Genomic DNA, 112,108 nt, shown 5'->3' with positions numbered 1-112,108 from the left:
CGCCGTTGGCGCGGTCCACGCTGGATCGGGCTGCCCACCGGCGGGGCGACTCGCAGTGGCTGACCGAGGCGTGGCTGCGTGGCCGGGTGCTGCTGCTCGACTCGACCGACGAGGGTCGCACGTTGGCCCGCACCGACACGTCGCCACCGGTGTTGGTGCTGTTCGGTGCGGCCGACGTGCCGGCCGGGTCCGAGTCGACGGCGATGTTCCTCGGTGTCGAACCGGACGGGGTGCCGGTCTTCGCGGTCGACGCGCCGCTGCCGGCGTTGCCGGGGACCCGCGCGGTCAACCTGCGCGAGGTGGGCCACCTGCTGGCCGACCGGGAGGCCGGCATCTTCACCACGGCGTTGGCGCTGCTCAACTGGCACACCCGGCACGGCTACTCGACGAGCACCGGGGCGCCGACCGCGATGGACGAGGCGGGTTGGTCCCGGGTGGACCGTAACGGTGGGCGGATCTGGCCGCGTACCGACCCGGCGATGATCGTGCTGGTGCACGACGGTGTGGATGGCCCGGACGGTCGCTGCCTGCTCGGCAACAACGCCGGTTGGCCGGGCACCCCGGGCGGCCGGCGCTATTCCTGCCTGGCCGGCTACGTCGAGCCCGGCGAGTCGGCGGAGGCCGCCGTGCTGCGCGAGGTCCGCGAGGAGGTGGGCATCGGGGTCGAGCGCATCGGGTACGTGGGCAGCCAGGCGTGGCCGTTCCCCGGCTCGCTGATGCTGGGCTTCCTGGCCACCGCGAACCCGGACGATCCGGTGCGGGTCGACCCGTCCGAGATCGCGTACGCCCGGTGGTTCTCGCGCCGGGAGATCGGGGCGGCGCTGGCCGGGCGGACGGTGGACGTGGGTGACGGTGCCCAGCTGATCCTGCCGCCGCCGTCGTCGATCGCGTTGTTCCTCATCCACCGGTGGCTGGACGGCTGGGTGGACGCCGACCGGTGAAGCACGGTCCCGACCCGTGGCCGCCGTTGCCGCGGCGGTCACGGGCCGGGAACACGGGCCGTCGTGGTTGGTGGGTGCGATAAACGCGGCGGGGGAGCCGATCCGACCACGACGGACGTCTTGTCGAGTCAGGTGCCGTTGCGGCCCGGTCTGTGTCGGAAGGCCGCGCGGGGCTCGATCAGCGGTACGACCTTGACCCGTTGCTTGCCGGCGCGGACCGCGCCGACAGTGGCCAGAGCGCGGGCCAGCAGCAGTGCGGCGTCCCGGTCCTCGGCGTGCACGGTCTGCCGTCGTGGCTCGGGGGTGGTCGTCTCGTCGCGGAGTCGGTGGCCGTCTGCCCAGGCAGCGGCGATGTCCCCGTCGGCGACGGCGCGGATGTCGGTGCGAACGATCAGGAACCGCATGAGGGTCTCCGGATGAGCCGCGGTGGATAAGCCAGTGTGGAAGTTCCACGTATCCGAGGGCCATGTTACGCCCCGTGTTCGTCCCAGCAACTGAAACGCGCCTATCGGTTCGGAGCGTCGTCCGATCAGCCGATGCAGCTCAGTGGGGTGGAGGGGCGCGTACAGCGACGGGGCCGCCGGCAGTGCGCCGACGGCCCCGTACCTGTCACCGGATCAGTTCAGATCGAACTGGCCCTTCTTGGCTCCGGTGATGAAACCGAGCCACCCTGCGCGGTTGAACAGCAGCACCGGGCCGCCTCGGTCCTTGCTGTCGCGCAGTGCGACCGCCGACGGACCGGCGTTGAGTGGGGCGACCTCCACGCAGTTGGAGGTCTGGCTGCGTGTGCTGGTACGCCACGGGGCATCCGCCAGCGAGTGAGCGGAGACGGACGGCGTGTTACGGATGTCATTCATGGTTCTGCTCCTGATGTGAAGCGATCCGATGGGACGAGTGGTGCCGCACGCCCCGACGGAGGGTCGGTCCCCCGTGGATCACCGATCCGTCAGCCGCCCCGAGGCCCGGCGGCGCTGGGTCGGCGCCGTTGCCGGCCCGAACGCCACTGTGGATGGGGGCGCCGCCTCGGTCAGCCGTCCCGTTGACTCGATCAGCCAGGAGAGGGTGTCCTCGGCGTTCAGTGCCGACGTGCATAGCCACTCGAACACCACTTTATAGCGATTTAGCGCGATTGCCTCGGTCGACATGACGTCGGTGAAGCCACCTTCGATGGCCAATGTCTCCGGATCGAGAGGATCGGCGAACCGGTAGACCGAGAACGCGGTCGGCGGGAGGTACCAATTGCCGATCTGGGTGTCGCGAAGCAGCACGTGCAGCGTCACGTTCGGCAGCAGGGCCAGCTCACAGAGCTGGAGCAGTTGTTCGTGCAGCACCTCGGGCGGCCCGGCGCGGCGGCCGAGAGCGGCCTCCTCCAGCACTGCGGTGTAGCGGGGCGCGTGCGGCTCACGGGTCAGCAACGACTGACGGGCCATCCGCGCCTGCACCTCGGTCTCCGGCTCGTCGTCGGGCTCGGGCTCGCCCGCGCCCGCGCCCACCTGCCGGGCGGAGACGATCCGGACCTGGGCGTAGCCCGGGGTCTGCAACAGGCCGGGCACCAGCACCGGGTTGTATTCGGAGATCTCGGCGCAGCCCGCCTCCAGCTCGGCCCAACTGCGCTGCTGCTGCGTCATCACCGGGAAGTTCTTCAACCAGCCGCGCATGTCGCCGGCCTCGCTGGTGATGCCGAGCAACTCGTCGTGCACCGCCTGGTCGACGCCGTAGAGATCCAACAGGTCGCCGACGTCCTGCGGGTCCGGTCGGCTGCGGCCGTTCTCCAGGCGGGACAGTTTGGACGCGGAGGCCCAACCGATACGCTCGATCACCTGGTCGCCGGTGAGGCCCGCGGCCTCACGCAGGCGGCGCAGCTCGACGCCCAATCGGCGACGACGCAGGATCGGGCTGGGTGCGGCAGGAGGCACAGTGTCCTCTTTCCCGTCGACCGCCGCTGGCGCGACGGTAACTGTATGAAATTCGCCCCCCACGGTCAGTATGGACGGCGCGACCGGTGTCGGAGGTTCCGGCGGGGGCGTGTCCTGCAAAAATCGGACCACGGGAATGCCGGACGATGACGGACCCGCGGTCGCGGCCCACGTCGACCTCGCCCAGCCGGGCAGGCCATCCCGCCGGAGGGACCCATGCGCACGATCCTGCGCCGACCCGACTTCCGCCTGCTCTTCGGCGGTCTGCTGGCCAGCATGACCGCCGAGTCGATCCTGCTGCTCGCGCTCGCCATCTGGGTCAAGGATCTGACCGGCTCGAACGGGCTGGCCGGTGCCACGATCTTCGCCGTCATCGCGCCGATGATGCTGGCACCGCTGGTCGGCTGGTTCGTCGACCGGTACCCGCGTCGGCCGTTCTTCCTGGCCGCGAACGTGCTCACCGCCGCCCTGCTCACCCCGTTGTTCGCCGTCCGGCACGCGGGCGACGTCTGGATCGTCTACCTGGTGGCCGCCCTCTACGGGCTGTCGTCCATCACGCTCGGCGCGGCGCTCAGCGGGCTGATCCGGGAGATGGTGCCGGTCGGGCTGCTGGCCGAGGCGAACGGCCTGCTCCAGACCGTACGGCAGGGGATGCGGCTGATCGGTCCGCTGGCCGGCGCGGCGCTCTACGCGGCGCTCGGTGGGTGGGCGCTGGCCGGGATCGGGATCGTCGGATTTCTGACCGCTGCGGCGGTGGTCACCGCCCTACCCACTCCGCAGCAGGCACCACCGCCCGTGCGGCTGCGCTGGCCAGCCGAGCTGGGCGCGGGCCTGCGGCACCTGGCCGGCGAGCCCGCCCTGCGCCGGGCACTGCTCGGCTACGGCCTGGGATCACTGGTGATGGGCTTCAGCGAGTCGCTCATCTTCGCGTACGTCGACCAGGGGTTGAACCGGGATGCCGCGTTCGTGGGCGTGCTGGTCACCGTGCAGGGCGTGGGCGGGCTGCTCGGCGGGCTCTGCTCACCGGCGCTGGTCCGCAGGCTCGGTGAGGTCGGCACACTGGCCGCCGGTGTCGCGTTCTTCTCCCCGGCCGCGCTCGCGCTCGCGTACCCCGACATCCGGCTCGGGTTTGCGGCGGTGCTGCTGGCCGGCGTCTCGCTCCCGCTGACGATGGTCGGGCTGCACACGCTGATCCAGCGTCGGACCCCGCCCACGCTGGTCGGCCGGGTCGCCGCGGCCACGCAGGCGGTGGTCAGCGGCCCGCAGGCGTTCTCCATCGGGGCGGGCGCCCTGCTGGTCGGGTTCCTGGACTACCGGCTGCTCTTCGCGCTGGTCGGGGTGGCCACCCTGATCGCCGGTGGCTACCTCTGGCGGGGCCGGCACCTGAGCGCGCCGCCCGGCACCCGCCCGCCCACGCCGGCCCTCCCGGTGCTCCCGGCACCCCGGCGACCGGCAGAGGACGCCGACCGGCCGCTGGCGACCGGCACCCACCTTCCGCCTCCACGATGACCGACCTCGGAACACGACGAGCGGCCGCCCCGAGTGGGGCGGCCGCTCGTCGACGGTCATCTGGCCGGTCAGGCGGTGAGGGTCTCCAGGTGCTGCTTGACCTGGGTGATCGAGGGATTCGTCAGGGCGCTGCCGTCGTCGAAGCGCAGGGTCGGCACCGTCTGGTTGCCGCCGTTGACGCTCATCACGAACTCCGCGGCCTTCGGGTCCTGCTCGATGTCGACCACCTCGTAACCGATGCCCTCCCGGTCGAGCTGCGACTTCAGCCGGTGGCAGTAGCCGCACCAGGGGGTGGAATACATCGTCAACATGGTCGGATCCTCCAACTCCTCCGGCCGCGGCTTGCGGATCAAGCCGAGGCTGTTCGCTGCAACGCTGAGGGGAGCTGAGATGATTCCTGGTTGTGGCGGTTCACTCAGCGTCGGAACACGTGCTCGCCGGGCTGGACCCTGAGCAGCGCTCCGCGGTGACCGCGCCCGCCGGCCCGGTCTGCATCCTTGCCGGCGCCGGCACCGGCAAGACCAGGGCGATCACCTCCCGGATCGCCCACCGGGCACTCTCCGGTGAGATATCCCCCCGGCACGTGCTCGCGGTCACCTTCACCGCCCGTGCCGCCGCCGAGATGCGACACCGTCTCACTCTGCTCGGGGCGCACGGTGTCCAGGCGCGGACCTTCCACGCCGCTGCGTTGCGGCAGGTGCGGTACTTCGCGCCCCGCCTGCTGTCCGGCCGGGCCATGCCCGAGCTGCTGGACAGCAAGGTGCGGCTGGTCACCCTCGCTGCGGCCCGGGTCGGCCTGCGCACCGACCGGGCCGCCGCGCGCGACCTGGCCGGCGAGATCGAGTGGGCCAAGTCGTCGCTGGTCGAGCCGACGGACTACGTGGTGGCCGCCGCCCGGGCGCTGCGCGACACACCGCACGAGCCGGCGAAGGTGGCCGAGGTGTTCACCGCGTACGAGCAGCTCAAACGCTCGAACGGCGTGATCGACTTCGAGGACATGCTGCGTGCCGCGGTGTGGGGCATCGAGGAGCACCCGGACGTCGGCGAGCAGATCCGCACCCAGTACCGGCACTTCGTGGTCGACGAGTACCAGGACGTCAACCCACTCCAGCAGCGGTTGCTGGACGCCTGGCTGGCCGGCCGCAACGACCTGACCGTGGTCGGCGACGCCAGCCAGACGATCTACTCGTTCACCGGGGCCACCTCGGCGTACCTGGTCGACTTCCCCCGCCGGCACCGCAACGCCACGGTGGTCCGGCTGGTCCGCGACTACCGCTCCACCCCGCAGGTGGTCGGGCTGGCCAACGCGGTGATCTCCCAGGCCCGGGGCACCGAGGCGCGGTTGCGGCTGGAGCTGAGCGGGCAGCGCCCACCCGGCCCCGAGCCGGACCTGCGGATCTTCACCGACGAGCCGGCCGAGGCGAACGCGGTGGCCGCGCGCTGCCGCGCCCTGATCGACGCGGGCACGCCGGCGAAGGAGATCGCCGTGCTGTTCCGGGTCAACGCGCAGTCCGAGGCGTACGAGAAGGCGCTCACCGAGGCCGCGGTGCCGTACGTCGTGCAGGGCGCCGAGCGGTTCTTCGAGCGGACCGAGGTACGCCAGGCGATGGTCGCGCTTCGCGCCGCCACCCGCTCGATCCCCGGGGAGACGCCGTTGCCGGCCGCCGTCGTCGAGGCGCTCACCGCGGTCGGCTGGGCCCCGGACGCACCCCCGGCCGGTGGCGCCGCCCGCGAGCGGTGGGAGGCGCTGTCCGCGCTGGTCCAGCTCTCCGAGGAGTACGCGGCCAGCCCCGAGGTGGTGCCGATCGGCGAGGCCGCGTCGGTGGAACGTCCCGTCACGCTCACCGACTTCACCGAGGAGCTCGCCCGCCGGGCCGCCCAGCAGCACGTACCGACTGTGGACGGGGTGACCCTCGCCTCGCTGCACTCCGCCAAGGGGCTGGAGTGGGACGCGGTCTTCCTGGTCGGCCTCGCCGAGGGCACCATGCCCACCACGTACGCCAAGACCGTCGAGCAGGTCGAGGAGGAGCGTCGGCTGCTCTACGTCGGGATCACCCGAGCGCGGCAGTGGCTCTGGCTGTCGTACGCCGCAGCACGCTCGCCGGGCGGACGGGCCCGGCGGCCGTCGCGGTTCCTGCCCCAGCTGGACCGCTCCGGCGGCACCGAACGGGCGTCCGGCGGCGGCACCGGTCCGGCGGCCAAACGCACCGAGCGGCGTCGAACCCAGATCGTCTCCTGCCGGATCTGCGGCGCCACCCTGCTCGCCGGCCCGGACCGCAAGCTGGGTCGGTGCCCCACCTGCCCGTCCGACATCGACGATGAGCTGCACGAACGGCTGCGCGAGTGGCGGCAGCGGGTGGCCGGGGCGCAGAAGGTCCCCGCCTACGTGGTGTTCACCGACGCGACGCTGATCGCGCTGGCCGAGCGGCGGCCCGAGCGGTCGGAGGAACTGATCGCCATCGCCGGTATCGGCCCCCGCAAGCTGGGCCTCTACGGGGAGTCGGTGCTGGCGCTGGTGGGGGGCGCGGGGGTGGACGATGTCTGCCCTGAGAAAACTTTCGAAATCTCGTCGTAAATTCGTTTGCCCTCGCCCCGGCGCGAGGAATAGCCTCAGGACACACCACGCGAGCGGCGCCATTCCGGCTGCTCACGGGGGTTGGTCCAGTCGATCCGAGGAACGTGAGGGAGGTGGGTCCCGTGAAGATTTTCACCTATGAGCGTCTGGCGGTGATGCCGTCTGTCCACGCTCCGCTGTCGGCTGTCCGGGTGGCCCTCACGGCTGCACGACCGTCGGTTCCGCAGGTGCACCAGGTTCAGACCGAGCTGAGCCTGACCCTCGCACCAGTCGGAGTCGAGGGGACCAGTGGCTTCACGGGCAATGGCATCCAGGTCGCCAAGAAGCGCATGGATGTCCGCGGCGTTCCACCTCGAGGTAAACCGGTCTGATCATCAGACACCGGCTCACCTCGAGGCCGCGGAACCCGCTTACCGGGATCCGCGGCCTCAGTTTTTTGCCCGCCGTAAGTACGTCGGAATGCGATCCACAAGATCGAATGTGAGAGAGAGGTGACCGGGAGATGAGTCTGGCGTTGGCCCCACTCGACATGAGCATCGAGATGGAGGCGAACCTGCCCTGCCGGAAGTTCGACCCTGACCTGTGGTTCTCCGACTCGCCCACCGAGCTCGAGCTGGCCAAGTCGCTCTGCGGGGACTGCCCGCTGCGCGTCGAATGCCTGGCCGGAGCCGTTGAGCGAGCGGAGCCGTGGGGCGTCTGGGGCGGCGAGATCTTCGAGCGTGGCGCGGTCGTCCCGCGTAAGCGGCCCCGTGGCCGTCCGCGTAAGGAGGACGTCGCTCGTGACGCCGAGCTTCGGGTCGAGGCCGAGGCGCGCCTGGCGGCCAGTGGGCTGTCCGAGGTGCGTGGCGCGGTCCGGCTGGCAGCCTGACGTGTTCCCGATCCGTACCAACTACGCCGGTGTCACACCGGCAGTGAGTGAGAAGACGATGTTCAACGTCCCGAGTGGAGCCTTCGAGATGCAACTACTCCACGAAGCGTTGTCCCGGGCTCGAATGCGCCGGCCTCAGGCCGGTCGTACCACCACGAGCACTGAGGCAACCCGATCCGCCCGTACCGTCGCCATGAACAGCCGCAACCAGACGGCACGCGACCTGGGCGTTCTCTAGTACCACCGCACACAGAAGGGCGGGTGCCGACCGGCACCCGCCCTTCTGGACGTCCTCAGGCGACCGGGGCGAAGCCGGGCAGCCAACGCTCCAGGATGCTGCGGTACGGAGCCTTCGCCTCCAACTGGCAGAGAATTCCGATCGAGCCGAGCGTCACCCGGTGGATCAGCAGGTACGACGGCGGCAGGTTGAGCTGCCTGCTCAGCTGGTACGTGGGGGAGCGCGGGCTGGCGAGTCGACCCGCCTCGGCCCGCAGCCAGGCCCGGGTGAACCGGAACCCGTCCGCCGCGATGGGCTCCAGCATCGGACGGATGAAGTCGAGCACCCCCTCGGCGTCGATCTGCTCGGTGGCGCCGATGAACCCCTCCGAGCGCAGCCCCGCCACCACCTCGTCGGCGTCGCCGCGCAGCGCCATCGCGGCGATGCGACCGATCGGCTCCGGCGTGCCCTCCGGCATCCGGGCCACCGCGCCGAAGTCGATCACCCCGAGTCGCCCGTCGGGCAGCAGCCGGAAGTTTCCCGGGTGCGGGTCGGCGTGCAGCAACCCGGCCCGCTGCGGAGCGGAGAGGTGCAGGGTGGCCATCAACCGGCCCGCCTCGTCCCGCTCCTCCTCGGTGCCCTCGCGGATGATGTCGGCCAACGGGGTGCCCGTCACCCACTCGGTGACCAGCACCCGGGGTGCCGCGTTGATCACCTGCGGGATGTAGATCTCCGGGTCGTCGGCGTACGCGGCCGCGAAGGCGCGCTGCGACTCGGCCTCCAGCTCGTAGTCCAGTTCCTCGGTGATCCGCTCGCGCAGCTCGACCAGGAGCGGCTTGACGTCCAGACCGGGTTGGATGGCCCGGAACATCCCGCCCAGCCGGGAGAGCTGCTTGAGGTCGGAGAGCAGAGCTTCACCGGCGCCCGGATATTGGATCTTGACCGCCACGTCGCGGCTGTTCGGTGCGCCGGACTCGTCGAATCCCGGTTCCCGCCACCGTGCCCGGTGCACCTGGCCGATGCTGGCGGCGGCGGCCGGGGTGTCGTTGAACTCGACGAACAGGTCCCGCCAGTCGGGGCCGAGCTGCTCGGCCAGCACCTTGTGCACGCTGGCGACCGGCAGCGGTGGTGCCGCCTCCTGGAGCTTCGTGAGCGCCTGGCGGTAGGGCGCGGCGATCTCCTCCGGCAGTGCCGCCTCGAAGACCGACAGCGCCTGGCCGAACTTCATCGCCCCACCCTTGAGCTGGCCCAACACGCTGAACAGCTGCTCGGCGGTGCGCTGCTGGATCTCCGCGGAGATCACGTCGGAGGCGAGCCCGGTGACGCGCTTTCCCATGCCGAGAACGGTCCGGCCGGCGAAGCCGAGCGGCAGGGCGGCGAGCTTGGCGGTGCGGGACACGGCGCGGCGCGGTATGTCGGTCACACGGTCATTGTTACCGACCGGAGGGCTCCGCTGCTGCTCTGCGGCCGGGCTGGTGCGGACACTCGACCTCGCGAGCACCCGCACGCCGGGTGTGGCGGCCAGCCCCGACGGCGGAAGCGGCCCGCGCCAGTGATCTCCATGGCCCCACCGAGGGTCTCCGGCTGACCGCCGTCGAGCTGCGTCAGCGCCTCGGCCAGCGCGTACCCGATGGCTGCCAGCAGGGTGCTGGTCGCGCCGGCGGCGACCGGGTCGGTGGCGGCGAGCTGGGCGGCGAGCCGCGGCCAGTCCGGGTCGCGGTCGGCCCGGTGCAGCTCGACGCAGTGCAGGCAGGGCCCGGCCGGTGGGCGGACCAGCGGCCCGACGACCGGTACGCCCTCGCGCAGCGTGACCAGCAGGTGTGGCTGCCGGCGTTGGGCCAGACCGGCGGCCACCAGCGCGGGTGGCCGGTCCGTGCCGAGCTGGATCACCAGGTCCACCCGGGTGGACCGGCCCCGCTGGGTGCCGGTGCCCGGTGCGACGCGGTTGACCGCCGCCCGCACGGCCGGTGCCAGCGGGTGACCCAGCTCGGTGGCGGGGATGCCCGTGCCGACCAGGTCGACGGGGCGGACCGGGCCGGTGAGGTGAGGGATCACCTGCCCTACGCCGGCCTGGGCCAACGCCACCGTCAGCGGCCCGCCGAGCGCCCCGGAGCCGGTGAGCACGACCCGGGTGGTCCGCCGACGGCGCAGGACCTGTGCGGGGGTGCCGGGCAGTCGAGCGGCGGCCAGGGCCAGCGCGCCGGCCTCCGCCGCCAGCCGGGCGCGGACCGGGCCGGCCAGGTCACGGGGGAGCAGGCTGTGCGCGGGCACCAGCAGGCCGGCCGTACGCAGGGCGTCGAGCAGCGTACGTGCCTCGTCGGCGGTGACCCGGACGGTGGCCGCCTGCGTCAGGACGGCGCGTTCGCTGCGGGTGCCGTCGAGCAGGTCGAGCAGATGGGCGGCTCGGGGATTGGCCAGCTCCAGCAGCACGGCGGGCCCCGGGCCGACGCCGAGCTGGAGGGTGTGCCGGTCCCGCCAGAGCCGGTTGAGGCCGGGCAGCAGCGTGGGACGGGGCAGTACGGTGCGACTCATGGTCACCAATCGTGACCGTGACTTCGCGTTCGGTCGATCGTTGTCCACAGGCGCCCAGGCCGCTGTCCAGCGTTGTCCACAGGCTTTGCCGGGTTTTCCACAGGCTGCCGACGAGGCTGTCGGTCACCCGACAGGCGGTCGACGACCCGCCGACCGCCCAGGACGGCAACGGGGCGGGGTGACCACCGGCCACCCCGCCCCCGTCACCCGTACGGTCAGACCTTGGCCTTGCCCAGGATGCGGTTCACTGTTGTCCCGCAAACCGGACACTTGCCCTTGGCCATGTTCATTCCGGTCTTCGAGACCTCGACGTGCCCCTCGAAGTCCCGCTTCTCCTTGCACTTGACGCAGTAACCGTTGTAGGTCGTCTGGGCCTGGTCGGCCACGGTGCCCTCCTCGTCTCGTCCGCCGGTCAATGCCGTCCCGGCGGGGTGCCCGGCGGCGGGCCACACGGGGCGCCGGCGCTGGGTCTCACTCCGCGGCCACCTTCGTGACCGCTGGTTCGCGGACCCTACCCAGGTCTGGGCAGTTCCATGTCAGCTGTGCATCGACACTGTGAGCAAGTCGACGTCGAGAGTGTGCATGGCGAAATAGGTCGGATAAGTCAGTTTGGCGGGGACACGCCGACCAAACCCTCACAGCCACCCGTGCGAGTGCCCCCGGCGCGGCCTCCGGCCGGTGATCACCTACGGTGGAGAGGCGTCGTGCGACACCGCCATCGGCGTTCACGAAGGGTGACGAGATGGCGTGGCGGGGCCGTCGTCAAGAAATTTTCCGGACGCCTGGCGACCAATCACCATTTTCTGGGCGCGTGTCGCGTGGTTGACCCTTGCGGACCCCTGGTCAGTACGCATTAGCTTTCCTTCGTGACACGTAGCCGAGGCTGCGCGGGCCAGTGATGGCGGGGACGCGCAAGCCGGTCGTCGAGGTGCGGCGCAGCCAGCGCCGACGACGCACGGTGTCTGCGTACCGTGACGGTGAGCGGGTCGTCGTCCTCATCCCGGACCAGTTCTCCCGAGCCGAGGAGAGCGAGTGGGTCGACCGCATGCTCGCCCGGCTCGCCGCCCGGGAGGGGCGCCTGGCCCGCTCCGACGCCGAGCTGCTGGCCCGGGCGCGCCGGCTCATCGAGCTCTACCTGGCCGAATACCCCGCGAAGGCCGTGCCGGCCAGCGTCCGATGGGTCACCAACCAGAACGGCCGGTGGGGCTCCTGCACGCCTGCCGACCGCAGCATCCGAATCTCGCACCGCGTTCAGGAAATGCCCGACTGGGTGATCGACTACGTGCTGCTGCACGAGTTGGCGCACCTCATCGTGCCCAGCCACAACGCCCGGTTCTGGGCGTTGGTCGGCCGCTACCCGAAGGCGGAACGCGCCCGCGGCTACCTCGAAGGCGTGGCCGCTGCCTCCTGCGCACCGCTCCCCACCTGATCCACAGACCCCGAGTCTCCGGGCTGTCGCGCGCCGAGCCCTTCGGAAAGCCCCGCGCCTCGTTGGAGAGCGCGGTCGGCCTAGATCCACTCGCCTTCCTGAAAACCGCGCTATCGATGCCCTGCGGACACCGCGACTTCCATGAACCCGAGTCGATCATGCCCGCGCGCGCCGTCCGAGACGGCCGTTCGGCGTGCTGGGGCCTGCGGGGTGGTCGGGCGTGCGGGGTCGCTGTTCGGCGCGACGCGGCCGTGCGAGTGAGCGGGTGGTCGGGGCGGCCGGGGTGGGCGCTAGGGTCGGGGGGTGGCACGACGGGTGGTAGTGGCGTTGCTCGGACCGGTTCCCTGGTCGCCGCCGGGCGTCGACCGGGCCGAATGGCGAGCGGCGCTCGCGGAAGACGTCATCGACCTGCTCGCCACGCTCAACGAGGTGGAGATCGCCGTCGCGGTCACGCCGGCCGACCGAGCCCTCGCCGACGCGCTGGTCTGGCCCGGCACCGCGGTCTACGAGGTCGCCGAGCCGACGCCGAACGCCGTGTTCGCCGCGCTGAAGGGCTACGACCAGGCGGCGGTGCTGGTCGGGGACGTGCCTGACCTGCCCGCGCTGACTGTCGGCAAGCTGCTGCGCCCGCTCACCACCCGACCCGTCGCGGTGGCTCCGGTCGACGGCGGCGGTCCGGGCCTGCTCGGGGTGGCTGTGCGGCTGCCCGTGCCGGGTTGGCTACCCCCGCTGAACCTGGACACGGCAACGCCGACGGACGTTCGTTCCGGTGCCCCTCGACCGGGGGACGTGGCGGTCACCGCCGGCTGGCGGCGACTGCGCGGCCCGGCCGACCTGGCCACGCTGGACCCTGCCTTCGAGGGTTGGGAGGCGACCCGCGCCCTGCTCTCCGGCTCGGGCCGCCCCGTCTGACCCGCACGCTTCCCGACCGGGGGCCGTCACCTGCTGCCCATCCAGGGCCACCTGCACGCTGGGCGCCCGCCGTCGAGCAGCGCGGGCACCCGGCTTCAAGCATCACGGCCCCAGGGCATCGCGACCCCAGGCGTCACGACTCCAGGCGTCACGACCCAGGTTTCAGGACTTGGTGTCGTCCTCGCCGTCGGTCTTGTCGGGCTGGCCCGGGGACTTCTCCTCCACCCCACCGGGAGCGGTGAAGTCGAAGCTGTCCAGCTCGCTGAGGTCCATGTCGTTCATCGCGAAGGCGACCGGGTCGGCGAAGTCGTCGTCCGACGGGAGCAGGTCCGGGTGGCCCCACACGGCGTCGCGGCCCTCGATGCCACGGTGCTGGGTGAGCGCCGCCCAGAGTGCCGCGGCCTCGCGAAGGCGCCGTGGGCGCAGCTCCAGGCCGACGAGTGCGGCGAAGGTCTGCTCGGCGGGACCACCGGCGGCACGGCGACGGCGGAACGCCTCACCGAGCCGGACGACGTTGGGCAGCCGGTCGCTGGCGGCGCTGTCCACGACGTGGCAGACCCAGCCCTCGACCAGGGCGAGTGCGGTCTCCAGCCGGGCCAGGGATGCCTTCTGCGCCGGAGTGTCCTCCGGTGTGAAGATGCCCTCCAGGGCGATCGCCTGCATCGACTCCGGGTCGGTCGGGTCGACCCGGCCCATCGCCTCCTCGATCGCTTCCCGGTTGACCCGGATGCCCGAGGCGTACATCTCGACTGCGCTGAGCACGTGACCGCGCAGCCACGGGACGTGCTGGAACAGCCGCTGGTGGGCGGCCTCACGCAGCGCCACGTAGAGGCGGACCTCGTCCTCGGGAAGCTCCAGGCCCTCGCCGTACGCCCGGATGTTGGCCGGGATCAGCGCGGCCGTGCCGGCCGGGCCGAGCGGCAGCCCGATGTCGCCGGCGGAGAGCACCTCCGCGGCGAGCGAACCGAGGGCCTGGCCCAGCTGACCGCCGAAGAGCGCGCCGCCGAGGGAGGCCACCATCGACTGCATCGGGCCGAGTTGGGCGCGGGCCTCCGGTGGCACCAGGTCGCCCATCGCGCCGACCATGCGGCTGGCCACCGGGTCGCAGAGCTTGCGCCACACGTCCAGCGTCTTGAAGATCCACTCATTGCGGTTCCAGGCGACCGGGGACTGGATGCCGGACGGCCACGCCGAGGCCGGCTCCAACCACAGGTCGGCCAGGCGCAGCGCCTCCTCGACGGCGTTGCGCTCATACGGTGACACCGCCGGGTCGCCGGCGGCCGCGAGCTGGCTGGCTGCTACCTGCCGGGCCAGGTCCCAGTTGACCGGCCCGCTGCCCGGCGCGGAGAGCAGGTGCTGCAACTGCGACATGAACTGCTGCATCTGCGCGGGATCGTTGGGGTCTGGTGGTTGACCACCCGGGAGCGCGAAACCGAACGGAATATCAGGCACGACGTCTACGGTACGCGGGCCGCGCCCCACGTCGCCGCCGCTGGCGTTGCGCTGAGGGCGAAGTCGCGTGCGCATCCGGCAGGAGGCGTCCGGTCGGTCGGTACGCTCTGCGGCATGAGACGTCGTGGCCTGACGGTCCTGCTCGGTGCCCTGTTCACCGCCCTGCTGAGCATCGGGGTGCTCCGGGTTCCGATCCCGTACGTGGTGCTGGGCCCCGGCCCGACGGTCAACACCCTGGGTACGGCCGACGGCAAGGAGGTCATCCAGGTCACCGGGCGGGAGACCTCGACCTCCGCCGGTCAGTTGCGGTTGACCACGGTGGGTGTGCAGCCCACGGTGCGGTTGCGGGGGGCGATCGCGGGCTGGTTCTCCGACGACGAGGCGGTGGTGCCGCGCGAGCTGGTCTACCCGCCGGGGGAGTCGACGGAGCAGGTCGAGCAGCGCAACGCCGAGGACTTCAAGGCGTCCCAGACCAGCGCGGAGACCGCCGCGCTGCGGGAGTTGGGCTTTCCGGTGCAGGTGGTGATCAAGACGGTGTCCGGTGACGGGCCGGCCGCCGGCGAGTTGAAGGCCGGCGACGTGATCACCTCCGTCGACGGTCAGCCGGTGCCGGTGGCCGCGAAGGTCACCGAACTGGTCCGGGCCAAGCCGGCCGGGACGGCGTTGACCATCGGCTACACCCGGGACGGCGTGCCCGCCACGGTGAAAGTGACCAGCCAGGAGCAGGACGGTCGGCCGCGGATCGGCGTCGAGATCGACCAGCAGCAGCCGCACCCGTTCACCCTCGGCATCGACCTGGAGGACATCGGTGGGCCGAGCGCCGGTCTGATGTTCGCCCTGGGGATCGTGGACAAGCTGACCCCGGCCGATCTCACCGGCGGTCAGATCATCGCCGGCACCGGCACCATCGACGACGAGGGCACCGTCGGCCCGATCGGCGGGATCGCCCAGAAGCTGGTGGGCGCCAAGCGCGCCGGGGCCAAGGTGTTCCTCGTGCCGGCGGACAACTGCGCCGAGGCGGTCCGCAATCCGCAGCCGGGTCTGCCCCTGCTGCGGGTGGGTTCGTTGGACGAGGCGATGACCGCTCTGGAGGCGTTGCGCGCGGGTGGTCAGCCGACGCGTTGCTGACCGGTGTGACCGTGCCCCGACACGCTCAGGAACACCCCGTACTCTGGGTGCCTGGTCGGAGCCGATCACATCGAGCGTGCGGAGCCAACAGTGGTAATGCGTAGCAGCAGCCCCCTTCCGAGGATGAGCCGGCGCGGGCGCGTCACCATCGCTGTCCTGGTTGGGGTGTTCGTGCTCTTCACCCTGCTCGGGTGGGGTGTCCAGGCGTGGACCGACTGGCTCTGGTTCGACGAGGTGCGCTACACCGAGGTCTTCACCGGTGTCCTGCTCACCCGGCTGGTGCTCTTCCTGGCCGTCGGTCTCGGCATGGCGGTGATCGTTGGTGGCAACCTGTGGCTGGCCTACCGGTTGCGTCCGCGGCTGCGTCCGCACTCGGTGGAGCAGGCGACGCTGGAGCGCTACCGGATGGTGCTCAGCCCGCGGTTGGGCACCTGGATCGCGTTGACCGCCGCTGTGGTCGGGCTCTTCGCCGGCCTCTCCGCGCAGAACCGGTGGAACCAGTGGCTGCTCTTCCGCAACGGCGGTGACTTCGGGATCAAGGACCCGGAGTTCGGGGTGGACATCGGCTTCTACGTCTTCCAGCTGCCGTTCTGGCGTTACCTGCTCGGCGTCGCCTTCACCGCTGTGGTGCTGGCGGTGATCGGCGCGCTGGCGGTGCACTACCTCTTCGGCGGGGTCCGCCTGCAGGGCGTCGGTGACCGGATGAGCAACGCCGCCCGCGCGCACCTGAGCAGCCTGGTCGCGGTCTTCGTGCTGTTGAAGGCCGTCGCGTACGTGCTGGACCGGCGGGCGATGCTGCTGGAGTACAACGAGGGCGCCAAGTTGTACGGCGCCGGCTACGCCGACGTCAACGCGCTGCTGCCGGCGAAGGAGATCCTGGCCTACATCTCGATCGTGGTGGCGATCGCGATCATCGTCTTCTCCAACGCCTGGATGCGGAACCTGGTCTGGCCGGGGATCTCGCTGGCGCTGCTCGGCGTGTCCGCGGTGGCCATCGGCGGCATCTACCCCTGGGCCGTGCAGACCTTCGAGGTCAAGCCGAGCGCCAAGGACAAGGAAGCGCCGTACATCCAGCGCAGCATCGACGCGACACGAGCGGCGTTCGGGTTGGGGGCCACCGAGACGACCCCGTACGCGGCGAACAACCTCACCCCACCGTCGAACCTGGCCACCGACACCTCGGTGGTGTCGAACGTGCGTCTGCTCGACCCGCAGCTGGTCAGCGAGACGTACACCCAGCTCCAGCAGGTGCGTGGCTTCTACGACTTCGGCCCCAAGCTGGACATCGACCGGTACGGGGTGAACGGGAACGTCTCCGACTACGTGGTCGGCGTCCGGGAGATCAACTACGGCGAGCTGACCGACCAGCAGAACACCTGGATCAACCGGCACACCGTCTACACCCACGGGTACGGGCTGGTGGCCGCCCCGGCGAACCAGGTGGTGTGCGGCGGGCAGCCGTTCTTCGTCTCCGGCTTCCTGGGCGAGAAGACCCAGGAGGCGTGCTCCTCGCAGACCGAGCAGATCCCGGCCAAGCAGCCGCGGATCTACTACGGCGAGCGGATGGCGGCCGACGATTACGCGATCGTCGGGCAGTCCGACCCGAACAAGAAGGCCGAGTTCGACCGGCCGGTCGGTGAGGGTGGCGGCGAGTCCTACACCTACACCGGTGAGGGCGGCGTGGAGATCGGCTCCTTCGCCCGGCGGCTGCTGTACGCCATCAAGGAGCAGGAGTCGAACTTCCTGCTGTCCGAGGCGGTCAACAAGGACTCCAAGCTGCTCTACGTGCGTAACCCGCGCGACCGGGTGGAGAAGGTCGCGCCATTCCTCACGCTCGACGGCGACCCGTACCCGGCGGTTGTCGACGGCCGTGTGCAGTGGATCGTCGACGGCTACACCACGGCGGCCACCTACCCGTACGCCGAGAAGGTCAACCTCCAGACCGAGACCACCGACGAGTTGACCAACCGGGGCACCTTCCAGCTGGCCCGGGAGGACGTCAACTACATGCGCAACTCGGTGAAGGCCACCGTCGACGCGTACGACGGCACAGTGAAGCTCTACGAGTACGACGACACCGACCCGGTGCTCAAGGCGTGGAACAAGGCGTTCGGTGGTGACCTGGTGCTGCCGAAGGCGGATATCCCGGTCGAGCTGACCGAGCACCTGCGCTACCCGGCGGACATGTTCAAGGTGCAGCGCAACCTGCTCACCAAGTTCCACGTGACCAACCCGGGTGACTTCTACTCGGCCCAGGACTTCTGGCAGGTGCCCAACGTGCCGGACGCCCCGGACAGCGGCCAGAAGCAGCCTCCGTACTACCTGTTCACGCAGTTCCCTGGGCAGGAGAGCCCGCGGTTCCAGCTCACCTCGGCGGTCACCCCGAACGGCCGGCAGAACCTCGCCGCGTTGATCTCCGGGTCGTACGTCGAGGGGAAGCCCCGCCTGGAGGTGCTGGAGTTGCCGGACCAGACCCGGATCTCGGGCCCGGTGCAGGTGCACCAGCAGATGACCAACAACGCGAACATCCGTCAGCAGCTCAACCTGCTCTCCAGCAACCAGGCCCAGGTGCAGTACGGAAACCTGCTGTCGTTGCCCTTCGCCGACGGCATGCTCTACGTCGAGCCGGTCTACGTGAAGAGCAACCAGCAGGACGCGTACCCGCTGTTGCAGAAGGTGCTGCTCTCCTACGGTGACGGTGGCTCCTTCGTGGCGCTGGCCGACAACATCAACGACGGCATCAAGCAGCTGGTCGAGCAGGGTAAGAAGGCCGGGCAGGGCACGTCGCCGCCTCCGACCACCGGGGGCAACCCCACGACCCCGACGCCGACGCCGACGCCGACGCCCAGCGGGACCGCGACGCCGGCGCCGACGCCGAGCGCCAGCATCCCGCCGCCGACCGGTGACCTGGCCGTCGCCGCGGACCGGGTGCAGACCGCGATCACCGAGGTCCGGGCCGCGCAGACGTCCGGTGACTTCGAGCGGTACGGGCGTGCGCTGAAGGCCTTGGACGAGGCGCTCACCGCGTTCCAGCAGGCGCAGCAGGCCGCCGGCACTGCCAGTGGTGGCCCGTCGCCGAGCCCCGGCGGCTGATCCACCACAGCCGGGAGCACGTCTCGGAGCCCTCGTCGTCGGACCCACCGGTCCGGACGGCGGGGGCTTCGCCGTGTCCGGTGGTGTCACCGTCTGTCACGTCACCGACAGGTGCGGTCGGGCCGCAACCTGCGGCACCGGTTCGCCGTCCTCATTTGCAACGGGGTGGGATGAGGGGGAGCAGTCGTGAGGGACGCGCAGAGCTTCGATGACTTCTACCGCAGCACCACGCGGCGGATGGTGCGGTACGGCTTTGCGGTCACCGGCGACCACAACGAGGCGCAGGACCTGGTGCAGGAGGCGTACGCCCGGGCCTGGCGGCAGTGGGGGAGGTTGTCGGCGCATCCGGCGCCGGAGGCGTGGCTGCGGCTGGTGGTGTCCCGCCTGGCGACCGACCGCTGGCGGCGGCTGGGCGGCCTGCGTGGCGCGCTGCGGCTGGCCGGGCCTCCACCGCCGGTCCCTCCGCCGAACGAGGACAGCGTGCTGCTGGTCCAGGCCCTGCGTCAGGTGCCGGCAACCCACCGGCGGGTGTTGGCGCTGCACTACCTGTTCGACATGCCCGTCGAGGAGATCGCCCGAGAGGTCGACGTGCCGGTTGGCACTGTGAAGTCGTGGCTTTCCCGCGGCCGGGCCCGACTCGCCGCGTTGCTGCCCGATCTGGCCGTCGTGGAACTGGAGGCCACCGATGTCGCGTGAACTGTCTGAGCTGTACGGGTCCCTCGCCGCCGACGCCGACGCTCGCGATCTTGGCGTCCCCGAGGTGCTGCGGCACCAGGCGGACCGTCGGGCCAGGCTGCGTGTCGCCGGGAGCACCCTTGCCGTGGCCCTGGTGGTGGTGGGCGTGGCTGTCGGGACCCAGGTGGTCGCTCCGCAGGCGGCGACCGTACCGTCGCCGGCCGGCACGCCCACGCCGCCGACGCCGCCATCCGCGTCCCCGTCGCCGAGCGTGACCGGCGGTTCGGCATCACCGCCCGTCTCGCCGAGCCCGCCCGGACGCTCCCCGGGTACGACGGCGACGTCTCCCGGTGTCACAGGTGCGGCGCAGCCCAGGACGCCGACCGGCATCCCGGATCGGGCGTTCTTCCGGCTCGCGGCGGCCAACCAGATCGGCATCGCGCCCGAATTCCGGGACCTTGAGGTGCTGCCGGACCTGTGCGGCGCCCGCTACTCGAGTGAGGGGGCGATCGTGCAGCGTCGGACCCGGAACGTGGTCTACAAGCTGCCGCAGAATCCCGGTGCGGGGCACGTCCCGGACGGCACGTACACGCACTCCATCACCATCTACCGGGCCGGGCGCGCCGACGACCTGCTGGACGAGTTGCGGCGGGCGGTGCGCGACTGCCCGCAGCAGGAACGGTCAGGTGACAGCGCGCCGGTGCTGAGCAGGCAGCGGCTGCTCACCGACACCCGCTATGGCGACGAGTCGGTGCTGTTCGAGATGCGCCGCCCGGATCAGGACGTCAACGGCGACCCGACCGGCGTGGAGGACGTGCGGCTGATCCGGGCGATCCGGGTCGGCGACGTGGTGACGACCCTCTGGGAGCAGGGCTGGGAGAACACCTCCAGCCAACGGGCGCAGGTCGACGCGGACAGCGCCCGGGCGGTCGCCGCCGTGAAGGTCTGGCTCGGCTGACGGCGGTGGCAGGGTCGCGATCCGGCGGATTCGGATGTCGTTTTGCGGGGGCCGGGGGTGGTGCGCTACGGTTAGCGAGCCGACGCGGGGTGGAGCAGCTCGGTAGCTCGCTGGGCTCATAACCCAGAGGTCGCAGGTTCAAATCCTGTCCCCGCTACGACAGAAAGCCCGTCTCCGGTTCGCCGGAGGCGGGCTTTCGACATTCTGCGGTGTCGGCCGCAGCGGTTGGTGACCCCCGCTGATCATCGCCGGGACGCATGGGTTAGTCTTAACCAGTCGACGCGGGGTGGAGCAGCTCGGTAGCTCGCTGGGCTCATAACCCAGAGGTCGCAGGTTCAAATCCTGTCCCCGCTACAAATGAAATGACATGAGTCCGGCCCCCACATTGTGGGGGCCGGATTTGTTTGGCGCCTCAGCGGGGAGGAGCGACTCCCGGAGGGCCGGCACCTCGCAGGCACCGGCCCCTCGCGGGTCCTACCTCAGGCCGGAAAGATCTCAGTTCCGTGATTCGGCGTGGACCGACGTGCCGGTGTTGCGTCCTTCGGCGAGGATGGGCGCATGTCTTCATTCGGTAAGTGGTGGGGCCGACTCAGCGCGGTCCTCGGTGGGGCCGTTCTGGCGGTCTTCGTGCCCGTCGCGGCCTGGGCGTCCACGGGCACCGGCGAGCTGGTGGTGGAAGCCGCCCGGCGTCGGGGTCGCAGCGGCTTCGGGATCCTTCCGCTGCTCTGCTGCCTGGTGGTGGTCGCGATCGTCGTGTTCCTCGTGCTGCGTCTGATGCGCAACCGTCGCGGCGGCCCGCCGCGCTGACCCGGCAGTCGGTCAGGTCGGTCCACGGCGGCGGGCCGTGGGCCGACCTCCGGTCGTCACGCCGCCAGGGCGGCGTTGGCCTGCGCGATGAAACGTGAGGCGGCCGCCCGGGTGCCGGTCCGCTTGACGCGGATGCTCTCCGCGGTGGCGACCAGCAGGGTCCGCACCTTCGCGTGCCCCTTCGGGGGTGGCGCCGGGGCCGGCCCGAGCTGGTCGGCGATGGCCGCGCCGAACGCGGCGGCCCGCTGCTGGGCCGGATCGGTGATGCTGCCCTCGGCGTAGCGGCGGACGGCGAGACTGGCGTTCAGACCGCGTTCGTGGCCGAGGACGGTGCCGGCCTCGCCATTCGTGGTCAGGAAATTGATCACGTCGGTGACGGTGTCCGGGTGGCGGGTGCCCCGGAACGCGGCCCAGAACATCGAGGCGCGCGCCCACTGTGCACCGGTCGGCCCCGGCAAGCCGACAATGCCCAGCTCGGCCCCGGTGAGCCGCTGCAACTCGGGCAGTTGGTGGGACCACGCGAACGACGCGGCGGTCAACCCGGTCACCACCAGTTGCCGGGACGGCTCGCCGCTGTCGGCCTGCTCGACCAGCGCCGCACCCGGCGTGGCCCGCGCCCTGCGGGCCCGCTGCCACAGCTCGAACCAGGCGATCAGCTGTTCCACGCCGAAACCGAGCTGCTTACCCCGGTAGAGCTCGCCGCCCTGTGACCGCAACCAGAGCCAGAGCGCCCGGTAGTCACCGGAGCCGTCCATGGTGCCGGCCACCTGGCCGTCGCTGGCCTCGGTGACCTCTTCCGCCCAGGAGATGTAGTCGGCCCAGCTCATCCCGGCGCGCGGTTCCGGCACCTGCAGCTCCCGCAACAACTCCCGGTTGAAGACCACACCCGCGTGGGTCTGCCCGCCGGCCACCGCCATCGTCCGCCCCTCCACCGTGCCGTAGCGGATCAGCCCTTCCGGCAGGCCCCGCAGATCCAGACTGTGGTCGGCGACCCGGTCGGTGAGGTCGAGGATGATCTGGCGTTGGGCGTACTCGGTCAGCATGGCGTCGTCGATCTGGACCAGGTCCGGTACGTTGCCGCCGGCCGCCTGGGTGGCCAGGCGCTCGTAGTAGCCGTCGGCGCCCTGCCAGGTGACCCGGAAGGTGACCTGGGGGTTGCGCTCCGAGTAGAGCCGCAGGACCTTCTCGGTGAGCGCCGCCCGCCTTGGACCGCCCCACCAGAAGACCGACAGCTCGACCGGCCCGTCCTGGGTCGAGGTGGCGGCGTCGTCGCTGCACCCGGCCAGCCCGCCGGAGGCGAGCAGAGGTGCGCCGAGCACCGCGGTCAGCAGTCGGCGCCGGCCCGGGTCGGCGCCGAGGCGGTCGAACGGGGGTCGAACAACGGGCACGGGGGTCTCCTGGACCTGCGAGGGCGGCGGTCGGACCATTCACGCAGGCAGCGCACGAAGGTGTCAACGTCCGTCCGGTCACCCCCGACGTGGGTGGTCGAATCAGGCCTTCCGATGTCGCATGGTGTACTAGGGCGCGTGGAACTTCTGCACTCGGGCAAGGTTCGGGACGTCTACGCCGACGGCGATGACCTGATCCTGGTCGCCTCGGACCGCATCTCGATCTACGACGTGGCGCTGCCGACGCCGATCCCGGACAAGGGTCGCCTGCTCACCGCGCTCTCGCTCTGGTGGTTCGAGCAGCTCGCCGACCTGGTGCCGAACCACGTCATCTCGGCGACCGACGTGCCCGCCGAGTTCGCCGGGCGGGCGATCCGCTGCCAGCGGTTGGACATGGTCCCGGTCGAGTGCGTGGCCCGGGGTTACCTCACCGGCGGCGGCCTGCGGGAGTACGAGCAGACCGGCGCGGTGTCCGGCATAACCCTGCCCCGAGGGCTCGGCGAGGCGTCGATCCTGCCCGAGCCGATCTTCACACCGTCGAGCAAGGCGCCGATGGGTGAGCACGACGAGCCGATCACGTACGACGACGTGGTGGACAAGGTGGGCGAGGCCACCGCCGAGCGGCTGCGGCAGATCACCCTCGACGTCTACCGTCGCGGCGCCGAGCTGGCCGCCGACCGGGGCATCCTGATCGCCGACACCAAGCTCGAGCTGGGTTGGGCACCGGACGGCACCCTGGTCCTCGCCGACGAACTGCTCACCTCCGACTCGTCGCGGTTCTGGCCCGCCGAGTCGTACCAGCCGGGCCGTGTGCAGTTCTCCTACGACAAGCAGTACGTGCGGGACTGGGCCACCGGCAGCGGCTGGAACAAGCAGGCCCCCGCGCCGGACGTGCCCGACGAGGTCGTCGAGGCGACCCGCGCCCGCTACATCGAGGTGTACGAGAAGCTCACCGGCAACCGCTGGGAGTGACAGCCGCGTCGGCGGTCACTCCACCCAGTCGAGGGTGCGCTGCACGGCCTTGCGCCAGTTGTGCAGCTCCCGGTCGCGCAGCTCCGGGGCCATGGTGGACTCCCACTGGGCATCGGAGCGCCACTTCGCCCGCAGGGTGGCCAGATCCGGCCAGAAGCCGACGGCCAGGCCGGCCGCGTACGCGGCACCCAGACAGGTGGTCTCGGTGATCCGGGACCGGACCACCGGCACGTCGAGCACATCGGCGAGGAACTGCATGAGCAGACCGTTGGCGGTCATCCCGCCGTCCACCCGGAGCCGGCGCAGTGCCACGTCGGAGTCGGCATCCATCGCGTCGACCACCTCGCGGGTCTGCCAGGCCGACGCCTCCAGCGCGGCCCGCGCCAGGTGCCCCTTGGTGATGTAACCGGTCAGACCGGCGATCACCCCACGGGCGTCGGTGCGCCAGTGCGGGGCGAACAGTCCGGAGAACGCGGGCACCACGTAGCAGCCGCCGTTGTCGTCCACGGTGCGGGCCAGATCCTCCACCTCCGCGGCCGTGGAGATCAGCCCGAGGTTGTCGCGCAGCCACTGCACCAACGAGCCGGTGACCGCGATCGCGCCCTCCAGGGCGTACGCCGGCGGTTGCCCCTTGATCTGGTAGGCGACCGTGGTGAGCAGGCCGTGCGTCGACGGGACCGGGGTGGCGCCGGTGTTGAGCAGCAGGAAGCTCCCGGTGCCGTAGGTGCACTTCGCCTCGCCCGGCTGGAAGCAGGTCTGCCCGAACAGGGCGGCCTGCTGGTCTCCGAGCGCGCTGGCCACCGGCACCCCGGCGAGCACGCCGGTGGCGATGCCGTACACCTCGGCGGAGCAGCGGATCTCCGGCAGCATCGCCGCCGGGACGCCCATTGTGTCCAGCAGGTCCGGAGCCCAGTCGAGGGTGGTGAGGTCCATGAGCATGGTCCGGCTGGCGTTGGTCACGTCCGTGACGTGCTCGCCGGTCAGCTTCCAGATCAGCCAGCTGTCCATGGTGCCGAAGAGCACCTCGCCGCGCTCCGCGCGCTCGCGCAGGCCGTCGACCTCGTCCAGAAGCCAGCGCAGCTTCGGGCCGGCGAAGTAGGTGGCCAGCGGCAGGCCGGTGCGGGCAAGGAACCGCTCCTCGCCGTACGCCGAGGCCAGCTCGCGCAGCAGCGGCCCGGTCCGGGTGTCCTGCCAGACGATGGCGTTGGCCACCGGGCGACCGGTGGCCCGGTCCCAGACGAGGGTGGTCTCCCGCTGGTTGGTGATGCCGACGGCGGCCAGGCCGGCCGGGTCGGTGCCGGCGGACCGCAGCGCCTCGGAGACCACCTGCTGGACGTTGTCCCAGATCTCCTCGGCGTCGTGTTCCACCCAGCCTGGTTGGGGGAAGATCTGCCGGTGTTCGCGCTGGGCAACGGCGACGATGTCCCCGGCGGAGTCGAAGACGAGGCACCGCGAGGAGGTGGTGCCCTGGTCGATGGCGGCGACGTACTGGGGGGTCACCGCAGCACCGTACCCGGACCGGCGTTCGGTGCGACAGGCGTCACGGCCGGTTGCGGCCCGCCGCCGAAGGCCGCCGCCCGGGTCGCCTACGATGTGCGAACGTGCGCGACATCGCCGTTTTCAGTGGAACTGCCCATCCCGACCTGGCCGCCGAGATCTGTGCCCACCTCGGGGTGCCGCTGCATCCGGTGCGGGTCTCCCGATTCGCGAACGACTGTCTGGAAGTGCAGTTGCAGGCCAACTGCCGGGAGCGGGACGTCTTCCTGATCCAGCCGCTGGTGCCGCCCGTGCAGGAGAATCTGGTCGAGCTGCTGCTGATGATCGACGCGGCGCGGGGCGCCTCGGCCGGCCGGATCACGGTGGTGCTGCCGCACTACGCGTACGCCCGCTCCGACAAGAAGGACGCCCCGCGGATCTCTATCGGCGCCCGGCTCGTCGCCGATCTGCTCGTGTCGGCCGGCGCGGACCGGGTGCTCGCGATGACCCTGCACTCGCCGCAGGTGCACGGCTTCTTCAGCGTCCCGGTGGATCACCTGCACGCGCTGCGGGAGCTGGCCATCCACTTCCAGCGCTACGACCTGAGCAACACCGTGGTGGTCTCACCCGACCTTGGCAACGCCAAGGAGGCGGCGGCCTTCGCCCGGTTGCTCGGCACGCCGGTCGCGGCCGGCGCGAAGCAGCGGTTCAGTGACGACCTGGTCAAGATCAGCGCGGTGATCGGCGAGGTGGCCGACCGGGACGTCATCGTGCTGGACGACGAGATCGCCAAGGGCAGCACTGTTGTCGAGTTGATGGAGCATCTGCGGGGCCTGAAGGTCCGGTCGATCCGGCTGGCCTGCACGCACGGGCTGTTCTCCGGCGACGCCCTCCAGCGGCTCAGCGACCAGGAGGGCGTCCTGGAGATCGTCTGCACCAACACGGTGCCCATCGCGGACGCCAAGCGGGTGCCGAAGTTGCAGGTCCTGTCGGTGGCGCCCGCCCTGTCCGAGGCGATGCGCCGGATCCACAACGGGGAGTCCGTCTCGGCGCTGTTCGCCTGAGCCGCAGCCGCAAGCCGTCCCCGCTGCCGCAAGCCGTCCCCGCAGCCGCAAGCCGCAGCCGCAGATTGCAGCTGCGGGGAGCGGCTGCGGCGGCTCAGCGCGTGGTGCGCTTGTGGCTGACGAGGCCGGCGGTGATCCGGACGGTGGTGCCGGCGGCGCTGGAGACGACCTCCATGGCGTCGGTCAGCTCGCGGGCGAGCCAGAGGCCCCAGCCGCCGGCGGTGTCCGGGGCCGGCCGACTGCGGTCGCCCAGCCGCTGCGGGCTGATCCCGTGCCCGTGGTCGGCCACCTCGCAGACCAGCAGGCTGGACTCGTGCCAGAGGCGCAACCATCCACGCCCGCCGCCGTGCCGGACCGCATTGGTGATCAACTCGTTGATCGCGAGCACGAAGTCGTCCAGCCGCTGGCCGGTGAGTCCGCAGGCATGCGCGCATGAGGTGACCGAGTGTCGAATCTCGGTCACCTGGGCCTGGTCGAAGGCCTTGGCGATCAGGAGGGCAGGTTCGATGGGCACAACCGTACGCGGTGCGTGCGGATCTGCGTTCGTCATGGGCCCGTCCCGGCGGCGGATCTCGGAGTAATTCGCGGCTTTTCCACCGTACGTCAGGGTTTCCCGAACCGCACTCGCTGCTCGCCGTGCGGTGGACGGGTTGTGGCATCCTGACCGCCATGCCGTCGCCGCCGGGTGAATTCGAGGTGCCGCTGTGGCGTGCGCTGGCGGTGTTCCGGCTGGCGTCCCTGGCGTACGTCTGCGTGCTCGCGGTGCGCGACGCCGACCGGTACGACCACCCGTACGCCGTCGGCGCCCTGATCCTGGTGATGGCGGCCTGGACCGCGGCGACCGCGGTCGGGTATGCCCGGCCGGCCTGGCGGCGCTGGCCGCTGCTGCTGGCCGACCTCGGGGTGGTGCTCGCCATCGTGCTGGCCACCCCGTGGGTGGTCGGTCGGGTGGCGCTCGCCACCGGCGTACCCACCATGGGGGTTGCCTGGATGGCCGGCCCGGTGCTGGCCTGGGCCGTCTCCGGTGGTCGGCGGCGGGGCACTGTCGCCGCGCTGCTGGTCGCCGGCGCGGACCTGACCACCCGGGAGCGGATCGGCCAGTCCTCGTTCACCGGGGTCATCCTGATGCTGCTCGCCGGGGTGGTGGTCGGGCACGTGGCCCGGCTCGCGGCGAGCGCCGAGGAACGGCTGCAACGCGCTGTGGAGTTGGAGGCCGCCACCCGGGAGCGGGAGCGGCTGGCCCGGGGCATCCACGACTCGGTGCTCCAGGTGCTGGCGATGGTGCAGCGGCGGGGTGCCGACCTGCCCGGTGAGGCGGGCGAGCTGGCCCGGTTGGCCGGCGAGCAGGAGGCCGCGTTGCGGGCACTGATCGCCGGCACCAGCCCGGCGAGCGTTGCCGTGCTCCCCGACGGCACCGAGACGGCGGCGGTGGACCTGCGGACCCTGCTCGGCCGGTACGCCTCGACGGCGGTGGTGCTCTCCGCCCCGGCCACCCCGGTGCCGCTGCCTCGCCGGGTGGCGGGGGAGTTGGCCGCCGCGACCGGCGCGGCCCTGGACAACGTGGGGCGGCACGCCAGCGGGCGGGCCTGGGTGTTGATCGAGGATGAGGGGGCGACGGTGACCGTGTCGATCCGCGACGAGGGACCGGGCATCCCGGAAGGCCGGTTGACCGAGGCGGCCGCACAGGGTCGGCTCGGCGTGAGCCAGTCGATCCGGGGTCGGGTGGCCGACGTGGGCGGGACGGTTCGGATCGTGTCCGCCCCCGACGCCGGCACCGAGATCGAGCTGACCGTGCCGAGGGCACAGCGGTGACCCCGACCCGGGTGATGGTGGTCGACGACCACCCCATGTGGCGGGAGGGGGTGGCCCGCGACCTCACGGAGGCGGGCTTCCTGGTGGTGGCGACCAGCGGCGAGGGCCGGCAGGCCGTACGGGTGGCCGCCGCCGCCCGGCCCGACGTGGTCGTCCTCGACCTGCAACTACCGGACATCTCCGGCGTCGAGGTGATCCTGGGTCTGCGTGCGGCACTGCCCGACGTGCGGGTGCTGATGCTCAGCGCCAGCGGCGAACAGCAGAGCGTGCTGGACGCGGTCAAGGCAGGGGCCACCGGTTACCTGGTGAAGTCCACAGCGCCCGCCGAGTTCCTCGACGCGGTCCGCCGCACCGCGGCCGGCGAGGCGGTCTTCACCCCCGGCCTGGCCGGGCTCGTCCTCGGCGAGTACCGCCGGCTGGCCGCCCGGCCGGGGCAGCCGACCGACCCTGCCGGCGGTGCGCAGTCCGCAGCGCCCCGGCTCACCGAGCGGGAGACGGAGGTGCTGCGGCAGGTGGCGAGAGGGCTGTCGTACAAGCAGATCGCGCAGCGGCTCGGGCTGTCGCACCGCACGGTGCAGAACCACGTGCAGAACACCCTGGGCAAGCTGCAACTGCACAACCGGGTCGAGCTGACCCGGTACGCCATCGAACGTGGCCTGGACGACTGACCCCGGTCAGACCGAGCGCGGCGGCTCCGTCTCGTGGATGGCCAACTCCTCGGCGGTCGCCCCGCCGCCAGCCGAACCCGCGTCGTACGCCACCGAGTCGGTCTCCTGGTCGGTGTGCGCCCCCTCGTCCGGCTCCACCAGCCGGCCGACGGTGGCGTCAGCCACGGTGCCGAGCTGACCGTGGTCGTAGAGGGAGACCGGTGAGTTCGGGTCCGAGGTGGGCCCCGGATCCATCACGTCGGCGTCCAGCTGGGCCTCCGCCGCGGCTTCCAGATTGTCCGCCTCGAAGGCGATCTTCGGGTCGATCGTCCCGGCCAGCGGGTCGTCGGCCGGGCGCTCGTAGACCTCCCGGGCGAGCTTGTAGTCCAACGACTCACCGTCGAGCTGCTCCTCGGCGGTCGTCCCGAACCGGTCCACCGCCACCGGCGTACGGTCGCCGGGCAGTTGGGCCGGGTCCGGGCCGTCCGCCTCACGCCCGGTGAGGACGTCGTCGTTGGCGGTCGAGTCGTCATCGGCGGTGTCGGGCAGGCCTTGCGCCTCGGTGTCGGACACGGGGGTCGGGTACTCGTTGTCGCGCATGTCTGATCACTACCCGCTGCCCTCCCGCCATAACCGGAGCACCGCAGGCTGTGCGGTGGCGAAACCGGCACCGACGGCGAAACGCCCCGTCAGCCGAGGTGGGCGACCTCGTCGTCCGAGTGCAGGACGCACCAGACGACCTTGCCGTCCGGTATCGCGCTGCTGCCCCAGCGGCGGGCCACCGTGTCGATCAGCAGCAGGCCGCGGCCGCCGGCCCGGTTCGGCGGGGACAGCCCGGCGAACGTCGGCAGACGCGAGGAGTGGTCGCGGACCGCCAGGTGCAGGGCGCTGTCCTGCGGAGCGAGCCGAACGGTCATCGGAGTCCGGGCGTGCGCCACCACGTTGTTCACCATCTCGGTGAGCGCGATGCAGGCCGGGTCGACCAGCATCGGCATGCCCCAGCGTTGGCAGCCGGTGGTGACGAGCTCGCGGGCCTGCCGGGCGGCTCCCACCGTCGGGGCCAGGTCGGCGGTGAGCACCGCCGCCAGCGGCGTCGCCGCGACCGCGGCCAGCGCGCCGTCGAGCGTCGGAAAGGCGGGCACGCCAGCGAGCGCGGGGTCCGGGTGGGCGGGCCCGTCGACCGCCGGGTCACACAGCAGCAGGTCCGCGGCGGGCCAGTCGGCCACCTCCCGGCGAACCTCGGCGAAGACGCCCCGCCCGACCTCATCGAGGATGCGCAGCCCGGTCACGTCGGCCACCACCGGGCCCGGCCGGTCCGCGAGTCTGGCGAGGAGCGCGCCGCGTACCGCCTCGGCTCCGGCGGCGTCGAGCACACCGGTCAGCCGGACCACCGCCGACGACTCGTCGATCTCCACGAGACAGTTCGACATGATCGCCTCATTGTGCGCGCCGGTCACCGTTCGCGCATTCGGGCGGTCGAGGCCGGTCATCAGCGGACCGACCGGGATCGGCGGTTGATCGCGGCCATGGTGCCGACAGCGGTGCCGGCGGCGGCGAGACCGAACGCGGCGGTCATCCGCACCAACTGACGCCGTCGGCCGTTCCAGCCGCCGTCCCGGCGGGCCTGGGCGTCGGCGTGGAACACGTTGCCGCTGCTGTCCACCCGAGCGCCCGGACCGAACTGGGTCCGCTGGAGGTACCAGCCGAGGGTGCGTTCCACCAACGCGGGCGCCAGCCGCCACTGCAGGCCGATCAGCCGGGCCGCGCCACCGGCGTACGCCTCCCGGCGAGGCCGGCGCAGCAGCCGGACGATGGTCTCGGCGACCACCTCCGGCGGGTAGATCGGCGGCGGTGGCACCAGTTCCCGGCCGGTGTGGTTGGCCGTGTGCCGGAAGAACGGGGTGTCGATGGTGGCCGGCAGCACGGTGCAGACCGAGATCTGACCACGGCCGGTGACCCGCAGCTCCTGCCGGACCGTGTCGGCGAGCCCTCGGATGCCGTGCTTACTGGCGTTGTACGCCGACTGGTACGGCATGGCCACCTCGGCCAGCACCGAGGCGTTGTTGACCAGGACACCGCCACCGGCCGCCCCCAGGTGGGGCAGGGCAGCCTTGATGCCGTGCACCGCTCCGAGCAGGTTGACCTCCAGCACCCGCCGGAACTCGGCGACCGGGATCTCGTCGAACAGGCCCACCGCGCTCACCGCGGCGTTGTTCACCCAGGCGTCGATCTGGCCGAACTCGGCCGCCGCCCGCTCGGCCAGTCGTTGCACCGACTCCAGATCGGTCACATCGGTCGGTACGACCAGCGCCTGGCCGCCCAACTCGCGGCAGCGCTGCGCGACCTGTCGTAGGGCCGGCTCGCTGCGGGCGGCCAGCACGACGGCGGCACCCCGGCGGGCCAGGGCGTACGCGGTCGCCGTGCCGATCCCGCTGGAAGCGCCGGTGATCACCACGGTCGAATCGTCGAGGGTGCGGGTCAGCGGCATTCTTGAGCGGTACCCCCGCCCGGGCCAGGTCATACCACTCAGAGCTTGTCGATCATCGTCGAACTTGGCTGCCTGTGCCGCTTGTGATTGCTGTGCCGCAAGTGTCGGTGGCACTCGGGGGGACTCTTCCTGATCTGCCAGGTTTCGACTCCGGGTCGCGGGGTTAATGGGACGCTCTGACCGGGAGGACCACTGCCGAGGAAAGATCGCAGGGAGGTGACCCATGCGCGTCGGCCTCGTCTGCGCGCACGCCAGTTCGTACCGCCACGCCGACGGCCCACCGGTCGGCACCCGACAGCACATTGCGCGGGTTGCCGCCGAGTTGGCCGAACGAGGCCACGACGTACGGCTCTACGAGCGCCGGGACGATCCCGGCCTGCCGGCGACGGTCACCGTCGACGGCTACCAGGTGCACCAGGTGCCCGCTGGTCCGCCCACCCCACTGCCCACCGCCGAGCTGATCCGGTACGTGACGGAGTTCGGCCGCTGGTTGACCGACGAGTGGGCCGGCGCCTGGCGGCCCGAGGTGGTGCACGGGCACTACTGGGTCGGGGGCCTGGCCGCCGCGCACGCCGTTCGCGAGACCGACATCCCGGTGGTGCAGACGTTCCACTCACTCGGCATCGAGCAGTTGCGCCACCTGGGCGGCCGCTACGACGGGCCGGGGGAGCGGATCACGCTGGAACGCGCGCTGACCCGCGCGGTGGACATCGCTGTGGCGCAGTCGAACGACGAGGTCGACGAGCTGACCCGGATGGGTCTGCAACGCAGCTCGGTGGCCCTGGTGCCCCCGGGGGTCGACATCGAGCAGTTCCATCCCGACGGCGAGGCGGCACCACGCGAGCAGCGGTCCCGCATCCTCTCGGTCGGCTCGCTGTCCGCGGGGCACGGCCAGGAGGACCTGATCCGGGCGATGCGGCTGGTCGGCGACGCCGAGCTGGTGATCGCCGGTGGCCCACCGGCCGACCAACTGGCCAACCACGCCGAGGCGCGGCGGCTGCGCGAGCTGGCCGAGCAGGCTGGCGTCGTCGACCAGGTACGGCTCGTCGGCGCGGTGCCGCACGACCAGATGGCCACCTGGTACCGGTCGGCGGACGTGGTCGCCTGCACCCCGCACTACTCCTCGGCCGGGCGGGTCTCGCTGGAGGCGATGGCCTGCGGCGTGCCGGTGATCGGCTACGCGATGGGTGGTCTGGCCGACGCCGTCGTCGACGAGGTCACCGGCAAGCTCGTGCCCCCCGGCGACGTGCGGGCACTCGCGGTCTCGATACGTCGGCTGCTCGCCGACAACGCCGGTCGTTTCGCGTACGGGCACGCCGCGGTGGACCGGGTCCGCAGCAGCTACACCTGGGAGCGGACCGCCGGTGCGCTGGAGCGCCTCTACGAGCGGGTGGTGAGCCGCCGCAAGCCGGTCGAGGCCTGAGCGGCAGGTCGGGCGGCCCGGTCGGTCAGCCGGGACGGGTCGCCGCGACCATGGCCCGGTCACGACGGCGCGTCGCCGGGCGCTGCTGCTGCGGCTGCGCGTACCGGGTCAGCCCGATCACCGAGGCCAGGGTGACCAGGAAACCGACCGCCGCCAGCCACTCCCGGCCCGGCCAGATCTTGTCGTTGAGCAGCAGCAGGCCGACGATCGCGGCCGGCACCGCACCGGCGGCGTCCATCGCGGCGACCGCGGCGGTCGTCGAGCCGCGCTGCATGGCCAGGCCGAGCAGCAGCTGACCGACGATCGAGTGGGCGATCAGCAGGTAGAACAGCGGGTGGGCGAGGAACGCCTCGGCGGACGACGCGGATGCCAGTGGCCGGGCCGCGACCGCGGCCGAGCTGAACGCCAACCCGGCCAGCGAGCCGAGGGCCACCGAACCTTGCGCCCCGTGCAGCCGGACGGCGAAGACCCCGAGCACCGCGATGACACCGAGCGCCACCAGCAGGGCGATCGAGCCGGCGGTGCCGAGCTGCTTCGACGGCGCCGGGCGGGCGGACAGCACCAGGGCGGTGATCCCGGCGAAGAGCAGCGCCAGCAGCACCACCTCCGCCGCCGGTAGTCGCCACTTCAGCACCAGCACACCGAGGATGGCTGTCACCCCGAGCCCGGCCGCGACGCTGGCCTGCACGAGGAACAGCGGAAGGTCCCGTCGGGCCAGGAAGGCGAACACGAAACCGCCGATCTGGCAGCCCAGACCGATCAGGTACGTCCGGTGCCCGGCGAGGCGCAGCAGCAGGCCCGGATCGAAGGTGTGGTGAACCGTGGTGCGGGCCGCCGCCACCGACTGGAGAAGGTTGGCGAAGCCGTACGCGACGATCATCGTCGCGAGAAAACACCAGCCGGAGGAGACCACCTGGCGAGGATAGAGGTTGCCGGGGGTCAGCGCTCGGCTGGGCGATCGAGCCTGGTGAGGATGTCGCGGTGCAGCACACCGTTGGTGGCCACCACACTGCTGTCGGTGCCCGGCGCGCCGGCCGGGGCCGGTCGACCGAACAGATCCGTGACCGTGCCACCCGCCTCGGTGATGATCGGGACCAGCGCCGCCACGTCCCACAGGGACAGTTCCGGCTCGACCATCACGTCCAGTGCGCCCTCGGCCAGCAGCATGTAGCCGTAGAAGTCGCCGTACGCCCGACTGCGCCAGGTGGCCCGCATCAGATCCAGCATCGCGTCGAGCCGACCGGCGCGCTCCCAGCCGTCGAGCGACGAGTAGCAGAAGCTGGCGTCCGCGATCTCCCGCACCGCGGAAACCCCGATCCGCTCGCCTGCATCCGGGCCGTGACCGGCGTACGCGCCCGCGCCCGCGCTGGCCCACCAGCGCCGCCCCAGCGCCGGGGCGGACACCACGCCGACCGCTGGCCGGTCGCCGTCGTAGAGCGCGATCAGGGTGGCCCAGACCGGCACGCCCCGGACGAAGTTCTTGGTGCCGTCGATCGGGTCGATGATCCACCGGCGGCCGTCCGGGTCGGTGGACGGCCCGGCGCCGTACTCCTCACCGAGCAGCCCGTCCGCCGGCCGGTGCTCGGCCAGCAGGGCACGGATCTCCCGCTCCACTGCGGTGTCCGCGTCGGAGACCGGGGTCAGGTCGGGCTTCGCCTCGACCCGCAGGTCGAGCGCGCGGAACCGGGCTGTGGAGATGGCGTCGGCCCGGTCGGCGAGCAGGTGGGCGAGGGCGAGGTCGTCGGCGTACCCGGTCATCCCGGCAACCTAGCCGACGCCCGCCGACTCACTCGTCGGGGCCGCGCCGGTCACCCTCGCCGGGCCCGCGCTGGTCGCTCTCGCCGCGCGAGTCACCCTCGCCGGCGCGGGAGGCGAGCAACCGGCGGTACGACGCCAACCGGCGCGGGTCGGCCTTGCCGGCGGCCACCCAGGCGTCCAGCCCACAGGCGGCCTCGTCGGTCGTGTGCTGACAGTTGGGCGGGCAGTCGACGGTGCCCTCGACCAGATCCGGGAAGCCGTGCAGCAGGCTGTCGGCCGAGACGTGGGCCAGACCGAAGCTGCGGATGCCGGGGGTGTCGATGATCCAGCCGGGGTCGGTGTCGACGCCGGGCACCGGTGGCAGCCGCAGCGCCACCGCGCTGGTGGAGGTGTGCCGCCCACGGCCGATCGCGCTGACCACACCGACCGCGCGCAGCGCGTCCGGGACGAGGCGATTGACCAGCGTCGACTTGCCCACCCCGGAGTGCCCGACCAGCACCGACACCTTGCCGCTCAGCAGCGTGCGCAGCGCGGACAGGTCGGAGTCGGGGCGGTTGAGCACGTACGGCAGCTCCAGCTCGGTGTAGTAGCCCAGCACCTCCTCCGGCCCGGCCAGGTCGGCCTTGGTGAGGCAGAGCAGCGGCTCGACGTCCGCGTCGTACGCGGCCACCAGGCAGCGGTCGATGAACCCGGTGCGCGGCGGTGGGTCGGCCAGCGCGCTGACGATCACCAACTGGTCGGCGTTGGCCACCACCACCCGTTCCAGTCGGCCCTCGGCGGTGGTCTCGTCGTCATCGGCGGTGCGGCGCAGCACCGAGCGTCGCTCGGCGATCCGGACGATGCGGGCCAGGGCGCCCTCCGCGCCGGACGTGTCCCCGACCAGGCTGACCCGGTCACCGACCACCACCGACTTGCGGCCCAGCTCGCGGGCCCGCATCGCGGTGATCGTGGGCAGCTCGGCCCCGACCACGCCGCGCTCGGCTCCGGACAGCACGCAGGTGTAGCGCCCGCGGTCGACGGCGATGACGAAGCCGTCCACGGCGTCGGAGTGCTGGGGTCGGGTGCGCGTACGCGGGCGCGACGACTTTCCGGGCCGTACCCGTACGTCGTCCTCGTCGTACTCGCGCCGTTTGGTCGCCAGGACCTGTCCTCTTCTCGCGTCAGCTCTTGCCGGTCACCATCGCTGACCATAGTGCCGGGAACTCGGGCATGGTCTTGGAGGTACACCCCACGTCGTCGACCTCGATGCCGGGCACGGCGAGACCGGTCACCGCTGCTGCGTGCGCCATCCGGTGGTCGTGGTAGGTGCGGAACACCCCGCCGCACAGTGGCCGGGGCCGGATCTCCAGCCCGTCCGGCGACTCGGTGACGTCCGCCCCGAGTGCGGTGAACTCGCGCGCGAGCGCGGTCAGCCGGTCGGTCTCGTGGCCACGGATGTGCCCGACGCCGGTGAACACCGACGGCGAGTCGGCCAGCATGGCGAGCGCGGTCAGCGCCGGGGTCAGCTCGCTGACGTCGGAGAGGTCGGCGGTCAGGCCGTGCACCACGCCGGTGCCCCGGACGGTCAGCCCGCTGGTGGAGAGGGTGACCTCGCCGCCCATTCGCTGGAGCAGCGAGCGGAGCTGCTCGACAGGCTGCGAGCTGCTGCGCGGCCAGCCCTGCAGGGTCACCTCGCCGCCGGTGACCAGGGCTGCGGCGAAGAACGGCACCGCTCCGGAGAGGTCTGGCTCGATCTCCCAGCCGCGCCCGGTGAGGGGGCCGGGCTCGACGGTCCAGACGTCGGGCGTGCTGTCGTCGACGGCCGCGCCGGCGGCCCGCAGCATCTGCACCGTCATCCGGAGATGCGGCGCGGACGGCACCGGCGGGCCGACGTGGCGCACCACGACGCCCCGGTCGAAGCGCGGGGCGGCCAGCAGCAACCCGGAGACGAGCTGGCTGGAGGCGGACGCGTCGATCACCACCTCACCGCCGGTGACCCGGCCGGTGCCGAGCACTGTCAGCGGGAGGCTGCCCGAGCCGGTGACGTCGATGCGGACACCCAGCGACCGCAGCGCCTCGATCAGCGGACCGAGCGGTCGGGTGCGGACGTAGGGGTCGCCGTCGAAGGTGACCTGCCCGTCGGCCAGCCCGGCCACCGGCGGCACGAAACGCATCACGGTGCCGGCCAGGCCCACGTCCACGTGCGCGGGGCCGACCAGCGGGTGCGGTCGGACCAGCCACTGCTCGTCGTCGCTGATCGACACGTGCGCGCCCATCGCGCGCAGGCCGGCGGCCATCAACTCGGTGTCGCGGGCGCGGAGCGGCCCGGCCAGCGTCGACGGGCCGGCGGCCAGTGCGCTGAGCACCAGGGCGCGTGCGGTCATCGACTTGGAACCGGGCAGGCGCAGCGTCGCCGCCACCGGGTCGGACGCGGTCGGTGCGGTCCACGGCTGCGGCGGCCGGGTCGCTGTCAGGTTCCCCACGGTTACATTCTGCCGTGCCGGCTGGTGGACGGTGTGGCCCGGCGGGTCGTACTCCCGGTTGGCGGGACAGCCGACGGGGCCTCCGACGCGTTAGCGTGTGCCCCATGTGCGGCAGGTACGCGACGACCCGGAGCTCCGGCGAGCTCAGCGCGCTGTTCGAGTCGTCCGACGACACCGAGGGCGTGGTCCGTCCGGACCACAACGTCGCGCCGACCGACCGGGTGCCCCTGGTCCGGGTGAGCCCGGAGGGGCATCGCAGTCTCTGTGTCGGTCGCTGGGGTCTGTTGCCGCACTGGTCCCGTTCCGCCGCCGGGGCTGCCCGGATGATCAACGCGCGGGCGGAGACGGTGGCCACCAGCCGGGCGTACGCCGGGTCGTTCGCCCGCCGCCGCTGCCTGGTCCCGGCCGATGGCTGGTACGAGTGGGTCCGTCAGCCCGACGGCCGGCGACAGGCCTACTACATGACCCCCACCGACGGCTCGGTTCTCGCCCTGGCCGGCATCTGGTCGGTCTGGGAGTCCGGTGCCGACTCCCGGCTCACCTTCAGCGTGCTGACCACCGCGGCGCTCGGCGATCTGGCCGAGGTGCACGACCGGATGCCGGTGCTGTTGTCGCCCGAGCGTTGGTCGTCGTGGCTGGCGCCGACCGACGAGCCGGAGCGGTTGCTCGTTCCGGCGTCGGCGGAGTGGCTGGCGGGGTTGGAGATCCGACCGGTGGGGGCGGCGGTGGGCGACGTTCGCAACGACGGGCCACAGTTGATCGCCCGCGTGTCGGTGCCGCCGACGGTGACACCGCAGGAGCTGACCCTGTTCTGACGCCGCCGCGCATTGTCAGGCACCGATTTGGCAGGGTTGCGCGCGATTCGTCTCCTGGCTGTTCAGTCATGTTCCCGGCAGACCCTTGTCCCGATGTTGCGAAGTGCGATAGAACACAGCGCCGGTAGTGGCTGTCGATTCGCACGGGGCGGACGACGTCCACCGTTTTTGCCGGTCCCACGGGGGAGGTGGGTGGATTGACACGAGCGCGTATGCCCCGCCCGCACGAGGTGGCTGCGGCGCGGCGAGATCCGCGACTGCTGCGAGCGGTGCGGGAACGGCAACAGGACGACGCATGGCGCACCAGAGGCACCTGTCAGAGCGTCGATCCGGAGACATTCTTTCCGGCACCGAACGAGCCAGCGGACGCCGCTGTCGCGCTGTGCCGCGGCTGCGACGTGCAGGGGTCCTGTCTGGCCTGGGCCCTCGACGTCGGTGACTGCCACGGTGTGTGGGGTGCGACCACGCCCCGCGAGCGGCGGGCGATGCTGGTCGCCTGGCGTGGCGAGGTCGAGCCGGACCCGGACGCCGTCGACGATCCCGGCCCGCCGGTACGGGACCGGCTGCTCACCCTGGTGCCGCTGAGCTGACCAACGGCCCGGTCCGTCACGCGTCGTCCGCCAGGCGGCGCAGAATGGGTCGGTGCCAACCAGCGACGAGATCGACACTCCGCGCGGTCCGGCGGGGATCACCACCGACCTGCCGGACCGCCCTGCCACCGCTCTGTTCGTGCTCGGGCACGGAGCGGGCGGCAGCATCGACGCGCCCGACCTGCTCGCGGTACGCGACGCGTCGGTCGCGGCCGGCCTGGCGGTGGTCCGGGTGACCCAGCCCTACCGGGTCGCGGGTCGACGTGCCCCGGCACCGGCGGGTCATCTCGACGAGGCGTGGACGGCGGTGCTCGCCGTGCTGCGCGACCGGCACGCCGACGTGCCGTCGGTGCTGGTCGGCGGTCGTTCCAGCGGCGCGCGGGTCGCCTGCCGGACGGCGGGCGCGGTGGGGGCGGTCGGTGTGGTCGCGTTGGCCTTTCCGCTGCACCCGCCCGGGCGGCCGGAGCGTTCGCGTGCCGCCGAACTGGCCACCGGCCTGCCGACGCTGGTCGTCAACGGCGACCGGGACCCGTTCGGGACGCCGGAGCCGTCGCCGGCCGTGCAGGTGGTGAGCCGTCCCGGGGAGACGCACGACCTCCGGCGGGACCCGGCCGGCACCGCGGGCGTCGTCCGGGACTGGCTGCGGGCCCGGGGCTGGACGGCCGACTGACCCGGCTCGCCCGCCCGACCGTTTCCGGTGCCGGGCGAGGGTCGTTGCATCCGATGGTGGCACCGGCCCGATCCGGACCGACGGCACCAGTCCTCCCAGGCCCTTCCTGGTCCCAGCGCCGGCCGCCGTCGGGGCCGGGACCAGGAACGGGAGGGCCGGGTGGAATGCCCCAGTGGTCATCTCGCGTTACCAACCCTGGACGACTTTTCTGCGAGGGGGGTGACCGGTGCCGACCGAGACACGGAGCCTGGAACGGGACGAACGGGACGCCCGGCAGCTGAAGCAGCTGCTGGATGGGCCGGATTGGCCGGCGACGGCGGGACCGGGCGGGGCGGGTGTGGTGAGCACGGGCACACCGGCCGGAAGTGAATCTGCGGGCAGGTCCGTACGCGTATCCTCGGCGGGAAAGCATCCGACGCGAGGGGATGTGCGGTTGACCACCGAGAAGACGGACGAGCGCAGGGCCCGGTTCGAACGGGACGCGATGCCATTCGTCGATCAGCTCTACGCTGCTGGGCTGCGGATGACGCGCAACCCGGCGGATGCCGAGGACCTGGTTCAGGAGACCTACCTGAAGGCGTACGCCGCCTTCCACCAGTTTGAGCAGGGCACGAACCTGAAGGCCTGGCTCTACCGGATCCTGACCAACACCTACATCAACTCCTACCGCAAGCGGCAGCGCCAGCCGATCCAGGCGCCCACCGAGGAGATCACCGACTGGCAGCTCGCCGAGGCCGAGTCGCACACCTCCAGTGGGCTGCGCTCCGCCGAGACGGAGGCACTGGACCGGCTGCCGGACAGCGACGTGAAGGAGGCCCTCCAGCAGTTGCCGGAGGAGTTCCGCCTGGCCGTCTACCTGACCGATGTCGAGGGCTTCTCCTACAAGGAGGTCGCGGACATCATGGGCACGCCGATCGGCACCGTGATGTCGCGTCTGCACCGCGGCCGTCGTAATCTGCGCAAGCTGCTCGAGCGCTACGCCGGGGAGCGGGGCTTCAGTGCGGCCCGCTCGGCGAAGGGCTCGAACGCCGCTGCCGGCCGGGAGGTGTGACGTGAGCTGTGGGGAGCCGCACGAGACGGATTGCCGCGAAGTGCTCGCGGAGGTCTACCTCTACCTGGATCTGGAGTGCGCCGACGAGCGGCGCTCGCTGATCCGGCACCACCTGGACGAGTGCGGGCCCTGCCTGCGCGAGTACGGGCTGGAGCAGGAGGTGCGGGCGTTGGTGGCTCGTTGCTGCGGCAACGAGACAGCACCGGACGAGCTGCGCGAGCGGCTGCGGGTCAAGCTCACCGAGCTGGTGGTCTTCGAGACCACTGAATCCCGAGAGTTGGCCGACTGAGCGTCGGCGCGGCACAGCTTCAAGACCGGTGGCCCGGGTCGATGTCGACCCGGGCCACCGGTGTACCCGGCGTCGACCGGGTCGGGCTGAGCGGTGACGGGCCGTGGGCCCGTCGACGCGTTCAGGAGTTGGGACGCTTGCCGTGGTTGGCGGCGTTCTTCTTACGAGCCTTCTTCTTCCGGGACTTCTTCGCCATGCTGACCTCCTCGTGATGGGTCGGATCCGTCCTGCGCACGACCTCGGCGCCAGTGCACCCACCGGCGGTCCGGCGTCGGGTCCGACCCGCTGATGGTAGTGCGGTCGACACCCGCCGCCTTCCCCAGGGCGGGCGTGCCATCCCGGCCGTGCCGCTGCGCGCCCACCACCGGGCGACGCATGATTGGATACGACGGCAGACACATCGCGATGAGGGAGGGCCCGGACATGGCCGAGGAGATCCGCGCCGAGATGGTGGCGAACGTCTGGAAGGTCGTCGCCACGGCAGGTGACACGGTGGCCGAGGGCGACACCCTGGTGATCCTCGAGTCGATGAAGATGGAGATCCCGGTCATCGCCGAGTCCGATGGTGTGATCCAGCAGCTCGCCGTGAACGAGGGTGACGTCGTGCAGGACGGTGACCTCATCGCGGTGATCGCTTGACCGGCTTGCGGGTTCGTCCTGCCGAGCCGGCCGATTTCCCGGCGGTGGCCCGGCTGACCGTGGCCGCGTACGAGGCGGACGGGCAGCTCAAGGGCGAACACGGGTACGGCGAGGTGCTGGCCGACGTGTCGAGCCGGGCTGCCAGCGGTGAGGTGCTGGTCGCGGTCGACGAGGTGACCGATGCGGTGCTGGGCTCGGTGACCTTCGTGCTGCCGGGCACGCCGTTCGCCGAGCTGTCCGGGCCGGGCGAGGCGGAGTTCCGGATGCTCGCGGTCGACCCGGGTGCCCAGGGTCGGGGCGTCGGTGCGGCATTGGCGCAGGCATGCGTAGCGCGTGCTGTGGAGCTGGGTTGCACGGCGCTGGTGATCTGCGTCCGAGCCGGGATGGCCGATTCGGCGCACCGGCTCTACTCACGGCTCGGCTTCGTCCGCGCGCCGGAGAAGGACTGGGCGCCGGCGGCGGGCGTGGACCTGCTCGGCCTGCGACTGGCCCTCACCCGCGGCTGAACCGCCGACCGATCAGCCGCGCGGGCTGCCTGAGGTGGCCTCCGCCGCACTCTCGTCGGGCTCCGCTGAGGCACCCGCGCCGATCGCGCCGAGCAGCTCGTCGGCCACCTCCAACGCGAGCCGGCGACGCTCCTCGTTGGTGATGCCCGGTGCCCGTACGGCGAACCAACTCGTGTGCACGGCGAACAGTGACAGTGCGGCGCGCAGCTGGGCGGCGGGGGAGTCGTCGCCCCGGCAGAGGGCGCTGGCAAGCTGCATCATCCGGCCGCGCATCTGCTGGCCGGAGGCGAGGCTCTTGAGCACTGTCTGGTTCTGCTCGAAGAAGCGCATCACGGACGGCTGGTCGCCGCCGAACATCGTGTCGGCGTAGCGGGTGATCAGCTCGCGCCGGGTGGCCAGGGTGGCCGGCTGCGTCGCCGCCCAGGCGTTGAGGGCGTCCATCTGCTCCAGCCGGTCCTCGACGAAGCTGGCGACGATGTCGTCCTTGCTCTTGAAGTGGTAGTAGAGCGCCGCCTTGGTGACGTTGAGACGCTCGGCGATCTCCCGGAGCGAGGTCTTCTCGTACCCCTGCTCGGTGAAGAGCTCGAGCGCGACGGCCTTGATCCGGTCCCGCGTCCCGCCTGTGCTCTCCCTCACGCGTGCCCTCCAATTGGCTTGACCGTTGCTTGTACCGAACTTACCGTGCGGCTAGTAAGGTGACTAGCCGGGCGGCAAGTAAGTGTGGCAATCTTCGGGGGAGCTTACCCATGACTCAGGCAACCCAGGCCGGCGTGCGACCCAACAACATCAGGGTCGTGCTGTTCGGGCTGATGATCGCGATGATGCTCGCGATGCTCGACAACATGATCGTCAGCACCGCGTTACCGCGGATCGTCGGCGAGTTCGGCGGGCTCAACCACTTCACCTGGGTGGTTACCGCGTACGTCCTGGGCACCACCGTCTCCACCCCGATCTGGGGCAAGCTCGGTGACCTCTACGGCCGCAAGTCGGTCTTCCTGACCTCGGTGGTCGTCTTCCTCGTCGGCTCCGCACTCTGCGGCATGGCCGGCTCCGGCATGCTCGGCGGCCCGCAGGACGGCATGGTCCAGCTGATCGCCTTCCGGGCCGTGCAGGGCCTCGGCGCCGGTGGCCTCATGGTCGGCGTCATGGCGATCATCGGTGACCTGGTCCCGCCCCGCGAGCGTGGGCGCTACCAGGGCATGATCGCCGGCATCATGGCCATCGCCATGGTCGCCGGTCCGCTTGCCGGTGGCTTCATCACCGACCACCTGTCCTGGCGCTGGGCGTTCTACGTGAACCTGCCGCTGGGCGGGATCGCGCTGCTCGTGCTGATGACCACCATGCACCTGCCGAAGTACCGCACCGAGCACCGGATCGACTGGCTCGGCGCTGGTCTGCTCTCGGTCGGCATCACCGCGATCGTGCTCATCACCACCTGGGGCGGCAACGAGTACGACTGGACGTCGCCGCAGATCTTCGGCCTGGCCGTCCTGGCCGTGCTCGCGCTGGTGGCGTTCGGCCTGGTGGAACGCCGCGTCCAGGAGCCGATCCTGCCGTTGGCGCTCTTCGCCAACCGCAACTTCGCGTTGATCTCGGTGATCGGCTTCCTGCTCGGCTTCGCGATGTTCGGCGCGATGAACTTCCTGCCGCTCTACCAGCAGACCGTGCAGGGGGCGTCGGCGACCAACAGCGGTCTGCTGCTGCTGCCCCTGATGTTCGGCATGCTGGTGGTCTCGCTGGTCATCGGGCGGGCGATCACCCGCAACGGCAGGTACCGGGCGTACCCGATCATCGGTGGTGTCGTGATGACCGCGGGCATGGCGCTGCTGTCCATGCTCGACACCGACACCAGCAAGCTGATGTCCTCGCTGTACATGGTCGTGCTCGGCGTCGGCATGGGCTTCCTCATGCAGACGTCCATGCTGATCGCGCAGAACAGCGTGGAGCAGAAGGACCTCGGCGCGGCCAGTGGCGCGGCGACCTTCTTCCGGTCGATCGGCGGCTCGTTCGGCATCTCGCTGTTCGGCGCGATCTTCGCCAACCGGCTGGCCAGCTCCGAGGGCGGCCGGGCCTTCGGCGGCGAGTCCGGCGGCTCGGGAATGGATCTGGAGAAGCTCAAGGACCTGCCCGCCCAGGCCCGCGACATGGTGCTCGGCGGCCTCTCCGACGCGATCTCGCACGTCTTTCTCTGGGCGGTGCTGTTCACCATCGTGATCCCGGTGCTCGCCTGGTTCATCAAGGAGATCCCGCTGCGGACCGCCAACGAGGCGCCGCCGCAGGCCACTCCGGAGGAGGAGGCCGAGGTCGCTCTCGGCAAGGCGGCCCCGGTCGCCTGACCCGACGTCCTCACCGCGCGCCGCGTCGTCCCGTCCGGGCCGGCGCGGCGCGCGCCTTCTCCCGCGACCGTGCGCCTAGCGGGTGCGCGCGCCGCGCAGTAGTTGCCAGAGGCGGCGTAGCGGGTTGCGAGGGCGGGGGACCTGGGGGGAGAGCGGGCCGAGCAGTTCGCCGGCCAGTGCCGCGGTGGCGGGGTCCAGATCCGGGGCGGCAAGTGCCAGGTGGGCCAGCGAGGCGGCGATCGGGACCGGTCGGGTCCGTGCCACGGCGGCCGCGTCGGCGAGCCGCTCCGCCACCACCCGCGCCACGTCCGACCGCACCGAGGGATCCACCCAGGCCGCGGTGACCAGGGCGAACAGCGCCGCCTCGGTGACCCAGTCCTCGACACCCCAGATCAGGTCGAGCAGCACGCGGCGGCGGGTCGAGCCCTCCCACGGCTCGTCGGTGCGGTGGTGCAGCAGCCCCAGGCAGGCCCACACCTGCACACCACGGACCCAGACCGACGGGTCGTGGGCGGCCAGCAGCCGACCCACCGCGTTGGCCGGTGCGGCCGGCGGGTGCACCAGCAGGCCGAGCAGGTCGGTCACGTCGAGGCCGGCCAGGCCCACCGCGGCGTCGTACGCCGCCGGAGGGTGCGGCCACGCCGGGTGTGCGACCTGCCCGATCCGTTCGACCGCTGTAGCCGAGGGCGCCGGCAGCGCGGGCGTGGGCACGTCGTCCGCATAGCGCCACAACCGTTGGGCGGACGCCCGCCGGGGCTCGCGCGGGTCCGGCTCCGGCGCGCCCCCGACGACCTCGATCCGCAGCCCGGGCGCGGTGGACGTCGCCGTCCGGACGGCGCTCGGCGGAGCGGCGACGGGTAGGCGTACGGCGCCGCCGAGACCGTTGTCGTCGTCGGCCACCGCCTGGCGCATCGCGTCGACCAGTGGACCGCCGGCCGGGGTCAGTTGGCCGAGCCAGGGCCGGGCACGGCAGCACTGGGCCAGGTCGCCGTGCTCGTGGCTGTCGTCGGGGTGGTCGCGGACGAAGTCGGCGAGCGCCACCAGGTGGGCGAGGTCGCCGTCGCGCAGGTGCCGCAGGCGGTGTGCGGTGTGCACCGCGCAGTCGAACGACGGGTCGCGCGCGAGCGCCCGCTCGGTCCACTCCAGTGCCTCGTCGAGGCGGCCGATGTCGGCCAGGGTGCCGGCGATGTCCGCGTAGATCGCCAGGTCGTCGGGGTCCAGCTCGACGGCCCGACCGAGGGCCGCGAGGCCTTCGCGGGTCCGGCCCGCGCTGCGGTACGCGTACCCGAGCCAGACCTCGCCCATCTTCGAGGGTTGTGCGCGTACGCCTCGGGTGGCCCAGCGGACGGCGAGGGCGACTTCGCCGAGACGCCGGGCCAGCGCGGACGCCGCGCCCAGCAGCAGACCGTGCTCGGGGTGCACGGTGACCGCGTTGCGGGCCAGCGTGAGGTACGGCGTCAGGGCGCCCCGGCCGACCCGGGGCACCGGGTCGGACAGCGCCGCGCAGACCTGCATGAGGACGCGGGCAATGTGGTCCGGGTCCAGCCGTTCGACCAGCTCGGGCGCGGTGACCCAGGGGACGCCGGCCCACTGGGTGCCGGGTGAGTACGCGGTCGCCGCGGCCAGCAGCTCCAGCCCTTCGGCGGGGCGGCCGGCGGTGGCGAGCAGGTGGGCGCGGGCGACGACCGACCCCACGAAGGCGTGGTGGTTGATCGGGAAGAGGTCGAGGCCGCCACCGCTCGCCGCGGCGAGTCGGGTCAGCGTCTCGTGCACCTCCGGCAGGGTGGGTGCTCGCGCCAGCGCGCCGGCGAGGTGCCCCGCGGCGTGGTGCAGGTCGCCCTCGTCGAGTGCCAGCCGGGCGAGCGCCAGCTCCTCCGTCGCGGAGAGTGCGGGGTCGTCCGTTCCCTCGGGCACGTCGTCCTCTCGTCGCTGGGCCAGGCGGATGCAGCACTCCCAGCGTAGTTGATATTGAGATCAACTGGTGATCACCTGCGCAGTCCTGCTCGTTCGATTGCTGAGATACGGTTAAAAGTGCAAGACTGAGCAAGAATCGCGCGGCAACCGCGCAGGGGAGGGGTTTTCGTGACTCGTGCAGGGGCCGGCATGGCCGCCGACATCGATGAGCAGCCAGCTGGCTACGCCCGCCTGCTCTCGACCGCCAACGCCGCCGAGATCGCCCGGGTGGCGGCGATCATCGCCGAACGCCGCCCGCGGCACGTCGTCTTCACCGCCCGGGGCACCTCGGACCACGCGGCCCTCTACGGGGCGTACCTCACCGAGATCCGTCTCGGCCTGCCCGCCGGACTCGCCTCGCCCAGCGCGGTCACCCTGTTCGGGGCCCGCCCCGACCTGTCCGACGCGCTGGTCGTCGGGGTCAGCCAGAGCGGCGGTTCGCCCGACCTCGCCGAGGTGCTGCGCGCCGCCCGCGCCTCCGGGGCACTGACCCTCGCGGTGACCAACGCCCCCGACTCGCCGCTGGTCGAGGTCGCCGAGCTGAGCGTCGACATCGCCGCCGGGCACGAGCGGGCGGTCGCCGCCACCAAGACGTACACCGCCGAACTGCTCGCTCTGCTGATGCTCGTGGAGGGGATCCGGGCCGGCGACGGCGTGCTCCCGACGGCCGAGCGGGAGGCGCTCGACGCGCTGCCCGAGCTGGCCGCCCGCACCCTGGCCGACGACACCCCGGCCCGGCTCGCGCCCCGCTACCGCTTCGCCCGGCAACTGGTCACCACCGGGCGGGGGTACGCCTACCCGACCGCCCGGGAGGCGGCGCTGAAGCTGATGGAGACGTCGTACCTGCCGGCGCTCGCCTTCTCCGGCGCCGACCTGCTGCACGGCCCACTCGCGATGACCGACCCGGAGGTCCCGGTGCTCGCGGTCGTCGGTTCCGGTCCGGGTGGACGGTCGATGGGCGAGGTGCTGCCCCGTCTCGGCGAACGCCGCGCCGACGTCGTGGTGGTGGGCTCCGCCGAGGTGCCGGGCGCCACCCGGCTGGCCGTTCCCGAGGTCGACGAGCGGTACGCCCCGCTGCTGGACATCCTGCCGTTGCAGCGGTTGGCGCTGGCCCTGGCGCTGACCCGAGGTGAGGACCCGGACGCGCCGCGCGGGTTGAAGAAGGTCACCGCGACGATGTGAGGCGCGGCGTGGCACCCTGGTCACCGTGTCCACGCTGCGCGACCTCGCCGAGGAGCACACCCACCTCCGTCCGGCCGACATCGACCACCTCCACCGGATCGCCGGCGACTGGCAGCTGCTCTCCGATCTGTCCTTCGCTGACCTGCTGCTCTGGGTGCCGGTCGACGCCGACGGCACGTTCCTCTGCGTCGCCCAGGTCCGGCCGACCACCGCCCCCACCGCCTACCAGGACGACCAGGTGGGGCGCATCGTCGGCGGGCCGGAGGTGGCCCACCTGGGCGTCGCGTACTCCCAGGGCCGGATCTGGCGGGAGGGCGACCCGGTCTGGTACGGCGACGTGCCGGCCCGGCACGAGGCGATCCCGGTCCGGCTGCGGACCGCCGAGGGGGAGGCCGGTGAGGTGATCGCCGTGGTGGGGCGGGACACCAACCTCTCCACCGCGCGCACCCCCAGCCAGTTGGAACTCAACTACCTGACCACCGCCGACGACCTGGCGCAGATGATCGCGGACGGCACCTTCCCGCCGCCCCGGCATCCGGGCGAGACCACCTCCGCGCCCCGGGTCGGCGACGGCCTGGTCCGGCTCGACGCCGGCGGCAAGGTCACCTACGCCAGCCCGAACGCGCAGTCCGCGTACCGCCGACTGGGCTACGCCTCCCACCTGGTGGGCGAAGACCTGGCCGCGCTGCACCGCCGGCTGGCCGGTGACCCGCTGGACGGCACCGAGGCCTCGAACGGCATCCTGGCCGCGCTGCGCGGTGAGGCGCCACCCCGACGGGAGATCGACGCCCGCGGTGCCACGATGCTCACCCGAGCACTGCCGTTGATGCCCGCCGGCGTGCCGATCGGCGCGCTGGTGCTCGTGCGGGACATCACCGAGGTCCGTCGCCGGGATCGAGCCCTGATCACCAAGGACGCCACCATCCGGGAGATCCACCACCGGGTGAAGAACAACCTCCAGACCGTCGCCGCGCTGCTGCGGCTGCAGGCCCGCCGGGTGTCCATGCCGGAGGCCCGGGTCGCGCTGGAGGAGTCGGTCCGGCGGGTCGCGTCAATCGCCCTGGTGCACGAGACGCTCTCCATGTCCAGCGACGAGGCGGTCGAGTTCGACGGCATCGTCGACCGGGTGGCCAGCGCGGCGACGGAGGTCGCGGCGACCGAGGTGAGCGTCGGCATGCGACGGCGGGGCAGCTTCGGCGTGCTGCCGGCGGAGATCGCCACCTCGCTGGTGATGGTCCTCAACGAGTTGCTGCTCAACGCCGTCGAGCACGGCTTTCCGCCGGCCGACGAGGCGGAGGAGCCTCCCGTACCTGCCGCCTCGGGCATGGTGCCGGTCGCCGCTCCCGAGGTCGACCCGTCGCTGCGACCCGAGGTGGTCGTCTCGGCGCACCGGTTCCGCAAGATGCTGCACGTCTCGGTGGCCGACAACGGGCGCGGGCTGCCGCCGGGCTTCGACGCGGAGCGCGCCAGCCGGCTCGGCCTCCAGATCGTCCGGGCCCTGGTCACCGGCGAGCTGCGCGGCACCATCGAGCTGCGGGCCGGCGCCAACGGCGGCACCGAGGCCGTGCTGGTCGTCCCGCTGGCTCGCAACGCCCACGACGGCCGCTCACAGGCCTGACCGCCGCGCCACCCGCCCCCGTCCGCCGTTGGCGAGGCAACGTGTCCGAGCGGTCGTGTTGTTTCGAGCGATATACCTGTGAGTCATATTTATGCCTCACAGGTATATCGCCTACCGGGGTGGTCGCGGTCTGACGGCTGGCAGAGCCACCGGCCGCAGCTACCGCTGGCTGTCAGCGGGTCAGCGGGTCAGCGGTCGGGGCGGCTGGTCAGCAGGGCGACGGTCAGGCCGGGGCGCGGCCAGACCTGGGTGACGGTGAACTGCGCGCCGAGCGCGTCGCCCTTGGCGCCCGGCACGGCTGCCAGCGGCTCGGCGTGCCGGCCGGCGACGACCAACCACACCCTGGAGGTGCCGGCCAGACACTGCGCCGGTCGCGGGCACTCGGCTGCCCACAGGTCGCCTCGGCGGACCTCGTCCTCGGTGACCAGCACGTCGCGTGGCGGGTCGCCGAGGTGGTACTCGATGCCGAGATCGAGGAAGAGCCAGCTGTGCCGGGGCGAGTAGACCACCGCGTCGCCCGGCCGTTGACCGTCGCCGATCACCCGCGCCGCGCCCGCGTAGTCCACCGGCGCGCTGCGCGGCCACTCGTGGGTCCGCCGCAGCGCGGCCTGGTCGGGCAGGCCGAGCAGCCCGGCCAGGACCACCACGACGAGCGCGGCCGGCGCGGCCACCGCGGCCAGCGCCGCGCCCGCCAGCAGGCACGCGAAGGGCACCACGAAGACCAGGTACCGGGGCACCCACAGGGGTACGACAGTGCCGGCGGCGAAGAGCAGCAGCACGGGCAGCAGCACCGCGCTCACCGGCAGCAGGGCGCGCCGCCCGAGCCGGGCAGCGCCCAGCGCGGCGACCCCGACCAGCAGGCCACCCACCACGCTGCTCTGGGCCACGCCGCCGGGCAGCGCGGCGAGGTCGTCCAACCGTGCCAGGTTGACCCAGTTCAACTGCCGGGACTGCTGGGTCCGGGCCTTGAGCAGCAACGGACCGGCCAGCAGCGCGACCGGAACCACGGCGACCACCCACCGCCACACCCGCCGGTCCCGCTCAGCGCTGGGGTGGTCCCGGGTGGCGACGCCGGCCTCGGCGGGGCCGCGCCACCAGGCGAGCAGGACGACCAGCGCGTGCGCGGCGAGCAACGTGAGCGCGATCAGGTGGATGAGCCCGAGAGCGACCACCGCGGCGGCGTAGCCGGCCCACCGGGCCCAGCCCGGCCGGCGCAGGGCGGTCACCAGCAGCAGGGTGGCGAGCACCGCGAGCATGGTGGCCAGCGCGTACGGGCGGGCCTCCTGACCGTAGCGGGAGGTGCCGGGGAGCACCGCGAACAGCAGCCCGGCGAAGAGACCGGAACGCCGGTCGACGAGCCGCGCGCCGAGCACGGCGAGCAACCCCGCGGCCACGGTCATCGCCAGCACGGCCGGCGCGCGCAGGGCGGTCGTGGAGTCGCCGAAGGCTGCGGTCCAACCGTGCATCAGCAGGTAGTACGGCCCGGTGGCGGCGTCGATGGTGCCGGCCAGCCGGACCAGGTCGGCGGGCGACCGGGTAGCCGCGCTCCAGGTCGCCAGCTCGTCGCGCCAGAGCTGGGCGGAGCCCAGCCCGGTCAGCGTCACCGCCAGGGTCAGCAGCGCCGGGACGAGCCAGACCGGCAGGCGGCGCAGGTGCTCCCACGCCGTCCCGGTCGACTCGGACAATCCGCCCACGGTCCGAGCCTGCCACGGCCATGCCGTTCGTGGGTGTCAGCCGGCCGCAGGCGGTGGACGCCAGGTGGCGTGACGTCGTTCGGTCGGACAGCCCTCGGCCCGTGATGTGGGATCCAGCACGCGGACATTGGCCGGCCCCCATGGGGTGTGGCAGCATGAGCCCCATGACCGCCGCAGTCGTCCGCCGCTTCGTGGCTCGTCGCCACGTCGATTACGGCCGCGTGCGCAGCGCGATCTGTCCGGCCTACTGACGACGCCCGACCAATCCGTCTCGGGCGCGCTCCGCGCCGGCTGTCTCAGACACCGTTGTCCCGCCCGCTTCGCCGGGTCGGCCGCCGCGCCCCGCGTGCCCCGAGGCACAGCAGACAACGGAGGACGCCGCGATGGCGGTCAGCAGCACGCCGGCCCGATCCGAGGACCCGACGACCCGCCCGGCCCGGGCGCCGCGCCGGCCCCGGGGTGAGGGTCAATGGGCGCTCGGCCACCGCGAGCCGCTCAACCCCAACGAGCGGATCAAGAAGGACGACGACCCGCTCAACGTCCGGGCCCGGATCGAAACCATCTACGCGCACCGCGGCTTCGCCTCCATCGACCCGCAGGATCTGCGCGGCCGGTTCCGCTGGTGGGGCCTCTACACCCAGCGCAAGGCGGGCATCGACGGCGGGCGCACCGCCGTGCTGGAGCCGCACGAGTTGGAGGACGAGTTCTTCATGCTCCGGGTCCGCATCGACGGCGGCCAGCTCAGCCTGGCCCAGCTGCGGGTGATCGCGGACATCTCCCGGGAGTTCGCGCGGGACACCGCCGACATCACCGACCGGCAGAACATCCAGTACCACTGGATCCGCGTCGAGGACATGCCGGAGATCTGGCGCCGGCTGGAGTCGGTCGGCCTGCAGACCACCGAGGCGTGCGGCGACTGCCCGCGGATCGTGCTGGGCAGCCCGGTCGCCGGGGTCGCCCGCGACGAGCTGCTCGACCCGACCCCGGCGGTCGACGAGATCGTCGCCCGGTACGTCGGCGACAAGCAGTTCTCCAACCTGCCCCGCAAGTTCAAGACGTCGATCTCCTGGCTGGTCGACACCCCGTACGAGTCGAACGACATCGCCTTCCTCGGTGTCGACCACCCCGAGCACGGCCCCGGCTTCGACGTCTGGGTCGGCGGTGGTCTCTCCACCAACCCGATGCTCGCCCAGCGGCTCGGCGTCTGGGTGCCGATGGCCGAGATTCCGGACGTGTGGGCCGGTGTGGTCGGGATCTTCCGCGACTACGGCTACCGCCGGCTGCGCAACCGGGCCCGGCTGAAGTTCCTGGTGGCCGACTGGGGTGTGGAGCGGTTCCGCGAGGTCCTGGAGAAGGACTACCTCGGTCGCACGTTGCTCGACGGTCCGGCACCGACCCTGCCGCCGAAGCCGATCGACCACGTGGGCGTGCACGAGCAGGCCGACGGGCGGCACTACGTGGGCGCTGCACCGGTGGTCGGGCGGGTCTCCGGCACGCAGCTCGCCCAACTGGCCGACGTGGTGGAGGCGCACGGCAGCGACCGGGTGCGGCTCACCCCGTACCAGAAGCTGCTGGTGCTCGACGTGCCGTCGGAGCGGACGGAGTCGCTGGTCGACGCGCTGCGCGGGATCGGTCTGGAGGCCCGGCCGTCGGCCTGGCGGCGCGGCACCATGGCGTGCACCGGCATCGAGTACTGCAAGTTGGCCATCGTCGAGACGAAGGCCCGCGGTGAGGAGCTGGTGGCCCGGCTGGAGCAGCGGCTGCGCGACTTCGACGCGGACATCTCGATCCACATCAACGGCTGCCCGAACGCCTGCGCACGGACCCAGGTGGCCGACATCGGGCTCAAGGGTCAACTGGTGGTCGGCCCGGACGGGCAGCAGGTGGAGGGCTTCCAGGTGCACCTGGGCGGCGGGCTGGGCATGGCCCAGGGTCAGACCGCCGGTTTCGGCCGCAAGCTGCGCGGCCTGAAGACCACCGCGGACGAGCTTCCGGAGTACGTGGAACGGCTGGCCCGTCGCTACCTGGCCGGTCGGAGCGAGGGCGAGACGTTCGCCAACTGGGTGATCAGAGTCGACGAGGAGGAACTGCGGTGAGCAGCGAGAACCGAGCGGCACCCCTGTACTGCCCGTACTGCGGCGAGGAGGACCTGCGGCCGAACGAGGCGGGGCACGGCGCCTGGGAGTGCCGCGCCTGCACCCGGGTCTTCTCGGTGAAGTTCACCGGGCTGCTCTCCCGGTCGGTGACCCGATGAGCCTCGTCTCCGCAGCGAACCTGCGCCTGGTCGGGCCGGGTGGCCCGACGCCGACCGATCCGGCCCGGCGCGACCCGGACGAGCTTCGCGTTCTGGCCGAGCAGGCTGCCCGGGACCTGGAAGGCGCCCCGGCGCTGGAGATCGCCCGCTGGGCCGCGCAGACGTTCGGCGACCGGTTCTGCGTCACCAGCTCGATGGCCGACGCCGTGCTGGCCCACCTGGTGTCCCGGGTGGCCCCGGGCGTGGACGTGGTCTTCCTCGACACCGGCCTGCACTTTCCCGAGACGCTCCGGGTGCGCGACGAGGTCGCCCGGACGCTGCCGGTGAACGTCCGGTCGATCCGACCCCGGCTCACCGTCGGCCAGCAGGACGGCCAGTACGGCCCCCGGCTGTTCAACAAGTCGCCGGACGACTGCTGCCAGCTCCGCAAGGTGGAGCCGCTGGAGCGGGCCCTGACCGGGTACGACGCCTGGGCCGCGGGTCTGCGCCGGGACGAGTCGCCGACCCGGGCGAACACGCCGGTGGTGACCTTCGACGCGCGGCGCGGCAAGGTCAAGGTCAACCCGATCGCGGCGTGGTCGCAGCGGGACGTGGACGCCTACATCGCCCGCTTCAACGTGCCGGTCAACGAGCTGTTCAAGCAGGGGTACGGGTCGATCGGCTGCTGGCCGTGCACCCGCCGCACGAAGGCCGGCGAGGACGCGCGGGCCGGCCGGTGGGCCATGTTCGAGAAGACCGAGTGCGGGCTGCACGTCTGACCTCGCCAACGACGACCCCGACCGGCCCTGATGCGGCCGGCGGGGTGACTCCGGTGGTGCTGGTCGCACACGGCAGTCGTGATCCACGAGCGGCCGATGCCACCCGGGCGCTCGCGCGAGCCGTGTCGGCGGCCCGACCGGGCACACCGGTCCGGGCGAGCTGGCTGGACCACACCGAGCCGGGGCCGACAGCGGTCCTGCGCGACCTGGCCCTGGCCGGTCACCGTCAGGCGGTGCTGGTGCCGCTGCTGCTGACCGCCGCGTACCACCATCGGGTGGACATTCCGGCGGCGGTCGCCGCGGCGGCGCAGGCCGGGCCACTCCTGACGGTACGGGTGACCGACGTGCTCGGCCCGGCGGACGGCACTGTCGATGCCGGGTTGCTGGGCGGGCTGCGCCGCAGGCTCGGTGAGGCGGACCCGGGCCGGTTCGACGCGTTGGTGCTGGCCGCCGCGGGCACCCGGGACGCGCGGGCGCGTCGCTCGGTGGGCCAGGTCGCGGACGCGCTCGCCGTGGAGTTCGGGGTGCCCTGCCGGGTGGCGTACGCCTCGGCGGCTCCACCGGCGGCCGGCGTGGCGGTGTCCCGGCTGCGGGCGGCCGGCGCGCGTCGGGTCGCGGTGTGCGCGTACTTCCTGGCGCCGGGCCTCTTCCACGATGCGGTAGCCGAGGCGGCCCGGGCGGCCGGCGCAGTGACGGTCGCCGCGCCGTTGACCGACGCACCGGAGCTGGTCGAGTTGGTGCTGCGCCGGGTCGACGACCGGCCCTGCCGGCCGGTGGTCACGCCGATCGGGTGACCTGTGCCGGCGCGGTGATCCTGTGTCGGACAGCGGAACGCCCCGATGGGTGAACCCACCGGGGCGTACAGCTGTGTGTTGGGGATCAGGCGGAGTGAGCGCGCAGCACCCGGAGACCGCCGCGCCGCTTGACAGCGCGCCGCTCCTCCTCGCTCATTCCGCCCCAGACGCCAGCGTCCTGACCAGACTCGAGTGCCCACTGCAGGCACTGGTCGGTCACGGAGCAGCGCCTGCAGACGGCCTTTGCCTGCTCGACCTGCAGGAGAGCCGGTCCGGACGTCCCGATCGGGAAGAACAGCTCCGGGTCCTCGTCGCGGCAGACACTATGGTGACGCCAGTCCATGGCGGCAACACTCCTCATTCTGGATGGGTGGCAACAATTGCTTGGTCGTGCTTTTCCTATATGCATCCGCGTGCCGATGGTGACAGTTAGCGTCCGACCATTCGGCAGTGCGTGAGCAGGCAGTTAGTGCCGGGGACCTGCTGGAACAGCTCAACCTGACGAGCATATCCAGGCAATGTCCCGGTAACTCAAGTTCGCTTGTGAATACTTTCACGAACGCTCGTGATGTCAAGGGTGACGCTCGGAAAAACTCCGGGCGGTGAGCAAGCCCACAACCCATTTGTCCGGGTTCCAGTGCTTTCCTGGTTACCCGCCGTGCCACAGTCGAGGATCAATATAGTACAGTCCGCGTGACATTGCTGACATTTCCGGCACCTGCCCCTCGGTGTGGCGGTGATCGGCCGGTGTGGCTGCGGTCACCGTGTCGACCTACGGCAGTACCCGAGACCTAGCAGATTACTCTCAGTGCGGCGGGAACGGAGGTGAATCTGACTTTTTCCCGTTCGCCGAGATAGTCGCCGTCCAGCTGGAACGCCTGCGGACGACTGGAGAGCAGGGTGAACTCCGCCGTGTCATGGAGTCGTAACACCTGCCGACCTCGTGGATCAGGCTGCCGACCCAGGAACTGTGTCACTGTCCGTGTTGTGCTAGCCACCCGGAGCTGACGCAGTGCCAGCACATCGAGCCCGAGGTCGAACGACGCGGACGGGTTCGGGTTGACCTCCCGGTCGCCCAGGTACGTCCACGGCGCCGTGTTCTGGATGATGACGGTGGCCAGCTCCGCCTCCGCCTGCTCGCCCGGGCGCTCCAACGTGATCGCGGGATGCCGGCGGTCCGAGGCGAAGAAGTACTGGTTCATGATCGAGCGCAGGTAGAGCGACGGCGTGGACACCCGCCCCTTGCGCCGGGCCTGCTCCACCCGGTGGATCACCGCGGCGTCCAGGCCGAACCCGGCGCAGAAGGTGAAGTAGCGGTCGTCGGCAAGGCCCAGCCCGACCGTCCGGCTCCTACCCAGCCGCAGCCCTTCCAGGATCATGCTGGTCGCCTCCGGCCACTCCCGGGGCAAACCCACGGCGCGGGCGAAAACGTTTGTGGAGCCGCCCGGAACGGTCGCCAGCGCCGGCAGTCGCTCGGCCATCGGGGCGTCGTCGGCACCGGTCGGCGGGTCGGCCGTCATCAGGCCGTTCACCACCTCGTTCACCGTGCCGTCGCCACCCAGGGTGACGACCAGGTCGACCCCCTCCGCGGCGGCCTCCCGGGCCAACGCCATGGCGTGCCCGCGTCGGCGGGTGTAGCGCACACTGAGGTCGACTTCGCTGCGCAGCGCCCGGACAAGCACGTCCCGGCTGCGTTCGCTGGTGGTGGTGGCCTTTGGATTGACCACCAGGACGGCCCGCATGGGCGGCACTGTACCTCCCGAAAGCCCGGGTATCGTGGCGCGCGTGACCATCGACTCGGCCCCGTTTCCCGTCACGCTCCGCTGGGCGGTCCGGTTGCTGTGGGCGGAGGCCGCCGTCGTCGGGTTGATCGCCGTGTGGCTGATCTGGGCCGACCTCACGGCCACCACCACCGATCTGCTGTCGGCGCTGCTGGTGACGGTGTTCGCCATCGGGGCTGCGGTGGTGCTCTGGGCGCTGGGCCGGGCCCTGCTGCGCCTCCAGGCGGGCGCACGGGCCCCCGCGATCGTGCTCCAGCTCATGCTGCTGCCGATCGGGTGGTTCATGATTCAGGCCGGGCTGGCCTGGCTGGGTGTGCCGTTGATGGCGCTCGGCCTGGGCGTGGGCTGGCTGCTGGTCAGCCCTCCGACGACTCGAGCGCTCGGCTTCGAGTGACAGCCGGCGCGCGCCGGGTCGGTCAGTAACTGCCGGAGCGGCGGGTGAGCAGCGCGATCGTGGCCCGACCGTCGGCGGCCGTGGCCGATGCCGAGGTGGTCAGCGCGGTGAGCACCTTCCAGGCGAAGGACGACTCGCCGGGCAGCGTGGCGCCCCGCACGGTCGGCACTGTCACCTCGACGGTCAGCGCGTCCTCGGTGACCGCGAAGCGGCACTCCAGCTCGGCGTCGCGGGTGGCGATGGCGAGCAGCATGGCGCACGCCTCATCGACAGCGATCCGGAGATCCTCGATCTCGTCGAGCGCGAACTGCAACCGGGCCGCCAGACCGGCGGTGGCGGTGCGGAGCACGCCGAGGTAACCGCCGTCGGCGGGCACCGTGAGGTGCACCACGTCGTCGTCAATTGCTGCCTGGCCAGTCAGTTGAGTCACGCCTCATCCCCCCGGTCGGGGACTCTACCCGGTCAGTCGCCCGTACGCGTGCCGACGTTGGTGGCCTGGCCGGCCAACCGGCTCAGGGCGTCCCCGCTGAGTCGGTAGGGGACCCACTCGCTCATCTGCTCCGCCCCGATCGAGGCGTAGAACCCGGCGGCCGGGTTCCAGTTGATCATCCACCACTCCAGTCGCCGGTATCCGCGTCGTACGCAGATGTCGGCCAGGGTGGCGAGCAGCAGCCGACCGGCCCCGGAGCCGCGAGCGGCCGGCCGGACGTAGAGATCTTCCAGGTAGATGCCGTGCACCCCGGCCCAGGTGGAGAAGTTGAGGAACCACAGCGCGAAGCCGATCGGCTCGTCGCGCTCGTCCACCGCGACGTGCCCGAAGAGCGCTGGAACAGTCGCGAACAGGGCCGAGGTCAGTTGGTCGACGCTCAGGTGGCACTGCTCCGGGGCACGTTCGTACTCCGCCAGCTCGTGCACCATGGCGACGACGGCCGGTACGTCCTCTGGACGTACCGGCCGGATCGTCGGGATGACCGGGGTGGTCACGCCTTCTTGGTCTCCCAGAAGATCTTCGAGATCTCGTCGATCTTCCCGAGCAGCTTGTCGGCGGTGGCCGGGTCGAGGCTGCCCTTGACGCCACCGGCGCCGGCGAGCTTGGTGGCCTCGTTGAACAGGGTGTGCAGGTTCGGGTACTTCTCGAAGTGCGGCGCCTTGAAGTAGTCGGTCCAGAGCACCCACAGGTGGTGCTTGACCAGCTCGGCGCGCTGCTCCTTGATGATGATGGCGCGGGTGCGGAACTCCGGGTCGGTGTTCGCCTGGTACTTCTCGCAGATCATTTTGACCGATTCGGCCTCGATCCGAGCCTGAGCCGGATCGTAGACACCGCACGGCAGGTCGCAGTGAGCGCTCGCGATGACGCGGGGCGCAAGGATGCGCGGAAGTCGCATCGGGATCCTCCATGGGAAGTTTGCGATGATCAAAGGCGACATTACTCCTGGGAATGCTCCCCGAACCGGGTGGAGGTGAAACCAGTGGGCACCGATCACCCGGGTGAGGCGGCCCGGTTGCGGAGACCGCTCACCGCCGTTCTGGTGACCGGACCGTCCATGGCACCGACGCTGCGGCACGGCGACGCGGTGCTGGTACGCCCCGGTGGCCGCCCGATCCGACCCGGGGACGTGGTGGTCGCGGTCTTCCGGACCCGTCCCGAGCTGCTGGTGGTGAAGCGGGCGGTGCGGCCGCAGGACGGCGGCTGGTGGCTGCACGGGGACAACGACCTGATCACCGACGACTCCCGGGCGTACGGGGTGGCCGACGTACGGGGGCGGGTGGTGGCCCGTTACTGGCCGCGTCCGGGGCGGGTTCCTCGCCGTCGGATATGACCCTGCTCACATCCGACGGGCAGTGCCGACACTATGCTCGGAAAGTGCCCGGGTGACCCCCCGCACAGCGTGCCACCGCTCGCCGCCCACCTCGCGGCAGGGCCGGCCGCCCCGTCTGCTCGACAGATACTGGAGTCACCACCATGTCTTCGTCCACCGTGGACCCCGCTGATCCCGTCTTCCTGCTGCACCGGGGCGGCAAGATGGCCGTCGCCTCGACCGTGCCGCTCACCAGCAGGGAAGACCTCTCCCTGGCGTACACCCCGGGGGTGGCCCGGGTGTGTGAGGCGATCGCCGCAGACCCCGACCTGGCCGACGACTACACCTGGGCGGCGCACGCCGTCGCTGTGGTCACCGACGGCTCGGCGGTGCTCGGGCTCGGCAACATCGGCCCGCGCGCGGCGCTGCCGGTGATGGAGGGCAAGGCGGTGCTGTTCAAGCAGTTCGGCGGGGTGGACGCGGTGCCGATCTGTCTGGACACCCAGGACGTGGACGAGATCGTCGCCGTGGTGCGGGCGCTGGCCCCGTCGTTCGGCGGAATCAACCTGGAGGACATCAGCGCGCCCCGCTGCTTCGAGGTGGAGCGCCGGCTCGACGAGGCGCTGGACATCCCGGTCTTCCACGACGACCAGCACGGCACCGCGATCGTGGTGCTCGCCGCGCTGCGCAACGCGTCCACTCTGCTCAACCGCAAGCTGGGTGACCTGCGGGTCGCGGTGAGCGGTGCGGGCGCGGCCGGGGTGGCCGTGACGAAGATGCTGATCGCCGGGGGCGTCAACCCCGACCAGGTGGTGGTCTGCGACTCCAAGGGGATCATCGGCCGGCACCGCACCGAGCTGACCGGCACCAAGGCCGAGCTGGCGGCGAGCACCAACGCCGACGGTCGCCACGGCGACATCACCGAGGCGCTGCGCGGCGCGGACGTGCTGATCGGGGTCTCCGGTGGGCAGATCCCGGAGAGCGCGGTGGCCGGCATGGCACCCGACGGGATCGTGTTCGCACTGGCCAACCCGACCCCGGAGGTGCACCCCGAGGTGGCCGCCCGGCACGTCGCGGTGGTCGCCACCGGGCGCAGTGACTACCCCAACCAGATCAACAACGTGCTGGCCTTCCCCGGGGTGTTCCGGGGCGCGCTCGACGCCGGCGCCACCCGGATCACCGAGGCGATGAAGGTCGCCGCCGCGGACGCCATCGCCGGCGTGGTGGCCGAGTCGCTGACCGTCGACGCGATCGTCCCGTCTCCGCTCGACCCGCGCGTCGCGCCGGCCGTGGCCGAGGCGGTCGCCGAGGCAGCCCGCCGCGACGGCGTCGCCCGCCGCTGAGGACGCACGGGCCGGGGGAGCGCAGCATGCGCCGCCGGTGTGTGCGCACGCATGGGCCGGGGGCGCTTCGGCGCAGCATGCGCCGCCGGCCTGTGCGCACGGCTTCTTAACGGGCGCTCAGCTTGTTACCGTGCCGATCATGCGTGCTGCCTTCGCCTCCCGCTTCAACGACGCCGACCCGCTCACCGCGCTCACTGTCGGTGAGCAGCCCGAGCCGACCCACCCGGCCGACGACTGGGTGACCGTGCAGTTGCGCGCCACCTCGCTCAACCACCACGACCTCTGGTCATTGCGCGGGGTGGGCCTCACCGAGGCCCAGCTGCCGATGATCCTCGGCTGCGACGCGGTCGGGCTGGACCCGGAGGGGCGCCCGGTGGTCGTGTACCCGGTGGTCGTCACCCCCGGTGACCCGCGCGGGGTCTCCATCCTCTCCGAGCACTTCGCCGGGACGCTCGCCGAGCGGGTCGCCGTACCCCGGTCGAACCTGATCCCGCTGCCCGACGGCATGTCGGCGACCGACGCGGCGTGCCTGCCCACGGCCTGGCTGACCGCGTGGCGGATGCTGACCACCAAGGGCCGTGTCGCGGACGCCGACAGCGTGCTGGTGCAGGGCGCGGGCGGTGGCGTCGCCACCGCGGCCGTCGCGCTCGCCGTCGCGATGGGCAAGCGGGTGTACGCGACCAGCCGCGACGCTGCCAAGCGGGAGCGGATCTCCGCCCTCGGCGCCACCGCCGTGGAACCCGGTGCCCGGCTGCCGGAACGGGTCGACGTGGTGATCGAGACGGTCGGCGCGGCCACCTTCGACCACTCGCTGAAGTCGGCCGCGCCGATGGCCCGGATCGTGGTCTCCGGGGCGACCGCTGGGCACCAGCCGGCGGTCAACCTGCGCCGGCTCTTCGCGATGCAGCTGGAGATCCTGGGCACGTCGATGGGCACGCCGGGGGAGCTGTACGAGCTGCTGGCGTTCTGTTCGGAGAACGAGGTGCGCCCGGTGGTGGACAGCGTGGTGCCGTTCAGCCGCGTCGAGGACGCCTTCGCCCGGCTGCACTCCGGCGACGCCTTCGGCAAGATCGTCATCGACCACACGGCCTGACGCTGCCGTCATGATCCGCGCAACATCGGGGAAACTGCTGCCTCGGGGCGCGCTGAGGCAGCAACATCACTGATGTTGCGCGGATCTTCGCCGTTTTCGGCCCGGTCGGGTCAGAGGTGGTCGTCGAAGGTGGCTATGTCGCCGCGTGTTGCGTCGGTGGGGATGCGCTTCCTGGCCGCCGGGTCGCCGTAGAGCGACCAGCGCAGGAACTCGACCGACGTGTCCGAGACGACCCGCAGCGTGGCGCCGTCGCTGAGCAGCGCACGCCCGTGGTCGCCCTTGGGCAGGCTCAGCATCGCCTTCGGCCAGGGCACCTTGTCGTACGCGGCCTTGCCCGCCGCGTACTCGACCACCTCGTCCAACTCGCCGTGCACGAACAGTTGCGGCGCTGCCGCCCCGGCGAACGCGGTGCCCACACCGAGCGCCGTGCCGGCGAACACCACACCCGCGTCCAGCCGCTCGTCTCTGCTCGCGGTGAACAGACCGATGGTGGTCACCCCGCCCGCCGAGTGCCCGGCCGCGGCCACCCGCTCGCCGTCCAACCGGCCGCGCAACGCGTCGCCGGCCTTGCCGTCCAACGCCAGCACCTGATCCAACGCATACGACACGTCAGCCGGTTGGTTGAGCACGTCGAGGACGTTGTTGTCCGCGCCCCGGGAGGTGTGCGGGAACGTCGGCGCGGCCACCACGAAACCCGCCGCCGCCCAGCGGGTCAGCAGCGTGGCGTAGTCGTCCGGCCGCCCACCCAGACCGTGACTGAACATCACCACCGGGAACCGGCCCTCCGCCGCCGCCGCCGACCGCTTGGCAGCGCCGCCGGACTGCCCGGCCGCCGGGTACCAGAGCGTCGTCGGCAGCGCGCGGCCGTCCCGGCCCAGCTTCAGTTGGCGTACGCCGACCGCGAAGGCGCGCTGCGGGGCCTTTCCGGCGGGGACCTGCGGTGTCGGCGTGGCGGCGGCCTTCGGCTCGACCGGCGGTGCCTGTCCGCTCTGGTTCGGGCGAGTGTCCGCTGAGCAGCCGACCAGACCGGCCATCAGTACGGTGCTGGCCATCAGTGCGGGAGTGACGCGACGCGACATGAATCCAATTGTGCCCTGCCCGACGGATCCGCCCGGCGGGCTTCGGCGCGCTGTGCCCACCCGATCACCGACCGCTGCGTCCCGGCGCCAGGCTCACTCAGGCCGCGGCACGGTCGGCGAGGGGGCGCCGCCGCAGCGCCGTGTCGGTCAGGGCACGCTGCCGGAAGGCGGCGTTCGGGTTGTACAGGTTGGTGCCGGGCGGCACTATCTCGTCGATCCGGTCGAGGGTCGCGTCGTCCAGGGTGAGCGCGGCGCCCTTGAGCAGGTCCTCCAGTTGCGGCATGGTCCGCGGTCCGATGATCGCCGAGGTGACGGCCGGATGGGCCACGGTGAAGGCGATGGCGAGCTGTGGAAGCGTGCAGCCGATGCTGGCCGCGAGGTCGACGAGCTGCTCGACGGCGTCGAGCTTGGCGGCGTTCTCGGCGATCGTGGGATCGAACTGCGCCGGCCGCAGGGCGGCACGCCCGGCCGACAGGTCGACGGGCTGGTCCCTGCGGTACTTCCCGCTGAGAAACCCGAAGGCGAGCGGGCTCCAGACCAGCACCCCCATGCCGTAGCGCCGGCAGACCGGCAGGGTCGAGGCCTCGACGCCGCGAGCCAGGATCGAGTATGGCGGCTGCTCGGTGCGCAGGCGTCCGAGGCCGCGGCGCTCGGAGACCTGGTGTGCCTCGACGATCTCCTCGGCGGGGAACGTCGAGCAGCCGAAGGCGCGGATCTTGCCTTCGCGCACGAGGTCGGTGAGCACCGAGAGTGTCTCCTCGATGTCGGTCGAGGGGTCGGGACGGTGCACCTGGTAGAGGTCGATCCAGTCGGTGTCCAACCGCCGGAGGCTCCCCTCGACCGCCTTGAGGATCCAGCGCCGCGAGTTGCCACCCTGGTTCGGGCCCTCGCCCATCGGGAAGTGCACCTTGGTGGCGAGCACGACGTCGTCGCGGCGCCCGCGCAGCGCCTTGCCCACGATCTGTTCGGACTCGCCGCGGCCGTACATGTCGGCGGTGTCGACGACGTTGATGCCCTGGTCGAGGGCGGAGTGGACGATGCGGACGCAGTCGTCGTGGTCGGGGTTTCCGACGGCACCGAACATCATGCTTCCGAGGCAGTGGGTGCTCACCTCGATGCCGGTGCCGCCGAGGGTGCGATAGCGCATGCCGATGCTCCTAGGTGATTCAGTGGTGATCACCTGGCACCGTAGGAGCTAGAGTCGGCTCTAGGTCAACCCTCGCTACCCTGCTCGGCATGGCTGAGGTCACCGCGAGTCTGAGCATCGGACAGGTCGCCGAACGCACCGGCTTGAGCGTGCACGCGCTCCGCTTCTACGAGCAGCAGGGTGTCTTCGTCAGCCCCGTACGCCGTGGGCCCGCCGGGCGCCGCGTCTACAGCCAGGACGACGTCGACTGGCTGAGCATCTGCATCATCCTCCGCGCCTCCGGCATGCCGCTGCCCGCGCTCCGCCGCTACGCCGACCTCGTTCGCGAGGGCGAGGGCAACGAGGAGGAACGACTCGCGCTGCTGCGCGAGCACCACGGGCGCGTCACCGACCAGCTCGGCCGGCTCGCCCAGTGCCTGGACCTGATCACCTTCAAGGTCGGGGTGTACGAGGATCTGCTCGACCAGAACCGTCAGGAGTGACGCGCCCGGGCATCAGTGGGCGGGACGGAACTCGTAGCGGGTCAGGGGAGTGCGGGCGTCGGCCGGGAGACGGGCTCCCGCCGCCTTGTCCCCGTACAGCGTCCAGCGCAGGAAGTCGGTGGTGGTGGCGAGGACCGGGGCGAAACCCGGATGGCCCGGCGTGAGGTACGCGCCGTGGTCCTGGCCGAGCAGGCTGAGGAACGCGGCCGGGCCGGGGGTACGCCCGTAGGCCGCCCGTCCGACCGTCAGCGGCACCACGGCGTCGGCTGTGCCGTGCACGAAGAGCACCGGCGCGACCGGCCCCGCGAAGCTGCCGGGCAACCCGCCCCCGGCGATCACGATCCCGGCGCGTAACCGGGCCGGGTGCCCCTCGCTGAACATGCCGGAGGTGGTGAAACCGCCCGCCGAGTGGCCTGCGGCGGCGACCGACGTCAGGTCCAGGTGACCGGCGAGCGGATCCTCGCGGTTGCGGTCGAGCCGCCCGAGGTGCCGGACCAGCCGCCACGCGTCGGCTGGCTGGTTGCGGACGTCGGCCCGGGTGAAGTGGGCGGCGCCCTGCCGGGTGTGCGGGTACGCGGGAGCGGCCACCACGAACCCCGCCGCCGCCCAGCGGGTGGTCAGGCCGGCGTGCAGATCGGGGTGGCTGCCCAGCCCGTGGCTGTAGACCACCACCGGGAACCGCCCGGCCGCCACCCCGTCCGCCGACGCCGGGAACCAGATCGTCACCGGCAGTGGGCGCGCCGAGCGCGGATCGAGGGTGAGCGTACGCACGCCGACGGCGTACGACCCCTCGGGCGCCCGACGCGCCGACACCGGCCCGGTGGCCTCGTCGATCGTGGCGGTGGCCGGCGCGCAACCAGCCAGCAGTGCCGTCACCAGTACGGCGACCAGCCGTCGCGCCCCCATGGTTCCACGGTAGGTGCCCGAGTGTGCGCAACGACCCCGCCGTCCGGCCCGGCTGTGCCCGCCACCCGGTCGGGTCCGCTCCGCCGGGCGGGTCGACCCGAGCGGGCGGTGCGGGCGGGGGCGGTGCGCCTGGACCGGCTTCGCTAGGGTCACCGGCATGCCTGAGAACTACACCGACCCCAGTGGCAACACCGAGGCGTTCCGCGCGTTCAGCCAGACGCCGGAGGCCGCCGCGCCGGCGGAGCCGCCGTCCCGCCTGCCGCTGATCATCGGCGCGGCGGTCGTCGTGGTCGTGCTGGTCGCCCTCGTCGCCTGGCTCGCGACGAGCTGAGCGTGCCGGACCGGGCCGACGCGCCCAGCCGGCGGCCGGCGGACGACCCGTCGGCGTCCCTGCTGACCAGGCTCCGGAGCATCCGCCGCGGTCCGGCCGTCATGGGCGCCCTGCTCCTGCTCACCAGCCTCGCGTACGCGACAAGCGTCGCCGGTTACAAGTGGCACCTGCACACCAAGGCTGAGCGGTTACGGGCCGAGGGCGTACCGGTTCTGGCTGACGTGAGCGACCGCCGGGACACCACCGGACGTGGCGGCGGCACCGACACCATCCAGGTCGGATACGACTACGAGGGTGTCCGGTACTCCGAGCGGATCCTCTGTGGCTCGGCCGGCGGCTGCACCGAGGAACCGCCGGCGGTGCTGCGGGTGTGGGTCGACCCGGTGCACCCCGAGGAGTTCCTCGCCGAGAACGGCAACACCGATGATTCGGTGTTCGTCCTCAACGCCTGGGGCGGCATCCCCTTCGGTCTGGCCTTCGCCGTGATCGGTGGGAGTATGGTCTGGACGGCCACCCTGCCGGACCGGGCTTCCGGCCCGACGCGGGCCAGACGTGGGCCTGGCCGGGACCGGGTCCGCCGTACCGTCAGTGCCCGGCGTCGGCGCAACGCCCGCCGCTGACGCGTCGTCAGCCGCGCGCGACCACGTCCCGGGTCTGCCGGGCGATCTCACGTTCCTCGTCGGTGCGGATGACACAGACACTCACCTCGGCGCCGGCGGGTGAAATCACCCGGTCGCCCTCGCCGCCGTTGCGGACATCGTCGACGGCGATGCCGAGCCGGTCCAGGCCGGCCAGCGCGGCAGCCCGGACCGGCGCCGCGTGTTCGCCGACCCCGGCGGTGAAGGTGATCGCGTCGACGTGGCCGAGCAGCGCGTAGTACGCCCCGACGTAGCCGGTGATGCGCCGGCAGTACACGTCGAAGGCCAGCTCCGCCGCCCGGTCACCGGCCGCCCGGCGCTGGAGCACCTCGCGCATGTCGTTCACGCCGGTCAACCCGAGCAGACCGCTGCGGTGGTTGAGCAGGTCGTCTATCTCGTCGACCGACAGCCCGCCCTCCCGGCGCAGGTGGAAGATCACCGTGGGGTCGAGGTCACCGCTGCGGGTGCCCATCACCAGCCCCTGCAACGGGGACATGCCCATCGAGGTGGCGACGCTGCGACCGTTCGCCACCGCGCAGGCGCTCGCCCCGTTGCCCAGGTGCAGGGTGATCGTGTTGAGCTGCTCGTACGGGCGGCCCAGCAGCTGCGCGGTGCGGCGGGACACGAACGCGTGCGAGGTGCCGTGGAAGCCGTACCGGCGGATGCCGTACCGCTCGGCGACCTCGCGGTCGATCGCGTACGTCGCGGCGGCCTCCGGCAGGGTGTGGTGGAACGCGGTGTCGAAGACGGCGACCTGCGGGATGTCCGGCAGCGCCGCGCGGGCCACCTCGATGCCGGCCAGGTTGGCCGGGTTGTGCAGCGGGGCGAGCGGCACCAGGTCCTTGATCGCGGCCAGGACCGCGTCGTCGACCAGCACCGGTGCGCTGAACTTCCGGCCGCCGTGCACCACCCGGTGCCCGACCGCCGTCAGGCCGGTCAGGTCCAGCCCGTCCAGGATCTGCCGGACGGCGCTGGCGTGGTCCGCCGGGCCGCCACCGGGCTCACCGACCCGCTCGACGGTGCCGTGGTCGAGCACCTGCTCACCGTCGTAGCGGCGCCACTTCACCGACGACGACCCACAGTTGAGCACCAGCACCCGACTCACGACGCCTCCTCGGTGGCCGCCTGGATGGCGGTGATCGCCACGGTGTTGACGATGTCCGGCACCATGGCGCCGCGGGACAGGTCGTTGACCGGCCGCCGCAGGCCCTGCATGACCGGGCCGACGGCGACCGCCCCGGCCGAGCGCTGCACCGCCTTGTAGGTGTTGTTGCCCGTGTTCAGGTCCGGGAAGATGAAGACTGTGGCGTGCCCGGCGACCGGGCTTCCCGGCAGCTTCGTGGCCGCCACCGCCGGGTCGATCGCCGCGTCGTACTGGATGGGCCCCTCGACCAGCAGGTCGGGCCGGCGTTCGCGGACCAGCGCGGTGGCCGCGGCGACCTTCTCCACGTCCGCGCCGGCACCGGAGCTGCCGGTGGAGTACGACAGCATGGCCACCCGGGGTTCGATGCCGAACCGGGCGGCGGTGTCGGCCGACGAGATCGCGATGTCGGCGAGCTGGGCGGCGTCCGGGTCGCGGTTGACCGCGCAGTCTCCATAGACCAGCACCCGGTCCGCCAGCAGCATGAAGAAGACGCTGGATGCGACCGAGACCTCCGGCACGGTACGGATGATCTCGAACGCCGGTCGGATGGTCGCGGCGGTGGTGTGCGTGGCGCCGGAGACCATGCCGTCGGCTCGTCCGGTCGCCACCATCAGGGTTCCGAAGTAGTTGGGCTGGGCCACGATGTCGTGCGCCAGCTCGGCGGTCATACCCCGATGGGCGCGCAGCCGCGCGTACTCGGCTGCGAAGTCGTCCCGCCAGTCGCTGGTGACCGGGTCGACCACGTTCGCGTCGCCGAGGTCGATGCCCAGCTCGCGGGTGCGCCGGGTGATGTCGTCCGGTCGGCCCAGCAGCGTCAGCTCGGCCACCCCACGGCGGAGCAGGATCTCCGCCGCGCGCAGGATCCGGTCGTCGGCACCCTCCGGCAGCACCAGGTGCCGGCGTTGCGAGCGGGCCCGGTCGATCAGCTCGTTCTCGAACATCAGCGGGGTGACCCGGGTCGACCGGCTGACCCGCAACCGGCGGGCCAGGTCGTCGGTGTCCACGCAGCGCTCGAAGGCGCCCAGCGCGGCCTCCACCTTGCGCGGGTTGGCCGCGCTGGGCCGGCCCTCGATCCGGCTGGACGCGGCCACCGTGTCGTAGCTGTCGCTGCGCACGGACAGCACCGCGAGCCCGGTGTTCAGCCCCTCCACCAGCCGCATGGCCCGGGGGTCGGGCTGCTCGCCGAGCGTGAGCACCAGCCCGGCCACCGACACCTGCCCGGCCACGTGCGCGGCGCTCGCGGCGACGAGCAGGTCGGCCCGGTCCCCGGGGGTGATCACAAGGGCGCCCTCGGTGAGGTGGTCCAGCAGGGTCGGCACGTGTGCCGCGCCGACCACGAAGTCCAGCACGTCCCGGCTGAGCGCGGCGTCGTCCCCGGCCAGCAGGGTGGCGTCGAGCGCCGCCGCCACCTCTGCCACCGTCGGCGCCGACACCGTCGGCACCTCCGGGATGGCGTACGCGGGGACCGGTAGGTCGGGCAGCGTCATCGGCCCGGCCACCCGGTTGGCCATCACCGCGAGCACTGTCGCTCCCAGGTCGGCCAGATCGTGGTACGCGCCCCGCATGGCCGCCGCGACGGCCGCCGGCTCCTGCTCGAAACCGTCCACCACCGGCACCACCACACTGCCGAACTCGGTGGCCAGCCGGGCGTTGAAGGCCAGCTCCCGGGGATGGGCCGGGTCACCCGGGTCGTCGAAGTCGCTGCCCACCACGACCACCGCGGGGCACTGCCGCTCGACCGCCCGGTACCGCTCGACGACCCGGGAGATCAGCTCCTCCCGGCGCCCGTCGGCGACGAGCGCCGCCGCTTCGGCGTATGTCATGCCGGTCAGGTCGGCCTCGGGCAGGTCGACCCGGTAGCGGTCGTGCAACAGGGCGAGGATCGGGTCGGGGCCGGTGCCGGAGACCAGCGGCCGGAACACGCCGATCCGCCCGACCTGGCGGGACAACAGCTCCGCCAGCCCGAGGGCGATGGTCGACTTGCCCCCGCCCGAACCGACGCTGGTCAGATACACGCTGCGAGCCACGTACCCACCCTAGAAGATCGCGAGATCCGCCACCCAGGCCCAATGGCCCCCGTCCACCGCCTGATCCGACAGGTGGTCATTCCTGGCGCAGGGCTGCGATGCCGGCCAGGAAGATGTCGATGCCGGCCAGGAACTGCTCACGGTCGTCATGTTCGCGTAGCTGCGTCACCGTCGCGTGCACGAACGGGTACCTGGCGGGGTCCAGTTGCGCCCACTGCGCGGCGGTGGTGTTGAGGAACGCCTGCCGGTCCGCGTCGCTGCCAGTGAGGTGTCGGGCGTTCGCGGCGTTCTGCACGGCGACGCCGAGGACGTAGTTCACGAGCGTCCCGGCCGCGTCGAAGCGCGCCTCCTCGGGGACGGCGAGCGCGTCCAGCAGCCTGCCGATGCTCTCGTAGAAGTCCAACAGCGCGGGCCGCCACGGTTGCCGGGAGAGTTCCGCACCGACCCAGGGGTGGGTGTGGATCGCGTCGAACAGGCCCTGGGCGAGGAGGCGCAGGGTGTCGCGCGGACCCGCGGCGGTGGCCGTGCCGGACAGGACGCGGGTGATGACGTCATCGGTGGCCGCCGCGAGCAGGTCGCCCTTGTCCGCGACGTGGTGGTAGATCGCGCCGTAGCCGGTCTTCAGGCGAACGGTGAGCGCACGCAGCGTCAGCGCGCTCTCGCCGTCGCTGTCCAGGATCTCGATCGCGGTCTGGATGATCAGCTCCCTGGACAGGCTGTCCGTGCGCCGCCGGGCCTGCGCGGATCCGTTCGCCGTTCTCTTTGCCATGCCCCTAGTGTCGCACCCGTTGGATCGCCGCTCCAATCACGTGTTAACGTCGTTTGGAGCGGCGATCCAACGGGATCGCCCATCAGGTCTGGAGGACCACCATGACGACACCGGTCACGATCATCGGAGCGGGTCTTGGCGGCCTGGTGCTGGCGCGCGTGCTGCACGTGCGCGGCGTCCCGTGCACGGTCTACGAGGCGGAGACGTCCCCGGCGACGCGCGCCCAGGGCGGCCTGCTGGACATCCGCGACTACAACGGCCAGCCGGCGCTGGAGATGGCGGGCCTGACCGGGGAGTTCCGCAAACTCATCCTGGAGGGGCGTCAGGCGATGCGGATCCTGGACCGGCGCAGGACCCTCCTGCTCGACGTGCCCGACGACGGTACGGGTGGCAGCCCCGAGGTGCAGCGCGGTGAACTGCGGCAGATGTTGCTCGACTCACTTCCCGCCGGCACCGTCCGCTGGGGCCACAAGGTCAGCGGCGTCCGGACCCTCGGTGAGGGCCGCCACGAGGTGTCCTTCGCCGACGGCACTGCCGTCGTCACGAACGTGCTGGTCGGCGCGGACGGCGCCTGGTCCCGGGTCCGGCCGTTGCTCTCCGACGCGACACCCGAATACACCGGCTTCTCGTTCATCGAGACCCACCTGTTCGATGGGGATGCCCGGCACCCGACCAGCGCGGAAACCGTCGGTGGGGGAGCGATGATGGTGCTGGAGCCGGGCAAGGGAATCCTGGCCCACCGGGAGCGCGACGGGAACCTGCACACCTGGGTGATGCTGGCCAGGCCGCAGGACTGGTTCGCCACCATCGACTTCACCGACCCCGACGTCGCCACCGCTCGGATCGTGCAGGAGTTCGACGGCTGGGCGCCTGAGCTCACCGCTCTGGTCACCGACGGTGAGACCCCACCGGTCCTGCGCCACATCTTCACCCTGCCCGCCGAGCACCGGTGGGACCGGACGCCCGGGGTGACCCTGCTCGGCGACGCCGCACACCTGGCGGCCCCCAACGGCGAAGGTGCCAACCTGGCCCTGTTGGACGGCGCAGAACTGGGCGAGGCCATCGCCGCGCACCCCGACGACGTGGAGACGGCGCTCGCCGAATACGAGCAGGCAATGTTCGTGCGTAGCGTCGGGGCGAACGCCGAGGGCCCCGACCTTGAGGACATGCTGGGCGACGGCACACCCCACAAGCTGATCAACGCCTTCATCGGCGGCTGACGCTGACTCGTCCGGCTGTCGGGCAGGGTGGTCGCGGCGGCCCGGCGCGGCCCGACGGTGCGGTCGGCGTCTCATTCAGTGAGCCATCGTCAGAGCTGAGAAAAATTCACGCTTAGACTCCCACCCCATGACCACCCGGGGCTTGAGCAGCGACGATACGCCGACCGGGAAGCTGACGCCGGCAGGCATGGACGGCGTTTCCCGGGCCCGCCCGGCGGCACCGGTCGACGAGCCCACCATGGTGGTCAGCCGCTCCGACGGCCCCACCGCGCTGATCGCCGCCGTGCCCCAACCGCCTCCGGTCTTCGTCGACCCCAGCGGCCGACGCCGATCCCGCCTGCGCTGGCTCGCGTACGTCGTCGGTCTGCTGGGCCTGACCTACACCGGGCTGGTGGCCGTCAGCTTCGCCGGCGGCATGGTGGAGCCGCACACGGTGCTCCCCTTCCTGGACGAGGTCGAGCAGTCTGAACGGCCCCAGTCGCCGCAGGCCGAGGCGATCACCGCCATCCCCGAGCCCTCGACAGCCGTCCCCCGTACGCCGGCGGCCACGGTGGCACCCACCGTCGCCCCGACTCCCCGTTCGCCTGCCCCCACACGGTCACCGAGCGCCACCCGCCCGGCGAGCGGTGACCCCGCCGGCGTGCCGACCTCGCCCAGCCCGGGGCGGACCACCTCGGCGGCTCCGACACCCGCAGACTCACCCTCGACCGAGGACCCGCCGCCCCCGCCCGAGGAAACCATCGACATCGAGCCCGGCGGTTCCCCCACCGACGGACTCCCCGCGGATGACTGAGCCGGCGATCACGGCCCGCCGCCGCCGGGCCGTACCGCCACCGCGCTGGGTCCTGCTCGGCATGCTTCTGGCGGTCCTGACCGGCGTGCTCCTGGTCAACGCGTACACCAACGCCTCCTTCACCCCGGACCACCAGCACAGCAACCAGGGGCAACGCGAGGTCCCCACCTCGGTGGTGAACGGGGGGCCGATCATCAGCGCCAACAGCGAGCAGGTCCGCTCCTACCGCCTGCCGGAACGGACCATCGCGCTCACCTTCGACGACGGCCCCGACCCGGTCTGGACCCCCGAGGTTCTGCGCGTTCTGGACGCCCACCAGGTCAAGGGCACGTTCTTCGTGCTGGGTTCGCAGGTCGCCCGGCACCCCGACATGGCCCGCAACCTGGTCGAGGGCAGCCACGAGCTCGGCGTGCACACGTTCACCCACCCCGACCTCAGCGAGCTGTCCGGATGGCGGCGAGACCTGGAATACGCCCAGACCCAGCTCGCCCTCGCCGCCGTCACCGGCGTGCGCACCTCACTGGTCCGGTTTCCGTACTCCTCGCATGCCGACGCGATCGACAACCAGGACTGGCCGGTGCTGATCGCCGCCGGTGACCTCGGGTACCTGACCGTGCTGAACGACACCGACAGCCAGGACTGGGCGCTGCCCGGCGTCGACAGGATCGTCGAGAACGCCACCCCGGACGGTGCCTCGGGCGCGATCACCCTCTGGCACGACGCCGGCGGTGACCGCGCACAGACCGTCGCCGCCCTCGACCGCTTCATCCCGATGATGAAGGAACGGGGATACCGCTTCGTCACCGCGACCGAGGGACTGAACCTCGCCTTCGCCGCCGCCGGTGTCGACCACCGGGCGGAATCCGGTGCCGCAGCCACCGCGGGGGACCGCTGGCGCGGCCGGATGCTGGTCTGGGCGGTACGGGGCGCCGACCACGTGCTGAGCGTGTTCGGGATCCTCTTCGTGCTCGTCGGGGTGCTCACGCTGGGGCGTACCGCCGTGCTGTTCCTGCTCGCCGGGCGACACGCCCGGCGCCGTCGGGCCGGGGACTGGACGTGGGGGCCGCCGGTCACAGCGCCGGTGTCGGTGATCGTCCCGGCGTACAACGAGAAGGAGGGGATCGCCGCGGCGGTCCGTTCACTCGCCGGCGGCGACCATCCAGGCGGAATCGAGGTGGTCGTCGTCGACGACGGCTCCACCGACGGGACCGCGGACATCGTCGACGCCCTCCGCCTGCCCAATGTCCGGGTGGTGCGCAAGCCCAACGGTGGCAAACCCAGCGCGTTGAACACCGGCGTGGCGCTGGCCCGGCACGACCTGATCGTCATGGTCGACGGGGACACCGTCTTCGAACCCGACGCCGTCCGCCGGCTCGTGCAGCCCTTCGCCGACCCGCAGGTGGGCGCGGTGGCAGGCAACGTGAAGGTCGGCAACCGGCGCAGCCTGATCGCCAAGTGGCAGCACATCGAGTACGTCATCGGATTCAACCTGGACCGGCGCCTCTACGAGACGCTGCGCTGCATGCCGACGGTGCCCGGGGCGATCGGCGGCTTCCGGCGGCAGGCGCTGCGGTACGCCGGAGGGATGACCGATGACACCCTGGCCGAGGACACCGACGTCACCATGGCGCTCGGCCGGGCCGGCTGGAAGGTCGTCTACGAGGAGACGGCCCGCGCCTGGACCGAGGCGCCGACGAGCATCGGCCAGCTCTGGAAACAGCGCTACCGGTGGAGCTACGGCACCATGCAGGCGATGTGGAAGCATCGCCGCTCCGTGTTCGACAGGGGTGCGTCCGGCCGGTTCACCCGGCGTTGCCTGTTCTTCCTCAGCCTCTTCGGCGTGCTGTTGCCGCTGCTCGCGCCGGTGATCGACCTGCTGGCCCTGTACGGCCTCTTCTTCCTCGACCGGACCGCCACGGCGGTGGCCTGGCTGGTCATGCTCGGCGTGCAGCTGGTCACCGCGGTGGTGGCGTTCCGGCTGGACCGGGAGAAGCTGGGCGTGCTGTGGGTGTTGCCGCTCCAGCAGTTCGTCTACCGGCAGTTGATGTATCTGGTGATGATCCAGGCCGTGGTCACCGCGTTGACCGGCGGCCGGCTGGGCTGGCAGAAACTGCGACGTACCGGCCTGGAACCCGTCGCCTCCCGTACCGGCTGACCGGCAGACGCCGGCCAGCGGCCAGTCGCCAGCGGCCAGCCGCCCGTCAGATGCCCAGCCGGGCGGCGCTTCCCGGCACCGGGTGGCTCAGTCCTCGTCGATGTCGTCGAGCCGGGCCAGCCAGGTGGCGAACCGCTCGATCGGCGTCTCGAAGTCGGGGTTGAGGTCGACGAAGTCGCGCAGGCGTTCACCCAGCCACTCCAGGGTCACCTGCTCGTCGCCCCGGCGCTCGACCAGCTCCTCGATGCCACGGTCGGTGAAGTACATGGGTACGTCCTCTTACTCGGCCCGGCAGGGCCGGGCGGGTGGTCAAGTGGACCGACGGAGCCGGGGCAGGACCGTGGTGAACGGCCCTGCCCCGGCTCTCGCGGTGCGGTCAGGTCACGGGCGGGGGAGAGCCGCCTCGATCAGCGCGTTCTGCTCGACCTCGTGGGTCTTGGCCGAGCCGACCGCCGGGGCGGCCGCGGCCGGGCGGGAGATCCGCCGCAGCCGGACGTCCGTGAGGTGCTCCAGCAGGTTGAGCGCGACGAACGACCAGGCACCCTGGTTGGCCGGCTCCTCCTGCACCCAGGCGAAGTCCTCCGCGTTCGGGAACTGCGCGAGGGCGGCCCGGATCTCCTCCACCGGCAGCGGGTAGAGCTGCTCGATCCGGAGGATCGCGGTGTCGGTGACGCCGCGCTCCTGCCGGGCCTGGAACAGGTCGTAGTAGACCTTGCCCGAGCAGAGCAGCACCCGCTTCACCGCCTCCGGTGCCGGGGCGGCCGTGTCGCGCAGCACCGGCTGGAAGGTGCCGGTGGTGAAGTCCTCCACCGACGAGACGCAGAGCTTGTGCCGCAGCAGCGACTTCGGCGTGAACACCACCAGCGGCTTGCGCTTGGGCGACAGGGCCTGGCGGCGCAGCAGGTGGAAGTAGTTCGCCGGGGTCGTCGGGATGGACACCCGCATGTTGTCCTCGGCGCACATCTGCAGGAACCGCTCCGGCCGGCCGGAGGTGTGGTCCGGGCCCTGGCCCTCGTGGCCGTGCGGCAGCAGCAGGGTGACGGCGGAGCGCTGGCCCCACTTCACCTCGCCGGACGAGATGAACTCGTCGATCACCGACTGGGCACCGTTGACGAAGTCACCGAACTGGGCTTCCCAGGCGACCAGCGCGTTGATGTTCTCCACCGAGTAGCCGTACTCGAAGCCCATCGCCGCGTACTCGCTGAGCAGCGAGTCGTGCACGAAGAACCGGGAGCGCTCGCCGTCGCCGGTGAGCGACTTGAGTGGCAGATAGTCCTCGCCGGTGCGGGAGTCGACCACCGAGGCGTGCCGCTGGACGAACGTGCCGCGACGCGAGTCCTGGCCGGCCAGCCGGACCGTGACCCCGTCGTGCAGCAGCGCACCGAGCGCGATGATCTCGCCGAAGCCCCAGTCGATGTTGCCCTCGACGGACATCTTCGCCCGCCGGTCCAGCAGTTGCTGGATCCGCTTGTGCGGGGTGAAGCCCTCCGGCAGGTTGATGTGCGCCTCGCCGACCGCCTTGACCACTGACGCGTCGGTGGCGGTGTCGACCTGCGGCTCCGGCTCCTCCTCGCGGCGCGGCCGGTTGAGCTGGCGCGGTGCCGCCGCGGCGTCCCGAGTGGCCTTGAAGACCTTCTCCAGCTGCGCCTGGTAGTCGCGCAGCAGCTCTTCCGCGTCCTCCACGGTGATGTCGCCGCGGCCGATCAGCTCCTCGGTGTAGAGCTTGCGGACCGAGCGCTTCGAGTCAATGATCTTGTACATCTGGGGGTTGGACATCGACGGGTCGTCGCCCTCGTTGTGCCCGCGCCGCCGGTAGCAGACCATGTCGATCACGACGTCCTTGTTGAACGTCTGCCGGTATTCGAAGGCCAGCCGGGCCACCCGGACCACGGCCTCCGGGTCGTCGCCGTTGACGTGGAAGATCGGCGCCTGGATCATCCGGGCCACGTCGGTGCTGTAGAGGCTGGACCGGCTGTATTCCGGGGCGGTGGTGAAGCCGACCTGGTTGTTGACCACAACGTGCACGGTGCCGCCGGTGCGGTAGCCGCGCAGCTGCGACAGGTTGAGCGTCTCGGCGACCACGCCCTGACCGGCGAACGCGGCGTCACCGTGCACCGCCAGCGGCAGCACTGTGTAACCCTCGAGCTTGAGGTCGATCCGGTCCTGCTTGGCCCGGACGATGCCCTCCAGCACCGGGTCCACGGCCTCCAGGTGCGACGGGTTGGCCACCACCGACACCTTGACCGAGTGCTCGCCGTCGGGGGTGGTGAACTTGCCGTTCTGACCCAGGTGGTATTTCACGTCGCCGGAGCCCTGCGTCGAGCGCGGGTCCAGGTGGCCCTCGAACTCCGAGAAGATCTTCTCGTACGGCTTGCCGACGATGTTCGCCAGCACGTTGAGCCGACCCCGGTGGGCCATGCCGATGACGACCTCGTCCAGGCCGTTCTCGGCCGAGGACTCCAGCACCTCACCGAGCAGCGGGATGAGGGACTCGCCGCCCTCCAGGGAGAAGCGCTTCTGGCCGACGTACTTGGTCTGCAGGAAGGTCTCGAACGCCTCGGCGGCGTTCAGCCGGTTGAGCACGTGCTTCTGCTCGTCGGCGGCCGGCTTCTCGTACTTGCGCTCGATCCGCTCCTGGACCCAGCGACGCTCCTCCGGGTCCTGGATGTGCATGTACTCGATGCCGACCCGGCGGCAGTATGAGTCGCGCAGCACGCCGAGGATCTCGCGCAGCTTCATCCGCTGCCGGCCGGCGAAGCCGTTGACCGGGAACTCGCGGTCGAGGTCCCACAGGGTGAGCCCGTGCTGGAGGACGTCCAGGTCGGGGTGCTTGCGGATCTTGAATTCCAGCGGGTCGGTGTCGGCCATCAGGTGACCACGCACCCGGTACGCGTGGATCAGCTCGTGCACCCGGGCGGTCTTGTTGATCTGACCCTCGGAGTTGACGGCGACGTCGCGCACCCAGCGCACCGGCTCGTACGGGATGCGCAGCGAGGTGAAGACCTGGTCGTAGAAACCGTGCTCACCCAGGATCAGCTCGTGCATCACCTTGAGGAACTCGCCGGACTGGGCGCCCTGGATGATCCGGTGGTCGTACGTGCTGGTCAGCGTGATGATCTTGCTGACGGCCAGCTCGGCCAGGGTGGTCTCGGACATGCCCTGGTAGGGGGCCGGGTATTCCATAGCGCCGACGCCGATGATCGCGCTCTGGCCCTGCATCAGCCGCGGCATCGAGTGCACGGTGCCGATGCCGCCCGGGTTGGTCAGCGAGATCGTGGTGCCGGAGTAGTCCTCCATGGTCAGCTCGTTGCGCCGCGCCCGCCGGACCACGTCCTCGTACGCCTGCCAGAACTGCCGGAAGTCCATCGTCTCGCAGCCCTTGATGGAGGGGACCACCAGGTTGCGGCTGCCGTCCGGCTTGGCCAGGTCGATCGCGATGCCGAGGTTGACGTGCGCCGGCCGGAGCACGGCGGGCTTGCCGTTGGCCTCGGCGAAGGAGTTGTTCATCTCCGGGTGCTGGACCAGCGCCCGGACCAGCGCGTAACCGACCAGGTGGGTGAAGCTGACCTTGCCACCGCGCCCCCGGGCGAGGTGGTTGTTGATCACGATGCGGTTGTCGACCAGCAGCTTTGCCGGGACCGCGCGGACGCTGGTCGCGGTGGGCACGCTCAGCGAGGCGTCCATGTTCTGGACGATCTTCGCGGCGACGCCACGCAGCGGCGTGGTCTGCGGACCGTCAGAGGCCGGCGCGGCGGCCTTGGCGGCCGGCTTGGCCGGTGCGGCCTTCTCCGGCGTGGCCTTGGGCGTGGCCGGAGCGGCGGCGGGCTTGGCCGGTGCCGACTGCGCGGCGGCCGCCTTCGTGGCGGTCGCCGGCTTCGCCTTGGTGCTCGGCTGGCTGACCTCGGCGGCTGCCTCCGGCTGGCCGTCGGGCTCGGGAGCGGCGGCTGGCTTGTTCGACGACTCGGCGCCGCGCGGGGTGGCCGCTCCGGGCGCCGGGCGGTAGTCGGCGAAGAAGTCGTGCCAGGCCGAATCGACGCTCGTTGGGTCGGCGAGGTAACGCTGGTACATCTCCTCGACGATCCACTCATTCGGGCCGAAACCCGCTAGTGGGTTCTCCTGCGAAGTCTGCTGGGTCGACACGGCCGGTAATCGCCTCTTTCACGCGGGTTTGTGTGGCACGCGGTGTGTTCCTCCCGCCCGGTCAGGGGCACGGAGGGTACGGCTCCCAGGCTACGCCGTACCGATCCCGCAGGCATTTCCGCCTCGGTCCCGTGGCCGGTTTCACAGAAGATGCCAGAAGTTCACCAACCGCTGCGTGGTCGGCCGCCAACTGCTAGGTGGGCCGCCGGGAGCGTAACGGCAGGCAACTGAGTACGGATGCAGATGTCTCCGCGCCGCGATTCCGGTGAGGATCCTTCGCATGGATCACAACGGGGTACGGGGGCGCTACGGCCGGAGTGTGGCGGTGGCGTCCGGTTGGTACGTGACGGTCGGTGCGGCAGTGGCGGTAGGCCTGGCGAGTGTGCCGAGCCCGCCGCCGACGGACTGCTCGGCCTGGTTCAGTTGCCTGTCGCCGGGGGAGTCTCTGGCTCTGGTCATGCTGGTGTGGGGTGGGCCGGTGCTGGCCGGGTTGCTCGTCGTGACGGCGCTGGTGGCCGCGCTGGTCGTCCGGCTGGTGCCCTCGGCGGTGCTCGCCGGCACCCTGTCCGCCCTGGTCACCGTCACGATCTGCGCAGCCGTGTACGCGGGGCGCTCGTGAAGCGGCTCGGCCTCGGAGGGCTCTTCTTCGTCTGGTTGTACGGGGTGCCGTTCCTGCTCCTGGTGGGCCTCATCCGGCGCACCTCGAAGCCGTACGCGCCGACCCACGAGGCGGCGCAGGCGTTCGGCGCCGGCACCGACGCCGTGCTGATCGCCGCTCTCCTGCTCAACGCGCTGCCGATCGTCGGGCTGTGGCTGGCGGGCGAGACGGACTGGCGCCGGCACTTTCGCTGGGCGGTCGGCGGGATGGTGGTGGTGTATCTGATGGTCGTTCTGGTCGGCCGGATGGCCACCGGTGTCCTGATCGGCCACACGCCCGCCGACGACGAGCCCGCTCCGGCGGTCACCCAGTGCATTCCGCGCAGCGGCGGCCGGGGCTGCCCTGGCGGGTGAGCCTGGCCGGCGTTCCGGGGTGACGGCGGCGCGTCGTCGCCACCCCGGACCGGTCAACTCAGGAGATGTCGCGACGGCGCATCAGCAGCGAGCCGACCACGCCGGTGACCACCGCGTAGCCGATCAGCACGGCCGCGCCCGCCCAGCGCGGCGGGTTGCCGGGGATGTCCGCCCCGGTGACCATCAGCGACGAGGCCAGCGACGGCACGAGCAACTGGAGATTGTTGATCCAGTCGCCCCAACGGTCGGCCAGGATGGCGATCACGAAGATGGCACCGATCGAGCCGCCCAGGTAGAGCAGGATGCCGGTCACGGTGGCGCCGATCTGGCTGCGGATCAGCACGCCGATGCCGACGCCGAACACCGCCCAGAGCAGGTACGCGAGCAGGTTCAACCCGATCGCCCGCCAGGCTGCGTCGTTGCCCAGTTGCGAGCCCAGCCCGATCGCGTTCAACACCGCCGAACCGGCGATCAGGTTGAACGCAGTGGTGACCAGCCAGAACAGCAGCGCCAGCACGCCGGCGGCGACTAGCTTGGCGCTCATCACCGCGGTGCGGTGCGGCTGGGTGAGGAACGTGGTGGTGACCGTCTGGTGGAAGAACTCACTGGTCACCACGATGATGCCGAGCAGCATCACGATGAGCAGCCCGAAGAACTGCCCGGTGGTGAACAGGTTCGACGAGAGCGCGTCCGCGCTGGACGCGGCCACCAGGGTGTCGGTCTGGTCGGCCGGCACCTCGCCGAGGTCGCCGTTGGTGAGGGTGTCGGCCTGCAACCAGTTGATCAGCAGGGTGAGCGCCCAGAGCGGCAGTGAGATGAGCGCGAAGACCCACCAGGTGTTGGTGGTACGGATCTTGAGCAGCTCGGATCGGACCAGGTTCATCGGATGCCCGCCTTTCCGGCCGTCAGCTCCAGGAAGACCCGTTCCAGGTCGGGCCGTTCGGTGGACAGTTCGTGCAGTTCCACCCCGGCGGCCAGGGCGGCCCGGCCGACAGTGGGTGCGTCGACCCCGGCGACCAGCAGGGTGCCGTGCTCGTCGGTGTCGACGGTGGCCGACTGCGCCTTCAGCGCGGCGGTCAGCGCCTCGGCCTGCGGAGTGCGGACCCGGACCAGGGCGCCCTGCGCCATCGACCCGAGGACCTGGTCGACCGGCCCCTGCCGGACGAGCTGACCGGCGGCGATGATCACCACGTCGTCGGCGAGGAGCTGCATCTCCGACAGCAGGTGGCTGGAGACCAGCACTGTACGGCCCTCGTGGGCGAGGTTCTTGAGGAATCCACGCATCCACCGGATGCCCTCCGGGTCCAGTCCGTTGGCCGGCTCGTCGAGGATCAGCACGCGGGGGTCACCGAGCATCGCGGCGGCGATGCCGAGCCGCTGCTTCATGCCCAGCGAGTAACCCTTGAACTTGCGCTTCGCCGCCGGGGTCAGCCCGACCAGGGCCAACGCCTCGTCGGCCCGCTGCTTCGGCAGCCCGGCCGCCGCGCAGATCACCCGCAGGTGGTTGATGCCGGTACGGCCCTTGTGCGCGCTGGAGGCCTCCAGCACCGCGCCGACGTGCCGCAGCGGGTCGGCGAGGTCGGCGTACCGGTGGCCGCTGATGGTGGCCGTGCCGGCGGTGGGGGTGACCAGATTCAGCAGCATGCGCAGCGTGGTGGTCTTGCCTGCGCCGTTCGGGCCGAGGAAGCCGGTCACCCGCCCCGGCGCCACGGTGAAGGACAGGTTGTTCACCGCCCGGACGTTCTTGTACTGCTTCGTCAGACCGGACACCACGATCTGACCGTCGCTAGTGGGGCTTCTCTGCCCGTCAGTCATCGTTCTCCTCCCGTGTGTGGCGTCGAGGTACGCCGTGGCACAGCGTGACGGCCCGTGGCAACAAGGTCAATCAGGCGCGGTCGGTACGTTTGCCTCCGTCGCGGGGTGGAGGCGACTCATCCCTGCGGACTACGGCCCGGGTTCAGCGGGCGATCCAGGTTGCCCGTGCCGCGCCGAGCAACGACCCGTCCGGGCCGTACAGACTGGTGTGCACGAGCGCCTTGCGCCCATCGACGCGCAGCAACGCCCCGGTCACCACGCACTCGTCGCCCGGCCCGGGTAGCGCCGTGACCACGGCGGCGATCCGGCCCAACAGGTACGGGCGACCGGGCGCGAGCACCGCCCAACCGCCGGGGCAGTCCAGCGCCGCCCAGACCGTGGCCTCGCTGACCTGCTCGGGTGCCCGGAACGGCGCCGCGGTCCGCCCATCGGGCAGCCGGCCAGGAAAGATCCGCAACCCGTCCGCCCGCTGCGGCCCACAGACGTAACAGCCGGGGAACGGATGCTCGACCAGGCCGGGGAAGTGGGCCGCCGCAGCCACCGCCGTCGCTAGGTCCACCGGCGGTACGACGGCATCGACGACCCCGGCCGGGCGCACCTCGGCCACCAACTCGCCGGACGGGTCACGGACCGCACCGTCGACCAGCGTCAACTCGGTCTCCAGCGGTGGTGGCCGGCGCAGCGTCACCTCGACCGGTTCGCTGCCGCCGGCCTCGGTGGCGAACACTCCCGCGCTCCAGCCGCCGTTGCCGGAACCGGGGGGCCCGTTGTAGCGGGACTCGATGCGCATCGTCGACCTCCGGTGGGCGTGCCGGCGCCTTCGCCGGCCTGCCCGGGCAGCCTCGCACGGTCTTCGCGGGGTGCCGCGAGCGGTCTCGCCGGCCGGCGTTCACCCGATCGACACCGGTGGTCCCCGTGGATGGCAACCCGGGCACCTACACAGATCCCATGGCCGTTCTGCATGCCGCTGGCACATCCCTGAAGACCAGCGGATACACCCTGCTGATCGCCGACGACCCCACCCAGGTCGCGGCCGCGCAACGCCTGCGCCACGAGGTGTTCGCCACCGAGCTCGGCGCCACCCTCCTTCCCGGCGAGGCCGGATTGGACGTGGACCCCTTCGACGCGTACTGCGACCACCTGATCGTCCGCGAGGACAGCACCGGCGAGGTGGTCGGCACCTACCGGCTGCTACCGCCCGGACGCACCGACCAGCGGTACGCCGAGGAGGAGTTCGACCTCTCCGCGCTCGACCCGCTCCGCGACGACCTCGTCGAGGCGGGTCGGTCGTGCGTGCACCCGGACCACCGCTCGGGCGCGGTGATCAATCTGATGTGGGCCGGCATCACCCGGTACCTGCACCTGCGTGGCTCCCGCTGGCTCGGTGGCTGCGCCTCGGTGCCGGTGGCCGACGGTGGGCGGACGGTCGCCGAGGTGTGGAGCCAGGCCCAGGCCCGGCACCTGTCGCCGCCGCCGCTGCGGATCCGCCCACGGCGACCCTGGTTCGCCGAGTCGGCCACGGCTCCCGGCTCGGCCGCCGCCGCGCCGGTGGCCGCTGTCGGACCGGCGGGGCGCGTCGTGGTGCCACCGCTGCTGCGGGGCTACCTCCGGCTCGGCGCGTGGATCTGCGGCGAGCCGGCGTACGACCCCGACTTCGGGTGCGCGGACTTCTACGTGCTCTTCTCCCTGGACCGGATGAACCCGCGCTACCTGCGCCACTTCCTGGGCGGGGAGCAGCGGTGACAACCGGGGCGCACGATCTGTGGCGGCCCTCCTCGGGCTGTGACGACGACTGCCTGCCGGCGGCCGGCGAGGTGCCCACGGTGCCGGTGGCCCGCCGGGTGCTGCGGTTGGTCGCCGCGACCGGAATGCTGGTCGCCGGGGTCGGCCTGGTGCTGCTGCTGCCCGTGCTTCCGACCCGGGAGCGGCAGGCGGCGGTACGCGGCTGGGCCCGGGCGACCACGCGGGCGTTCGGCGTCCGGCTGGTGATCCGGGGTCGGTTGCCCCGGCGGCGGGCGCTGCTGGTCGCCAACCACGTCTCCTGGCTGGACATCCTCGCGGTGCTGGCGGTCGCGCCCACCCGGATGGTCGCGAAGCGGGAGATCCGCTCCTGGCCGCTGGTCGGCCTGCTGGCCGCGGCGGCGGGCACGGTCTTCGTGGACCGGGCCCGGCCGCGGGCACTGCCGACGAGCGTCGGGCGGGTCGCCGAGACGCTGCGCGCCGGCCGGTCGGTGGCGGTCTTTCCGGAGGGTACGACCTGGTGCGCTGGTGACGGCGTTGCCGACTGCCGCCCGGGCGGCGGTTTCCGGCCGGCGATGTTCCAGGCGGCCATCGACGCGGGCAGCCCGGTGGTGCCGCTGCGGCTCGCCTACCGCTGCGAGGCCATCGGCTCCACCACCACGGCAACGGCCTTCCTCGGTGCGGACACCCTGCTGCGCTCGGTGGCCCGGGTGGTCGCGGCGCGGGACATCGTGGTGTCGGTGACGATCGCCGCCGCGCTGCACCCGGCCCGTGCTGCCGACCGGCGGTTGCTGGCCCGGGCGGCCGAGTCGGCCGTACACCTGCTGCCGGCAGGCGGCGTGGCGCGGACCCGCCTGCGTCCGGTGCTGCCCACGGTGACCCCGGCGGTCTCCGTGCCGGTGCCGACATCCGGCCGGGAGCTGGACCTGGCGGCCTGAGGGGAAGCGGGGTCGCGGTCGTCGACCCCGCCCGGCGCAAGAGCGACCAACACGCGACCTGTCTTGTGCTATCGCGATGTATCGCGTTACTGTCCTCCCTGTCAGGCGCGTGTCCGCGCGTCGTCGAGGGGAGGAAACCCATGGCCGGATGGACGGTCGAGAGCCCGCAGCGGCTCACCGTGGACGGCCCGGTCACCCGGCTGGACGTCCGCCTGGTGAGCGGCCGGCTCAACGTGGTCGCCACCGACGGCCCGACCCGGATCGACGTCACCCAGGTCGGTCGCCGGCCGGTCCTGATCGACCACTCCGACGGCCGGCTCACCGTCCGTCAGGAGCGCGGCCACGGCTGGACCGACGTCCTGCGCTGGTTCCGGATGATCCACCGCTACCCCCGGGTGGACGTCTCGCTCGCTGTGCCCGCCGACGTCCTGGCCGACCTGGGGCTGGTCGCGGGCTCGGTGGTCGTCTCCGGTCTGCGCCGGCAGACCGCGGTGCACGTCACCGCCGGTCAGATCACCCTGATGGGCCTGCGCGGCAACACCTCCGCGACGATCACCTCCGGGCCGGTGGAGGCGCTCGGCGTCCGGGGCGACCTCACTCTGGAGACGGTCTCCGGGGAGGTGATCCTCGCCGACAGCGCCGCCGAGCGGGTGCGTGCGCAGACCGTCTCCGGGGCGATCACCTGCGACCTAGACAACCCCCGACGCAGCGAGATCCGGTTGACCACCATCTCGGGCAGCATCACCGTCCGGGTCCGCGAGGACAGCGACCTCGCCGTCCAGATGCACACCGCCTCCGGCCGGATCACCAGCGGCTTTCCGCAGGTCCGCACCTCGACGTTCCCACTGCGCAGCAGCGAGGGAGTGCTCGGTGCCGGCGAAGGTAAGCTCTGGGCTTCCGCGACCTCGGGCAGCATCGCCCTGCTCGCCCGAGCGGTCGACAACGATTCCGAGGAGCTGCCGTGACCGCCGTGTTCAGCCACGGACGGCTCCGGCTCTACCTCCTCAAGCTCCTCGACGACGGCCCGAAGCACGGGTACGAGCTGATCCGCCTTCTGGAGGACCGGTTCCTCGGGCTCTACGCGCCCAGCGCCGGCACCATCTATCCCCGCCTGCAACGGCTGGAGGCCGAGGGACTGGTCAGCCACACCGCTGCCGGCGGCCGCAAGACGTACGACATCACCGACGCCGGCCGTGCCGAGCTGCACCAGCGGGCCGGTGAGCTGACCGAGCTGGAATCGGACATCGCGGCCTCGGTGGCCGACCTCTCCAGCCTTGCCGGCGAGATCCGCAGCGAGGTGCGCGGGTCGGTACGCGACCTCAAACGGGAGCTGAGCGAGGCCACCCGGCAGACCCGGCGTAACCGGTGGGAGGCCCCTGCGGCGCCGCCCCGGCCGACGCCGACCGCCGGGCCGCAGGCCGCGCTGCTCGACGAACTCGACCAGCGGCTGGCCGCGTTCACCGCCGAGGTGGGCCGGCTCGTGCGTGCCCGACAGTTCAGCGAAACCCAGCTGAGCACCGCGATCCGGCTGCTCGACGGCGCCCTGGACGGGCTGCGCCGCCTGCTGCGCTGAGCAGGGTCAAGGGCCCGGCCACGACTCACAGGCATTTTCCAGGAACCATCCAGCGCCGGCGCAGTGACGTCATCGATGATGGGCCCATGCCCGCTACCCAGACCGAGGCGCGACTCCTCGTCGTCGAGGACGACCCCAACATCCTCGAACTGCTCTCCGCGAGCCTGCGGTTCGCGGGCTTCGACGTGGCCACCGCGACCAGTGGGAGCGCGGCGCTCAACGCCGCCAAGGACCACCGGCCCGACCTGGTGGTGCTCGACGTGATGCTTCCGGATCTCGACGGCTTCGAGGTCATCCGGATGCTCCGCGAGGGCGGCACGCGTACGCCTGTGGTCTTCCTGACCGCCCGGGACGCCACCGACGACAAGATCCGTGGGTTGACCCTGGGCGGCGACGACTACGTCACGAAGCCGTTCAGCCTGGAGGAGTTGACCGCCCGGATCCGCGCCGTGCTGCGCCGCACCACGACCGGCGAGCAGGCCCCGTCCCGGCTCACCTTCGCCGACCTGGAGTTGGACGAGGAGACCCACGAGGTGCACCGGGCCGGCCAGCGCGTCCAGCTCTCGCCGACGGAGTTCAAGCTGCTGCGCTACCTGATGCTCAACGCCAACCGGGTGCTGTCCAAGGCGCAGATCCTCGACCACGTCTGGAACTACGACTTCCGTGGCGACGACAACATCGTCGAGTCCTACATCTCCTACCTGCGACGCAAGGTCGACACCACCCAGCCCCGGCTGATCCACACCCTTCGTGGCGTCGGGTACGTGTTGCGCAAGCCGGCGGCGTGAACCGGGTCCAGCAGGCGAAAGGGCGGGTCCGCAGCGTCCCGCTGCGGGTGAAGCTGGTGGCCTCGGTGCTCGCGCTGGTCTCCGGCGCCCTGGTGGTGATCAGCGTCTCGACCGCGTACTTCCTGCACAACTACCTGGTCGACCAGATCGACCTGGAGCTGCGCGACTCGGCGGGCCGCATCCAGTCCCTCACGCTCACGTCGAACGTCGTCTCGCTGCCCAGCGATTACGTGATCGTGCTGACCAGCCCGTCGACAGGCAAGGTGCAGGCCTTCCGGTACGACACGTCCCGCTTCCAGACGGTCGATCTGCCGCCGTGGCCGGACGACGCGGCCGGGTTCGCGGCGCAGGAGCGGGAGCAGGACGGCAAGCCGCGCACCGTCCACGCCCGGGACAGTTCGGTGCGCTGGCGGATGCTCTACACCGAGCTGCCCAACGGCCAGATGGCGGCCATCGGCGAGCACCTGACCGACGTCGACTCCGCCGTCAAGCGGCTGGCCTGGATCGACCTGCTGGTCGGCGGCGCGGTGCTGATCATGTTGGCGTCGGTCGGCGCGGCGATCGTCCGGACCAGCCTCAAACCGCTGGTGGAGATCGAACGCACCGCCGCCGCCATCGCCGGCGGTGATCTGACCCGCCGGGTGCCCGACCCGGAGCAGGGCCAGGAGCATCCCACCTCCGAACTGGGTCGGCTGTCGCGCGCGCTGAACGCGATGCTCACCCAGATCGAGGCGGCGTTCACCGCCAGAGCCGCCTCGGAGACGTCGGCCCGCTGGGCCGAGAGCGCCGCCCGGGACGCCGCCGCCTCCGCCCAGGCGTCGGAGGCGCGGGCCCGGCGCTCCGAGGAGCGGATGCGGCAGTTCGTCGCGGACGCCTCGCACGAGCTGCGGACCCCGTTGACCACCATTCGCGGCTTCGCCGAGCTGTACCGGCAGGGTGCGGCGCGGGCACCGGAGCAGACCGCCGGCCTGCTGCGCCGGATCGAGGACGAGGCGGCCCGGATGGGGCTGCTGGTGGAGGACCTGCTGCTGCTGGCCCGCTTGGATCGGGAGCGGCCGCTGTCGCTGACCCCGGTGGAGCTGCCGGTGCTCGCCTCCGACGCCGTGCACGCCGCCCGGGCCATGGCTCCGGATCGGCGGATCGAGCTGGAGATCGAGCCGGACTCGGGCCCGCTCGTCGTGTCCGCCGACGACGCGCGGCTGCGCCAGGTGATCGGCAACCTGGTCACCAACGCGCTGACCCACACCCCGCCGGACGCCGAGATCCGCGTGCGGTTGCACAGCGAACCGGGCGGTTTCGCCGTGGTGGAGGTCGCCGACACCGGCCCCGGCCTCTCCCCGGAGCAGGCCGAACGGGTCTTCGAACGGTTCTACCGGGCCGACGCGGCACGGACGCGGCGAGCCGACGGCAACACCGGCACCGGGCTCGGCCTGGCCATCGTGGCGGCGCTCGTCGCCGCCCACCACGGCTCGGTCTCGGTGGCCGAGACGCCCGGTGGTGGCGCCACCTTCCGGGTCCGGATCCCGCTGCTGGCACAGATCGACGCGGCGGACGAGTGACTTTCAGCCAACTTCCAGGACGGTTCCAGGTTGATCGCAGTGCGGAGGGAGAAGGTAGTTCCATGACCGAGTTCGAGTCCGACCCGCAGCGCCGGCCGGCCCCCACCGACGCCGAGCCGTCGCACCCCACCGCCGAGCTGCCGCGTGACGAGCGCGCGCAGTCCGACTCCCCGACCACCCCCGTCCAGGTCGTCCCGACCGCCGGTGACGACACGGACGCCACGGCCGTCACGTCCGCCGCGCCCGCCGCTCAGCCGGCCACCCCCCAGCTGACCGGGTACGAGCCGCCGGCGGCCACCCCGTCCGCGCCGCCGTACCCGGTCTCCGGCTACCCGGCGCCCGGCCAGCACGGCTACCCGCAGCCGAACGCCGGCCACCACCCCGGCGCACCCTGGTACGCGGGCCAGCAGTCCGGCTGGGCGGGCGGGGGCCAGCCGGGCGCCTACCCGCAGCACCAGCAGCACACCCAGCACCTCGGCCAGCACGGCCAGCACCTCGGGCAGCAGCCGGGCCAGCCGGTCCCGCCGTGGGGCCCGCAGGTCGCGCCGCCCGGCAGTGGCCCCCGGCCGAGTCGGATCGCCAAGTTCGCCGGAGCGGGCGTCGCGGTGTTCGCCCTGATGCTCGGTTCGGGCGTCGCCGGCGGTGCCCTCGCCCTCGCCCTCGACGGGGACGGCGGCGGCATCACCCGCACCTACTCGGCGGCGCCGGTCATCAACAGCGCCGACCTCCCGAAGATCGCCGCTTCCGTGCAGGACAGCGTCGTCTCGATCACCACCGACAGCGGTGAGGGCTCCGGGGTGGTGCTCAGCGCCGACGGGTACGTGCTGACCAACAACCACGTGGTCGCCAACGCCGCCGGTGGCGCCGTACAGGTGATCTTCGCCGACGGCAAGAAGGCCGACGCGAAGGTCATCGGTACCGACCCGAAGACCGACCTGGCCGTGGTGAAGGCCAACGGGGTCAGCGACCTCAAGCCGGCCAAGTTCGGCGACAGCGACGCCATGCAGGTCGGCGACCAGGTGCTCGCCCTGGGCAGCCCGCTCGGCCTCCAGGGTTCGGTGACCTCCGGCATCCTCAGCGCCCGGGACCGCACCATCCGGGCCGGCGAGGGTCAGCCGCAGGACCCGAGCCAGCAGCAGAGCCAGGCCGTCAGCTCGATCTCCGGTCTGCTCCAGACCGACGCGCCGATCAACCCGGGCAACTCCGGAGGCGCGCTGGTCAACACCCGGGGCGAGGTGATCGGCGTCAACACCGCCATCGCCACCTCCGGGCAGAGCACCGGCAACATCGGCGTCGGGTTCGCCATCCCCAGCAACAAGGCCAAGGACGTCGCGGGCAAGCTCCAGCGCGGCGAGAAGGTCAGCCACCCGTCGCTCGGGGTGGGCGTCAACCAGGCCGAGGGCGGCGGCGCGCTCGTCGCGTCGGTCACCCCGGGCAGCCCGGCCGAGAAGGCCGGCCTCCAGCGTGGCGACGTCGTCACCCGCTTCGGCGACAAGCCGGTCAACGACTCTGACGACCTGGTCGGCGCGGTGCAGGCCGGCAAGGTCGGCGACCGGGTCGAGGTGCAGTTCAAGCGGAACGGCGCCGAGAAGTCGGTAACCGTGACGCTCGCTGAGACGTCCTGACGGACAACTGAACCTGCTTCCTCCCTCTGGCGGCGGGTGGCGGGGCCGAGGGGGTCGGCTCCGTCACCCGCCGCTTCTTTCCGCCCGGCGGCGGTTCACCCGGATCGGGTGAACCGCCGTCACCCCGGTTTCCGGCACGTTCGGCGGGCGAGTCTCGGCGAGGGGGAACCGGGGGTGGGTGCCATGACCGGGGTGGTGGATGTCCGCGAGGACCAGCGGATCCAACGCGACGTCCTGGCGCAGTTGGCCTGGGACGCCCAGCTGCAACCGAACGAGATCGGCGTACGCGTGGACCAGGGAGTGGTCACCCTGACCGGTTTCGTGGACGGTGCCGCTCGCAGTTGGGCCGCGACCCGGTCCGCTCAGCGGGTCCGGGGCGTCCGGGCGGTGGCCGACGAGATCGAGGTGCGGCTGCCCGGTACGCCGGGGCGTACCGACGCCGAGGTTGCCCTCGCCGCGTCCCGGGCGTTGGAGTGGGACAGCTTCGTGCCCGCCGAGCGGCTGGACGTGACAGTGGCCAACGGCTGGCTGATGCTGCGCGGTGAGGTCGAGTTCGGCTGGCAGCGGCGCGCCGCCGAGGGGGAGTTGCGCCGGCTCGACGGCGTACGAGGTCTCACCAACCTGATCGAGGTGCGACCTCCGGCAGCAGCTGTCGCTGACAGGTTGCGACGGGACGTGCAGCGGGCACTGATGCGCACGCTCGGTGCGGAGCGGGTGACCGTCGAGGTGGACGGCGACACGCTCGTCCTCGCCGGGGTGGTCCGATCCTGGTGGGAACGCGAGCAGGTCGAGCGGGTGGCCTGGTCCGCCCCCGGAGTGCGGGCAGTCCACGACCAGATCCTGGTGGGCGGGTGAGCGTCCGCCTTGTCCGGTTTACCGGGGACGTCACTGGGAAATCGCCGCCGACCGTCCGGACCGGCGGTGACGCCGCACCGGGGATCAACGGGGAGGACTCGTGGCCGTGAACCACTCGCCTGCGGGCCGCCCGGAAGAGCGGTCGTTGCGCATCGCGATGGTGGTTCCACCCTGGTTGTCCGTGCCGCCACCCGGCTACGGCGGCCTCGAACAGGTCGTCGCCGCCCTTGTGGACGCGCTCTGCCGGCAGGGGCACGAGGTCACGTTGTTCGGTGCCGGTGACGACCACGGCACGGCGGCCCACGGCTTCGTCTCCACCGTCCCCGAGGTCCAGTACGAGCGGCTCGGCGAGTCACTGCCGGAGCTGGCTCACCTGGCCCGGGTGAATCGGCTGATCACCGCGGCCGACTTCGACGTCATCCACGACCACACCACGATCGGCCCGCTGGTCGCCGGCCGCCGGGCGGTGCCGACGGTCGCGACCGTGCACGGCAACCCCGTGGGGGAGTACGGGGACGTGCTCAGCGATATCGACTCCGGCGTCGCCCTGGTGGCGATCTCGCACGCCCAGCGTCGGCTGAACACCGGCCTGCCCTGGGCCGGCACTGTGCACAACGCGCTGGACATCCGCGGCTTTCCGCGTAAGACCAGACCCGGGACGGGACCGGTGCTGTGGCTGGCCCGCTTCAGCCCGGACAAGGGCCCCGAGGTCGCCATCCGGGCGTGCCGGGAGGCCGGGGTGCCCCTGCTGCTGGCCGGCAAGTGCAACGAGCCGGCCGAGCGCCGCTACTACGAGCAGGTCGTCGCGCCGCTGGTCGACGAGAACGTGACAGTGGTGCTCAACGCCGGCCGCGCGGAGACGCTGCGGATGCTCGTCGACGCCCGTTGCCTGATCATGCCGATCCAGTGGGACGAGCCGTTCGGCATGGTGATGCTGGAGGCGATGGCGACCGGCACACCGGTGGTCGCCCTCAACCGGGGGGCCGTGCCGGAGCTGATCCGGCCGGGGCTGACCGGGCTGGTCTGTGAACGGCCGGAGGAACTGGCCGCGGCGGTGCTCGCGGCGGAGCGGCTAGACCCGGAGGACTGCGTGGCGCACGTCGCGGAGAACTTCTCGGTCGAGCGGATGGCGGACGGCTACGCGGCGATCTTCCGACGCTTCGCCACCGGCCGGTACGACATCCGCGAATCGGCCCGGGTCCCGGCCCGCTGACCCGCCCACCCCGGCGTGTCCGCGCGGTCAGACCTCGGCACCGCCCAGCTCCACGATGGCGGCGTCGAGCCGAGACGCGTACGCCGGACTGATGCCGCCCTCGCCGAGGCGGACCGCGACCTTCTCGCGCAGCCGGGCCACCGGTGGCGCCAGCTCGTCGCGGCCGGAGCTGACCGCAGCGGTCAGGTTGCGCAGCTCGTTGCGCAGGTCGAGACCCACGTCGTCGCGGATCTCCCCGGCGCCCAGCCCGGCGCTGATCAGCCCGTCGACCCGGTTGGCGGCCTCGACGAGGGTGCCCGGATTCGAGGTGGGCGAGCCGGTGCTCGGCTTCGTCGGCGGCGGGGACGCGCTCGGCTGGGACGACCCGGGGACCGGCCTGTCGCTCGGCGGGGTGGTCGCCGGGACGACGGAGGGCTGCGTCCGGGGTGTCGGCTCATCCTCGGGCAGAAATGCCACTCCGGCCAGCGTCACACCGACGGCCAGGACGAGCAGCAGCACCAGCCGTCGACGGGACCAGACCGAACCGGCGGCTGTCCCTCCCGCCGCTGCTGGCACGGCGGCCGGCTGCTGCGGCAGGGGCTGGGTGGGCACCCGGATGGTCGCGGCCGGGGGATCGGGAGGCAGCAACTGGTCGCGCAGCACGGCGGCGACCTGCCGTGCGGTCGGCCGGTCGGCCGGGTTGCGGGCGAGGCTGCGCAGGCAGATCCGGGCCACCGGTGGGGGCAGGTCCGGCAGGTCGGCGAGCGTGGGCGGCGGGCCGTCGGCCAGCGCGGCGCTGAGTTGCTCCCAGGTGTCCGCCGGGTAGGGCACCCGGCCGGTGAGGGCCTCGTGCAGCAGCACGCCGAGCGAGTACACGTCGGTGGACGGCTGGGCCGGTGCGCCGTCGAGGCGTTCCGGGGCGACGTACGCCGGCGTGCCGAACGTCTCGCCGTCCTCGTCCTCGTCGGGCGCGCCGATCCGGGTGGCGATGCCGAAGTCGAGCACCTTGACGCCCGTCGCGGTCATCATCACGTTGGCCGGCGTGACGTCCCGGTGCACGATGCCGAGCCGGTGCGCCGCGGCCAGCGCCTCCGCGACCTGGGCACCCACCTCGATCGCCTCGGCCCACGGCAGCGGCCCCTCGGTGAGCCGCAGCTCCAACTCCTCGCCGCTGAGCAGCTCCATGACCACGAACGAGGTGATGGAGCCGTCCGGATCGACCGTCTCGCCGTAGTCGTGCACCGAGGTCAGATGCGGGTGCACCAACTGGGCGGCGGCCCGGGCCTCCTCGCGCACCATGCCCCGGAACCGCGCGTCGGCGGCCAACGAGGGAGCGAGCACCTTGAGCGCGACGAGCCGGTCCAGCACCTCGTCCCGGGCACGCCAGATGACCGACATGCCGCCGGCGCCGATCTGGTCGAGAAGTCGGTATCTGCGAGCCAGTAACCGGCCCGGATGCAGTGCTGCCTTCACCGATCGCACCTGCCTCAGGGGTGGGAGCGGTATCAGGTTGCGCGAATGTCTCCGGCCTGTCAACGCCGTCATCGTCCGCTGTCGACGGGCGGTGCCTGCCGTGCGCCGACCGCCCGGTGCCGGTGGCCGGCAGGTCGGCTGCGCGCCCGTGCCAGGATGAGAGGCATGGCGGCGGGACCGGTGGCATTCGTGCTCGGCGGCGGGGGCGTGCTCGGCGCGGTCGAGGTGGGCATGTTGCGGGCGCTGTTCCGCGCCGGCATCACACCCGACATGGTGCTCGGCACCTCGATCGGCGCGGTGAACGGCGCGCTGGTCGCCGCCGACCCGACGGAGGCGGTGACCGACCGGCTGGTCCGGCTCTGGGCCTCGCCGGAGGCCAGCGAGGTGTACGGCGACTCGGTCGCCCGGCAGTTGCGCCGCTTCGCCGCCCGTACCCACCTGCACTCTCGCCGGCCGTTGCGCCGGCTGCTGGAGACCGAGCTGGGCGTGGACACCACCTTCGCCGACCTGCGGGTGCCGTTCCGCTGCTGCGCCGCGCACATAGAGCGGGCGGCCGAGCACTGGTTCGACAGCGGCCCGGTGGTGCCGGCGGTGCTGGCGTCGGCGTCGGTGCCGGGTCTGCTCCCACCCATGGAGATCGACGGCGCGCACTACGTGGACGGGGGCATCGTCAACTCCATCCCCATCGGCGAGGCGGTGGCAGTGGGCGCCCGCCGGATCTACGTCCTCCAGGTGGGTCGGATCGAACGGGAGCTGACACCGCCCCGCCGGCCGTGGGAGATCGCGCAGGTCGCGTTCGAGATCTCCCGCCGGCACCGCTTCTTCCGGGAGATGGCGGCACTGCCCGAGGGGGTGGAGGTGCACGTCCTGCCGACCGGAGGGCTGAACCCCCGCGACGACACACCGTGGGCGTACCGGGACATGGCGGCGGTGGGGCGGCGGATCAGCCGGGCGTACACCGCCTCGCGGCGCTACCTCGCCACCCATCTGGAGCGATGATGCCGCTGCCCCCCAGGTGGCTGCGTCGGTTGCTGTTCGCCCCCGCCGTGGTGGCGCTCGCCTTCGTCGTGGTCACCACGTTGCCGATCTGGGCGCTGCTCGCCGCCGCCGTGTCCCCGCTGTTCCCGGGTCGGTTGCGTCCGCTGCGGCTGCTCTGGATCGGCTGCGTCTACCTGGTCTGGGATGCCGCCGCGCTGCTCGCGCTGTTCCTGCTCTGGGTCGTCTCCGGCTTCGGCTGGCGGACCCGGTCCCCGGCCTTCCAGCGCGCACACTACGTGCTGGCCGGCTGGTTCCTGCGGGTGCTGTTCTGGCAGGCCGGCTGGGCCCTGCGGTTGCGCATCGACGTGGTGGGCACCGACCCGGACACGGCGCTGCCCGGCCGGCCCGAGTTGGTGCTCTGCCGGCACGCCGGGCCGGGCGACTCGTTCATCCTGATCCACGGGCTGGTCAACTGGTTCAACCGGGAGCCACGGATCGTCCTCAAGGACACCCTCCAGTGGGACCCGGCGATCGACGTGCTGCTCAACCGGCTGCCCAACCGGTTCATCGCGCCGACGCCGGAGCGCGGCGAGGAGACCGTACGCCAGGTCGGGCACCTGGCCGCCGGCCTGGACGACAACGACGCGTTCGTGATCTTCCCTGAGGGCGGCAACTTCACCCCCAAGCGACGACTGCGTGCCATCGCCCGGCTGCGTTCCCTCGGGCTGGAACGGATGGCGCTGCGCGCCGAGCGGATGCGTCACGTGCTCGCCCCGCAGCCCGGCGGAATGCTCGCCGCGCTGGACGCCGCCCCGGACGCCGGGGTCATCTTCGTCGCCCACACCGGGTTGGACCGGATGCTCACCGTCGCCGACGTCTGGCGGGAACTGCCCATGGACAAGCGGATCGTGATGCGGTTCTGGTCGGTGCCACCGGAGGAGGTGCCGGCCGGGCGGCAGGAACGCATCGACTGGCTCTTCGACTGGTGGGCGCGGATCGATGCCTGGATCGCGTCTAATCGGTGAGCGCGAGGAGTGCAGCGCAGCGGAGCCCCGCAGTCGCGATCGAAAGGCGGGCTCAGCACCACAATGCCGCGTAGGGTGCGGTCGTGGATCAGATCTGCGTGGTGACGACGGTGGTGGATGCGCGTTCGGTCGCCGACGTGCTGGCGGCTGCGGCCGTCGCCGGCAGGCTCGCCGCCTGCGCCCAGGTGGGTGGTCAGGTGGACAGCACCTACTGGTGGAGGTCCGGTGTGGAGACCAGCACCGAGTGGTCGGTGCAGTTCAAGACCGCACCCGACCGGCTCTCCGCGTTGGTGGACCAGATCCGGGTCAGTCATCCGTACGAGGTGCCGGAGATCCTGGTGTCCACTGTGGAGAGCGGCGACCCGGCGTACGCCACCTGGGTGCACGAGCACACCCGGCCCTGAGTACGCGCACTCTGTGCCGCACCCCGGTCGGCTTCCGATGATGACCGGGTGGACGACACCCGCTATCCCTGCCCCGCCTGCGGTGCTCCGGCCGACCTGACCGTCGGTTGCACCGGCTGTTCCCGTGCACCCGACCCGACCGCCGCCGAGGTGGTCCGGCTGAGCCGCGAGATCGCCCAGCTTGAGCCGCAGGTGCAACGGGCTCGTCACGCGTACACCGAGCTGGCTGGTCGCCTGTCGACCCTGTCGCGGCGGCGATCCGAGCTGGCGGCGGTCGTCCGTGCCGGGTTGGCCGCCTCCGCCGGGGCACGCCCGGCGCCCCTCGTCGGGCCGGTGCCAGCTCTCGTCCCGGTCGCGGCGCCGGGCGCGGCCGAAACCTCGACCCGGACCGTCCAGGGTCTGCTCTTCGTCCTCGGTGGACTCCTGCTGGGCACCGCGGCGGTCGTGTTCACAGCGGTGGCCTGGGCGGCGGTGGGAGTCGGCGGACGGGCGTCGATCCTGGCCGCGCTCACCGCGCTCGCGCTCGCCGTGCCGCTGCTGGCGGTCCGTCGAGGGTTGCGGGGCACCGCGGAGACCTTCGCCGCTGTGGGTCTGCTGCTGGTGGTGCTGGACGGTTACGCGGCCTGGTCGGTGGACCTGGCCGGGGTGGCCGGTTGGCCGGGCAGCCGGTACGCCGCGCTGGTCGGGGGGGCCAGCGCGGCGGTCGCCGTCGCGTACGGCCGGTGGAGCGGGTTGACCGGGCCCTGGTTCGCCGCGCTGCTGGCCGCCCAGCCGGTGCTGCCGCTGCTCGCCGTCGGGGCCGAACCGGGTGCCGCCGGTTGGTCACTGGTCCTGCTCGGGGTGGCACTGGTGAACCTGGCCGTGCTGGCCGCATTGCGCGGCCGGGACGGGGTGGCGCTGCTCGTCGGCAGGGTGTCGGCCGGGATCGGTCACGTCGCCGCTCTCGTCGGTGCCGCTGGCTGCGCCCTGACGCCGCTGATCCTCGGACGGGCGGCAGGGTCGCATCTGCTGGCCGGGCTGCCGCTGCTGCTGGTCGCGTTGACCGGGTTCGGTGCGGCCTGGCTGGTCGGCGGGCGGGCGCTGCGGGCGGTGGCCGCCGGGCTGCTGGTGCCGGTGCTCGCCGCCGCCCTGCTGCGCCCGGTGGCCGAGCTGCGGCCGTCCCTGCTGCTGCTCGCGTCGGCGACGGTGGCGCTCGGGCTGGCCGCCGCGGTGCGGATCCTGCCGGTCAGGTCCGGAGCGGAGGTGGCGGGCGCCGGTGGTTGGCGGACCGGCCCGCGCGCCGGGGCGCTGCTGGTCGCGGCGGGCACGGCCCAGGTGGCCGCGCTGGTCACCGTCGTGCTGGCGGTCGCCGCCGCAGGCCGGTCGCTGCCGCCGTGGCGGGGGGCCGGCAGGGGACCGGATCTGGACTGGGGCTGGCAGCTCGCACCCGCCGTGGCGTTGGGGGTCGGCGCGACGGTGCTGCTGCTGCCCCGGCGGGCCCGAGCGGCGCTCGCCACGGCCGGCGCGGTGGCGGTGCTGCTGGCCCTGCCGGCCGGGTGGTCGGCCACCTGGCCGCAGGTCCTCGCCGTCGACCTGGTCGGCGGGGTCGCGCTGCTGCTCGCCGTCCTGATCCGCCCGGCGACCCACCTGGCCTCCCTGCTCACCCGCGCGCTCGGCGGTGCCGTCCTGCTCGGGCACGGGCTGTTGGTCGCCCTGGCCGCCCCGGCCGGTGTGCTGGTGACGCTCGGCGTCATCGCCGTGGTCGGGCTGGCACTGGCCGTCCGGCGGGGCGCCGGGCCGTACCGGCAGGTGGCCGGCGGCGGTCTGCTGGTCGCGCAGCTCGCGCTGCCCGGGATCGCGGTGGTGGCGTCGTTCGCCGTTGGCGCGCCGCCCTGGTGGCAGGCGCGGTTCGCGCTGATCGCCGCCGGGCTGCCGCTGGTCGCGGTGCTCGCGGCGCGTCGCCAGCGGGTGGAGCTGATCGGGTACGCGGTGACCGGCGCGCTGGTCGCCATGACCGTGCCCGGCCTCGCCCCGCTGGTCGTGGCGGGGAACGAGCCGATCGCGCTGTACGCCGCGCTGGCGGCGCTGGGGGTCGCCTTCGTCGTCCGCTGGGATCGGCAGGAGGCCGTCACCCACCGGTCGGGCGGGTCGGGCCAGCAGCCGGTCGGGGGGCCGGCGGTCGGGGGATCGTCGGTCGGGGGGCCGACGATTCCCCTGTCGGTCCCGGTGGTGGTGGCGGGCGGCGCTCTGGCGGTGGTCGCCGTGCTGGCGGCTCTGCCGAGGGTGCTGACCGCGCTCGTGTCGCCGTACGGCGACACGGGACGGGTCTGGTCGGGGGTGCCCACTGTCGTCGCCGAGCCGGCAGCGCTGCCCGTCGCGTTGGCGCTGGTGGTGCTGGCGGTGGCCGCCGTGGTCGCCGGCCGGCGGGTCCGCCCACCGGTGCTGCCCGCGCTGCCGTTCGCCGCGGCGGCGCTGCCGGTGCTGCTCGTCGCGGTCGGCGCGCCGTGGCCGGTGCTGCCTGCCGCCGTGCTGCTCGCCGGATCGGCCGCGCTGCTGCTCGCCGCTCTGGCCGCGCCCCGCCCAGGGCTCGCACCGATCGCCGTACCGCTGGGTGTGGTGCTGGTCGCCTCCGGTGTGGCGGGGCTGCTCGCCACCCGAGCCGGTTCGCTCGCCGCCGAGGGGGTGCTGTTGGTGGTGGCGGTGGTCGTCGCCGTCGGGGGGCGCACGGTCGAGGTGCGGGTCGCCGGTTGTCTCGCGGCGGTGGGTGCGGCGTCCGCGTTGGCGGTGACGGCCTCGCTGGTCGGAGGGCTGCCGTTGCGGGCCGCCGCGTACCCCCTGTTGGCGGTGGCCGCGCTGGTGCTGGCTGTCGCCGCCGCGACCACCCCGGCGCGGGGTCTGGTCGGGCGGGTGCTGGACGCTGCCGCGCAGGCGGTGGCACTGGTGGCGGCGGTGCTCACCGTCGAGGCGGCGCGACACCTCGCCACGGTCTGCGTGCTCTGGGGTGCCGCCGTGGCGCTGCGGCTGCTGCGCCGGGGGGAGCCGGCCGGCCGGCGGTGGGCGTTCGCCGGCATCGCCGCCGCCAGCGAGCTGCTCGGTGCATGGGTGTTGCTGGCCGCCGGTGGGGTGACGGTGCTGGAGGCGTACACCCTGCCGGCTGCGGCGCTCGCCCTCGGCGCGGGCCTGCTGGCGTTGCGGACCCGGCCGGGGCTGACCAGCTGGCCGGCCCTCGGCCCGGGGCTGGTCGCGGCGCTGCTGCCGAGCCTCGTGTCGGTGCTGACCGGGCCGGACCCGCAGCCGGTGCGGCGACTGCTCCTCGGCGCGGCGGCGCTGGGCGCGGTGCTGGCCGGGGCGACCCGCCGATGGCAGGCACCGGTGCTGCTCGGCGGCGGCGTGCTGACGCTGCTGGCGCTGCACGAGTTGGCCCGGGGATGGGATCTGCTGCCTCGGTGGATCTACCTCGGTGTCGGCGGGTTGGCGCTGGTCGGCCTCGCCGCCACCTACGAGCGGCGGCGGCGTGACGTGGCTCGACTGCGCGCCGCGGTGGGCCGGCTGGGCTGAGTCGAACCAATGGGGGGTAGGGCCTGCCCTACCCCCCATTCGGGGGTTGTCGGGGTTACTCACCGCTACCGCGATCGGGAGACTTGACATTAAGCCCGAACCACCCCGGTACGGGCGCAAGCGGAACGGGAGCAGCGATGGCGCTCGGAGCGGTGGCGGAACCGCCGGTACAACGGCGAGGCAGTGACTACGCACAGTTGTCCCGTCGGATCAGCCAGGCGGGCCTGCTGGAGCGGCGCCCCGGCTGGTACGTCGCCCGCATCGTGCTCACCCTCGGAGCCTTCGTGGCCGGCTGGGTGGCCGTGTTCCTGCTCGGCGACTCCTGGTGGCAGCTGCCCCTCGCGGCCCTGATGGCGGTGGCCACCACCCAGGTCGCGTTCCTCGGTCACGACGCCGGGCACCGTCAGATGTTCCGTCGGCGCGGTCCCAGCGAGCTGGTGGGGTTGTTCGCCGGCAACGCGGCGGTGGGAATCAGCTTCGGCTGGTGGGTCGACAAGCACAACCGGCACCACGCCAACCCGAACCACGAGGACGAGGACCCGGACGTGGGCGCGGGCGCGCTGGTGTGGACGCCCGAGCAGGCCCTGGAGACCCGTGGGATCAACCGCTGGATGGCCAAGCGGCAGGCGTACCTCTTCTTCCCGATGCTCCTTCTCGAGGGTCTGAGCCTGCACGTGGCGAGCATCCGGGCGATCGTCGGGCGTGACTCGGACGGCCGATACACCACCCCGATGCGGCGCCGGGCGGTCGAGGCCGTGCTGCTCGTCGCACACACCGCCGCCTACGTGGCACTGCTGTTGGCGGTCATGTCGCCGATCAAGGCGCTGCTCTTCGCCGTCGTGCACCAGGCGCTGTGGGGTTTCTACATGGGTTGCTCGTTCGCGCCCAACCACAAGGGCATGCCGATGCCGACCGCCGAGGACGAGCTGGACTTCCTGCGTAAGCAGGTGCTGACCTCCCGCAACGTGCGGGGTAGCTGGCTGGTGGACGCCACGTTGGGCGGGCTCAACTACCAGATCGAGCACCACCTGTTCCCGAACATGCCCCGCGCCAACCTGCGGCGGGCGCAACCGATCGTCCGCGCCTACTGCGCGGAGCAGGGCATCCCGTACGCGGAGACCGGGCTGGTCGAGTCGTACCGGCAGGCGCTCGGTCACCTGCATGAGGTGGGACAGCCGCTGCGCGGCTGAGAAGGAAACGGCCGCTGCGCGGCTGCGAGGACTGAGCGGTGGGGCGGGCATCTGATGATGCCCGCCCCATCGTGGCACCCAATGTCGGGGCTCTGGCAGAGCGTCTGCGGCTGTAAGAGATTGATCGCCAGCTGAGCTGGCCACCGGTGGCGCGTACGGCCCGCCGTACGCGCCACCGGTAGGGTCTGGTCATGGCAGACCTGCTCACCGCGGACGCGGTGCGAGAAGAGCTGGGCGGGCTGACCGACTGGTCGGGTGACCCGACCGGCATCGGTCGTACCGCCCAGCTCGGCAGTTTCCCGGCGGCCATCGCGGTGGTGGACCGGGTGGCGACGGTGGCCGAGGAGCTCGACCACCATCCCGACATCGACATCCGATGGCGGACCCTGACCTTCCGCTGTGTCACGCACTCGGCCGGTGGGGTCACCCACCGCGACATCGAGCTGGCCCGGCGGATCGACGACATCGTCCGGAGCGCGGCATGAGATTCGAGATCAGCAAGGTTCTGGACGCCATCGAGGGGCGGGTCTGCACCGACCCGTCGCTGGCCCGGGCGGTCATCGACCTGGCAGAGGTGATCCGCTATCAGGACATCGACGGCGGACGGCCGGCCAGCCTGCTGCGCCTCGGCATGGTCATCGACGCGCTCTCCCGCGAGTTGGAGGAGGACAGCGTCCAGGTCTACGCGGTGGTGCACCGGGCGTTGCTCTCCGACGCCGACCTCACCTCCAACGAGCGGATGGTCGTCCGCCGCTGGGCCGACGACGGGCTCGTCGAGGTGCTCGACAACCCGGGTGACCGGATGTTGGAGGTCGCCGACCTGCTCGGGTTGCCGGTGCTCAGCCGGGTGCGCTTCGACGGGCTGCGCGGTCGGTTCCCGTGGCTGGTCGAGCAACCCGGTCGGGTGGTCGCGCCGGTGCCGGGCGCCGGCGGGCCGGTGTTCATCGCGCACGTCGGTGGTGGGCACTCGCCGGTTGCCGGCAAGCGTTCGCCGACCGGGGTGAAGCTGCTGGCCCGCCAGTGGCGTTGCCCGGAGTCGGGCTGCGCGCTGTTCGGTGGCGGTGGTGGGGGTGGCGCGTTCGCCGACCTGGCCGGGGGTGCCGACCGCAGCCCCGCGGCGCAGCCGCCGCCCGCGCTGCGCAACGGCGTACCAACCTGCCCCCGACACGGCGTACGGCTCGGTGACGGCGGGCCTCGCCCACGTTCGGAGGTGCTCGCGGTGCGGGTCGGCGGCCTGGTCCGGCGGCGGTTCGTGCTCAGCGAGGACCAGCCGGTGGTGGCCGGCCGGGCACCCGAGCAGGAAGGCGGGATCATGCTCGGGCAGTGGCTCAACGACGAGGCACGGCGATGGATCAGCCGTGGTCACGTCCATTTCGAGCTGCGGGTCGGTGAGGTCATCGTGACCGACGTCAGCACCAACGGCTCGGGCATCCGGCCGGCCGGTTCGATGGCCGAGTCGGACCGGATCCCCCTGGCACCTCAGCAGTCCCGGGTGTTGGGCGAGAACGACATGGTGGAGTTGTACCCCGGGGTGCAGATCGGTCGGGCCGAGGAACTGCCCACCGGTGCCCCGTTCACCCCCACGTCGGTGATGGCCGAGGCTCCGACGATGGCCATGCGCCTACCCCGTCCCTGACACGCGCCGCGCCGCGCCCGCGCCGCCCCCGGCCGCCGGGGGCGGCGGCGGGGCCCGGCGGCGGGCCAAGATCCGCACAAGAACAGGGAAAGTGCTGCCTCGGACGGTGTCGAGGCAGCACTTTCCCTGTAGTTGCGCAGATCTTGACCAGCGGGGGTCGGTCAGCTGGCCAGCACCTCGGCCAGCTGGGCCACCGCCAGGTCGATCTCGTCCTCGGTGATCACCAGTGGCGGGGCGAGCCGGATGGTGGAGCCGTGGGTGTCCTTGGCGAGCACACCGCGCGCGGCGAGCCGCTCACAGGCCTCCCGGCCGGTCATCAGCGCCGGGTCGATGTCCAGACCGGCCCACAGACCGCGGACGCGTACCCCGACCAGACCCTTGCCGACCAGACCCTCCAGGCCGACCCGCAGCCGTTCACCCAGCTCCGCGGAGCGGCGCTGGAACTCGCCGGTGGCGAGCAGCCGCACCACCTCGATGGCGACCGCGCAGGCGAGCGGGTTGCCGCCGAAGGTGGAGCCGTGCTGGCCGGGCTTGAGCACGCCCAGCACGTCGGCGTTCGCGGCCACCGCGGAGACCGGCACGATGCCGCCGCCGAGCGCCTTGCCGAGCAGATACATGTCCGGCACGACGCCCTCGTGGTCACAGGCGAAGGTCTTGCCGGTACGCCCCAGACCCGACTGGATCTCGTCCGCGATGAAGAGCACGTTGCGCTCGGTGCAGACCTGGCGTACGCCCGGCAGGTAGCCCTCGGGCGGCACCACCACGCCCTGCTCGCCCTGGATCGGCTCCAGCAGCACGGCAACGGTGTTCTCGTCGATCGCGGCGGTCAGCGCGTCCAGGTCGCCGTAGGGCACGACAGTGAACCCCGGGGTGTACGGCCCGAAGTCGGCGCGGGCGTCCTCGTCGGTGGAGAAGCTCACGATGGTGGTGGTCCGGCCGTGGAAGTTGCCCTCGGCGACCACGATGTTGGCCTGCCCGGCGGGCACGCCCTTGACCTGGTAGCCCCACTTGCGGGCCACCTTGATCCCGGTCTCGACCGCCTCGGCGCCGGTGTTCATCGGCAGCACCAGGTCCTTGCCGCACAGCTCGGCCAGCTCCCGGCAGAAGTCGGCGAACTGGTCGTGGATGAACGCACGGCTGGTCAGCGTGAGCCGGTCCAGTTGTGCGTGCGCGGCGGCGATCAGCTGTGGGTGCCGGTGGCCGAAGTTCAGCGCCGAGTAGCCGGCCAGGCAGTCCAGGTAACGCCGGCCGTCCACGTCGGTGAGCCAGGCACCCTCCGCGGACGAGATCACCACCGGCAGCGGGTGGTAGTTGTGCGCCGTCCAGCGCTCGGCGTCCCGGACCGCGCCCGGCGTACGCAGCTTGTCATCCACGATCACTTGCTTGCCTTTCCCTGACGGAGTCGCAGCGTGCAGCACTTCGGTCCGCCGCCGGCCTTACGTAGCTCGGACAGGTCGACCCCGATGGTTTCGTAGCCCCGGTCGCGCAGCTTGGCGGCCAGGTCGGTGGCCTGCGCGGGCAGCACCACGTGCCGGCCGTCGCTCACCGCGTTCAGGCCCAGCACCTCGGCGTCGGCCATGGTGGCGTGCACCGCGTCGGGGAAGAGCCGGCGCAGCACGGCCTGGCTGCCGGGGGAGAACGCCTCGGGCAGGTACGCCACGGTCCGCTCGTCGAGCACGGTCAGCGCGGTGTCCAGGTGGTAGAAGCGCGGGTCGACCAGCTGCATGGTGATCACCGGGTAGCCGAAGACCTCCTGCAACTGGGCGTGCGAGGCGTGCGCCGTGCGGAAGCCGGTGCCGGCCAGCAGGTGGTCACCGGCCAGCAGGACGTCGCCCTCGCCCTCGTTGACGTGCTTCGGGTCGTACATCTCGAAGCCAGCGTCCTCGAACCAGGCGCGGTACGCCGGTGCCTCGTCGGCCCGCTGCGGGTCGCGGAACTGCACGGCCATCGCCTTGCCGTCGATCACGGTGCCACCGTTGGCGGCGAAGACCATGTCGGGCAGGCCAGGCACCGGAGTGATCTCCTCGACGGTGTGGCCCAGGTCGCGGTACGTCTGGCGCAGCTGCTCCCACTGCCGGACGGCCAGCGCGGCGTCGACCGGCGCGGTCGGGTCCATCCAGGGGTTGATCGCGTAATCGACGGCGAAGTACGTCGGCCGGCACATCAACAGGCGCTGGCTGGTGGCGTCCATCGTCATTGTCCTGCTCCCAGGGGTCGGGCGCGCCCGGCCACCGTGGCCCACGGGCTGGCGCCGTTGCTCAACGGTATGCGGCGTCAGCGGCAGGATCCACCACTGAGAGTTGCGCGGACCGAACATTCGTTGCGTCTGAGCGACTGCCGGGAGCGATTCGTTGTGTCAGGCGTGCCTGACCCCGGAAACACTTCAGGGGCGGCGAACCGCCGCCCCTGAAAGGGTGTCGCCCGGCCGGTGAACCACCGGAGTGTTCGGGCTGCCGGCGAACCGCCGGCTTTTCGCCGGTGCATCACCGGCGAGCGGAACAGTGCCCGCTAGAAACGATCGACAAACTGTGAGTCAAGCCACTCACGGAAGCGCTGCACCCAGTCGCCGTCGGTGGTCGGCCAGTCGAACTGGCCGGTCATCGCCAGCACCCCGATCACCACGGCGGCCAGCCCGATCAGCACGCCGAAGAGCGCGTCGGTCTTGCCGGCGACGTGCCGGCGGCGGGTGGCCATCAGGCCGAGCACCGAGAGCACCGCGCCGAACGCGCCGAGCCCGATGCCGTACCCGGCCAGGGTGCCGGTCAGCACGAACATCGCACCGGCCACGGCGACGATCAGGCCGAGGGTGGCGAGCAGGCTGGCCCGCGGCTTCGGGCCCCGCGTCACCGGCGGCTCGGGCGCGGTCGTGTCCGGGGTCGGGTCGACCGGGCGGTCGGTGGTGACCCGGTCCGTCGTGTCGGGTCGCCGGGGCGTGCCGTCGAGGTCGGCGTCCCGGTCGGCCGTGCGCCCCGTGGTCGGGTCGGTGCCGGGCCGGGGCTCGGTCACGACCGGGCTGGCGGCGCCGCTGCGCGGCTCCGTCTCCACCGGACGGGCGGTGGCAGTTGTGCTCTCCGCGGGTCGGGCGGTGGCGGCGCGGGCTACCGCGGCCCGCTCGGCGGCCCGCCGCTCGGCCTCGCCGGGCTGGTTGCCGGCCTGATCGCCGGGCTGGTCGTCGGTTGCGGCGGCGCTGCGGTACGTCGTCTGGTCTGCGTCCCGATCGGTGACCACGGGGCGACTGCGCTCGCCGTCCCCGGGCTGGTCCACGTCGGTCTGGGTTGCGCTGTCCCGGCCGCTGTCGACCGGGGTGTCGCGGTCGTCGATGCGACCGTCGAGGTTCTCGTCCCGCGTCGGTGCCGGCTCGGACCGGCGGGACAGCGAAGGAATCCTGACCACTACACACCTCCTGATGAATGCGTGGTGGCCGACGAAACGGGTGGCACCCACGCGGTGTCGACCCTCGAATACCCACCTGGGCGTTTCCTGACACCAATCCTGGGTACGGGCTCGACGCTCGGCCTTGATCGACTGGGCACGGCGGCTGGCTATCCTTGGCACCCGTGCCAGAGGGACACACGATCCATCGCCTGGCGGCTCGGCACGCCGAGCTGTTCGCCGGGGACAAGCTGCATGCCGCGAGCCCGCAGGGCCGCTTCGCCGACGGCGCCGCCCGGCTCACCGGGACGGTGCTGGAGAGCACCGAGGCGTACGGCAAGCACCTGCTGCACCACTACGCCGGTGAGCTGACCCTGCACGTACACCTCGGGCTGTACGGCAAGTTCACCGACGGCCCGGGGGAGCCGCCGGAGCCGGTCGGTCAGGTGCGGCTGCGACTCGCCAGCGATCGGCACTGGCTCGACCTGCGCGGACCCACGGCCTGCGAGCTGATCACCCCACCCGAGGTGGCCGCACTGCGGGACCGCCTCGGACCGGACCCGCTGCGCACCGACGCCGACCCGGAGCGGGCGTACGCCCGGATCTCGCGCAGCCCCACGCCCCTCGCCGCGCTGCTGCTGGACCAGTCGGTGGTGGCCGGCACCGGGCTGATCTTCGTGACCGAGGCGTTGTTCCGGGCCGGCCTGCCGCCGACGATGCCCGGCCGAGGGCTCACGCGGGCCAACTGGGACGCGCTCTGGGTCGACCTGGTCGGGCTGATGCGACTCGCGGTCGAGCACGGCCGCATCGACACCGTGCGCGACGCGCACCTGCCGGAGGCGATGGGCCGGCCGGCGCGGGTGGACCGGCACGGTGGCGAGGTGTACGTCTACCGCCGCCCCGGCGCGCCCTGCCACGTCTGCGGCACCGAAGTCAGCCGCGGCGAGCTGGCCGGCCGCAACCTGTACTGGTGCCGGACCTGCCAGGCCGTCTGAGCCGCCCGCCCCGACGCATGCACCGCCCCGCCCTTCGGGCGACTCGCGGCGCTGCCGGACCTCAGCCGGCGTCGAGCAGCCAGCGGACCACCTCGACCTGGTGCGGAAAGACGACCGCACCGTCGATGCTCCAGGCCAGCGTGTGTCCGATCGTCCAACCCCGGGCCCGCTCGCGGTCCAGCCCCAGCTCGGCGGTGAGCCGGTCCAGCCGGTGCCGGACGGCCGTTGGCGAGTGACCCAACTCCCGACCGCGCACCATCGGCACGACCGAGAACTCCCGCTCGCCGGTCAGCGGCTTCGGGTCGATCGCCAGCCATGGTTCCCGGTCAGCGGCGAGCACGTTGCCGGCGTGCAGGTCCTGGTTGACCAGCACCTGCTCGCCCTGGCTCGACGCCAGCCCGGTGAGCAGGTCGAGTGCCGTGTCCAGCATCCGTCGCTCGTACGGCCGGCCGGCCCGTTCCCAGTTGTCAGGCATCCGGTCGATCCAGCCGGCGGCCTCCTCGGCCAACGGGGTGAACGGCGTGCCGGCCGGTCGCCACAGCCGGGGCAGCAGGGCGGTCACCGCGTCCAGCGCGCGGTCCATCGGAAGCTCGTGCAGCGGAGTGCCGGGCTGGCAGCGTTCCACCAGCAGGGCGCGTCGTTCCGGATCATGGGCGAGCAGCCGGATCGCCCCGTCGCCGTTCCACTGGGCCAGGGCGTCGGCCTCGTGCCGGCTGTCCTCGTCCGGGTACTGGAGCTTGAGCACCGCCGCCGTTCCGTCGGGCAGGTCCGCGGGCAGTGCCAGGGATGCGTAGGCGTAGCGGAAGGGCGGGCCGAGTCGCAGCGACCACCGCTCGGTGCACTCCGCCAGCCACGTCGGGAGGGTGCCGAGCCAGGTCCGGCCCGCCGGTGTCGTACGGACCCAGTCGAGGCCCTCGGGGGGATCCATCCGACCATCCTGGGCCGTCCACCGCTGCGTTGGTGGCCTGTTCCCATGCCGGGTCCACAGTGGCTAGCGTAGGGCCGTGCAGATCGGCGTGAACGTACCGAACTTCGCCCCGGGCACCGACCCCGACGTGCTGCGTCGGTGGGCGCAGACCGTCGAGGGTCTCGGCTTCGATCTGCTGATGGTCTCCGATCACATCGTGGTGACCCCGGACGTGGCCGAGCAGTACCCGGCGCCGTTCTACGAGCCGTTCACCACGCTGTCCTGGCTGGCTGGGGTGATCTCCCGGGTCCGGTTGGGCACCACCGTGCTCATCGTCCCGTACCGGCACCCGCTGCTCATGGCCCGGATGGCGGCGAACCTCAACCGGCTCAGTGGCGGCCGGCTCGTCCTCGGGGTCGGCGTCGGCTGGGCCCGGCAGGAGTTCGAGGCGCTGGGCGTGCCGTTCGAGCGGCGCGGCGCGCTGACCGACGACCACCTGCGGGCCATGCGCGACGCCTGGCAGAACACCGACGACTACGACTCGGGAGCGATCCCGATCTGGGTCGGTGGCAACAGCGAAGCCGGCATGCGCCGCGCGGTCCTGCTCGGTGATGCGTGGCACCCGCTGCGGGTGGCACCCGGACGGCTGGCCGAGGCCGCCGCACGACTGAAGGCCATCGCCGCTGACCTGGGCCGCCCGGTGCCCGCGTTGGTGCCGCGCATCGCACTCCAGGAGACCCGGGAGCCGGTCACCGCCCCGGACCGGCTCGCCGGTGTCGGCACCATCGACCAGATCACCGCCGACATCGACCAGATCCGACTGCTCGGCGCCGAGGCGGTGGTGCTCGACCCGTTCAACGGCGATCTGACCGAGATCCGCCAGCCCGAGCGTGCCTGGCGGACACTGGCGGCCGTGGCCGCACATCACAGATCCCAGGAGGGCCGATGACACCCGACGACGAAAAGTTTCTCCGCCGCGCCGTGGAACTCGCCAGTCAGGCGGGGGCTTCCGGCGAACGGCCGTTCGGCTCGTTGCTGGTCGATGCCGAGGGCGTCGTCCTGATCGAGGACCACAACACAGTGGTCTCCGAGGCGGACATCACCGCCCATCCGGAGTTGAAGCTGGCCCGCTGGGCGGCTCGGGAGCTTCCCGCCGAGAAGGCTGCCGGCACCACCATGTTCACCAGTTGCCAGCCCTGCCCGATGTGCGCGACCGCCATCGACCGCTCCGGCCTCGGACGCGTGGTGTACGCGCTGTCCAGCGAGCAGTTCGAGGAGGTCAAGCCCGCCACGCCGCCGCTGCCTCCGGTTCGTTACGAGGGGCCGGCGCTCTTCGACGAGGCGCGCCAGCCGATCGACGATTATTACTGACCAGATCCGGCCCGGAGCGGTGTGACGCAACCGGAATTGACAGTCGACCGATCACCGGAGCAGGGTTGGCAGGTGACAACGATGTCAACGGGCAAAAGGGGGGAATCGTACGCATGATCACTCCCGATCGCACCCGCAGCTCGGGGCGTCCCGTTGGCGGTTTTCCGGCGCGGACCCGGTCCGCCCGCCGATCCTGGCCGTATGTCCCTTTCCTACCCGACGGTGACCAGCTGAGATGACCGACGTGCCCCGATCCGACGCCGCAAAGACCCCCGCTCCCGCCGGGTCACCCGACCTGCCCGATCTGGAGGAGTTCCTCGCCGATCAGGCCCGCACACTGCTCGACACGGCCGGCCGGTCGGTTCGGCCCGAGGGCGGCTTCTGGTGGCTCACCGACGACCGCACCCCAGACCGCGGTGAGCCGGTGTTCACCTGGATCACCTGCCGGATGACCCACGTGGCCGCCCTCGCCCACCGCCACGGCGACTCGGACGCCGCCGCTCTCGTCGACCACGGGATCGCCGCGCTCAGCACCCTGCTGCGCGACGACCGGTACGGCGGTTGGTTCAGCGCGGTGGACCAGCAGGGGGCACCCGTCGACGATCGGAAGGCCGGCTACGACCACGCGTTCGTGCTGCTCGCCGCGTCCAGCGCCGCGCGGGCCGGCCGGCCGGGCGCGGAGCGGTTGCTCGCCGACGTGCTGAGCGTGGTGCGGGACCGGTTCTGGGACGACGACGCCGGTGCGGTCCGCGAATCGTGGAACCGGGACTGGACGGTCACCGAGGACTACCGCGGCGCCAACAGCAGCATGCACATGGTCGAGGCGTTCCTCGCCGCCACCGCCGCCACCGGCGACGCGAGCTGGGCCGACCGGGCACTGCGGATCGCCTCCCACCTGGTGCACGGCGAGGCCGCCCGGCACGACTGGCGGCTGCCCGAGCACTTCACCGCCGACTGGACGCCGCTGCCCGACTACAACCGGGACCAGCCCGCGGACCCGTTCCGCCCGTACGGCTCCACCATCGGCCATTGGCTGGAATGGGCCCGGCTGCTGCTCGAACTGGAGGCTGTCCTTCCGCAGCCTCCTCGGTGGCTGCTCGCCGACGCCCGTGCCCTGTTCGCCGCCTCCGTTCGACGGGGCTGGGCGGTCGACGGCGCCGACGGCTTCGTCTACACGATCGACTGGGATGACCAACCGGTGGTCCGCTCCCGGATGCACTGGGTCCTCGCCGAGGCGGTCGGCGCGGCCATCACCCTGCACCGGCGCACCGGGGACGCGGTCTACGCCGACTGGTACCGGGTCTTCTGGGCGTACGCCCAGCGCACCCTGATCGACGGCACCGGGTGGCGGCACGAACTGGATCCACAGAACCTGCCCTCCGACACGGTCTGGCACGGCCGGCCGGACGTCTACCACGCGTATCAGGCGGTGCTGCTGTCCCGCGCGCCCGACGGGCTCGGCGGCGCCGGCCCGCTCGCACCGGGCGAGGTGCCCGCGTGATCGTGGTCGCGGGTGAGGCACTGATCGACCTGGTGGTCACCGCCGACGGCCAGCGGGCCGTGCCGGGGGGCTCCCCGGCGAACGTGGCGGTCACCCTGGCGCGCCTCGACCAGCCGGTACGACTGCTGGCCCGGCTCGGCACCGACGAGTACGGCCAGCAGGTCGCCGAGCACCTGCGGGCCAACCGGGTGGACCTGGGGTGGGCGGTCCGCGCCGAGGAGCCCACGTCGGTGGCGGTGGCCACGTTGGACGCCAGCGGGCAGGCCAGTTACGAGTTCCGGCTCGCTGGCGCGGCGGACTGGCAGTGGACGCCGCAGGAGCTGCCCGAGCTGACCGGTTCCCCGGCGACCGCCCTGCACACCGGGTCGCTCGCGCTCGCGCTGGCCCCCGGGGCGCAGGTGCTGGAGGACCTGCTCGCCTCCGAACGTCACCGGGACGCGCTCACCCTCTCGATCGACCTCAACCTGCGTCCGAGCATCGTCACGGACCGGGCCGCCGAGCAGGAGCGGGTACGCCGGCAGGTGCCCCTCGCGCACCTGGTCAAGGCCAGCGACGAGGACCTGGCCTGGCTCTACCCGGACCGGTCGGTGGCCGACGTGATGGCGGAGTGGCATGCGGCCGGGGTGTGCTGTGCGGTCGTGACCCGGGGCGGTGAGGGCGCCTGGCTGCTCGCCCCGGACGGCACGCTGCACGAACAACCGGCGGTACGCACCACGGTGGTCGACACGGTAGGCGCCGGCGACTCGTTCACCGGCGGTCTGCTCGCCGCGCTGGCCGACCTCGATGCACTCGGCGACCGGCCGGCCGACCGGCTCACCGCGGTGACCGCGCCGCAGTGGGCTGCGGTGCTCCGGCAGGCTGCCACGGTCGCCGCGCTGACCTGCGGACGCCGAGGCGCAGACCCGCCCAGCCGCGCCGAGGTCAACGCCCTGCTGACGGCCGCGACCTAAACCCTCTCTGCCGGTCGATCATGGGCTTGTGGTGGGCGTTTGAGCGCACTTCGCGGCATACGTCCGGCACCACAACTCCATGATCGACCCCGAGGAGGGGGCCAGGGAGCGGGTCAGGGGCGGGTCAGGCCGCGGGGTAGGAGCCTCGTGGGGAGCACTGTGGTCGTCGGTGCGGAGTCGTCGCCGGCTATGCGCTGGAACAGTCGCTCGGTGGCTACCCTCGCCAGCTCCCGGGTGTCATACCCGACGACGGTCAGCGGCCGGGGCATCAGGTGCGCCAGTTCGAAGTCGTCGAAACCGACCAGCGCGGCGTCACTGCCCCGCCGGTGCAGCTCCTGGAGCGCGCCGACGGTGAGCCGGTTGTTGGCGCAGAAGAACGCGGTGGGCGGGTCCGCCAGGTCGAGCAGCGCGGCGACCGCCCGGCCGGCCTCCTCGGGAGCGATGAGCCTCTCGCGGACCAGCGACTCGTCCGGCTCGACCCCGGCCGCCTCCAGCGCCGCGCGCGCCCCGACCAGCCGCTCGCGCATCGTCGGCACGCTCGGCGCGCCCAGCAGGAGGCCCACCCGGCGATGCCCCGCGTCGAGCAGCGCGCCCACCCCGGCATGGCTGCCGCCCCGGTTGTCCAACAGCACGGCGTCGGCGTGCAGCCCCTGCGGCGGCCGGTCCAGGAACACCACCGGCATCCCCAGCTCGACCTCACGACGCAGGAACGAGTGGTCGAGGCCCGCCGGCACCACCAGCAGCCCGTCGACCCGGCGCTGGGTGAAGTCCTGGAGCAGAGCGCGTTCCCGCTCCGGGTCCTCCTCCGACGAGGCGGTGATCAACATGGTGCCGTGGGCGGCGGCGATCTCGGCGGCGACGCTGGCGATTGTCGCGTAGAACGGGTTTGCGATCTCCTCGATGAGCAACCCGACGGTGGCGTTGAGCTGCCGGGAGCGCAGGTTGCGGGCGATGTCGTTGCGCCGGAAGCCCAGCTCGGCGATGGCGGCCAGCACCCGGTTGACCAGTTCCTGCCCCACCGGCTCGTCGTTGACCACCCGGGAGACCGTCTTCAGGCTGACGTCGGCGCGCCGGGCCACGTCGACCATCGTGGGGCGTCGACGCGCTGTCGGCCGGGTCGGGGTCTGGGTCACGGGGTGGTCCTCCACGGCGGACGCGGGTCAGCGGGCGAGCGCGGCGAGCGCATCGACCGCTTTTCGGGCGGCGATGAGCACCGGGTCCCACACCGGCGCGTACGGCGGAGCGTAGCCCAGGTCCAGTGACGTCATATCGTCCACCGTCATGCCGTTCCAGAGTGCCACGGCCAGCGTGTCGATCCGTTTGGCCGCCTCGGACCAGCCGACGATCTGCGCGCCGAGCAACCGGCCGCTGGGACGCTCGGCGAGCAGCTTCACCGTCATCGGCCGGGAACCGGGGTAGTAGCCGGCCCGGTTGGTCGACTCGGCTATCACCGAGACGAAGTCGAAGCCGGCCGTCCTGGCCTCGCCCTCGCGCAGGCCCGTCCGACCCACCTCCAGGTCACAGACCTTGGTCACCGCCGTGCCGATCACGCCGGCGAACGTGGCGTACCCGCCACCGATGTTGATCCCCGCAACCCGGCCCTGCTTGTTGGCGTGCGTGCCCAGCGGCACGTGCACCGGCATTCCGCTGACCCGGTGCAGGGTCTCCACGCAGTCACCGGCAGCCCAGATCCCGGGCAGCCCCGGCACGCGCATCCGGCGGTCCACCCGGACCCCACCGGTCGGCCCGATCGGCAGCCCGGCAGCCTCGGCGAGCGCGGCGTTGGGGCGTACGCCGAGGCCCAGGACCACGACGTCGGTCGGCATCGGCCCCTCGGCCGTGACCACCGCGGACACCCGGCCGTCCCGCTGCTCCAGGCCGGTCACCGGCAGGCCGGTCCGGATCGTGATGCCGAGGCCGCGCATGGCCTCCGCCACCAACTCGCCCATGTCGGCGTCCACCGTCGCCATCGGCTGGTCGCCCGCCTCGACAAGGGTCACCGAGAGGCCGCGCTGGATCAGCGCCTCGGCGATCTCGACGCCGATGTAGCCGCCGCCGACCACCACGGCCCGGCGCGGCTTCGGCTCGGCGTCCAACCACTCGCGCAGCGCCGCCCCGTCGTCGAGGGTCTGCATGCCGAACACGCCACCCGCGTCAGTGGCCGCCCACGGCGGCTTGACCGGCACCGCACCGGTGGCGTACATCAGGTCGTCGAAGCGCTCGCGGACCTCTCCGCCGCCCTCCAGATCCCGGGCCACCACCTCGCGGCGTTCCAGGTCGATGCTCGTGACCTCGTGGCGCATCCGGACGTCCATCGCGTACTCGGTGCGGAACGTCTGCGGGTCCCGGGCGATCAACGCGTCCGGGCCCGGCACCAGGCCACTGATCCAGTACGGGATGCCGCACGCCGAGTAGGAGGTGAAGTGGCCCCGCTCGAAGACCACGATCTCCAGGTCGTCGCGGTCGCGGCGGCGTCGGGCCTGGGACGCCGCCGACATTCCGGCGGCGTCCCCGCCGATGACAATCAGGCGTTGCGCCACAGGCTCATCCTGTCACGACGGTGTTCAGCCACGGGTCTGCCGTGCGACGTCCTGCACCACGTCGGTGAGTCGTCCGGTGCGCTCGTACACCGCGCGTTGCCGCGCGGCCCCGGTGCCGTGCCGGCGCAGCCCACCCAGCAGATCGGTCACCTCGGCCCAGTCGCCATGCTGCTCCAGCGCCGGTCGCATCCGCTCGACGAACCGGTCCAACAGCTCCCAGGCCGGGCGCAGCTCACCGGTG

The 112,108-nt window shown here is 72.0% G+C and carries 110 protein-coding genes and 2 tRNA genes (2 of these 112 only partly in view); 66 read left to right on the top strand and 46 right to left on the bottom strand.

Translation table 11 applies throughout. The features are described from left to right. A protein-coding gene (gene nudC / locus GA0070619_RS23465) for an NAD(+) diphosphatase (protein ID WP_088950055.1) crosses the window boundary here: on the top strand, positions 1-941 show its 3' portion. 19 nt of this gene lie to the left of the window's left edge; only the last 941 of its 960 coding nucleotides appear in the window; its start codon lies off the left edge, out of view; its stop codon occupies positions 939-941. A 128-nt stretch (positions 942-1,069) separates the two neighbouring features. Here nudC and GA0070619_RS23460 read toward each other — a convergent pair whose 3' ends face one another. The 3 genes from GA0070619_RS23460 to GA0070619_RS23450 form a co-directional block, all read right to left on the bottom strand. Further along, the gene (locus GA0070619_RS23460; protein ID WP_088950054.1) at positions 1,070-1,345 is read right to left on the bottom strand and encodes a hypothetical protein; all 276 of its coding nucleotides are present in this window, start codon (positions 1,343-1,345) and stop codon (positions 1,070-1,072) included. Positions 1,346-1,558: 213 nt separating this feature from the next. Then, positions 1,559-1,798 (bottom strand): DUF397 domain-containing protein, encoded by a 240-nt coding sequence (locus GA0070619_RS23455; protein WP_088950053.1) that lies wholly within the window; start codon positions 1,796-1,798, stop codon positions 1,559-1,561. A 78-nt stretch (positions 1,799-1,876) separates the two neighbouring features. Beyond that, a complete protein-coding gene (locus tag GA0070619_RS23450; protein ID WP_088950052.1) occupies positions 1,877-2,857 on the bottom strand; it encodes a helix-turn-helix domain-containing protein in 981 nt (326 codons plus the stop codon). Between the two features lie 216 nt (positions 2,858-3,073). Here GA0070619_RS23450 and GA0070619_RS23445 point away from each other — a divergent pair, with 216 nt between their 5' ends. Beyond that, positions 3,074-4,366 (top strand): MFS transporter, encoded by a 1,293-nt coding sequence (locus GA0070619_RS23445; RefSeq protein WP_088950051.1) that lies wholly within the window; start codon positions 3,074-3,076, stop codon positions 4,364-4,366. 68 nt (positions 4,367-4,434) lie between these two features. Here the strand turns inward: GA0070619_RS23445 and GA0070619_RS23440 are convergent, their stop codons facing one another. Further along, positions 4,435-4,677 (bottom strand): mycoredoxin, encoded by a 243-nt coding sequence (locus GA0070619_RS23440; RefSeq protein WP_088952000.1) that lies wholly within the window; start codon positions 4,675-4,677, stop codon positions 4,435-4,437. A gap of 92 nt (positions 4,678-4,769) precedes the next feature. Between GA0070619_RS23440 and GA0070619_RS23435 the strand changes: the two genes are divergently transcribed. From GA0070619_RS23435 to GA0070619_RS23425, 3 genes are all read left to right on the top strand, one after another. After that, on the top strand, positions 4,770-6,941 hold the full coding sequence (locus GA0070619_RS23435; protein ID WP_088950050.1) for an ATP-dependent DNA helicase UvrD2: 2,172 nt from the start codon (positions 4,770-4,772) through the stop codon (positions 6,939-6,941). Between the two features lie 122 nt (positions 6,942-7,063). After that, on the top strand, positions 7,064-7,312 hold the full coding sequence (locus tag GA0070619_RS23430) for a hypothetical protein (RefSeq protein ID WP_088950049.1): 249 nt from the start codon (positions 7,064-7,066) through the stop codon (positions 7,310-7,312). Between the two features lie 131 nt (positions 7,313-7,443). Continuing rightward, complete coding sequence (locus GA0070619_RS23425; protein WP_088950048.1) at positions 7,444-7,809, top strand: WhiB family transcriptional regulator; 366 nt, start codon at positions 7,444-7,446, stop codon at positions 7,807-7,809. Between the two features lie 293 nt (positions 7,810-8,102). Here GA0070619_RS23425 and GA0070619_RS23415 read toward each other — a convergent pair whose 3' ends face one another. From GA0070619_RS23415 to GA0070619_RS23405, 3 genes are all read right to left on the bottom strand, one after another. Next, entirely contained in the window at positions 8,103-9,449 is a 1,347-nt protein-coding gene (locus tag GA0070619_RS23415; protein WP_088950047.1) for an ABC1 kinase family protein, read from the bottom strand. Beyond that, positions 9,446-10,558: a TOMM precursor leader peptide-binding protein gene (locus GA0070619_RS23410; protein ID WP_088951998.1), complete on the bottom strand. Its 1,113-nt coding sequence runs from the start codon at positions 10,556-10,558 to the stop codon at positions 9,446-9,448. Before GA0070619_RS23410 ends, GA0070619_RS23415 begins: the two co-directional genes overlap by 4 nt. Positions 10,559-10,773: 215 nt before the next feature. Then, positions 10,774-10,944, bottom strand: a complete 171-nt coding sequence (locus GA0070619_RS23405) for a DUF5679 domain-containing protein (RefSeq protein ID WP_167457767.1) — start codon at positions 10,942-10,944, stop codon at positions 10,774-10,776. Between the two features lie 512 nt (positions 10,945-11,456). Between GA0070619_RS23405 and GA0070619_RS23400 the strand changes: the two genes are divergently transcribed. Together GA0070619_RS23400 and GA0070619_RS23395 are read left to right on the top strand one after the other, a co-directional pair. Next, positions 11,457-11,987 (top strand): M48 metallopeptidase family protein, encoded by a 531-nt coding sequence (locus GA0070619_RS23400; protein WP_088950045.1) that lies wholly within the window; start codon positions 11,457-11,459, stop codon positions 11,985-11,987. A 303-nt stretch (positions 11,988-12,290) separates the two neighbouring features. Further along, complete coding sequence (locus GA0070619_RS23395; protein WP_088950044.1) at positions 12,291-12,899, top strand: glycosyltransferase family protein; 609 nt, start codon at positions 12,291-12,293, stop codon at positions 12,897-12,899. Between the two features lie 162 nt (positions 12,900-13,061). On the opposite strand, the gene GA0070619_RS23390 is transcribed toward GA0070619_RS23395, so the two are convergent. Continuing rightward, positions 13,062-14,351 (bottom strand): zinc-dependent metalloprotease, encoded by a 1,290-nt coding sequence (locus tag GA0070619_RS23390; RefSeq protein WP_172862106.1) that lies wholly within the window; start codon positions 14,349-14,351, stop codon positions 13,062-13,064. A gap of 114 nt (positions 14,352-14,465) precedes the next feature. Here GA0070619_RS23390 and GA0070619_RS23385 point away from each other — a divergent pair, with 114 nt between their 5' ends. The 7 genes from GA0070619_RS23385 (at position 14,466) to GA0070619_RS23355 (ending at position 21,012) form a co-directional block, all read left to right on the top strand. Next, positions 14,466-15,479, top strand: a complete 1,014-nt coding sequence (locus GA0070619_RS23385; RefSeq protein ID WP_172862105.1) for a YlbL family protein — start codon at positions 14,466-14,468, stop codon at positions 15,477-15,479. Positions 15,480-15,575: 96 nt separating this feature from the next. Beyond that, positions 15,576-18,572 carry a UPF0182 family membrane protein gene (locus GA0070619_RS23380; protein WP_088950042.1) on the top strand — a complete coding sequence of 999 codons (2,997 nt, stop codon included), beginning with the start codon at positions 15,576-15,578 and terminating at the stop codon, positions 18,570-18,572. Between the two features lie 186 nt (positions 18,573-18,758). After that, a complete protein-coding gene (locus tag GA0070619_RS23375; protein ID WP_088950041.1) occupies positions 18,759-19,268 on the top strand; it encodes a SigE family RNA polymerase sigma factor in 510 nt (169 codons plus the stop codon). Continuing rightward, a complete protein-coding gene (locus GA0070619_RS23370) occupies positions 19,258-20,205 on the top strand; it encodes a hypothetical protein (RefSeq protein WP_088950040.1) in 948 nt (315 codons plus the stop codon). Before GA0070619_RS23375 ends, GA0070619_RS23370 begins: the two co-directional genes overlap by 11 nt. An 83-nt stretch (positions 20,206-20,288) precedes the next feature. After that, positions 20,289-20,362, top strand: a tRNA-Met gene (locus GA0070619_RS23365). 123 nt (positions 20,363-20,485) lie between these two features. Beyond that, positions 20,486-20,559, top strand: a tRNA-Met gene (locus GA0070619_RS23360). Positions 20,560-20,763: 204 nt separating this feature from the next. Continuing rightward, complete coding sequence (locus GA0070619_RS23355) at positions 20,764-21,012, top strand: hypothetical protein (protein ID WP_088950039.1); 249 nt, start codon at positions 20,764-20,766, stop codon at positions 21,010-21,012. Positions 21,013-21,068: 56 nt separating this feature from the next. Here the strand turns inward: GA0070619_RS23355 and GA0070619_RS23350 are convergent, their stop codons facing one another. Next, positions 21,069-22,400 (bottom strand): ABC transporter substrate-binding protein, encoded by a 1,332-nt coding sequence (locus GA0070619_RS23350; RefSeq protein ID WP_231927137.1) that lies wholly within the window; start codon positions 22,398-22,400, stop codon positions 21,069-21,071. 138 nt (positions 22,401-22,538) lie between these two features. Between GA0070619_RS23350 and GA0070619_RS23345 the strand changes: the two genes are divergently transcribed. Further along, entirely contained in the window at positions 22,539-23,372 is an 834-nt protein-coding gene (locus GA0070619_RS23345) for a phosphoribosylaminoimidazolesuccinocarboxamide synthase (RefSeq protein ID WP_088950037.1), read from the top strand. A 15-nt stretch (positions 23,373-23,387) separates the two neighbouring features. Here GA0070619_RS23345 and glpK read toward each other — a convergent pair whose 3' ends face one another. Then, positions 23,388-24,872 (bottom strand): glycerol kinase GlpK, encoded by a 1,485-nt coding sequence (gene glpK / locus GA0070619_RS23340; RefSeq protein WP_088950036.1) that lies wholly within the window; start codon positions 24,870-24,872, stop codon positions 23,388-23,390. Between the two features lie 101 nt (positions 24,873-24,973). Here glpK and GA0070619_RS23335 point away from each other — a divergent pair, with 101 nt between their 5' ends. After that, positions 24,974-25,912: a ribose-phosphate diphosphokinase gene (locus GA0070619_RS23335; protein WP_088950035.1), complete on the top strand. Its 939-nt coding sequence runs from the start codon at positions 24,974-24,976 to the stop codon at positions 25,910-25,912. A gap of 94 nt (positions 25,913-26,006) precedes the next feature. Here GA0070619_RS23335 and GA0070619_RS23330 read toward each other — a convergent pair whose 3' ends face one another. Further along, positions 26,007-26,462, bottom strand: a complete 456-nt coding sequence (locus GA0070619_RS23330; RefSeq protein WP_088950034.1) for an ATP-binding protein — start codon at positions 26,460-26,462, stop codon at positions 26,007-26,009. A 119-nt stretch (positions 26,463-26,581) separates the two neighbouring features. Here GA0070619_RS23330 and macS point away from each other — a divergent pair, with 119 nt between their 5' ends. Together macS and GA0070619_RS23320 are read left to right on the top strand one after the other, a co-directional pair. Continuing rightward, positions 26,582-27,724, top strand: a complete 1,143-nt coding sequence (gene macS, locus GA0070619_RS23325) for a MacS family sensor histidine kinase (protein ID WP_088950033.1) — start codon at positions 26,582-26,584, stop codon at positions 27,722-27,724. 14 nt (positions 27,725-27,738) lie between these two features. Next, the gene (locus GA0070619_RS23320) at positions 27,739-28,392 is read left to right on the top strand and encodes a response regulator (RefSeq protein WP_088951996.1); all 654 of its coding nucleotides are present in this window, start codon (positions 27,739-27,741) and stop codon (positions 28,390-28,392) included. 6 nt (positions 28,393-28,398) lie between these two features. Here GA0070619_RS23320 and GA0070619_RS23315 read toward each other — a convergent pair whose 3' ends face one another. From GA0070619_RS23315 to GA0070619_RS23305, 3 genes are all read right to left on the bottom strand, one after another. After that, the gene (locus tag GA0070619_RS23315; protein WP_088950032.1) at positions 28,399-28,971 is read right to left on the bottom strand and encodes a DUF5709 domain-containing protein; all 573 of its coding nucleotides are present in this window, start codon (positions 28,969-28,971) and stop codon (positions 28,399-28,401) included. An 89-nt stretch (positions 28,972-29,060) separates the two neighbouring features. Further along, positions 29,061-29,801 carry an ATP-binding protein gene (locus GA0070619_RS23310; RefSeq protein ID WP_231927136.1) on the bottom strand — a complete coding sequence of 247 codons (741 nt, stop codon included), beginning with the start codon at positions 29,799-29,801 and terminating at the stop codon, positions 29,061-29,063. A gap of 59 nt (positions 29,802-29,860) precedes the next feature. Further along, on the bottom strand, positions 29,861-30,859 hold the full coding sequence (locus GA0070619_RS23305) for an SDR family oxidoreductase (RefSeq protein ID WP_088950030.1): 999 nt from the start codon (positions 30,857-30,859) through the stop codon (positions 29,861-29,863). A 223-nt stretch (positions 30,860-31,082) separates the two neighbouring features. Here GA0070619_RS23305 and GA0070619_RS23300 point away from each other — a divergent pair, with 223 nt between their 5' ends. Continuing rightward, positions 31,083-32,282, top strand: coding sequence for a glycosyltransferase (locus tag GA0070619_RS23300; RefSeq protein ID WP_088950029.1), 1,200 nt, complete (start codon positions 31,083-31,085; stop codon positions 32,280-32,282). Positions 32,283-32,307: 25 nt separating this feature from the next. On the opposite strand, the gene GA0070619_RS23295 is transcribed toward GA0070619_RS23300, so the two are convergent. The 4 genes from GA0070619_RS23295 to aroA all read right to left on the bottom strand — a co-directional run bounded on the left by GA0070619_RS23295 (position 32,308) and on the right by aroA (position 36,502). Then, the gene (locus GA0070619_RS23295) at positions 32,308-33,162 is read right to left on the bottom strand and encodes a hypothetical protein (protein ID WP_374223678.1); all 855 of its coding nucleotides are present in this window, start codon (positions 33,160-33,162) and stop codon (positions 32,308-32,310) included. A gap of 59 nt (positions 33,163-33,221) precedes the next feature. Further along, on the bottom strand, positions 33,222-34,040 hold the full coding sequence (hisN, locus tag GA0070619_RS23290; protein ID WP_088950028.1) for a histidinol-phosphatase: 819 nt from the start codon (positions 34,038-34,040) through the stop codon (positions 33,222-33,224). 28 nt (positions 34,041-34,068) lie between these two features. Then, entirely contained in the window at positions 34,069-35,079 is a 1,011-nt protein-coding gene (gene rsgA / locus GA0070619_RS23285) for a ribosome small subunit-dependent GTPase A (RefSeq protein WP_088950027.1), read from the bottom strand. A 121-nt stretch (positions 35,080-35,200) separates the two neighbouring features. Then, on the bottom strand, positions 35,201-36,502 hold the full coding sequence (aroA, locus tag GA0070619_RS23280; RefSeq protein WP_088950026.1) for a 3-phosphoshikimate 1-carboxyvinyltransferase: 1,302 nt from the start codon (positions 36,500-36,502) through the stop codon (positions 35,201-35,203). Between the two features lie 104 nt (positions 36,503-36,606). Between aroA and GA0070619_RS23275 the strand changes: the two genes are divergently transcribed. The 5 genes from GA0070619_RS23275 (at position 36,607) to rsrA (ending at position 39,917) form a co-directional block, all read left to right on the top strand. Then, entirely contained in the window at positions 36,607-37,317 is a 711-nt protein-coding gene (locus tag GA0070619_RS23275) for an SOS response-associated peptidase (RefSeq protein ID WP_088950025.1), read from the top strand. A gap of 197 nt (positions 37,318-37,514) precedes the next feature. Further along, entirely contained in the window at positions 37,515-37,907 is a 393-nt protein-coding gene (locus GA0070619_RS23270; protein ID WP_088951995.1) for a WhiB family transcriptional regulator, read from the top strand. Positions 37,908-37,959: 52 nt separating this feature from the next. Further along, positions 37,960-38,577, top strand: coding sequence for an alpha/beta hydrolase family protein (locus GA0070619_RS23265; protein WP_088950024.1), 618 nt, complete (start codon positions 37,960-37,962; stop codon positions 38,575-38,577). Positions 38,578-38,803: 226 nt separating this feature from the next. After that, on the top strand, positions 38,804-39,628 hold the full coding sequence (locus GA0070619_RS23260) for a sigma-70 family RNA polymerase sigma factor (RefSeq protein ID WP_088950023.1): 825 nt from the start codon (positions 38,804-38,806) through the stop codon (positions 39,626-39,628). Position 39,629: 1 nt separating this feature from the next. Next, the gene (gene rsrA, locus GA0070619_RS23255; protein WP_088950022.1) at positions 39,630-39,917 is read left to right on the top strand and encodes a mycothiol system anti-sigma-R factor; all 288 of its coding nucleotides are present in this window, start codon (positions 39,630-39,632) and stop codon (positions 39,915-39,917) included. A gap of 121 nt (positions 39,918-40,038) precedes the next feature. Here the strand turns inward: rsrA and GA0070619_RS34160 are convergent, their stop codons facing one another. After that, complete coding sequence (locus GA0070619_RS34160; protein ID WP_372433306.1) at positions 40,039-40,113, bottom strand: 50S ribosomal protein bL37; 75 nt, start codon at positions 40,111-40,113, stop codon at positions 40,039-40,041. Between the two features lie 227 nt (positions 40,114-40,340). Between GA0070619_RS34160 and GA0070619_RS23250 the strand changes: the two genes are divergently transcribed. Next, positions 40,341-40,556 (top strand): biotin/lipoyl-binding carrier protein, encoded by a 216-nt coding sequence (locus GA0070619_RS23250; RefSeq protein ID WP_088950021.1) that lies wholly within the window; start codon positions 40,341-40,343, stop codon positions 40,554-40,556. After that, positions 40,553-41,062 carry a GNAT family N-acetyltransferase gene (locus GA0070619_RS23245; RefSeq protein ID WP_088950020.1) on the top strand — a complete coding sequence of 170 codons (510 nt, stop codon included), beginning with the start codon at positions 40,553-40,555 and terminating at the stop codon, positions 41,060-41,062. Before GA0070619_RS23250 ends, GA0070619_RS23245 begins: the two co-directional genes overlap by 4 nt. A 12-nt stretch (positions 41,063-41,074) precedes the next feature. Here the strand turns inward: GA0070619_RS23245 and GA0070619_RS23240 are convergent, their stop codons facing one another. Then, positions 41,075-41,698 (bottom strand): TetR/AcrR family transcriptional regulator, encoded by a 624-nt coding sequence (locus GA0070619_RS23240; RefSeq protein WP_088950019.1) that lies wholly within the window; start codon positions 41,696-41,698, stop codon positions 41,075-41,077. 110 nt (positions 41,699-41,808) lie between these two features. On the opposite strand from GA0070619_RS23240, the gene GA0070619_RS23235 reads away from it, so the two are divergent. Further along, positions 41,809-43,398 (top strand): MDR family MFS transporter, encoded by a 1,590-nt coding sequence (locus GA0070619_RS23235; protein ID WP_088950018.1) that lies wholly within the window; start codon positions 41,809-41,811, stop codon positions 43,396-43,398. A 75-nt stretch (positions 43,399-43,473) separates the two neighbouring features. On the opposite strand, the gene GA0070619_RS23230 is transcribed toward GA0070619_RS23235, so the two are convergent. Continuing rightward, positions 43,474-45,312: a tetratricopeptide repeat protein gene (locus GA0070619_RS23230; RefSeq protein WP_088950017.1), complete on the bottom strand. Its 1,839-nt coding sequence runs from the start codon at positions 45,310-45,312 to the stop codon at positions 43,474-43,476. 189 nt (positions 45,313-45,501) lie between these two features. Here GA0070619_RS23230 and GA0070619_RS23225 point away from each other — a divergent pair, with 189 nt between their 5' ends. Continuing rightward, complete coding sequence (locus GA0070619_RS23225) at positions 45,502-46,533, top strand: SIS domain-containing protein (RefSeq protein ID WP_088950016.1); 1,032 nt, start codon at positions 45,502-45,504, stop codon at positions 46,531-46,533. A gap of 25 nt (positions 46,534-46,558) precedes the next feature. Then, positions 46,559-48,151: a PAS domain-containing sensor histidine kinase gene (locus tag GA0070619_RS23220; RefSeq protein WP_088950015.1), complete on the top strand. Its 1,593-nt coding sequence runs from the start codon at positions 46,559-46,561 to the stop codon at positions 48,149-48,151. Between the two features lie 188 nt (positions 48,152-48,339). Here the strand turns inward: GA0070619_RS23220 and GA0070619_RS23215 are convergent, their stop codons facing one another. Then, positions 48,340-49,845 carry a glycosyltransferase family 39 protein gene (locus GA0070619_RS23215; protein WP_231927135.1) on the bottom strand — a complete coding sequence of 502 codons (1,506 nt, stop codon included), beginning with the start codon at positions 49,843-49,845 and terminating at the stop codon, positions 48,340-48,342. 383 nt (positions 49,846-50,228) lie between these two features. Between GA0070619_RS23215 and GA0070619_RS23210 the strand changes: the two genes are divergently transcribed. Genes GA0070619_RS23210 through GA0070619_RS23200 form a run of 4 tightly spaced genes read left to right on the top strand, consistent with a single transcriptional unit; the run spans position 50,229 to position 53,651 of the window. Further along, a complete protein-coding gene (locus tag GA0070619_RS23210) occupies positions 50,229-51,941 on the top strand; it encodes a nitrite/sulfite reductase (protein WP_088950014.1) in 1,713 nt (570 codons plus the stop codon). Then, positions 51,938-52,099, top strand: a complete 162-nt coding sequence (locus tag GA0070619_RS32875; RefSeq protein WP_172862104.1) for a hypothetical protein — start codon at positions 51,938-51,940, stop codon at positions 52,097-52,099. Before GA0070619_RS23210 ends, GA0070619_RS32875 begins: the two co-directional genes overlap by 4 nt. Further along, positions 52,096-52,857 carry a phosphoadenylyl-sulfate reductase gene (locus GA0070619_RS23205; protein ID WP_088950013.1) on the top strand — a complete coding sequence of 254 codons (762 nt, stop codon included), beginning with the start codon at positions 52,096-52,098 and terminating at the stop codon, positions 52,855-52,857. Before GA0070619_RS32875 ends, GA0070619_RS23205 begins: the two co-directional genes overlap by 4 nt. Then, entirely contained in the window at positions 52,839-53,651 is an 813-nt protein-coding gene (locus GA0070619_RS23200; protein WP_414855613.1) for a sirohydrochlorin chelatase, read from the top strand. The genes GA0070619_RS23205 and GA0070619_RS23200 overlap by 19 nt, the downstream gene beginning before the upstream one ends. A gap of 85 nt (positions 53,652-53,736) precedes the next feature. On the opposite strand, the gene GA0070619_RS23195 is transcribed toward GA0070619_RS23200, so the two are convergent. Next, positions 53,737-53,994, bottom strand: coding sequence for a WhiB family transcriptional regulator (locus GA0070619_RS23195; protein WP_088950012.1), 258 nt, complete (start codon positions 53,992-53,994; stop codon positions 53,737-53,739). 448 nt (positions 53,995-54,442) lie between these two features. Beyond that, positions 54,443-55,393: a diacylglycerol/lipid kinase family protein gene (locus GA0070619_RS23190; protein WP_088950011.1), complete on the bottom strand. Its 951-nt coding sequence runs from the start codon at positions 55,391-55,393 to the stop codon at positions 54,443-54,445. 43 nt (positions 55,394-55,436) lie between these two features. Between GA0070619_RS23190 and GA0070619_RS23185 the strand changes: the two genes are divergently transcribed. Further along, positions 55,437-55,826 (top strand): hypothetical protein, encoded by a 390-nt coding sequence (locus tag GA0070619_RS23185; protein ID WP_088950010.1) that lies wholly within the window; start codon positions 55,437-55,439, stop codon positions 55,824-55,826. A gap of 22 nt (positions 55,827-55,848) precedes the next feature. Here GA0070619_RS23185 and GA0070619_RS23180 read toward each other — a convergent pair whose 3' ends face one another. The 3 genes from GA0070619_RS23180 to sodN are packed head-to-tail and all read right to left on the bottom strand — an operon-like array spanning position 55,849 to position 57,211. Next, a complete protein-coding gene (locus GA0070619_RS23180; protein ID WP_088950009.1) occupies positions 55,849-56,256 on the bottom strand; it encodes an ATP-binding protein in 408 nt (135 codons plus the stop codon). Between the two features lie 32 nt (positions 56,257-56,288). Further along, the gene (locus tag GA0070619_RS23175; RefSeq protein WP_088950008.1) at positions 56,289-56,810 is read right to left on the bottom strand and encodes a GNAT family N-acetyltransferase; all 522 of its coding nucleotides are present in this window, start codon (positions 56,808-56,810) and stop codon (positions 56,289-56,291) included. Further along, positions 56,807-57,211, bottom strand: coding sequence for a superoxide dismutase, Ni (sodN, locus tag GA0070619_RS23170; protein WP_088950007.1), 405 nt, complete (start codon positions 57,209-57,211; stop codon positions 56,807-56,809). Before sodN ends, GA0070619_RS23175 begins: the two co-directional genes overlap by 4 nt. An 84-nt stretch (positions 57,212-57,295) precedes the next feature. Between sodN and GA0070619_RS23165 the strand changes: the two genes are divergently transcribed. From GA0070619_RS23165 to GA0070619_RS23155, 3 genes are all read left to right on the top strand, one after another. Continuing rightward, positions 57,296-57,646, top strand: coding sequence for a S24/S26 family peptidase (locus GA0070619_RS23165; RefSeq protein WP_088950006.1), 351 nt, complete (start codon positions 57,296-57,298; stop codon positions 57,644-57,646). Positions 57,647-57,789: 143 nt separating this feature from the next. Further along, complete coding sequence (locus GA0070619_RS23160; protein ID WP_088950005.1) at positions 57,790-58,968, top strand: NAD(P)-dependent malic enzyme; 1,179 nt, start codon at positions 57,790-57,792, stop codon at positions 58,966-58,968. Between the two features lie 130 nt (positions 58,969-59,098). Beyond that, positions 59,099-60,061 (top strand): zinc-binding dehydrogenase, encoded by a 963-nt coding sequence (locus tag GA0070619_RS23155; RefSeq protein WP_088950004.1) that lies wholly within the window; start codon positions 59,099-59,101, stop codon positions 60,059-60,061. A 110-nt stretch (positions 60,062-60,171) separates the two neighbouring features. On the opposite strand, the gene GA0070619_RS23150 is transcribed toward GA0070619_RS23155, so the two are convergent. Both GA0070619_RS23150 and GA0070619_RS23145 read right to left on the bottom strand, forming a co-directional pair. Then, a complete protein-coding gene (locus GA0070619_RS23150) occupies positions 60,172-61,140 on the bottom strand; it encodes an alpha/beta hydrolase family protein (protein ID WP_088950003.1) in 969 nt (322 codons plus the stop codon). 97 nt (positions 61,141-61,237) lie between these two features. Beyond that, entirely contained in the window at positions 61,238-62,287 is a 1,050-nt protein-coding gene (locus GA0070619_RS23145; RefSeq protein ID WP_088950002.1) for an aldo/keto reductase, read from the bottom strand. Between the two features lie 89 nt (positions 62,288-62,376). On the opposite strand from GA0070619_RS23145, the gene GA0070619_RS23140 reads away from it, so the two are divergent. Further along, positions 62,377-62,769: a MerR family transcriptional regulator gene (locus GA0070619_RS23140; RefSeq protein WP_088950001.1), complete on the top strand. Its 393-nt coding sequence runs from the start codon at positions 62,377-62,379 to the stop codon at positions 62,767-62,769. 12 nt (positions 62,770-62,781) lie between these two features. Here the strand turns inward: GA0070619_RS23140 and GA0070619_RS23135 are convergent, their stop codons facing one another. Further along, entirely contained in the window at positions 62,782-63,675 is an 894-nt protein-coding gene (locus tag GA0070619_RS23135) for an alpha/beta hydrolase family protein (protein ID WP_088950000.1), read from the bottom strand. Positions 63,676-63,832: 157 nt separating this feature from the next. On the opposite strand from GA0070619_RS23135, the gene GA0070619_RS32870 reads away from it, so the two are divergent. Both GA0070619_RS32870 and GA0070619_RS23130 read left to right on the top strand, forming a co-directional pair. Continuing rightward, the gene (locus GA0070619_RS32870; RefSeq protein ID WP_172862102.1) at positions 63,833-64,006 is read left to right on the top strand and encodes a hypothetical protein; all 174 of its coding nucleotides are present in this window, start codon (positions 63,833-63,835) and stop codon (positions 64,004-64,006) included. A 2-nt stretch (positions 64,007-64,008) separates the two neighbouring features. Continuing rightward, positions 64,009-64,626 (top strand): hypothetical protein, encoded by a 618-nt coding sequence (locus GA0070619_RS23130; RefSeq protein ID WP_088949999.1) that lies wholly within the window; start codon positions 64,009-64,011, stop codon positions 64,624-64,626. A 7-nt stretch (positions 64,627-64,633) separates the two neighbouring features. On the opposite strand, the gene GA0070619_RS23125 is transcribed toward GA0070619_RS23130, so the two are convergent. The 3 genes from GA0070619_RS23125 to GA0070619_RS23115 all read right to left on the bottom strand — a co-directional run bounded on the left by GA0070619_RS23125 (position 64,634) and on the right by GA0070619_RS23115 (position 68,584). Then, on the bottom strand, positions 64,634-65,749 hold the full coding sequence (locus GA0070619_RS23125) for an acetate/propionate family kinase (protein ID WP_088949998.1): 1,116 nt from the start codon (positions 65,747-65,749) through the stop codon (positions 64,634-64,636). Continuing rightward, positions 65,746-67,815, bottom strand: a complete 2,070-nt coding sequence (pta, locus tag GA0070619_RS23120; protein ID WP_088949997.1) for a phosphate acetyltransferase — start codon at positions 67,813-67,815, stop codon at positions 65,746-65,748. The genes GA0070619_RS23125 and pta overlap by 4 nt, the downstream gene beginning before the upstream one ends. A 76-nt stretch (positions 67,816-67,891) precedes the next feature. Next, a complete protein-coding gene (locus tag GA0070619_RS23115) occupies positions 67,892-68,584 on the bottom strand; it encodes a TetR/AcrR family transcriptional regulator (protein WP_088949996.1) in 693 nt (230 codons plus the stop codon). Between the two features lie 101 nt (positions 68,585-68,685). Here GA0070619_RS23115 and GA0070619_RS23110 point away from each other — a divergent pair, with 101 nt between their 5' ends. The 3 genes from GA0070619_RS23110 to GA0070619_RS23100 all read left to right on the top strand — a co-directional run bounded on the left by GA0070619_RS23110 (position 68,686) and on the right by GA0070619_RS23100 (position 72,752). Further along, on the top strand, positions 68,686-69,804 hold the full coding sequence (locus GA0070619_RS23110) for an FAD-dependent oxidoreductase (protein WP_088949995.1): 1,119 nt from the start codon (positions 68,686-68,688) through the stop codon (positions 69,802-69,804). 127 nt (positions 69,805-69,931) lie between these two features. Further along, on the top strand, positions 69,932-70,597 hold the full coding sequence (locus tag GA0070619_RS23105) for a hypothetical protein (protein ID WP_157744074.1): 666 nt from the start codon (positions 69,932-69,934) through the stop codon (positions 70,595-70,597). Beyond that, entirely contained in the window at positions 70,590-72,752 is a 2,163-nt protein-coding gene (locus GA0070619_RS23100; RefSeq protein WP_088949993.1) for a bifunctional polysaccharide deacetylase/glycosyltransferase family 2 protein, read from the top strand. Before GA0070619_RS23105 ends, GA0070619_RS23100 begins: the two co-directional genes overlap by 8 nt. An 87-nt stretch (positions 72,753-72,839) precedes the next feature. Here the strand turns inward: GA0070619_RS23100 and GA0070619_RS23095 are convergent, their stop codons facing one another. Together GA0070619_RS23095 and GA0070619_RS23090 are read right to left on the bottom strand one after the other, a co-directional pair. Beyond that, a complete protein-coding gene (locus tag GA0070619_RS23095; RefSeq protein ID WP_088949992.1) occupies positions 72,840-73,019 on the bottom strand; it encodes a DUF6104 family protein in 180 nt (59 codons plus the stop codon). A gap of 114 nt (positions 73,020-73,133) precedes the next feature. Further along, positions 73,134-76,892: a multifunctional oxoglutarate decarboxylase/oxoglutarate dehydrogenase thiamine pyrophosphate-binding subunit/dihydrolipoyllysine-residue succinyltransferase subunit gene (locus GA0070619_RS23090; RefSeq protein WP_088949991.1), complete on the bottom strand. Its 3,759-nt coding sequence runs from the start codon at positions 76,890-76,892 to the stop codon at positions 73,134-73,136. Between the two features lie 280 nt (positions 76,893-77,172). On the opposite strand from GA0070619_RS23090, the gene GA0070619_RS23085 reads away from it, so the two are divergent. Together GA0070619_RS23085 and GA0070619_RS23080 are read left to right on the top strand one after the other, a co-directional pair. Then, the gene (locus GA0070619_RS23085; RefSeq protein ID WP_088949990.1) at positions 77,173-77,511 is read left to right on the top strand and encodes a hypothetical protein; all 339 of its coding nucleotides are present in this window, start codon (positions 77,173-77,175) and stop codon (positions 77,509-77,511) included. Then, a complete protein-coding gene (locus GA0070619_RS23080) occupies positions 77,508-77,903 on the top strand; it encodes a hypothetical protein (RefSeq protein ID WP_088949989.1) in 396 nt (131 codons plus the stop codon). The genes GA0070619_RS23085 and GA0070619_RS23080 overlap by 4 nt, the downstream gene beginning before the upstream one ends. A gap of 58 nt (positions 77,904-77,961) precedes the next feature. Here the strand turns inward: GA0070619_RS23080 and GA0070619_RS23075 are convergent, their stop codons facing one another. From GA0070619_RS23075 to GA0070619_RS23065, 3 genes are all read right to left on the bottom strand, one after another. After that, the gene (locus GA0070619_RS23075; protein WP_088949988.1) at positions 77,962-78,786 is read right to left on the bottom strand and encodes an ABC transporter permease; all 825 of its coding nucleotides are present in this window, start codon (positions 78,784-78,786) and stop codon (positions 77,962-77,964) included. Continuing rightward, positions 78,783-79,718, bottom strand: a complete 936-nt coding sequence (locus GA0070619_RS23070) for an ABC transporter ATP-binding protein (RefSeq protein ID WP_088949987.1) — start codon at positions 79,716-79,718, stop codon at positions 78,783-78,785. The genes GA0070619_RS23075 and GA0070619_RS23070 overlap by 4 nt, the downstream gene beginning before the upstream one ends. Before the next feature lie 142 nt (positions 79,719-79,860). Continuing rightward, entirely contained in the window at positions 79,861-80,508 is a 648-nt protein-coding gene (locus tag GA0070619_RS23065; protein WP_088949986.1) for a hypothetical protein, read from the bottom strand. 158 nt (positions 80,509-80,666) lie between these two features. Between GA0070619_RS23065 and GA0070619_RS23060 the strand changes: the two genes are divergently transcribed. The 9 genes from GA0070619_RS23060 to GA0070619_RS23020 all read left to right on the top strand — a co-directional run bounded on the left by GA0070619_RS23060 (position 80,667) and on the right by GA0070619_RS23020 (position 90,009). Continuing rightward, the gene (locus GA0070619_RS23060; RefSeq protein ID WP_088949985.1) at positions 80,667-81,461 is read left to right on the top strand and encodes a GNAT family N-acetyltransferase; all 795 of its coding nucleotides are present in this window, start codon (positions 80,667-80,669) and stop codon (positions 81,459-81,461) included. Beyond that, positions 81,458-82,396, top strand: a complete 939-nt coding sequence (locus GA0070619_RS23055; RefSeq protein WP_088949984.1) for a lysophospholipid acyltransferase family protein — start codon at positions 81,458-81,460, stop codon at positions 82,394-82,396. Before GA0070619_RS23060 ends, GA0070619_RS23055 begins: the two co-directional genes overlap by 4 nt. A gap of 140 nt (positions 82,397-82,536) precedes the next feature. Further along, positions 82,537-83,361: a DUF4097 family beta strand repeat-containing protein gene (locus GA0070619_RS23050; protein ID WP_088949983.1), complete on the top strand. Its 825-nt coding sequence runs from the start codon at positions 82,537-82,539 to the stop codon at positions 83,359-83,361. Beyond that, complete coding sequence (locus tag GA0070619_RS23045; RefSeq protein ID WP_088949982.1) at positions 83,358-83,969, top strand: PadR family transcriptional regulator; 612 nt, start codon at positions 83,358-83,360, stop codon at positions 83,967-83,969. The genes GA0070619_RS23050 and GA0070619_RS23045 overlap by 4 nt, the downstream gene beginning before the upstream one ends. Positions 83,970-84,055: 86 nt before the next feature. Next, positions 84,056-84,757 carry a response regulator transcription factor gene (locus tag GA0070619_RS23040; RefSeq protein WP_030336721.1) on the top strand — a complete coding sequence of 234 codons (702 nt, stop codon included), beginning with the start codon at positions 84,056-84,058 and terminating at the stop codon, positions 84,755-84,757. Next, positions 84,754-86,316: a sensor histidine kinase gene (locus GA0070619_RS23035; RefSeq protein WP_088949981.1), complete on the top strand. Its 1,563-nt coding sequence runs from the start codon at positions 84,754-84,756 to the stop codon at positions 86,314-86,316. Before GA0070619_RS23040 ends, GA0070619_RS23035 begins: the two co-directional genes overlap by 4 nt. 62 nt (positions 86,317-86,378) lie before the next feature. Beyond that, positions 86,379-87,941, top strand: coding sequence for a trypsin-like peptidase domain-containing protein (locus GA0070619_RS23030; RefSeq protein ID WP_088949980.1), 1,563 nt, complete (start codon positions 86,379-86,381; stop codon positions 87,939-87,941). Positions 87,942-88,124: 183 nt separating this feature from the next. Then, positions 88,125-88,796 (top strand): BON domain-containing protein, encoded by a 672-nt coding sequence (locus GA0070619_RS23025; protein WP_088951992.1) that lies wholly within the window; start codon positions 88,125-88,127, stop codon positions 88,794-88,796. Positions 88,797-88,953: 157 nt separating this feature from the next. Continuing rightward, the gene (locus GA0070619_RS23020; protein ID WP_088949979.1) at positions 88,954-90,009 is read left to right on the top strand and encodes a glycosyltransferase family 4 protein; all 1,056 of its coding nucleotides are present in this window, start codon (positions 88,954-88,956) and stop codon (positions 90,007-90,009) included. 27 nt (positions 90,010-90,036) lie between these two features. Here the strand turns inward: GA0070619_RS23020 and GA0070619_RS23015 are convergent, their stop codons facing one another. Continuing rightward, complete coding sequence (locus tag GA0070619_RS23015) at positions 90,037-91,461, bottom strand: serine/threonine-protein kinase (RefSeq protein WP_231927133.1); 1,425 nt, start codon at positions 91,459-91,461, stop codon at positions 90,037-90,039. Positions 91,462-91,626: 165 nt separating this feature from the next. On the opposite strand from GA0070619_RS23015, the gene GA0070619_RS23010 reads away from it, so the two are divergent. The 7 genes from GA0070619_RS23010 to GA0070619_RS22980 all read left to right on the top strand — a co-directional run bounded on the left by GA0070619_RS23010 (position 91,627) and on the right by GA0070619_RS22980 (position 100,231). Beyond that, on the top strand, positions 91,627-92,460 hold the full coding sequence (locus GA0070619_RS23010) for a patatin-like phospholipase family protein (RefSeq protein WP_088949977.1): 834 nt from the start codon (positions 91,627-91,629) through the stop codon (positions 92,458-92,460). Next, entirely contained in the window at positions 92,460-93,464 is a 1,005-nt protein-coding gene (locus tag GA0070619_RS23005) for a 1-acyl-sn-glycerol-3-phosphate acyltransferase (protein WP_088949976.1), read from the top strand. Before GA0070619_RS23010 ends, GA0070619_RS23005 begins: the two co-directional genes overlap by 1 nt. 83 nt (positions 93,465-93,547) lie before the next feature. Further along, positions 93,548-93,868 carry a divalent-cation tolerance protein CutA gene (gene cutA / locus GA0070619_RS23000; protein ID WP_088949975.1) on the top strand — a complete coding sequence of 107 codons (321 nt, stop codon included), beginning with the start codon at positions 93,548-93,550 and terminating at the stop codon, positions 93,866-93,868. Between the two features lie 48 nt (positions 93,869-93,916). Beyond that, positions 93,917-97,405 carry an SCO7613 C-terminal domain-containing membrane protein gene (locus GA0070619_RS22995; RefSeq protein WP_088949974.1) on the top strand — a complete coding sequence of 1,163 codons (3,489 nt, stop codon included), beginning with the start codon at positions 93,917-93,919 and terminating at the stop codon, positions 97,403-97,405. A gap of 137 nt (positions 97,406-97,542) precedes the next feature. Continuing rightward, positions 97,543-98,595, top strand: coding sequence for a fatty acid desaturase family protein (locus tag GA0070619_RS22990; protein WP_088949973.1), 1,053 nt, complete (start codon positions 97,543-97,545; stop codon positions 98,593-98,595). A gap of 191 nt (positions 98,596-98,786) precedes the next feature. Then, entirely contained in the window at positions 98,787-99,080 is a 294-nt protein-coding gene (locus tag GA0070619_RS22985; RefSeq protein ID WP_088949972.1) for a 4a-hydroxytetrahydrobiopterin dehydratase, read from the top strand. Then, positions 99,077-100,231, top strand: coding sequence for an FHA domain-containing protein (locus GA0070619_RS22980; protein WP_088949971.1), 1,155 nt, complete (start codon positions 99,077-99,079; stop codon positions 100,229-100,231). Before GA0070619_RS22985 ends, GA0070619_RS22980 begins: the two co-directional genes overlap by 4 nt. Positions 100,232-100,392: 161 nt before the next feature. Here GA0070619_RS22980 and rocD read toward each other — a convergent pair whose 3' ends face one another. From rocD to GA0070619_RS22965, 3 genes are all read right to left on the bottom strand, one after another. Continuing rightward, a complete protein-coding gene (rocD, locus tag GA0070619_RS22975; RefSeq protein WP_172862231.1) occupies positions 100,393-101,607 on the bottom strand; it encodes an ornithine--oxo-acid transaminase in 1,215 nt (404 codons plus the stop codon). After that, positions 101,607-102,422 (bottom strand): dimethylargininase, encoded by an 816-nt coding sequence (gene ddaH, locus GA0070619_RS22970; RefSeq protein WP_172862232.1) that lies wholly within the window; start codon positions 102,420-102,422, stop codon positions 101,607-101,609. The genes rocD and ddaH overlap by 1 nt, the downstream gene beginning before the upstream one ends. 317 nt (positions 102,423-102,739) lie before the next feature. Continuing rightward, on the bottom strand, positions 102,740-103,624 hold the full coding sequence (locus GA0070619_RS22965) for a sulfite exporter TauE/SafE family protein (protein ID WP_231927132.1): 885 nt from the start codon (positions 103,622-103,624) through the stop codon (positions 102,740-102,742). A 164-nt stretch (positions 103,625-103,788) separates the two neighbouring features. Here GA0070619_RS22965 and GA0070619_RS22960 point away from each other — a divergent pair, with 164 nt between their 5' ends. Continuing rightward, entirely contained in the window at positions 103,789-104,598 is an 810-nt protein-coding gene (locus GA0070619_RS22960; RefSeq protein ID WP_088949968.1) for an Fpg/Nei family DNA glycosylase, read from the top strand. Positions 104,599-104,659: 61 nt separating this feature from the next. Here GA0070619_RS22960 and GA0070619_RS22955 read toward each other — a convergent pair whose 3' ends face one another. Further along, complete coding sequence (locus tag GA0070619_RS22955) at positions 104,660-105,526, bottom strand: aminoglycoside phosphotransferase family protein (RefSeq protein WP_088949967.1); 867 nt, start codon at positions 105,524-105,526, stop codon at positions 104,660-104,662. Positions 105,527-105,602: 76 nt separating this feature from the next. Between GA0070619_RS22955 and GA0070619_RS22950 the strand changes: the two genes are divergently transcribed. From GA0070619_RS22950 to GA0070619_RS22935, 4 genes are all read left to right on the top strand, one after another. Beyond that, the gene (locus GA0070619_RS22950) at positions 105,603-106,454 is read left to right on the top strand and encodes a TIGR03619 family F420-dependent LLM class oxidoreductase (RefSeq protein WP_088949966.1); all 852 of its coding nucleotides are present in this window, start codon (positions 105,603-105,605) and stop codon (positions 106,452-106,454) included. Continuing rightward, positions 106,451-106,876 (top strand): nucleoside deaminase, encoded by a 426-nt coding sequence (locus GA0070619_RS22945; RefSeq protein WP_088949965.1) that lies wholly within the window; start codon positions 106,451-106,453, stop codon positions 106,874-106,876. Before GA0070619_RS22950 ends, GA0070619_RS22945 begins: the two co-directional genes overlap by 4 nt. Before the next feature lie 235 nt (positions 106,877-107,111). Next, positions 107,112-108,377, top strand: coding sequence for an AGE family epimerase/isomerase (locus GA0070619_RS22940; RefSeq protein ID WP_088949964.1), 1,266 nt, complete (start codon positions 107,112-107,114; stop codon positions 108,375-108,377). Then, the gene (locus GA0070619_RS22935) at positions 108,374-109,327 is read left to right on the top strand and encodes a carbohydrate kinase family protein (RefSeq protein ID WP_088949963.1); all 954 of its coding nucleotides are present in this window, start codon (positions 108,374-108,376) and stop codon (positions 109,325-109,327) included. Before GA0070619_RS22940 ends, GA0070619_RS22935 begins: the two co-directional genes overlap by 4 nt. A 113-nt stretch (positions 109,328-109,440) precedes the next feature. Here GA0070619_RS22935 and GA0070619_RS22930 read toward each other — a convergent pair whose 3' ends face one another. The 3 genes in view from GA0070619_RS22930 to GA0070619_RS22920 are tightly spaced (at most 27 nt apart) and all read right to left on the bottom strand, a layout consistent with a single transcriptional unit that may run on beyond the window. Further along, the gene (locus tag GA0070619_RS22930; protein WP_370453044.1) at positions 109,441-110,460 is read right to left on the bottom strand and encodes a LacI family DNA-binding transcriptional regulator; all 1,020 of its coding nucleotides are present in this window, start codon (positions 110,458-110,460) and stop codon (positions 109,441-109,443) included. A gap of 27 nt (positions 110,461-110,487) precedes the next feature. Beyond that, a complete protein-coding gene (locus GA0070619_RS22925) occupies positions 110,488-111,867 on the bottom strand; it encodes an FAD-dependent oxidoreductase (RefSeq protein WP_088949961.1) in 1,380 nt (459 codons plus the stop codon). Between the two features lie 24 nt (positions 111,868-111,891). Further along, positions 111,892-112,108, bottom strand: partial view of a carboxylate-amine ligase gene (locus GA0070619_RS22920; RefSeq protein WP_172862100.1) — the 3' portion only. It continues 920 nt past the right edge of the window; the window shows 217 of its 1,137 coding nt (coding positions 921-1,137); its start codon lies beyond the right edge, outside the window — the gene reads right to left on this strand; the stop codon is at positions 111,892-111,894.

Source organism: Micromonospora zamorensis (assembly GCF_900090275.1).
Classification (GTDB): Bacteria; Actinomycetota; Actinomycetes; order Mycobacteriales; family Micromonosporaceae; genus Micromonospora; species Micromonospora zamorensis.
Note: the sequence above shows the minus strand (reverse complement) of the source record. Positions and strands in the feature narration are given on the sequence as shown.

Bases quoted from the DNA above. Each gene is read 5' to 3' on its own strand.
- GA0070619_RS23460 (WP_088950054.1), bottom strand. From the start codon at position 1,345: ATGCGGTTCCTGATCGTTCGCACCGACATCCGCGCCGTCGCCGACGGG.
- GA0070619_RS23455 (WP_088950053.1), bottom strand. From the start codon at position 1,798: ATGAATGACATCCGTAACACGCCGTCCGTCTCCGCTCACTCGCTGGCG.
- GA0070619_RS23445 (WP_088950051.1), top strand. From the start codon at position 3,074: ATGCGCACGATCCTGCGCCGACCCGACTTCCGCCTGCTCTTCGGCGGT.
- GA0070619_RS23440 (WP_088952000.1), bottom strand. From the start codon at position 4,677: ATGTTGACGATGTATTCCACCCCCTGGTGCGGCTACTGCCACCGGCTG.
- GA0070619_RS23425 (WP_088950048.1), top strand. From the start codon at position 7,444: ATGAGTCTGGCGTTGGCCCCACTCGACATGAGCATCGAGATGGAGGCG.
- GA0070619_RS23410 (WP_088951998.1), bottom strand. From the start codon at position 10,558: ATGAGTCGCACCGTACTGCCCCGTCCCACGCTGCTGCCCGGCCTCAAC.
- GA0070619_RS23400 (WP_088950045.1), top strand. From the start codon at position 11,457: ATGGCGGGGACGCGCAAGCCGGTCGTCGAGGTGCGGCGCAGCCAGCGC.
- GA0070619_RS23385 (WP_172862105.1), top strand. From the start codon at position 14,466: ATGAGACGTCGTGGCCTGACGGTCCTGCTCGGTGCCCTGTTCACCGCC.
- GA0070619_RS23380 (WP_088950042.1), top strand. From the start codon at position 15,576: ATGCGTAGCAGCAGCCCCCTTCCGAGGATGAGCCGGCGCGGGCGCGTC.
- GA0070619_RS23370 (WP_088950040.1), top strand. From the start codon at position 19,258: ATGTCGCGTGAACTGTCTGAGCTGTACGGGTCCCTCGCCGCCGACGCC.
- GA0070619_RS23355 (WP_088950039.1), top strand. From the start codon at position 20,764: ATGTCTTCATTCGGTAAGTGGTGGGGCCGACTCAGCGCGGTCCTCGGT.
- GA0070619_RS23330 (WP_088950034.1), bottom strand. From the start codon at position 26,462: ATGACGAACGCAGATCCGCACGCACCGCGTACGGTTGTGCCCATCGAA.
- macS (WP_088950033.1), top strand. From the start codon at position 26,582: ATGCCGTCGCCGCCGGGTGAATTCGAGGTGCCGCTGTGGCGTGCGCTG.
- GA0070619_RS23320 (WP_088951996.1), top strand. From the start codon at position 27,739: ATGGTGGTCGACGACCACCCCATGTGGCGGGAGGGGGTGGCCCGCGAC.
- GA0070619_RS23315 (WP_088950032.1), bottom strand. From the start codon at position 28,971: ATGCGCGACAACGAGTACCCGACCCCCGTGTCCGACACCGAGGCGCAA.
- GA0070619_RS23310 (WP_231927136.1), bottom strand. From the start codon at position 29,801: ATGTCGAACTGTCTCGTGGAGATCGACGAGTCGTCGGCGGTGGTCCGG.
- GA0070619_RS23305 (WP_088950030.1), bottom strand. From the start codon at position 30,859: ATGCCGCTGACCCGCACCCTCGACGATTCGACCGTGGTGATCACCGGC.
- GA0070619_RS23300 (WP_088950029.1), top strand. From the start codon at position 31,083: ATGCGCGTCGGCCTCGTCTGCGCGCACGCCAGTTCGTACCGCCACGCC.
- GA0070619_RS23295 (WP_374223678.1), bottom strand. From the start codon at position 33,162: ATGATCGTCGCGTACGGCTTCGCCAACCTTCTCCAGTCGGTGGCGGCG.
- hisN (WP_088950028.1), bottom strand. From the start codon at position 34,040: ATGACCGGGTACGCCGACGACCTCGCCCTCGCCCACCTGCTCGCCGAC.
- GA0070619_RS23275 (WP_088950025.1), top strand. From the start codon at position 36,607: ATGTGCGGCAGGTACGCGACGACCCGGAGCTCCGGCGAGCTCAGCGCG.
- GA0070619_RS23250 (WP_088950021.1), top strand. From the start codon at position 40,341: ATGGCCGAGGAGATCCGCGCCGAGATGGTGGCGAACGTCTGGAAGGTC.
- GA0070619_RS23235 (WP_088950018.1), top strand. From the start codon at position 41,809: ATGACTCAGGCAACCCAGGCCGGCGTGCGACCCAACAACATCAGGGTC.
- GA0070619_RS23225 (WP_088950016.1), top strand. From the start codon at position 45,502: ATGGCCGCCGACATCGATGAGCAGCCAGCTGGCTACGCCCGCCTGCTC.
- GA0070619_RS23210 (WP_088950014.1), top strand. From the start codon at position 50,229: ATGGCGGTCAGCAGCACGCCGGCCCGATCCGAGGACCCGACGACCCGC.
- GA0070619_RS23205 (WP_088950013.1), top strand. From the start codon at position 52,096: ATGAGCCTCGTCTCCGCAGCGAACCTGCGCCTGGTCGGGCCGGGTGGC.
- GA0070619_RS23195 (WP_088950012.1), bottom strand. From the start codon at position 53,994: ATGGACTGGCGTCACCATAGTGTCTGCCGCGACGAGGACCCGGAGCTG.
- GA0070619_RS23190 (WP_088950011.1), bottom strand. From the start codon at position 55,393: ATGCGGGCCGTCCTGGTGGTCAATCCAAAGGCCACCACCACCAGCGAA.
- sodN (WP_088950007.1), bottom strand. From the start codon at position 57,211: ATGCGACTTCCGCGCATCCTTGCGCCCCGCGTCATCGCGAGCGCTCAC.
- GA0070619_RS23160 (WP_088950005.1), top strand. From the start codon at position 57,790: ATGTCTTCGTCCACCGTGGACCCCGCTGATCCCGTCTTCCTGCTGCAC.
- GA0070619_RS23150 (WP_088950003.1), bottom strand. From the start codon at position 61,140: ATGTCGCGTCGCGTCACTCCCGCACTGATGGCCAGCACCGTACTGATG.
- GA0070619_RS23145 (WP_088950002.1), bottom strand. From the start codon at position 62,287: ATGCGCTATCGCACCCTCGGCGGCACCGGCATCGAGGTGAGCACCCAC.
- GA0070619_RS23140 (WP_088950001.1), top strand. From the start codon at position 62,377: ATGGCTGAGGTCACCGCGAGTCTGAGCATCGGACAGGTCGCCGAACGC.
- GA0070619_RS23135 (WP_088950000.1), bottom strand. From the start codon at position 63,675: ATGGGGGCGCGACGGCTGGTCGCCGTACTGGTGACGGCACTGCTGGCT.
- GA0070619_RS32870 (WP_172862102.1), top strand. From the start codon at position 63,833: ATGCCTGAGAACTACACCGACCCCAGTGGCAACACCGAGGCGTTCCGC.
- GA0070619_RS23115 (WP_088949996.1), bottom strand. From the start codon at position 68,584: ATGGCAAAGAGAACGGCGAACGGATCCGCGCAGGCCCGGCGGCGCACG.
- GA0070619_RS23110 (WP_088949995.1), top strand. From the start codon at position 68,686: ATGACGACACCGGTCACGATCATCGGAGCGGGTCTTGGCGGCCTGGTG.
- GA0070619_RS23105 (WP_157744074.1), top strand. From the start codon at position 69,932: ATGACCACCCGGGGCTTGAGCAGCGACGATACGCCGACCGGGAAGCTG.
- GA0070619_RS23100 (WP_088949993.1), top strand. From the start codon at position 70,590: ATGACTGAGCCGGCGATCACGGCCCGCCGCCGCCGGGCCGTACCGCCA.
- GA0070619_RS23095 (WP_088949992.1), bottom strand. From the start codon at position 73,019: ATGTACTTCACCGACCGTGGCATCGAGGAGCTGGTCGAGCGCCGGGGC.
- GA0070619_RS23085 (WP_088949990.1), top strand. From the start codon at position 77,173: ATGGATCACAACGGGGTACGGGGGCGCTACGGCCGGAGTGTGGCGGTG.
- GA0070619_RS23075 (WP_088949988.1), bottom strand. From the start codon at position 78,786: ATGAACCTGGTCCGATCCGAGCTGCTCAAGATCCGTACCACCAACACC.
- GA0070619_RS23070 (WP_088949987.1), bottom strand. From the start codon at position 79,718: ATGACTGACGGGCAGAGAAGCCCCACTAGCGACGGTCAGATCGTGGTG.
- GA0070619_RS23065 (WP_088949986.1), bottom strand. From the start codon at position 80,508: ATGCGCATCGAGTCCCGCTACAACGGGCCCCCCGGTTCCGGCAACGGC.
- GA0070619_RS23060 (WP_088949985.1), top strand. From the start codon at position 80,667: ATGGCCGTTCTGCATGCCGCTGGCACATCCCTGAAGACCAGCGGATAC.
- GA0070619_RS23050 (WP_088949983.1), top strand. From the start codon at position 82,537: ATGGCCGGATGGACGGTCGAGAGCCCGCAGCGGCTCACCGTGGACGGC.
- GA0070619_RS23040 (WP_030336721.1), top strand. From the start codon at position 84,056: ATGCCCGCTACCCAGACCGAGGCGCGACTCCTCGTCGTCGAGGACGAC.
- GA0070619_RS23030 (WP_088949980.1), top strand. From the start codon at position 86,379: ATGACCGAGTTCGAGTCCGACCCGCAGCGCCGGCCGGCCCCCACCGAC.
- GA0070619_RS23025 (WP_088951992.1), top strand. From the start codon at position 88,125: ATGACCGGGGTGGTGGATGTCCGCGAGGACCAGCGGATCCAACGCGAC.
- GA0070619_RS23020 (WP_088949979.1), top strand. From the start codon at position 88,954: ATGGTGGTTCCACCCTGGTTGTCCGTGCCGCCACCCGGCTACGGCGGC.
- GA0070619_RS23010 (WP_088949977.1), top strand. From the start codon at position 91,627: ATGGCGGCGGGACCGGTGGCATTCGTGCTCGGCGGCGGGGGCGTGCTC.
- GA0070619_RS23005 (WP_088949976.1), top strand. From the start codon at position 92,460: ATGCCGCTGCCCCCCAGGTGGCTGCGTCGGTTGCTGTTCGCCCCCGCC.
- GA0070619_RS22990 (WP_088949973.1), top strand. From the start codon at position 97,543: ATGGCGCTCGGAGCGGTGGCGGAACCGCCGGTACAACGGCGAGGCAGT.
- GA0070619_RS22985 (WP_088949972.1), top strand. From the start codon at position 98,787: ATGGCAGACCTGCTCACCGCGGACGCGGTGCGAGAAGAGCTGGGCGGG.
- GA0070619_RS22980 (WP_088949971.1), top strand. From the start codon at position 99,077: ATGAGATTCGAGATCAGCAAGGTTCTGGACGCCATCGAGGGGCGGGTC.
- ddaH (WP_172862232.1), bottom strand. From the start codon at position 102,422: ATGGACGCCACCAGCCAGCGCCTGTTGATGTGCCGGCCGACGTACTTC.
- GA0070619_RS22955 (WP_088949967.1), bottom strand. From the start codon at position 105,526: ATGGATCCCCCCGAGGGCCTCGACTGGGTCCGTACGACACCGGCGGGC.
- GA0070619_RS22945 (WP_088949965.1), top strand. From the start codon at position 106,451: ATGACACCCGACGACGAAAAGTTTCTCCGCCGCGCCGTGGAACTCGCC.
- GA0070619_RS22940 (WP_088949964.1), top strand. From the start codon at position 107,112: ATGACCGACGTGCCCCGATCCGACGCCGCAAAGACCCCCGCTCCCGCC.